This is a genomic window from Streptomyces sp. NPDC006393, from assembly GCF_040628575.1.
Taxonomy (GTDB): domain Bacteria; phylum Actinomycetota; class Actinomycetes; order Streptomycetales; family Streptomycetaceae; genus Streptomyces.
Map to the genome: position 1 here is coordinate 1 of NZ_JBEXZD010000013.1, position 109,971 is coordinate 109,971.

Annotated in this window: 93 protein-coding genes and 2 tRNA genes; 54 read left to right on the forward strand and 41 right to left on the reverse strand. The window is 72.2% G+C overall.

Annotated features, from left to right (window positions below; genetic code table 11):
* Positions 1-465 precede the first annotated feature (465 nt).
* The 3 genes from ABZ484_RS08785 to ABZ484_RS08795 form a co-directional block, all read right to left on the reverse strand.
* Positions 466-539 (reverse strand) — tRNA-Pro (locus ABZ484_RS08785).
* A 33-nt stretch (positions 540-572) separates the two neighbouring features.
* Entirely contained in the window at positions 573-1,295 is a 723-nt protein-coding gene (locus tag ABZ484_RS08790; RefSeq protein ID WP_358865177.1) for a Pr6Pr family membrane protein, read from the reverse strand.
* A gap of 227 nt (positions 1,296-1,522) precedes the next feature.
* The gene (locus ABZ484_RS08795; protein ID WP_358865178.1) at positions 1,523-2,449 is read right to left on the reverse strand and encodes a metallophosphoesterase; all 927 of its coding nucleotides are present in this window, start codon (positions 2,447-2,449) and stop codon (positions 1,523-1,525) included.
* A 206-nt stretch (positions 2,450-2,655) separates the two neighbouring features.
* Between ABZ484_RS08795 and ABZ484_RS08800 the strand changes: the two genes are divergently transcribed.
* Entirely contained in the window at positions 2,656-3,120 is a 465-nt protein-coding gene (locus ABZ484_RS08800; RefSeq protein WP_358865179.1) for a GatB/YqeY domain-containing protein, read from the forward strand.
* 180 nt (positions 3,121-3,300) lie between these two features.
* Here the strand turns inward: ABZ484_RS08800 and ABZ484_RS08805 are convergent, their stop codons facing one another.
* Entirely contained in the window at positions 3,301-5,589 is a 2,289-nt protein-coding gene (locus ABZ484_RS08805; protein ID WP_358865180.1) for a transglycosylase domain-containing protein, read from the reverse strand.
* Between the two features lie 494 nt (positions 5,590-6,083).
* Between ABZ484_RS08805 and wblA the strand changes: the two genes are divergently transcribed.
* The gene (gene wblA, locus ABZ484_RS08810; protein WP_358865181.1) at positions 6,084-6,422 is read left to right on the forward strand and encodes a transcriptional regulator WblA; all 339 of its coding nucleotides are present in this window, start codon (positions 6,084-6,086) and stop codon (positions 6,420-6,422) included.
* A gap of 23 nt (positions 6,423-6,445) precedes the next feature.
* Here the strand turns inward: wblA and ABZ484_RS08815 are convergent, their stop codons facing one another.
* On the reverse strand, positions 6,446-7,921 hold the full coding sequence (locus tag ABZ484_RS08815) for an ArsA family ATPase (RefSeq protein ID WP_358865182.1): 1,476 nt from the start codon (positions 7,919-7,921) through the stop codon (positions 6,446-6,448).
* Positions 7,918-8,904, reverse strand: a complete 987-nt coding sequence (locus tag ABZ484_RS08820; RefSeq protein WP_358865183.1) for an ArsA-related P-loop ATPase — start codon at positions 8,902-8,904, stop codon at positions 7,918-7,920. The genes ABZ484_RS08815 and ABZ484_RS08820 overlap by 4 nt, the downstream gene beginning before the upstream one ends.
* A 216-nt stretch (positions 8,905-9,120) precedes the next feature.
* Here ABZ484_RS08820 and ABZ484_RS08825 point away from each other — a divergent pair, with 216 nt between their 5' ends.
* The 4 genes from ABZ484_RS08825 to ABZ484_RS08840 all read left to right on the forward strand — a co-directional run bounded on the left by ABZ484_RS08825 (position 9,121) and on the right by ABZ484_RS08840 (position 11,779).
* Positions 9,121-9,279 carry a DUF4177 domain-containing protein gene (locus ABZ484_RS08825; protein ID WP_107473408.1) on the forward strand — a complete coding sequence of 53 codons (159 nt, stop codon included), beginning with the start codon at positions 9,121-9,123 and terminating at the stop codon, positions 9,277-9,279.
* Positions 9,276-9,740, forward strand: a complete 465-nt coding sequence (locus ABZ484_RS08830) for a RidA family protein (protein WP_316739056.1) — start codon at positions 9,276-9,278, stop codon at positions 9,738-9,740. The genes ABZ484_RS08825 and ABZ484_RS08830 overlap by 4 nt, the downstream gene beginning before the upstream one ends.
* 287 nt (positions 9,741-10,027) lie before the next feature.
* The gene (locus tag ABZ484_RS08835) at positions 10,028-10,900 is read left to right on the forward strand and encodes an NUDIX hydrolase (RefSeq protein WP_358865184.1); all 873 of its coding nucleotides are present in this window, start codon (positions 10,028-10,030) and stop codon (positions 10,898-10,900) included.
* A gap of 42 nt (positions 10,901-10,942) precedes the next feature.
* Positions 10,943-11,779 carry an MBL fold metallo-hydrolase gene (locus ABZ484_RS08840; RefSeq protein WP_358865185.1) on the forward strand — a complete coding sequence of 279 codons (837 nt, stop codon included), beginning with the start codon at positions 10,943-10,945 and terminating at the stop codon, positions 11,777-11,779.
* Here ABZ484_RS08840 and ABZ484_RS08845 read toward each other — a convergent pair.
* Complete coding sequence (locus ABZ484_RS08845) at positions 11,746-11,946, reverse strand: hypothetical protein (RefSeq protein WP_358865261.1); 201 nt, start codon at positions 11,944-11,946, stop codon at positions 11,746-11,748. The genes ABZ484_RS08840 and ABZ484_RS08845 overlap by 34 nt on opposite strands.
* Before the next feature lie 101 nt (positions 11,947-12,047).
* Positions 12,048-12,722: a Crp/Fnr family transcriptional regulator gene (locus ABZ484_RS08850; RefSeq protein ID WP_100568471.1), complete on the reverse strand. Its 675-nt coding sequence runs from the start codon at positions 12,720-12,722 to the stop codon at positions 12,048-12,050.
* 276 nt (positions 12,723-12,998) lie between these two features.
* On the opposite strand from ABZ484_RS08850, the gene nth reads away from it, so the two are divergent.
* The 3 genes from nth (at position 12,999) to ABZ484_RS08865 (ending at position 16,394) form a co-directional block, all read left to right on the forward strand.
* Positions 12,999-14,192, forward strand: coding sequence for an endonuclease III (gene nth, locus ABZ484_RS08855; RefSeq protein ID WP_358865186.1), 1,194 nt, complete (start codon positions 12,999-13,001; stop codon positions 14,190-14,192).
* Between the two features lie 133 nt (positions 14,193-14,325).
* Entirely contained in the window at positions 14,326-15,066 is a 741-nt protein-coding gene (locus ABZ484_RS08860) for a CoA pyrophosphatase (RefSeq protein WP_358865256.1), read from the forward strand.
* Positions 15,067-15,194: 128 nt separating this feature from the next.
* Positions 15,195-16,394: a MarP family serine protease gene (locus ABZ484_RS08865; protein WP_358865187.1), complete on the forward strand. Its 1,200-nt coding sequence runs from the start codon at positions 15,195-15,197 to the stop codon at positions 16,392-16,394.
* A gap of 34 nt (positions 16,395-16,428) precedes the next feature.
* On the opposite strand, the gene ABZ484_RS08870 is transcribed toward ABZ484_RS08865, so the two are convergent.
* The 6 genes from ABZ484_RS08870 to ABZ484_RS08895 all read right to left on the reverse strand — a co-directional run bounded on the left by ABZ484_RS08870 (position 16,429) and on the right by ABZ484_RS08895 (position 24,859).
* Positions 16,429-16,608 carry a hypothetical protein gene (locus ABZ484_RS08870; protein ID WP_306188708.1) on the reverse strand — a complete coding sequence of 60 codons (180 nt, stop codon included), beginning with the start codon at positions 16,606-16,608 and terminating at the stop codon, positions 16,429-16,431.
* Positions 16,609-16,809: 201 nt separating this feature from the next.
* Positions 16,810-17,760, reverse strand: a complete 951-nt coding sequence (locus tag ABZ484_RS08875; protein WP_358865188.1) for an alpha/beta hydrolase — start codon at positions 17,758-17,760, stop codon at positions 16,810-16,812.
* A complete protein-coding gene (locus tag ABZ484_RS08880) occupies positions 17,757-18,251 on the reverse strand; it encodes a phage holin family protein (RefSeq protein ID WP_358865189.1) in 495 nt (164 codons plus the stop codon). The genes ABZ484_RS08875 and ABZ484_RS08880 overlap by 4 nt, the downstream gene beginning before the upstream one ends.
* 59 nt (positions 18,252-18,310) lie before the next feature.
* On the reverse strand, positions 18,311-19,750 hold the full coding sequence (gene nhaA, locus ABZ484_RS08885) for a Na+/H+ antiporter NhaA (protein ID WP_358865190.1): 1,440 nt from the start codon (positions 19,748-19,750) through the stop codon (positions 18,311-18,313).
* Positions 19,751-20,054: 304 nt separating this feature from the next.
* A complete protein-coding gene (gene acs, locus ABZ484_RS08890) occupies positions 20,055-22,010 on the reverse strand; it encodes an acetate--CoA ligase (protein WP_358865191.1) in 1,956 nt (651 codons plus the stop codon).
* A 254-nt stretch (positions 22,011-22,264) separates the two neighbouring features.
* Positions 22,265-24,859 (reverse strand): SulP family inorganic anion transporter, encoded by a 2,595-nt coding sequence (locus ABZ484_RS08895; protein WP_358865192.1) that lies wholly within the window; start codon positions 24,857-24,859, stop codon positions 22,265-22,267.
* 274 nt (positions 24,860-25,133) lie between these two features.
* Here ABZ484_RS08895 and ABZ484_RS08900 point away from each other — a divergent pair, with 274 nt between their 5' ends.
* Entirely contained in the window at positions 25,134-26,405 is a 1,272-nt protein-coding gene (locus ABZ484_RS08900) for a hypothetical protein (RefSeq protein WP_358865193.1), read from the forward strand.
* 14 nt (positions 26,406-26,419) lie between these two features.
* Here ABZ484_RS08900 and ABZ484_RS08905 read toward each other — a convergent pair whose 3' ends face one another.
* Complete coding sequence (locus ABZ484_RS08905; RefSeq protein ID WP_358865194.1) at positions 26,420-27,400, reverse strand: ATP-binding protein; 981 nt, start codon at positions 27,398-27,400, stop codon at positions 26,420-26,422.
* A 100-nt stretch (positions 27,401-27,500) separates the two neighbouring features.
* Between ABZ484_RS08905 and ABZ484_RS08910 the strand changes: the two genes are divergently transcribed.
* Positions 27,501-28,325 carry an oxidoreductase gene (locus ABZ484_RS08910; RefSeq protein ID WP_358865195.1) on the forward strand — a complete coding sequence of 275 codons (825 nt, stop codon included), beginning with the start codon at positions 27,501-27,503 and terminating at the stop codon, positions 28,323-28,325.
* A 433-nt stretch (positions 28,326-28,758) separates the two neighbouring features.
* Here the strand turns inward: ABZ484_RS08910 and ABZ484_RS08915 are convergent, their stop codons facing one another.
* Complete coding sequence (locus ABZ484_RS08915; RefSeq protein ID WP_358865196.1) at positions 28,759-29,592, reverse strand: HAD-IB family hydrolase; 834 nt, start codon at positions 29,590-29,592, stop codon at positions 28,759-28,761.
* Positions 29,593-30,173: 581 nt separating this feature from the next.
* Here ABZ484_RS08915 and ssd point away from each other — a divergent pair.
* From ssd to ABZ484_RS08950, 7 genes are all read left to right on the forward strand, one after another.
* A complete protein-coding gene (gene ssd, locus ABZ484_RS08920) occupies positions 30,174-31,277 on the forward strand; it encodes a septum site-determining protein Ssd (RefSeq protein ID WP_358865197.1) in 1,104 nt (367 codons plus the stop codon).
* A 281-nt stretch (positions 31,278-31,558) separates the two neighbouring features.
* A complete protein-coding gene (locus ABZ484_RS08925; RefSeq protein ID WP_358865198.1) occupies positions 31,559-32,743 on the forward strand; it encodes a TadA family conjugal transfer-associated ATPase in 1,185 nt (394 codons plus the stop codon).
* Positions 32,744-32,766: 23 nt separating this feature from the next.
* A complete protein-coding gene (locus ABZ484_RS08930) occupies positions 32,767-33,672 on the forward strand; it encodes a type II secretion system F family protein (protein ID WP_358865199.1) in 906 nt (301 codons plus the stop codon).
* Positions 33,669-34,469 (forward strand): type II secretion system F family protein, encoded by an 801-nt coding sequence (locus tag ABZ484_RS08935; protein ID WP_358865200.1) that lies wholly within the window; start codon positions 33,669-33,671, stop codon positions 34,467-34,469. Before ABZ484_RS08930 ends, ABZ484_RS08935 begins: the two co-directional genes overlap by 4 nt.
* A gap of 96 nt (positions 34,470-34,565) precedes the next feature.
* Positions 34,566-34,766, forward strand: a complete 201-nt coding sequence (locus ABZ484_RS08940) for a DUF4244 domain-containing protein (protein ID WP_358865201.1) — start codon at positions 34,566-34,568, stop codon at positions 34,764-34,766.
* Positions 34,753-35,217, forward strand: a complete 465-nt coding sequence (locus tag ABZ484_RS08945; RefSeq protein WP_358865202.1) for a TadE family type IV pilus minor pilin — start codon at positions 34,753-34,755, stop codon at positions 35,215-35,217. The genes ABZ484_RS08940 and ABZ484_RS08945 overlap by 14 nt, the downstream gene beginning before the upstream one ends.
* Positions 35,214-35,627 (forward strand): Rv3654c family TadE-like protein, encoded by a 414-nt coding sequence (locus tag ABZ484_RS08950; protein WP_358865203.1) that lies wholly within the window; start codon positions 35,214-35,216, stop codon positions 35,625-35,627. Before ABZ484_RS08945 ends, ABZ484_RS08950 begins: the two co-directional genes overlap by 4 nt.
* A gap of 24 nt (positions 35,628-35,651) precedes the next feature.
* Here the strand turns inward: ABZ484_RS08950 and ABZ484_RS08955 are convergent, their stop codons facing one another.
* A complete protein-coding gene (locus tag ABZ484_RS08955) occupies positions 35,652-38,171 on the reverse strand; it encodes a DEAD/DEAH box helicase (protein WP_358865204.1) in 2,520 nt (839 codons plus the stop codon).
* Between the two features lie 80 nt (positions 38,172-38,251).
* Here ABZ484_RS08955 and bldG point away from each other — a divergent pair, with 80 nt between their 5' ends.
* The 11 genes from bldG to ABZ484_RS09010 all read left to right on the forward strand — a co-directional run bounded on the left by bldG (position 38,252) and on the right by ABZ484_RS09010 (position 54,777).
* Complete coding sequence (gene bldG / locus ABZ484_RS08960; protein WP_009189842.1) at positions 38,252-38,593, forward strand: anti-sigma factor antagonist BldG; 342 nt, start codon at positions 38,252-38,254, stop codon at positions 38,591-38,593.
* A gap of 106 nt (positions 38,594-38,699) precedes the next feature.
* Positions 38,700-39,131, forward strand: a complete 432-nt coding sequence (locus ABZ484_RS08965; protein WP_358865205.1) for an ATP-binding protein — start codon at positions 38,700-38,702, stop codon at positions 39,129-39,131.
* A gap of 311 nt (positions 39,132-39,442) precedes the next feature.
* A complete protein-coding gene (locus tag ABZ484_RS08970) occupies positions 39,443-41,848 on the forward strand; it encodes a sodium-translocating pyrophosphatase (protein WP_358865206.1) in 2,406 nt (801 codons plus the stop codon).
* Between the two features lie 196 nt (positions 41,849-42,044).
* A complete protein-coding gene (locus tag ABZ484_RS08975; RefSeq protein WP_358865207.1) occupies positions 42,045-42,662 on the forward strand; it encodes a small secreted protein in 618 nt (205 codons plus the stop codon).
* A gap of 64 nt (positions 42,663-42,726) precedes the next feature.
* Entirely contained in the window at positions 42,727-44,256 is a 1,530-nt protein-coding gene (locus ABZ484_RS08980; RefSeq protein ID WP_358865208.1) for a class I SAM-dependent methyltransferase, read from the forward strand.
* 177 nt (positions 44,257-44,433) lie between these two features.
* Positions 44,434-44,631 carry a hypothetical protein gene (locus tag ABZ484_RS08985; protein ID WP_358865209.1) on the forward strand — a complete coding sequence of 66 codons (198 nt, stop codon included), beginning with the start codon at positions 44,434-44,436 and terminating at the stop codon, positions 44,629-44,631.
* A 270-nt stretch (positions 44,632-44,901) separates the two neighbouring features.
* Positions 44,902-47,745: a type I DNA topoisomerase gene (gene topA / locus ABZ484_RS08990; protein WP_358865210.1), complete on the forward strand. Its 2,844-nt coding sequence runs from the start codon at positions 44,902-44,904 to the stop codon at positions 47,743-47,745.
* Between the two features lie 122 nt (positions 47,746-47,867).
* The gene (gene tmk, locus ABZ484_RS08995; protein WP_358865211.1) at positions 47,868-51,290 is read left to right on the forward strand and encodes a dTMP kinase; all 3,423 of its coding nucleotides are present in this window, start codon (positions 47,868-47,870) and stop codon (positions 51,288-51,290) included.
* 178 nt (positions 51,291-51,468) lie between these two features.
* Positions 51,469-52,674, forward strand: a complete 1,206-nt coding sequence (locus tag ABZ484_RS09000) for a DNA polymerase III subunit delta' (RefSeq protein WP_358865212.1) — start codon at positions 51,469-51,471, stop codon at positions 52,672-52,674.
* A gap of 317 nt (positions 52,675-52,991) precedes the next feature.
* On the forward strand, positions 52,992-54,563 hold the full coding sequence (locus ABZ484_RS09005; RefSeq protein ID WP_358865213.1) for an alpha/beta hydrolase: 1,572 nt from the start codon (positions 52,992-52,994) through the stop codon (positions 54,561-54,563).
* A gap of 140 nt (positions 54,564-54,703) precedes the next feature.
* Positions 54,704-54,777: transfer RNA gene (locus ABZ484_RS09010), tRNA-Thr, on the forward strand.
* A gap of 386 nt (positions 54,778-55,163) precedes the next feature.
* On the opposite strand, the gene ABZ484_RS09015 is transcribed toward ABZ484_RS09010, so the two are convergent.
* From ABZ484_RS09015 to ABZ484_RS09025, 3 genes are all read right to left on the reverse strand, one after another.
* A complete protein-coding gene (locus ABZ484_RS09015; protein ID WP_358865214.1) occupies positions 55,164-56,960 on the reverse strand; it encodes a hypothetical protein in 1,797 nt (598 codons plus the stop codon).
* A 166-nt stretch (positions 56,961-57,126) separates the two neighbouring features.
* Complete coding sequence (locus ABZ484_RS09020; RefSeq protein WP_358865215.1) at positions 57,127-57,405, reverse strand: hypothetical protein; 279 nt, start codon at positions 57,403-57,405, stop codon at positions 57,127-57,129.
* Between the two features lie 155 nt (positions 57,406-57,560).
* Entirely contained in the window at positions 57,561-57,869 is a 309-nt protein-coding gene (locus ABZ484_RS09025; RefSeq protein WP_358865216.1) for a hypothetical protein, read from the reverse strand.
* A gap of 347 nt (positions 57,870-58,216) precedes the next feature.
* Between ABZ484_RS09025 and ABZ484_RS09030 the strand changes: the two genes are divergently transcribed.
* On the forward strand, positions 58,217-58,480 hold the full coding sequence (locus tag ABZ484_RS09030; RefSeq protein WP_358865217.1) for a hypothetical protein: 264 nt from the start codon (positions 58,217-58,219) through the stop codon (positions 58,478-58,480).
* Positions 58,481-58,772: 292 nt separating this feature from the next.
* Complete coding sequence (locus ABZ484_RS09035) at positions 58,773-60,311, forward strand: hypothetical protein (protein WP_358865218.1); 1,539 nt, start codon at positions 58,773-58,775, stop codon at positions 60,309-60,311.
* Between the two features lie 61 nt (positions 60,312-60,372).
* Here the strand turns inward: ABZ484_RS09035 and ABZ484_RS09040 are convergent, their stop codons facing one another.
* Entirely contained in the window at positions 60,373-61,338 is a 966-nt protein-coding gene (locus ABZ484_RS09040; RefSeq protein ID WP_358865219.1) for a D-2-hydroxyacid dehydrogenase family protein, read from the reverse strand.
* Positions 61,339-61,611: 273 nt separating this feature from the next.
* Here ABZ484_RS09040 and ABZ484_RS09045 point away from each other — a divergent pair, with 273 nt between their 5' ends.
* Positions 61,612-62,580, forward strand: coding sequence for a glycosyltransferase (locus ABZ484_RS09045; protein ID WP_358865220.1), 969 nt, complete (start codon positions 61,612-61,614; stop codon positions 62,578-62,580).
* Positions 62,581-62,906: 326 nt separating this feature from the next.
* A complete protein-coding gene (locus ABZ484_RS09050; protein ID WP_358865221.1) occupies positions 62,907-66,086 on the forward strand; it encodes a BTAD domain-containing putative transcriptional regulator in 3,180 nt (1,059 codons plus the stop codon).
* A 146-nt stretch (positions 66,087-66,232) separates the two neighbouring features.
* Here the strand turns inward: ABZ484_RS09050 and ABZ484_RS09055 are convergent, their stop codons facing one another.
* Genes ABZ484_RS09055 through ABZ484_RS09065 form a run of 3 tightly spaced genes read right to left on the reverse strand, consistent with a single transcriptional unit; the run spans position 66,233 to position 69,432 of the window.
* Positions 66,233-67,948, reverse strand: a complete 1,716-nt coding sequence (locus ABZ484_RS09055) for a bifunctional 3'-5' exonuclease/DNA polymerase (RefSeq protein WP_358865222.1) — start codon at positions 67,946-67,948, stop codon at positions 66,233-66,235.
* A gap of 49 nt (positions 67,949-67,997) precedes the next feature.
* Positions 67,998-68,741, reverse strand: a complete 744-nt coding sequence (locus ABZ484_RS09060) for a Clp protease N-terminal domain-containing protein (protein ID WP_358865223.1) — start codon at positions 68,739-68,741, stop codon at positions 67,998-68,000.
* A gap of 49 nt (positions 68,742-68,790) precedes the next feature.
* A complete protein-coding gene (locus ABZ484_RS09065) occupies positions 68,791-69,432 on the reverse strand; it encodes a LysE family translocator (protein WP_358865224.1) in 642 nt (213 codons plus the stop codon).
* Between the two features lie 169 nt (positions 69,433-69,601).
* Between ABZ484_RS09065 and ABZ484_RS09070 the strand changes: the two genes are divergently transcribed.
* A complete protein-coding gene (locus ABZ484_RS09070; RefSeq protein WP_358865225.1) occupies positions 69,602-70,753 on the forward strand; it encodes a DUF2786 domain-containing protein in 1,152 nt (383 codons plus the stop codon).
* A 206-nt stretch (positions 70,754-70,959) separates the two neighbouring features.
* Here the strand turns inward: ABZ484_RS09070 and ABZ484_RS09075 are convergent, their stop codons facing one another.
* Complete coding sequence (locus ABZ484_RS09075) at positions 70,960-71,499, reverse strand: DUF4232 domain-containing protein (protein WP_358865226.1); 540 nt, start codon at positions 71,497-71,499, stop codon at positions 70,960-70,962.
* Between the two features lie 93 nt (positions 71,500-71,592).
* Complete coding sequence (locus tag ABZ484_RS09080) at positions 71,593-72,129, reverse strand: hypothetical protein (protein WP_358865227.1); 537 nt, start codon at positions 72,127-72,129, stop codon at positions 71,593-71,595.
* Between the two features lie 430 nt (positions 72,130-72,559).
* Between ABZ484_RS09080 and ABZ484_RS09085 the strand changes: the two genes are divergently transcribed.
* Positions 72,560-72,829: a DUF397 domain-containing protein gene (locus tag ABZ484_RS09085; protein ID WP_306188659.1), complete on the forward strand. Its 270-nt coding sequence runs from the start codon at positions 72,560-72,562 to the stop codon at positions 72,827-72,829.
* 134 nt (positions 72,830-72,963) lie between these two features.
* Here ABZ484_RS09085 and ABZ484_RS09090 read toward each other — a convergent pair whose 3' ends face one another.
* On the reverse strand, positions 72,964-73,458 hold the full coding sequence (locus ABZ484_RS09090) for an ATP-binding protein (RefSeq protein WP_358865228.1): 495 nt from the start codon (positions 73,456-73,458) through the stop codon (positions 72,964-72,966).
* Between the two features lie 372 nt (positions 73,459-73,830).
* Between ABZ484_RS09090 and ABZ484_RS09095 the strand changes: the two genes are divergently transcribed.
* The 3 genes from ABZ484_RS09095 to ABZ484_RS09105 all read left to right on the forward strand — a co-directional run bounded on the left by ABZ484_RS09095 (position 73,831) and on the right by ABZ484_RS09105 (position 76,895).
* A complete protein-coding gene (locus ABZ484_RS09095) occupies positions 73,831-74,655 on the forward strand; it encodes a helix-turn-helix transcriptional regulator (RefSeq protein WP_358865257.1) in 825 nt (274 codons plus the stop codon).
* Positions 74,656-74,731: 76 nt separating this feature from the next.
* Positions 74,732-76,192, forward strand: coding sequence for an aldehyde dehydrogenase family protein (locus ABZ484_RS09100; RefSeq protein WP_358865229.1), 1,461 nt, complete (start codon positions 74,732-74,734; stop codon positions 76,190-76,192).
* A gap of 61 nt (positions 76,193-76,253) precedes the next feature.
* Positions 76,254-76,895 (forward strand): PadR family transcriptional regulator, encoded by a 642-nt coding sequence (locus tag ABZ484_RS09105; RefSeq protein WP_358865230.1) that lies wholly within the window; start codon positions 76,254-76,256, stop codon positions 76,893-76,895.
* Between the two features lie 15 nt (positions 76,896-76,910).
* On the opposite strand, the gene ABZ484_RS09110 is transcribed toward ABZ484_RS09105, so the two are convergent.
* The gene (locus ABZ484_RS09110; protein WP_358865231.1) at positions 76,911-78,203 is read right to left on the reverse strand and encodes an ion channel protein; all 1,293 of its coding nucleotides are present in this window, start codon (positions 78,201-78,203) and stop codon (positions 76,911-76,913) included.
* A 140-nt stretch (positions 78,204-78,343) separates the two neighbouring features.
* Between ABZ484_RS09110 and ABZ484_RS09115 the strand changes: the two genes are divergently transcribed.
* Together ABZ484_RS09115 and ABZ484_RS09120 are read left to right on the forward strand one after the other, a co-directional pair.
* A complete protein-coding gene (locus ABZ484_RS09115) occupies positions 78,344-79,111 on the forward strand; it encodes a MerR family transcriptional regulator (RefSeq protein ID WP_358865232.1) in 768 nt (255 codons plus the stop codon).
* Positions 79,112-79,264: 153 nt separating this feature from the next.
* Complete coding sequence (locus ABZ484_RS09120) at positions 79,265-80,293, forward strand: VTT domain-containing protein (RefSeq protein WP_358865233.1); 1,029 nt, start codon at positions 79,265-79,267, stop codon at positions 80,291-80,293.
* A 12-nt stretch (positions 80,294-80,305) separates the two neighbouring features.
* Here the strand turns inward: ABZ484_RS09120 and ABZ484_RS09125 are convergent, their stop codons facing one another.
* Positions 80,306-82,099: a threonine/serine exporter family protein gene (locus tag ABZ484_RS09125; RefSeq protein ID WP_358865234.1), complete on the reverse strand. Its 1,794-nt coding sequence runs from the start codon at positions 82,097-82,099 to the stop codon at positions 80,306-80,308.
* Between the two features lie 129 nt (positions 82,100-82,228).
* A complete protein-coding gene (locus ABZ484_RS09130; RefSeq protein ID WP_030177342.1) occupies positions 82,229-82,720 on the reverse strand; it encodes an inorganic diphosphatase in 492 nt (163 codons plus the stop codon).
* A gap of 79 nt (positions 82,721-82,799) precedes the next feature.
* Here ABZ484_RS09130 and dacB point away from each other — a divergent pair, with 79 nt between their 5' ends.
* The 6 genes from dacB (at position 82,800) to folE (ending at position 90,773) form a co-directional block, all read left to right on the forward strand.
* On the forward strand, positions 82,800-84,431 hold the full coding sequence (gene dacB / locus ABZ484_RS09135) for a D-alanyl-D-alanine carboxypeptidase/D-alanyl-D-alanine-endopeptidase (RefSeq protein WP_358865235.1): 1,632 nt from the start codon (positions 82,800-82,802) through the stop codon (positions 84,429-84,431).
* 157 nt (positions 84,432-84,588) lie between these two features.
* On the forward strand, positions 84,589-85,689 hold the full coding sequence (locus ABZ484_RS09140; RefSeq protein WP_358865258.1) for a zinc-dependent metalloprotease: 1,101 nt from the start codon (positions 84,589-84,591) through the stop codon (positions 85,687-85,689).
* Positions 85,690-85,882: 193 nt separating this feature from the next.
* Entirely contained in the window at positions 85,883-87,139 is a 1,257-nt protein-coding gene (gene tilS / locus ABZ484_RS09145; RefSeq protein WP_358865236.1) for a tRNA lysidine(34) synthetase TilS, read from the forward strand.
* A gap of 78 nt (positions 87,140-87,217) precedes the next feature.
* A complete protein-coding gene (hpt, locus tag ABZ484_RS09150; RefSeq protein WP_358865259.1) occupies positions 87,218-87,778 on the forward strand; it encodes a hypoxanthine phosphoribosyltransferase in 561 nt (186 codons plus the stop codon).
* A gap of 184 nt (positions 87,779-87,962) precedes the next feature.
* Positions 87,963-90,002, forward strand: a complete 2,040-nt coding sequence (gene ftsH, locus ABZ484_RS09155) for an ATP-dependent zinc metalloprotease FtsH (RefSeq protein WP_358865237.1) — start codon at positions 87,963-87,965, stop codon at positions 90,000-90,002.
* 165 nt (positions 90,003-90,167) lie between these two features.
* On the forward strand, positions 90,168-90,773 hold the full coding sequence (folE, locus tag ABZ484_RS09160; RefSeq protein WP_358865238.1) for a GTP cyclohydrolase I FolE: 606 nt from the start codon (positions 90,168-90,170) through the stop codon (positions 90,771-90,773).
* A 71-nt stretch (positions 90,774-90,844) separates the two neighbouring features.
* Here folE and ABZ484_RS09165 read toward each other — a convergent pair whose 3' ends face one another.
* The 6 genes from ABZ484_RS09165 to ABZ484_RS09190 all read right to left on the reverse strand — a co-directional run bounded on the left by ABZ484_RS09165 (position 90,845) and on the right by ABZ484_RS09190 (position 96,474).
* Positions 90,845-91,333, reverse strand: coding sequence for a DUF3180 domain-containing protein (locus tag ABZ484_RS09165; protein WP_358865239.1), 489 nt, complete (start codon positions 91,331-91,333; stop codon positions 90,845-90,847).
* A 110-nt stretch (positions 91,334-91,443) separates the two neighbouring features.
* Entirely contained in the window at positions 91,444-92,055 is a 612-nt protein-coding gene (gene folK / locus ABZ484_RS09170; RefSeq protein ID WP_358865240.1) for a 2-amino-4-hydroxy-6-hydroxymethyldihydropteridine diphosphokinase, read from the reverse strand.
* A complete protein-coding gene (gene folB / locus ABZ484_RS09175; RefSeq protein WP_358865241.1) occupies positions 92,052-92,411 on the reverse strand; it encodes a dihydroneopterin aldolase in 360 nt (119 codons plus the stop codon). The genes folK and folB overlap by 4 nt, the downstream gene beginning before the upstream one ends.
* A gap of 260 nt (positions 92,412-92,671) precedes the next feature.
* Entirely contained in the window at positions 92,672-93,184 is a 513-nt protein-coding gene (locus ABZ484_RS09180; RefSeq protein WP_358865242.1) for a nuclear transport factor 2 family protein, read from the reverse strand.
* Complete coding sequence (gene folP, locus ABZ484_RS09185; protein ID WP_358865243.1) at positions 93,181-94,113, reverse strand: dihydropteroate synthase; 933 nt, start codon at positions 94,111-94,113, stop codon at positions 93,181-93,183. Before folP ends, ABZ484_RS09180 begins: the two co-directional genes overlap by 4 nt.
* A gap of 549 nt (positions 94,114-94,662) precedes the next feature.
* Positions 94,663-96,474, reverse strand: coding sequence for a phosphatidylglycerol lysyltransferase domain-containing protein (locus ABZ484_RS09190; RefSeq protein WP_358865244.1), 1,812 nt, complete (start codon positions 96,472-96,474; stop codon positions 94,663-94,665).
* A 227-nt stretch (positions 96,475-96,701) separates the two neighbouring features.
* On the opposite strand from ABZ484_RS09190, the gene ABZ484_RS09195 reads away from it, so the two are divergent.
* Positions 96,702-97,829 carry an alpha/beta hydrolase-fold protein gene (locus ABZ484_RS09195; protein WP_358865245.1) on the forward strand — a complete coding sequence of 376 codons (1,128 nt, stop codon included), beginning with the start codon at positions 96,702-96,704 and terminating at the stop codon, positions 97,827-97,829.
* A 169-nt stretch (positions 97,830-97,998) separates the two neighbouring features.
* A complete protein-coding gene (locus ABZ484_RS09200; RefSeq protein WP_358865246.1) occupies positions 97,999-99,354 on the forward strand; it encodes a hypothetical protein in 1,356 nt (451 codons plus the stop codon).
* Between the two features lie 122 nt (positions 99,355-99,476).
* Here ABZ484_RS09200 and ABZ484_RS09205 read toward each other — a convergent pair whose 3' ends face one another.
* Positions 99,477-100,841, reverse strand: coding sequence for a PH domain-containing protein (locus ABZ484_RS09205; RefSeq protein ID WP_358865260.1), 1,365 nt, complete (start codon positions 100,839-100,841; stop codon positions 99,477-99,479).
* 62 nt (positions 100,842-100,903) lie between these two features.
* A complete protein-coding gene (locus tag ABZ484_RS09210) occupies positions 100,904-101,407 on the reverse strand; it encodes a PH domain-containing protein (RefSeq protein WP_358865247.1) in 504 nt (167 codons plus the stop codon).
* Between the two features lie 31 nt (positions 101,408-101,438).
* Between ABZ484_RS09210 and ABZ484_RS09215 the strand changes: the two genes are divergently transcribed.
* Positions 101,439-102,590 (forward strand): NADH-quinone oxidoreductase subunit D, encoded by a 1,152-nt coding sequence (locus tag ABZ484_RS09215; protein WP_358865248.1) that lies wholly within the window; start codon positions 101,439-101,441, stop codon positions 102,588-102,590.
* Between the two features lie 25 nt (positions 102,591-102,615).
* Here ABZ484_RS09215 and ABZ484_RS09220 read toward each other — a convergent pair whose 3' ends face one another.
* Positions 102,616-103,635, reverse strand: a complete 1,020-nt coding sequence (locus ABZ484_RS09220; RefSeq protein WP_358865249.1) for an SAM-dependent methyltransferase — start codon at positions 103,633-103,635, stop codon at positions 102,616-102,618.
* Positions 103,636-103,753: 118 nt separating this feature from the next.
* Between ABZ484_RS09220 and ABZ484_RS09225 the strand changes: the two genes are divergently transcribed.
* From ABZ484_RS09225 to ABZ484_RS09235, 3 genes are all read left to right on the forward strand, one after another.
* Positions 103,754-104,959, forward strand: coding sequence for a sensor histidine kinase (locus ABZ484_RS09225; protein WP_358865250.1), 1,206 nt, complete (start codon positions 103,754-103,756; stop codon positions 104,957-104,959).
* A gap of 89 nt (positions 104,960-105,048) precedes the next feature.
* The gene (locus ABZ484_RS09230; RefSeq protein ID WP_030177381.1) at positions 105,049-105,720 is read left to right on the forward strand and encodes a response regulator transcription factor; all 672 of its coding nucleotides are present in this window, start codon (positions 105,049-105,051) and stop codon (positions 105,718-105,720) included.
* 48 nt (positions 105,721-105,768) lie between these two features.
* Positions 105,769-106,401, forward strand: a complete 633-nt coding sequence (locus ABZ484_RS09235) for an AAA family ATPase (protein WP_358865251.1) — start codon at positions 105,769-105,771, stop codon at positions 106,399-106,401.
* Positions 106,402-106,442: 41 nt separating this feature from the next.
* Here ABZ484_RS09235 and ABZ484_RS09240 read toward each other — a convergent pair whose 3' ends face one another.
* Complete coding sequence (locus ABZ484_RS09240; RefSeq protein WP_358865252.1) at positions 106,443-107,549, reverse strand: DUF5937 family protein; 1,107 nt, start codon at positions 107,547-107,549, stop codon at positions 106,443-106,445.
* Positions 107,550-107,702: 153 nt separating this feature from the next.
* Between ABZ484_RS09240 and ABZ484_RS09245 the strand changes: the two genes are divergently transcribed.
* Positions 107,703-107,915, forward strand: coding sequence for a hypothetical protein (locus ABZ484_RS09245; RefSeq protein WP_358865253.1), 213 nt, complete (start codon positions 107,703-107,705; stop codon positions 107,913-107,915).
* Here ABZ484_RS09245 and ABZ484_RS09250 read toward each other — a convergent pair.
* Complete coding sequence (locus tag ABZ484_RS09250; protein WP_358865254.1) at positions 107,912-109,108, reverse strand: beta-eliminating lyase-related protein; 1,197 nt, start codon at positions 109,106-109,108, stop codon at positions 107,912-107,914. The two genes, ABZ484_RS09245 and ABZ484_RS09250, sit on opposite strands and share 4 nt — an antisense overlap.
* Positions 109,109-109,279: 171 nt before the next feature.
* On the opposite strand from ABZ484_RS09250, the gene ABZ484_RS09255 reads away from it, so the two are divergent.
* Positions 109,280-109,971, forward strand: a 692-nt coding sequence (locus tag ABZ484_RS09255) for a DUF2520 domain-containing protein (protein ID WP_358865255.1), incomplete at its 3' end; no start/stop codon positions are given.

The following is a 109,971-nucleotide window of genomic DNA, read 5'->3' on the forward strand; positions in this document are numbered from 1 at the left end:
TCCGGCCCCACGGCACGTCCACGCCATTGAAATCCGGCCGAATTCATTCGGCGAAGTTTGCGCGGACAATCATACGCACCTGGCCACCTGCCGCGAGCGGCAACTTCCGGCAGCAAAAACCACCCGAACCCTGCCGCCTTCCGGCAACTTCCCACCGAGGCGGACTCCGCGTCATCGCAGGGTCTCCCGGGGCGGACGACGACTACCCACGCAGCACTCGTCGTACTTGTTCACCCCACGGTCGCGACCGATCGGAACGTGGGTGGAAGGGGGGCCGGATGCTCCGGTGACCACGGCAGGGTCAGCGCCGACAGCGGCTCCGCGATGCGGTTCACCGCGAGCCTCGGGGAGGAGTGGGAGCCGACCAGGAGCCGGATTCCGAAACCGGCTCCCAAGAGGGCCGGTGAACGAGTCAGGGGCCCGACCCGCTCTCGCGGATCAGGCCCCTGACCTGGTACTACGGCGTCGGGGTGGCGGGATTTGAACCCACGACCTCTTCGTCCCGAACGAAGCGCGCTGCCAAGCTGCGCTACACCCCGGTGTCGCTGCTTGTCGCGGCGACGACGTTTACTTTAGCCCACTGGTGGCCGGAGACGAAATCCGGTTTTCGTGCGGCGGCGGATCGGGTTCGGGCGGGTGTGGTCGACGGCCACGAGGAGTACGGCCAGGGCGTAGAAGGAGAGGCCCAGGAGGAGGGCGTTGGCCAGGACGTGCTTGTAGCCGTGCCGGGCGACGTCGAGGAAGGGATAGAGGTAGCGGTCCGTCGCGCTCGGGGTGAGCAGTTCGCCGCGGATGAGGGAGAAGGCCAGGTAGACCAGGGGGTAGAGCAGCCACGATGTGGCCTGGCGCAGGCGCAGAGGGGCGGGGGCGGTCAGCAGGAGCCAGTCCAGGAGGGCGGCGGTCGGTACCACCGTGTGGAGGAGGTGGCCGGCCGTCGACTGCCACAGGGGGTGGGTGCCGGGGGTGCCCGTGATCGAGAACGGCGGGGAGGTGTCGGTCAGCAGCACATGGTGCACTAGGGCGGCGATCGTGACGTAGAGAACAACCGCGCCGGTCAGTGCGGCGGGGACGGGGCTCCGCGCGGCCCAGGCTCTGCGGGCCGAGAGCGTGAGAACCAGCGCGAGCGCGATGTTGCTCTGGATCGCGAAGTGGCTCAGGACGCGCAGCGGGGGGCCGATCACCATGTCGGCGGCCACCGCCGCAGCGGCGGTCGCGGCGATCAGCAGGCGGTACGCCGCCGTCCACGGACGCCGGACGGGGGTCATCACCGCGGTCGCCGGGACGGTCGAGGGCATCAGTACGGGGATGCCGGGGAGCGCGGGGAGGTCCGGTATTTCTCGGGGGAATGAAGGGGTGGGAGGTGGTGCCGGTGTTTCCGGTGGCGGTGAATCCTGTGGTGGCGGTGATTCCGGTGGTGGTGGTGTTTCCGGTGTGGGGGGTGTGGGGGCGGCGGTCATGACCTCACCGTAGGGAGGGAGGGCATGACCGGCGATCGGAGTGGGCTGGGCGGGTTACGCCCTGGCTACTCCCGGCCCACCAGCGTCAGCAGTGTCGCCTCCGGGGGGCAGGCGAAACGGACCGGGGTGTAGCGGTTGGTGCCGCAGCCGGCCGAGACGTGCAGGTAGGAGGTGTGGCCCTCGGCCGTGTGGGTGGACAGGCCCTTCACCCGGTCGGTGTCCAGGTCGCAGTTGGTCACCAGGGCGCCGTAGAAGGGGATGCAGAGCTGGCCGCCGTGGGTGTGGCCGGCCAGGACCAGGGGGTAGCCGTCCGCGGTGAAGGCGTCCAGGGTGCGCAGGTACGGGGCGTGGACCACGCCCATCGAGAAGTCCGCCACGCCGGACGGGCCGCCGGCCACCTTCGCGTAGCGGTCCCGCTTGATGTGCGGGTCGTCCAGGCCGGTCAGCTCCACCGAGACGCCTTCGACCTTGAGCATGCCGCGCGTGTTGGTCAGGTTGAGCCAGCCCGCCTCGTCGAAACCGTCGCGCAGGTCCTTCCACGGGTTGTGGATCGCGCCGACCGCCGGGGCGTTGCCGTTCAGTCCGTGCCGGCCGCTGGCCTTCTCCAGCAGATAGCGGGCGGGGTTGCGCAGTTTCGGGCCGTAGTAGTCATTGGAACCGAAGACGTACGCGCCCGGGAACTCCATCAGGGGGCCCAGCGCGTCCAGTACCTCCGGCACACCCTCCGGGTCCGAGAGGTTGTCCCCGGTGTTGATCACGAAGTCCGGGCGCAGACCGGCCAGCGAGCGCAGCCAGCGTTGCTTCTTGCGCTGGCCGCTGACCATGTGGATGTCGGAGACCTGCAGGACGCGCAGGGGGCGCATGCCGGAGGGCAGCACCGGGACCGTCACCCGCCGCAGGCGGAAGGAGCGGGCCTCGAAGCCCGCCGAGTAGAGAAGACCGGCGGTCGCGACCGCCGTGATGCCCAGGGGAACTCGGTATCGCGCGCGCATGCGTCCATCGTCTCAGGAGCGTGCCGGGCAGCGGAAATTGGGCCGTAGGCGAACGCCCCTGCACGAGCGCCCCCCACGAGCGCCCGGTACGGACGCCCTGTACGGACGCCCTGTACGGACGCCCGGTCCGGACGGGGTGGTGGCCGCGCGCGGCACCCCGTAAATCCTCGCGCACCGGCGTTGCCGTACCTGCGACAATCAGGAGCATGACCACGCTCAAGTCGAAGCTGCACGAAGACCTCAACGCCGCGATCAAGGAGCGTGACGAGCTGCGCTCCTCGACGCTCCGGCTGACGCTCGCCGCGATCACCAAGGAGGAGGTCGCGGGCAAGGAGAAGCGCGAGCTCTCCGACGACGAGGTCCTCAAGGTGATCACCAAGGAGGCCAAGAAGCGCCGTGAGGCGGCCGAGGCCTTCGCCCAGGGTGGTCGTACGGAGTCGGCCGAGCGCGAGAAGGCCGAGGGCGAGGTGCTTGCCGCCTACCTGCCCAAGCAGCTGTCCGACGACGAGCTGAACGCGATCGTCGCCCAGGCCGTCGAGGAGGCCCGGGCCGCCGGTGCCGAGGGGCCGCGTGCCATGGGCGCTGTCATGAAGATCGTGAATCCCAAGGTCGCGGGGCAGGCCGAGGGCGGTCGTGTCGCCGCCGCGGTGAAGAAGCTGCTGGCCGGCTGATTCCGCTGATCCGGCTGATCCCGCCGGCCGGACGCCCGCACGTTCCGGACTGTCTCCGGTAGGGGCGCGAGGGCGCGAGGGGCGCGCAAGCGAAGGGGCGCCGGCTTTCCGCCGTGCGCCCCTTGCTCGCATCTTCGTACGTTCCTGTCGCGCCGGCCGAGTCGGCCGGGCCGGCCGCCGTCAGCCGCGCCAGCCCCCGTTTCCGTTCCCGCGGACGCCGCCGTCCTGACCCTGGACGAAGCCCTCCGGGACGGAGACGCTGGGTGACGGGTTCGGGCCGCCCCCGGTCGTGCCGCCGTTGGTCACGCCGCCGAAGAGGCCCCCGATGAGGCCGCCGTTGTCACCGTTGTTCCCGTCGTCGCCGCGTCCGCGCCCCTTGTGCTTGTCCTTGTCCTTCTTCTTGTCGGGGATGTCGACGAGATTGAAGGACGGGGCCGGCTTGCCTTGAAGGGCGCCGGTCATCGCGTCCCGCCAGATCGGGCCGGGGACGTCGGCGCCGTAGACGAGTCCGTGCCAGACGCCGCCGATGCGGATGCTGGTCATCTGCACCTTCTGGGTGGCACTGCCCACCCACACCGCGCCCGCCAGGTTCGGCGTGTAGCCGACGAACCACGCGTTCTTGCGCTCGTCCGTCGTACCCGTCTTACCGGCGCTGTCGCGGTCCGAGAGGCCCGCCTGCCGGCCCGTACCGGAGTCGATCACGCCCTGGAGCAGGGTGTTGACGGTGTCCGCGGTCTTCACGGACATGGCGCGCGAGCAGGTCGACTTCGGCACCGCCAGCGACTTCTCCTGACCGCCGATCTTCTGGCTGATCGACTCGATGGCGATCGGGGTGCAGTACACCCCGCGGGAGGCGAAGGTGGCGTAGGCGCTCGCCATCGTGAGCGGGGAGATGCCCACCGCGCCGAGCGCGATGGAGGGCGTCTGCGGCAGCTTGTCGCCGTTGCCCTGCACCACGTGGAGCTTGTCGGTCATGTCGACCACAGGGCACAGGCCGATGTCGGAGATCATCTGCACGAAGTAGGTGTTGACCGACTTCGCCATGGCCTCCTTCATGGCGTACGGGCCGTGCTCCGAGGTGCTCTCGTTCTCGACGTTCTCCTGCTTCTGGTTGGTCCAGATCTTGCCGTCGCACGCCTGCACCGGGCTCGGGTACGGCATCTTGTACGGGGACGAGTACTCCTGCCCCGGCGGCTTGCCGCCCTCGATCGCCGCCGCCGCCACGAACGGCTTGAACGTCGAACCGGTCGGGAAGCCGTAGTTCGAGCCGCCCCGGTCGTCGCCGACCGAGTAGTTGATCTCGGTCTGGTCCTTGCCGTAGCCGTACGGCTTCGACTGGCCCATCGCCAGGACCTTGCCGGTGCCCGGCTCGACCAGCACCGCCGCCGCCGCGACCGGGTCGGACTGGTAGATGTGCTGCTTCAGCGAGGCCTGCACCGAGGCCTGGGCCTTCGGGTCCAGGGTGGTACGGATGGTCAGGCCGCCCTGGTTCCAGATCTTGGCCCGCTCGGCGCGGGTCTTGCCGAAGACCGGGTCGTTGAGGAAGACCTCCTCGACGTACTTGCAGAAGAAGCTCGAGTCCTTGACCGCGGTGATGCAGCCGTTGCGCGGCTGGGTGACCTTCAGGCCCAGCGGCTCCTTCTTCGCCCGGTCGGCCTCCGCCTGCGAGATGTCGCCGACCTCGGCCATGCGCTGGAGGACGACGTTGCGCCGCTTGGTGGCCTCCGCCTCGTCGTTCACCGGGTCGTAGCGGCTTGGTGACTGGACGATGCCGGCCAGCAATGCCGACTCGGGGAGGGTCAGGTCCTTGGCCTGCTTGGAGAAGTAGCGCTGGGAAGCCGCCTCGATGCCGTAGGCCTGCTCACCGAAGAAGGTGATGTTCAGGTAGTTCTCGAGGATCTTCTTCTTGCCCAGCTCCTGCTCGACCTGGATCGCGTACTTCAGTTCCTTGACCTTGCGGCCGAGGGTCTGCTGGGTGGCCTGGGCGACCTTGGTGGGGTCGTCGCCCGCCTCCTCCACGAAGACGTTCTTCACGTACTGCTGGGTGAGCGTGGAGGCGCCCTGGGCGACCCCGCCGCTCTGCGCGTTCTTGTTGAGCGCGCGCAGCACGCCCTTCAGGTCGATCGCGCCGTGCTGGTAGAAGCGCGCGTCCTCGATCGCGACGATCGCCTTCTGCATGTACGGCGAGACGTCCTTCAGCTCCACCACCGTGCGGTCCCGGGAGTAGACCTGGGCGAGCGGCTGGCCCTGGCTGTCCAGGATGGTGGTGCGCTGGCTGAGCGGCGGACGCTTGAGGTTGGCCGGGATGTCGTCGAACCCCTGGACCGACCCCTTGGCCGCCAGGCCGAGCGCGCCGGCCGCGGGCAGCGCGATGCCGGCCATCACCGCCCCCGCGAGCACACTGACACCGAGGAACTTGACGGCCTGCTGCGTGGGCGACAGGCCTCCGCCCGAGCGCTTCTTTGGCATGAGGGCAGCCTACGTTCTCATTCGCCGGACACGCGTATAGGCCTTGGCCTAAGCTGCTCTCAACTGTCACAGCAGTGCGGCCACGTATCAATACGTCCGGCGGCCTCGAAACGTTCCGGGTTCTCCCGACTTTTTTGGTCGGGGCGGTGACCCGGGGTGTTCTGGGGGCGTTCGGGGGAGTTGGTGCGGTGCCCGTCCGGTGGCGCGGCGCGAGCGCTCACGCGTGTGGGGCGTGCCCGAAATCGCCTTGTGTGCCACCTGGCGTCCGTTGTGACGCAACAAGATCGTCCCGTTGTGTCGGGATCGTCGTGTATGTCGCCACCTCACTCCCCCGGGTGATCTGCCGCTAACCCATAGTCCGTTCGGGCCATTCAAGATTGGGCCCGCAGGGGGTGTTGCGCTGTGCCCACCTTCCGTAACGTCCTCAACTGGCGGCGGTGAATATGCCGCTGCCGCCGTGGGGGAGCCTCGATTCGGGAGAGGACGGCGCCGGTATGGGCTGGGTAACCGACTGGAGTGCGCAGGCGGCCTGCCGCACTACCGATCCGGATGAACTGTTCGTTCAGGGAGCAGCGCAGAACAGGGCCAAGGCGGTGTGCACCGGATGCCCGGTACGCACCGAATGCCTCGCCGACGCGCTCGACAACCGCGTCGAGTTCGGGGTCTGGGGAGGCATGACGGAGCGGGAGCGCCGCGCACTGCTGCGCCGGCGGCCGACCGTCACCTCGTGGCGCCGGCTGCTGGAGACCGCTCGTATGGAGTACGAGCGTGGGGCCGGCCTGGTGCCCCTCGACGACGACCAGGTGTACGAGAACTACGCGGCGGTGAGCTGAGGGCACCCACTGGGGTGCCTCTGTCACTCGCCGGGCTCGGGCAGCTCGCGGCGGTTGTCCGCGAGCCGGTCGCCGATGTCCCGCAGCCCCGCGAGGTCGTGCACGTCGCCGGGCAGCGCCCCGACTTCGGCCACCGCCACCTCGGGGTGCCGGGCCGTGAAGCGGTCACGCGTGCGCTGCTCGCGAGAAAGCAGCTGCATGCGCTCGGCGTGCAGCCTCAGCAGGCCCGCGGTCACCTGGTCGACAGGGTCCACGGACGTCTGGACCGGTTCCACGGGCGCCTGGACCGGATCCACGGACGCCTGGGCGGACTCGATGGGCGTCTGTTCGCCAGGCAGTGCGTCGGACTGCTCGTCGGACGGCTCGCCGGGCAGCTCGTCGGCGGACGGTGCCGGGGCGGGATCGGGAGAAAAAGGTGAAGGTTCGGGGGAGTCCGAACCGCCATACGTTTCGGGAGAGTTACGAAGTCCAGCTTTCCCGCCTCCCTGATCCACAATGCGAGGCTCTTCAAGATTTTCCGCGGCGGCGAGCGCCCGCTCGGCCGACAGCTGGCCGGCGCCGCTGCCGTGGACGCGGTTGAGCACCAGACCGGCCAGCGGCATCCTCTCCGCGGCCAGCCGCTCCACGAAGTACGCGGCCTCGCGCAGCGCGTCCCGCTCCGGGGCCGCGACCACCAGGAACGCCGTCCCGGGCGCCTGGAGCAGCTTGTACGTGGCGTCCGCGCGGGTACGGAAGCCGCCGAACGTGGTGTCCATCGCGGCGACGAACGTCTGTACGTCCTTGAGCAGCTGACCGCCCAGCAGCTTGCCGAGGGTGCCGGTCATCATCGACATGCCGACGTTCAGGAACTTCATCCCCGCGCGCCCGCCCAGCTTCGCGGGCGCCGTCAGCAGCCGGATCAGCCGGCCGTCCAGGAAGGAGCCGAGCCGCTTCGGCGCGTCCAGGAAGTCCAGGGCCGAGCGGGAGGGCGGCGTGTCGACGACGATGAGGTCCCACTCGTCCCGGGCCCGCAACTGCCCCAGCTTCTCCATCGCCATGTACTCCTGCGTGCCCGCGAAGCCCGCCGAGAGCGACTGGTAGAAGGGGTTGGCCAGGATCGCGGCCGCCCGCTCCGGATCCGCGTGCGCCTCGACGACCTCGTCGAAGGTGCGCTTCATGTCGAGCATCATGGCGTGCAGCTCGCCCTCGCCCTCGGTGCCCTTCACCCGGCGGGGGACGTTGTCGAGCGAGTCGATGCCCATGGACTGGGCCAGGCGGCGGGCCGGGTCGATCGTCAGGACCACCACCTTGCGGCCGCGCTCGGCGGCACGCAGCCCGAGGGCCGCCGCCGTCGTCGTCTTGCCGACACCACCCGAGCCGCAGCACACCACGATCCGCGTGTCCGGGTCGTCGAGCAGAGGATCGATGTCGAGCACGCGCGCGGGCGCGAGGCGACGGGCACCGTGTGCCGCCTCCTGGGCGCGCGTGGTCTCCCGCTCCGGGGCCGGGTCCGGGCTCATGACATTTCCCGCAATCCCTGCTTGCGCAGCTCGGTCGCCAGTTCGTACAGGCCCGCCAGATCCATGCCCTCGGCGAACAGCGGCAGTTCGTGCAGCGGCAGACCCAGCTCGCTCAGGACGGACCGCTGCTCCTCCTCCAGGGCGTACCGCTCGGCGTACTCCTCCGCCTGCCCGAGCAGCGGCTCCACCAGCCGTTCCGCGTGCCCGCCGCGCCGTGCGCCGCCGAGCCCGGCGGCGGACAGCGACCGGGCGAGGGAGGTCCGCGGCACGGTCCGTACGAGTTCCAGATCGGCCGCGTCCAGCAGCTGCGGCCGCACCATGTTCACGATCACGCGCCCCACCGGCAGGCGTGCGGCGCGCAGTTCCGCGATGCCGTCCACGGTCTCCTGGACGGGCATCTCCTCCAGCAGCGTCACCAGGTGCACGGACGTCTCGGCCGACTTCAGCACCCGCATCACCGCCTGGGCCTGATTGTGTATCGGGCCGATCTTGGCGAGCCCGGCCACCTCGTCGTTGACGTTGAGGAAGCGCGTGATGCGTCCCGTCGGCGGCGCGTCCATGATCACGTAGTCGTAGACGAACCGTCCGCCGCGGTCCTTGCGGCGCACCGCCTCGCACGCCTTGCCGGTCAGCAGGACGTCTCTGAGGCCCGGCGCGATGGTGGTGGCGAAGTCGATGGCGCCGAGCTTCTTGAGGGCCCGGCCCGCGCCGCCCAGCTTGTAGAACATCTGGAGGTAGTCCAGCAGAGCCAGTTCGGGGTCTATGGCGAGTGCGTACACCTCCCCGCCCCCCGGAGCGACGGCGATCTTCCGTTCCTCATAGGGCAGCGCCTCCGTTTCGAAGAGCTGTGCGATGCCCTGCCGGCCCTCGACCTCGACGAGGAGCGTTCGCTTCCCCTCCGTGGCCAGGGCCAGCGCGAGGGCGGCGGCGACCGTCGTCTTTCCGGTCCCGCCCTTGCCGCTGACGACCTGGAGCCTGCTCACGCCTTCGAGACTAACCAGTCCGCGCTCCGCGCACGCGGGAGGCTGTGGACAACTGCCGTCGTGGTCGGCCTCCGCCCTGTGGAAACTGTGGACGACCACCGCCGCCGTCGGCCGTGTGCACGGCGGTCGGCCGCCGCCGTCGGCCGTGCGCCCGGCGGACAACCGCCGTGTGGTCGGCCGCGTGCCCGGCGGACCACAGCGGATACAGTCGGCCCCATGAAGAAGTGGGAATACGCGACCGTGCCGCTGCTCGTCCACGCCACGAAGCAGATTCTGGACACCTGGGGCGAGGACGGCTGGGAGCTCGTCCAGGTCGTGCCCGGGCCGAACCCCGAGCAGCTGGTGGCCTACCTGAAGCGGGAGAAGCAGGCATGAGCGCGGTCGAGGCCAAGCTGGCCGAACTCGGTCTGACGCTGCCGGAGGTCGTACCTCCGCTGGCCGCCTACCAGCCCGCCGTGCAGTCCGGGCCGTACGTCTACACCGCCGGCCAGCTGCCGATGGTCGAGGGCAAGCTGCCGGTCACCGGGAAGGTGGGCCTGGAGGTCACCCCGGAGGAGGCCAAGGAGCTGGCCCGCACCTGTGCGCTGAACGCCCTCGCGGCCGTCAAGTCCGTCGCGGGCGACCTGGACCGCATCGCGCGCGTGGTGAAGGTCGTGGGCTTCGTCGCCTCGGCCGCGGACTTCACCGGCCAGCCCGGCGTCGTCAACGGCGCCAGCGAGCTGCTGGGCGAGGTCCTGGGCGACAAGGGCGTGCACGCGCGCAGCGCGGTCGGCGTGGCGGTGCTGCCGCTGGACGCGCCGGTGGAGGTGGAGATCCAGGTCGAGCTGGTGCCGTAGCGGACGGCGCCGGCGCGGCCCGGCCGTACCTGACGGTGCCGTGGCGGACGGCGTCAGTGCGCCCGGCCGTACCTGGCAGTCAGTGCCGTAGCGGACCGGCCGGACGAGCCGTGCCACACGGTGCCGTAGTGGACCAGGCGTCCACGGACGCTGCCGTATGCGGCCGACGCATCGGGGCTCGTGGCGGGCACAGGGCCGCCGCGGAGGAGGTCACAGGGACCTCCCTCGCAGGCCCCTGACCTCGGGCACCTCTCGAACATTCGCCCACCACGGGATAGCCTCCGCCCATGGCGAATGGGCAGTGGTTTCCCCCGGACTGGCCGGACCGCATCCGCGCGCTCGCGGACGGCACCCTGACACCGGTCACGCCCAGGCGCGCGGCCACCGTCATGCTCCTGCGGGACACCGATGCCGGGCCCGCCGTTCACATGCTGCGCAGACGCGCCTCCATGGCCTTCGCCGGAGGCGCGTACGCGTACCCGGGCGGGGGCGTCGACCCCCGCGACGACGACCTCCGGGTCCGCTGGGCGGGTCCCACGCGCGCGTGGTGGGCCGACCGGCTCGGCGTGGCCGAGACGGAGGCCCAGGCGATCGTCTGCGCGGCCGTCCGGGAGACGTACGAGGAGGCGGGCGTTCTGCTCGCCGGCCCCGCCCCGGACTCGGTCGTCGGCGACACCACGGGCCCGGACTGGGAGGCCGACCGCGCCGCCCTGGTCGCCCGCGAGCTGCCCTTCGCGGAGTTCCTGGACCGCAGGGGCCTGGCGCTGCGCTCGGACCTGCTGGGCGCCTGGACCCGCTGGATCACCCCCGAGTTCGAACACCGCCGCTACGACACCTGGTTCTTCGTCGCCGCCCTCCCCGAGGGCCAGCGCACCCGGAACGCCTCCACGGAGGCCGACCGCACGGTGTGGATCCGACCCGAGGACGCGGCGGCCGGATACGACAAGGGCGAGCTGCTGATGCTGCCGCCCACCGTCGCCACCCTGCGCCAGCTGATCGGCTACGGCTCTCCCGCCGAGGCCCTCGCGGCCGCGCCCTCCCGCGATCTGACCCCCGTGCTGGCCCGGGCACGCCTGGTCGGCGACGAGGTCGTCCTGTCCTGGCCGGGCCACGACGAGTTCACCAAGCACATCCCCAACGGCGGCACGGCGCCCGAGTGACGGCGCGCCGGCCCCGCCCGACGCCCAGGAAGGTCCCCTCGCATGACGGACGCATCAGCGCTCCCCGGCCAGCCCCGGGGCGGCGTCCTCTCCGGCCCCGCCACCGCACGGGCCGTCAACGTCCTCGCGCCCAACGCCTCCGCCATGACCCTGGACGGCACCAACACCTGGATCGTCTCCGAGCCCGACTCCGAGCTGGCGGTCGTCATCGACCCGGGGCCGCTGGACGAGAACCATCTGAGCAATGTCGTCGACACCGCGGAGAAGGCCGGCAAGCGGATCGCCCTGACGCTGCTGACCCACGGTCACCCCGACCACGCGGAGGGCGCCGCCCGCTTCGCCGAGCTGACCGGCACGCGCGTGCGTGCCCTGGATCCGTCCCTGCGACTGGGCGATGAGGGCCTGGGCGCGGGCGACGTGATCACCCTGGGCGGGCTGGAGCTGCGGGTCGTACCGACCCCCGGCCACACCGCGGACTCGCTCTGCTTCCACCTGCCGGCCGACCGGGCCGTCCTCACCGGCGACACGATCCTGGGCCGCGGTACGACGGTCGTGGCCCATCCCGACGGCCGTCTCGGCGACTACCTGGACTCGCTGCGGCGGCTCAGGTCCCTCACGGTCGACGACGGCGTGCACACGGTGCTCCCGGGGCACGGACCCGTCCTGGAGGACGCCCAGGGCGCCGTCGAGTACTACCTCGCCCACCGCGCCCACCGGCTCGCCCAGGTCGAGACAGCCGTCGAGGACGGCTACCGCACCCCGGCCGACGTCGTGGCCCACGTCTACGCCGACGTCGACCGCTCCTTGTGGCCGGCGGCGGAGCTGTCGGTCCGGGCCCAGCTGGACTACCTGGAGGAACACGGGCTGATCCAGCCCTGAGCCTGCGGCCTGGGTGCCTTGACGCCGTGCACGCGCGCGTACTCCCCGGCGAGCCAGGGGCCGAGGCCGTGCACGCAGGCGCGCAGCACAGCGGGGTCGCCGACCGGGTCGTAGCCGTGCGCGGCCGCGGTGCGCGGCTGCCGTGCGGGCCGCCGTGCGTGCGGCACGCGCGCGAGGGAACCCTCGCGCGCGATGTATCCCTCCGGGGTGAGTCCCGGGGAGTGTGCCTCGAGCGGAACCCCGTCCGGGACGGGCCGGTGGTGCCGCGTCAGCGGGACCTCTTGGCCAGCCGCTCCACGTCCAGCAGGATGACCGCGCGCGCCTCCAGACGGAGCCAGCCGCGCTGGGCGAAGTCGGCCAGGGCCTTGTTGACCGTCTCGCGGGACGCGCCGACCAGCTGGGCCAGCTCCTCCTGCGTCAGGTCGTGCACGACGTGGATGCCCTCCTCGGACTGCACGCCGAAGCGGCGCGAGAGGTCCAGCAGGGCGCGGGCGACGCGGCCCGGCACGTCGGAGAAGACCAGGTCGGACATCTGGTCGTTGGTCTTGCGCAGGCGCCGGGCGACGGCGCGCAGCAGGGCGCCGGCCACCTCGGGCCGGACGTTCAGCCAGGGCTGGAGGTCGCCATGGCCCAGGGCCAGCATCTTGACCTCGGTCAGCGCGGTCGCCGTCGCCGTGCGGGGGCCGGGGTCGAAGAGGGACAGCTCGCCGATGAGCTCACCGGGACCCACGACGGCCAGCATGTTCTCGCGGCCGTCGGGGGAGGTGCGGTGCAGCTTCACCTTGCCCTCGGTCACCACATAGAGACGGTCGCCCGGGTCGCCCTCGTGGAACAGGGAGTCGCCACGGGCGAGAGTCACCTCCGTCATGGAGGCGCGAAGCTCCGCGGCCTGCTCGTCGTCGAGCGCCGCGAAGAGCGGATTGCGCCGCAGAACGTCGTCCACGAGTTCTCTCCTTGTCGACCTGCTCAGGGGATCTTGCTCCCCTGGTGTGCCAGGGGACCGTGTTCCCCATTTTGCCGGACGGTCCAAACAGTGTGATCTGTCACAAGGATGCCGCACAGGTGTCCCGGGGTACGCGGCAGGGGTCCGATCGGACGCTGATCTTCGGGGTCCCGGGCGGATGTCGGTGCCGGGCTTTAGGCTGGCCGGGTGTCCAAATCGCCGGTGAGAGCACAGGTCTAGGGGGCTGGGCAGGTGGCTGCACATCAGGATTCCGCTGTGGGCGAACACGAGCCCGACGGCGGCCGGAAAGTGGCGGAAGCGGCGAAAGGTGCGTCCGGGAAGAAGCCGAAGAAGACGGCCTCCGCAGGGGCCGAAGGAGCGGTCTCCGCCAAGAAGGCCGTCTCCGCCAAGAAGGCGGTCTCCGCCAAGAAGGCCGTCTCCGCCAAGAAGGCCGTCTCCGCCAAGAAGGCTGCCCCTGCCAAGAAGGCCGCGACCAAGAAGGCCCCGGGCAAGACGGCTGCCGCCAAGAAGACCACCGGCAAGACCACCTCTGCCAAGAAGACCGCCGCCAAGAAGGCCGCCCCCATCAGCAAGGCCCGCCCGCCCAAGAAGGTGACCATCGCGCCGCCGAAGGCCACCGTCGCCCTGCGCGAGGCCGCGCCCGCCAGGACCGTCGTCCCCGAGCCGCCGAAGGGCGAGTCGCGCACCGCTCTCGTCCGCCGTGCCCGGCGCATCAACCGCGAGCTCGCCGAGGTGTACCCGTACGCCCACCCCGAGCTGGACTTCGAGAACCCCTTCCAGCTGCTGGTCGCCACCGTCCTGTCCGCCCAGACCACGGACCTCAGGGTCAACCAGACGACGCCGGCCCTGTTCGCGAAGTACCCCGCCCCCGAGGACCTCGCCGCCGCCAACCCGGAGGAGGTCGAGGAGATCCTGCGCCCCACGGGCTTCTTCCGGGCCAAGACCAAGTCGGTGATGGGCCTGTCCAAGGCGCTGGTGGAGGAGTTCGGCGGGCAGGTCCCCGGCCGGCTGGACGACCTCGTCAAGCTGCCGGGCGTCGGACGCAAGACCGCCTTCGTGGTCCTGGGCAACGCTTTCGGACACCCGGGCATCACCGTGGACACCCACTTCCAGCGGCTGGTGCGGCGCTGGCGGTGGACCGAGGAGACCGACCCCGACAAGATCGAGGCCGCCGTCGGCGCGCTGTTCCCCAAGAGCGACTGGACCGACCTCTCCCACCACGTCATCTGGCACGGCCGCCGTATCTGCCACGCCCGCAAGCCCGCCTGCGGTGCCTGCCCGATCGCCCCGCTCTGCCCGGCGTACGGCGAGGGCGAGACCGACCCGGAGAAGGCGAAGAAGCTGCTGAAGTACGAGAAGGGCGGCCTCCCGGGCCAGCGCCTCAAGCCCCCGCAGGCCTACCTGGACGCGGGCGGCCGGCCGGCCCCGCCCCTGGGAGCCACCGGATGACCCCCGCGAAGCCGACGGAACAGGCGAAGCCAACCGGACCGGAGGATTCGGCGGAACCGGCGGACTCGGTGGAACGATCCCGATGCCGCCGGGCGTTGGACACGACAGTACGGCGACGGGGACGGGGGTGGCGATGACGCGGGCGGGCGACACAGCGAGCGGGACGGCACAGGGGGCGCATGGGACGGTGAGCGGGACGCACGACGGTGCGATCGTGCTCAGCAAGGACGGGCTGCCCACGTGGCTGCGGCCGGTCGTGCGCGTCGCCGAGACGGTCGAGCCCGTCCAGCTGAGCCGCTTCCTGCCCCCGGAGAACGGCGCCGGGCGCCAGTCCGCCGTCCTCGTCCTCTTCGGTGAGGGCGAGCGCGGGCCCGAGCTGCTGCTCATGGAGCGGGCCGGCTCGCTGCGCTCCCACGCCGGCCAGCCGTCCTTCCCCGGTGGAGCGCTCGACCCCGAGGACGGCGACCCGCACGGCCAGGGCCCGCTGCGGGCCGCGCTGCGCGAGGCCGAGGAGGAGACCGGGCTGGATCCGGACGGCGTACAGCTGTTCGGTGCGCTGCCCCGGCTCTACATCCCGGTCAGCGGCTTCGTGGTCACCCCCGTGCTCGGCTGGTGGCGGGTGCCCAGCCCGGTCGGTGTGGTCGACCCCGCCGAGACCGCCCGGGTCTTCACGGTCCCCGTGGCGGATCTCACCGACCCGGACAACCGGGCCGTGGCCGTCCACCCCAGCGGTCACAGAGGTCCGGCATTCCTGGTCGAATCGACCCTCGTCTGGGGCTTCACCGCCGGAATCATCGATCGTCTGCTGCATTACGCGGGCTGGGAGCTGCCCTGGGACCGCGAGAAGCAGGTCCCGCTCGACTGGCGGGCATGACAGGGTGGGGCTCCGTGCCGTTCCGGCCGGGGCCCCGAGAGGGACGCCGTGTCCTGTGCCGCTGAACGGCGGGGCGGGCCCCGGCCGGACTGTGGGGATCGGAAGACGATGAGGCGAGGCTCGACGCGGTGAACGTGCTGGACATCCTGCTGCTGGTCGCCGCCGTGTGGTTCGCGGTCGTGGGGTACCGCCAGGGATTCGTCGTCGGCGTGCTGTCGGTGATCGGCTTCCTCGGCGGTGGCGTGGCCGCCGTCTACGTGCTCCCGGTCCTCTGGGACGCCCTGACGGACAACACGCCGGTCAGCACCACCGCGGCCGTCGTCGCCGTCATCATCGTCATCGTCTGCGCCTCGGTCGGCCAGGCCCTGACGACCCACCTCGGCAACAAGCTGCGTGTGCACATCACCTGGTCCCCGGCCCGCGCCCTGGACGCCACCGGCGGCGCCCTGGTCAACGTCGCCGCCCTGCTGCTGGTCGCCTGGCTGATCGGCTCGCTCATCGGCCGCACGACGATACCGACCGTCGGCAAGGAGGTCCGCAGCTCCAAGGTGCTGATCGGGGTCTCCGAGGTGCTGCCCACACAGGCCAACACCTGGTTCGACGACTTCACCTCGGCCCTCGCGCAGAACGGCTTCCCGCAGGTCTTCAGCCCGTTCGCCGACGAGCCCATCACCGAGGTGCGGCCCCCGGACCCGGCCCTGAGGCACAGCGCCGTCGCCGCCCGCGCCCAGCGCTCCGTGGTCAAGGTCGTCGGCACCGCGCGCAGCTGCGGCAAGGTGCTGGAGGGCAGCGGGTTCGTCTTCGGCGACCGCCGCGTCATGACCAACGCGCACGTCGTCGGCGGCGTCGACGAGCCCACCGTCCAGATAGGCGGCAAGGGCAGGAAGTACGACGCCAGGGTCGTCCTGTACGACTGGCACCGTGACATCGCCGTGCTCGACGTGCCGGACCTGAAGGCGCCCGCCCTGCGGTTCACCGACGAGGACGCGCGCAGCGGCGACGGCGCGATCGTCGCCGGCTTCCCGGAGAACGGGTCGTACGACGTGCGCGCCGCGCGCGTGCGCGGGCGTATCACCGCCAACGGCCCGGACATCTACCACCGCGGCGATGTCAGCCGCGACGTCTACTCGCTCTACGCGACCATCCGCCAGGGCAACTCGGGCGGCCCGCTGCTCACCACCGACGGCAAGGTGTACGGCGTCGTGTTCGCCAAGTCGCTCGACGACGCCAACACCGGTTACGCGCTCACGGCGGACGAGATCCAGCAGGACATCGCCAAGGGACGGGCCGCGAACCAGCAGGTGGACAGCGACAGCTGCGCGATGTAGCCCGGTGTCAGGTCCTTGAGGCCGGCGGAGCGGGTCAGCCGCGGGGGTGGCGCAGGCGTACCGAGACCCAGCGGGCCCGGCGGCGCAGAATGCGCGGAATGCCCACCCGGGGGTCCGCGCCCGTCAGTTGCCGGGCGTCCTCATGGAGGGAGCCCGGACCGCTCGCCGAACGGCGGGTGCGTGCTACGTCACTGTAGTCGTGCGTCCAGCCCATACTGCGACCTCTGCCCCTGCCCCAAGGTCGATAACCTCCCACGGACGCATCAATTGGCCTATGCGCCAGGCAAATGGCCGTTCGAAGGACAGGTGTTCACGTTCGGATACCGGGCGCATCGACGAGAGTCACCGACCCGTCCCCGACACCCGGCGCGGCATCACCGACCGGACCGGGCGCCCCACGCCGTGTCACGGCGGGTCATCGATCGGGTTCGGGATCCTTCAGCCAGTTGACCAGCTCGGCGGAGAACGCCACCGGGTCCTCCTCGTGCGGGAAATGACCCAGCCCGTCGAACAGCCGCCAGCGGTACGGCGCCTCTACGTACTCGCCGGAACCGGCCGCGCTGCGGGTGCGCTGCACCGGGTCCAGGGAGCCGTGCAGATGCAGGGTCGGCACGCGCACGGGGCGCTTCATCCGGCGGTAGAACTGGATGCCGTCCGGGCGGGCCAGGGAGCGCACCAGCCAGCGGTACGGCTCGATGGAGCAATGCGCCGTGGACGGGATGCACATGGCCCGGCGGTACGTCTCCACCGCCTCGTCGTCCGGCAGCCGCGGCCCCGACCAGTCCCGTACCAGACGGGCCACCAGCGCGCCGTCGTCGGCGGTGAGCTGCCGCTCGGGGATCCACGGCCGCTGGAACCCCCAGATGTAGGAACTCGCCGCGGTCTGGCGGACGTCCGCCAGCATCGCCGAGCGCCAGCGCCGCGGGTGCGGCATGGAGACCACCGCCAGGCGCCGGACCAGCTTGGGGCGCATCGCCGCCGCCGTCCACGCCAGATAGCCGCCCAGGTCGTGGCCGACCAGGGCGGCGTCCGGTTCGCCGAGGGAGCGGACCACGCCGGTGATGTCGAGGGCCAGGTTGGCCGGGTCGTAGCCGCGGGGCGTGCGGTCGCTGCCGCCCACGCCCCGCAGGTCCATCGCCACCGCCCGGAATCCAGCGTCGGCGAGCGCGACCAGCTGGTGCCGCCAGGTCCACCAGAACTGCGGGAAGCCGTGCAGCAGCAGTACCAGCGGGCCGTCGCCGAGCTCCGCGATGTGGAAGCGGGCGCCGTTGGCGGCGACGTCCCGGTGCGTCACCTTCCGGTCGCCGGGTACGTCGATCCGTACGACCGAGGTCGAATGCGCCGAAGGGGTGGCGGGGTCCGTCATGAGGACGAGCGTGCCACAGCTTCGATGGCCTCGGGTGTCCGGTCCTCCAGAGCGGGACGCTCCGGACGGGGGTGCGGCTTGGCATTCTGCAGGACGCCCGCGGTCTGCTTCATCGACGCGGCGACCTTCTGCGGGCCCTTGCTCTTCTTCGCCTTCTTCGCGAACACCAGGCCGATCAGCGCGAGGAGGCCGGCGAGCAGGACGTTGGCCGCGAAGGACAGCAGGAAGCAGACCGCCAGGTTCCAGCCGCTCCACGTCCGAATGCCGTAGGCCAGGGCGAAGTTGAGCATCGGCAGCGAGAACACCAGGACGACGCCGGCCGCCGAGAGCGCGCCGCCGCTCGCCGCGCCGCGCTTGACGTCCTGCTTCAGCTGGGCCTTGGCCAGTGCGATCTCGTCATGCACCAGCGCCGACAATTCGGTCGTCGCCGAGGCGAACAGCTGGCCGATGCTGCGTTCGGCGCCGACCGGGCTGCCGTCGGGTGCGCTCATCGCGATCTCCCTCTCCTGCCTGACTGGGAACGGTGCTGCTTTTGTACCGTCCCGTCAGATCATGCCGGACTGTCGTTCTCGTCGCTTGCCCCGCCCGGCACTTCGGCACGCCGCCCTGCCCGTTCGGCCTTTTTGAGCCGGGCGAGTCGTCGGTGTTCGGCGGCCTTGCGCTCGTGGATGCCGGCCATGCGCAAGTGGTAGGCGGGGTCGTCCTGCTCGTACACGTCCGGTACGCCGTCGAGGTCCTCGTCGCGCTCCTCGACCTCCCACAGCCGCCGGTACCTGGCGTTCCGCAGCTTCAGCAGGACCGTGGCCAGTGCCGCCGCGATCAGGGAGCCGACGAGGACGGAGGCCTTGACCGCGTCCGTGAGCGCCGCGTCGCCCGCGAAGGCGAGCTCGCCGATGAGCAGGGAGACGGTGAAGCCGATCCCGGCGAGCGAGGCGACGGCGAAGACGTCGGCCCAGGCCAGGTCCTCGCTGAGCGACGCCCTGGTGAACCGGGCGGTCAGCCAGGTCCCGCCGAAGATGCCGATCGTCTTGCCGACGACCAGACCGAGGACGACCCCGAGCGTCTCGGGCTTGGTGAACACGTCCGCCAGCGCCCCGCCCGAGAGCGAGACGCCCGCGCTGAACAGCGCGAACAGCGGTACGGCCAGACCCGCCGACAGGGGCCGCACAAGATGCTCGATGTGCTCGCCGGGGGAGTGGGTCTCGCCCTCGTGCGTGGTGCAGCGCAGCATCAGGCCCATCGCGACGCCCGCGATGGTGGCGTGCACGCCGCTGTTGTACATCAGCCCCCAGATGACCAGGCCGAGCGGTACGTACACGTACCAGCCGCGCACGCCCTTGCGCAGCAGCAGCCAGAACACGGCCAGCCCGGCGACGGCCCCGCCGAGCGCGGCGAAGTTCAGCCTGTCGGTGAAGAAGACCGCGATGATCAGGATGGCGAACAGGTCGTCGACGACGGCGAGGGTGAGCAGGAAGGCGCGCAGGGCGCTGGGCAGCGAGGTGCCGATGACCGCGAGCACGGCGAGCGCGAAGGCGATGTCGGTCGCGGTCGGCACCGCCCAGCCGCCGAGCGATCCGCCGCCGGTGAGGTTGGTGAGCACGTCGACGACGGCCGGAACGGCCATGCCGCACAGCGCGGCGACCACCGGCAGGACCGCCGCTCTGGGGTCTCTGAGGTCCCCAGCGACCAGCTCGCGCTTGAGTTCGATCCCGGCGACGAAGAAGAAGATCGCGAGGAGTCCGTCGGCGGCCCAGTGCTCGACGGACAGGCTCAGGCCCAGGGAGGCGGGACCCATGTGGTGGTGGGCGAGGCTCTCGTAGCTCGCGTGCAGGGCCGGGATGTTCGCCCACAGGAGGGCGGCGATCGCGGCGAGGAGCAGCAGGACGCCGCCGACGGTCTCGGTGCGCAGCGCGTCCGCGACGAAGTTCCGCTCGGGCAGGGACAGGCGTCCGAGGAACTTGCGGGGGGTGCTGGTGCGGGGCGCGGCCACGGGAACCTCCGGTCGGTGGGCAGGAACGAGCACATGCCGACCAGACTTCCCGGCACACCTGAGGATCTTGTGGATCTGCTTGCGTTGACGTCGCTTTGTTTAGTTTACCTAAGCTGAGGCGGGGGTGTGCCCGTGAGGCGCGCGGGGGCGCCCTTGAACAGCGGAAGGGGCACCCGGGGCGTCTGCCGCCGGGTGCCCCTTCGGGCCGTGCTCAGTCCTTGGCCGAGCGCTCGGCGCGCTCGCGGAACGCTCGGTCCTCGCTCGGTCGTCGGTCCTGGCTCGGTCGTCGGTCCTCGCTCGGTCCTCAGTCCTCGCTGGGCGCCGCCGGGAGCTTCGCCTGGATGAGGTCCATGACGGTGGAGTCCGTCAGCGTGGTGACGTCCCCGAGCTGCCGGTTCTCCGCCACGTCACGCAGCAGGCGCCGCATGATCTTCCCGGAGCGGGTCTTGGGCAGTTCGGCCACCGGCAGGATCCGCTTCGGCTTGGCGATCGGGCCGAGCGTGGCGCCCACGTGGTTGCGCAGCTCCGCGGACAGGTCCTCGGTCTCGGCGGCCGTACCGCGCAGGATCACGAAGGCGACGATCGCCTGCCCGGTCGTCTCGTCCGCCGCGCCGACCACGGCCGCCTCGGCGACCGAGGGGTGGGAGACGAGCGCGGACTCGACCTCGGTGGTGGAGATGTTGTGGCCGGACACCAGCATGACGTCGTCGACCCGGCCGAGCAGCCAGATGTCGCCGTCGTCGTCCTTCTTGGCGCCGTCCCCGGCGAAGTAGCGGCCCTCGAAGCGCGACCAGTAGGTGTCGAGGAAGCGCTGGTCGTCGCCCCAGATGGTGCGCAGCATCGACGGCCACGGCTCGGTGAGCACGAGGTAGCCACCGCCGCCGTTGGGCACCTCGTTCGCCTCGTCGTCCACGACCGTCGCGCTGATGCCGGGCAGCGGGCGCTGCGCGGAGCCGGGCTTGGCGTCGGTCACGCCCGGCAGCGGGGAGATCATGATGCCGCCGGTCTCCGTCTGCCACCAGGTGTCGACGACCGGCGTCCGGTCCGCGCCGATGTTCTTGCGGTACCAGATCCATGCCTCGGGGTTGATCGGCTCGCCCACCGAGCCGAGCACGCGCAGGGAGGACAGGTCGAACTTCGCGGGGATGTCGTCGCCCCACTTCATGAACGTACGGATCGCGGTGGGCGCCGTGTACAGGATGCTGACCTTGTACTTCTGCACGATCTCCCAGAAACGGCCCTGGTGCGGGGTGTCGGGAGTGCCCTCGTACATCACCTGCGTGGCGCCGTTGGCGAGCGGCCCGTACACGATGTACGAGTGGCCGGTGACCCAGCCGACGTCGGCGGTGCACCAGTAGACGTCCGTCTCCGGCTTGAGGTCGAAGACGGCCCAGTGTGTGTACGCGACCTGCGTGAGGTAGCCGCCGGAGGTGTGCAGGATGCCCTTGGGCTTACCCGTGGTGCCCGAGGTGTAGAGGATGAACAGCGGGTGCTCGGCCTCGAACGCCTCCGGGGTGTGCTCGGCCGACTGCCGGCCCACGACCTCGTGCCACCACACGTCGCGGCTGTCGTCCCAGGCGACCTCCTGGCCGGTGCGGCGGACCACGAGGACGTTGCGGACGTTGTCCACGCGCCCGATCGCCTCGTCGACGGCCGGCTTGAGCGCGGACGGCTTGCCGCGCCGGTAGCCGCCGTCGGCCGTGATCACGACCTTGGCGTCGGCGTCCTGGATACGGGTGGCGAGCGCATCCGCCGAGAAGCCGCCGAAGACGACGGAGTGCGCGGCACCGATGCGGGCGCAGGCCAGCATCGCGATCGCCGTCTCCGGGATCATCGGCATGTAGATCGCGACCCGGTCGCCCTTCTGGACGCCCAGCTCGAGCAGGGCGTTCGCGGCCCTGGAGACCTCGTCCTTGAGCTCGGCGTAGGTGATGGCCCGGCTGTCACCGGGCTCGCCCTCGAAGTGGATCGCGACGCGGTCGCCGAGCCCGGCCTCCACATGGCGGTCCACGCAGTTGTACGCCACGTTGAGCGTGCCGTCCTTGAACCATTTGGCGAAGGGCGGGTTCGACCAGTCGAGGGTCTCGGTCGGCTCCTTGGCCCAGGTCAGCCGGCGGGCCTGCTCGGCCCAGAAGCCGAGCCTGTCAGCCTTGGCCTGATCGTACGCCTCGGCCCTGACGTTGGCGTTCGCGGCCAGGTCAGCGGGCGGCGCGAAGCGTCGCTCCTCCTTCAAGAGGTTGGCCAGGCTTTCGTTGCTCACGACATCTCCCTTTCTCAGGGTGTCCGTTGTGTCCCAGGCCACAGCTCATCAGACCCGGGGGTCCGCTGACAAGGGCCGACGGGAAATTGGTTTAGACCTGTTGTCCGGGCTTCCCGTGCTGCTAGAGCCGCCTGCGCTGCCTGAGCCGCTTGACTGAGCCGCTCGCACCGGGCACCGGTGTCATCCGTACCCACGGACGGCGGGCCGCCCGGGTTCAGCCGGTGGCGGCCCGCCGGACCGTGCTCGGATCCGCCTCACACCGGTCTGGGCAGCTCCTCCGTCTCCTCCACACGGGTGAACACCTCGTCCCCACCCGTTCCCGTCAGCAGATACACCTGTGCCTCGGCCACGTGGAAGTACATACCGTGCAGCTCCAGCGTGCCCTCCCGCAGGGCCCGCGCCACCGAGTCGTGGGCGCGCAGGTGTTCCAGCTGCTGGACGACGTTGATCAGACACAGCCGTTCGACTGCCTCGGCAGGCCGTCCCTCGGCCGTCCAGGGCTCCGGGCGGCTGCCGTCGGCCATCCGCTCCACACTGGGCAGCCCGTGCCGCAGCCATCTCCCGAGCGGCGTCCCGGCGCTACCGGAGCCGGAGCCGGAGCCGGAGCCGGAGCCGGAATCGGTGCGGTGGTCGCTGCCCGTGCCCGTGCCCGCGCCGAGCAGGGCTTGCATCGCCCCGCACCCGGAGTGTCCGCACACGGTGATGGAGCGCACGCCGAGCACGTCCACCGCGTACTCGATCCCGGCCGCCACCGAGTCGTCACCCCGGTCCTCCTCGGGCGGCGGCACGAGATTGCCCACGTTCCGCACGACGAAGAGGTCGCCGGGACCACTGGAGGTGATCATCGACGTGACCAGCCGGGAGTCGGCACAGGTGAGGAAGAGCTGGGAAGGCTGCTGCCCCTCCCGCGCCAGCCGCGCCAGCTCGTCCCGCACATGTGGTGCGACCGTCCGCTGGAACATGCTGATACCTCTGGTCAGCTGCCGTCTGCTCGGACCGGGATCCGAAGCCGGCTTCCGGGCCCCGTACGCACCCGCGCTCCTGTCCGCGTCCGCGCCCGAGCCCGAGCCCGCGTGCGCGTCCACGTCTCGAGTCGCGCCCGAACCTGCGTCCGCGCCCGCGCCCGCGCCTCGAGTCGCACCTCTGTGCCCGCCCGTGTCGAGGACCGGTGCCGGTCCCGCTCCCGGGTGGGTGCCGTCGCCCGAGGCCGGCAGCGTCCGTGGGCCGCCCTCACACTGGTGGTTGCGCCAGGGTGTCCAGGGCCGGCAACGGCAGCCCGATGATCCGGCGGGTCCGGCCGGCTCGGCGATGCGGACTCCGGCGCGGCGGCCGGTGAGCTCGACGGAGCCGCCCTGCGCGGTGTGCGTGCGCTGCCAGTCCTGGAGCGACTCGTATGCGGCGTGGTCCATGAACGAGCCGTCCAGGGCGACGACGACGCTGGCCCCTTGGGGCACCAGATGCAGGGCCCGGCTGAGTCGCGGCACCGCGAGGAACGTCAACTGCCCTCGTACATGGACGTGATGGACTCCTCCCTGCTCGTCGTGCGTGATGCGGGTGCGGGCGAGGCGGTGCAGGGCGACGGCGACGGCCGCGGCGACGCCCAGGGCCACGCCCTCCAGTACGCCGAGGGCCACCACGCCGAGGGTGGTGACGGCGTAGACCAGCACCTCGCGGTGGCGGGTCACCGTGCGGATGTGGTGCAGGGACACCATCTGGATGCCGACGGCCATCACCAGGGCGGCGAGCGAGGCGAGCGGGATGAGCTCCAGGATCGGGACCATCAGCAGCGCGGCAACCACTACGAGAACGCCGTGCAGCATCGTGGAGTTCCGGCTGACGGCACCCGCGCGAACATTCGCCGAACTCCGTACGGCGACCCCCGCGATGGGCAGCCCGCCGAGCGCGCCGGAGACGACGTTGGCGGCGCCCTGTCCGAGCAGTTCGCGGTCCAGGTCGGAGCGGGCGGTGCGGGCGGCCGGTCCGGGGCGGCCGGCCGCCAGTTTGTCCACGGCGACGGCGCCGAGCAGCGACTGCACGCTGCACACCAGCGTGGTGCTGAGGACGGCGGCGGCCAGGCCGAGTACCGGCCCCTCGGGCAGTCCGGCCAGGGCGTGGCTGCTCCAGGACGGCAGATCGACCCGGGGCAGCACCAGCCCGGCGGCGGAGGCGATGACGGTGGCGCCCGCGACGGCCACGAGGGCGGCCGGCACCCGGCGCAGCAGGCTCCCGGCCCGTCCGGGAAGCCGGGGCCAGAGCAGCAGCAGGGTCAGGGTGAGTGCGCTGGCGGCGAGGGCGGCCGGGTCCAGGCCGGCCAACTGGGCGGGCAGCGCACGGAGGTTGTCGAGAACGGAGCTCTGCGGGTTGCCGCCGAGGACGATGTGCAGCTGGGCGACGGCGATGGTCACGCCGATGCCGGCGAGCATGCCGTGCACCACGGCGGGGCTGACGGCGAGCGCTCCGCGGGCCACGCGCAGGCAGCCGAGGCCGAGTTGGGCGAGGCCGGCGAGAACGGTGATGGCGCAGGTCGTGCGCCATCCGTAACGGTGGATCAGGTCGGCGGTGACCACCGTGAGTCCGGCGGCGGGGCCGCTGACCTGCAACGGGGATCCGCCGAGCCGTCCGGCGACGAGTCCGCCCACCGCGGCGGCCACGAGGCCCGCCTGAAGTGGGGCGCCGGTGGCGAGGGCGATACCGAGGGACAGGGGCAGGGCGATCAGGAAGACCGCTACGGCGGCCGAGACATCGGCGCTCGCGAGTCGGGGGCGGCGCCGCGGGGGCGGGCTGTGCGGTGGGTGCGAGTGCTGGGGCCGAGCGGAGTCGGCCGCGTGTGTGGGGGTGCAGGCTGACATGGATCTGGTCTCCTCCGGATCTCCGGTCTTCTCCGGATCAGCTGAACCAACGCTGAGTAAAGCAATCGTAATGCAACGTAAAGTCCGCACATGGATTTTCGGAGCAAATGGGGCAGCTAATCATCTCGATGGGTGAATTCAGTCTTTTATCGGCTTGTCGTACTAATTCCTTCTCGCTCTCGTGCGACCTTGGCGGCGCTGCCGGCATGCCCGGCACATCACCAGCACACGCCGCCTCGGCGTTGGACGAGAGAAGGAAGAAGGTGGGCGGAACATGGCCGCCACCCAGAGGATCGCCGCGAGCGTCGTAGCCGCCGCGGCCTGCGCCTCGTCGCTCGCCGGGTGCGTGAGCGACACCGACGGCCCCTCACCGGGCCCGCAGGGAGCGCACGGTGCGCCCGAAGGCGTGCAGCAGCGGCCCGGGAGCGTGGTCCGCCTGATCGGGGACGGATCCACCGCGTACACCGGGGCCCAGCCGCACCTGCCCCGGCCGGAGCGGCTGAGGGCCGGGGAGAAGCCCCCGCAGTTCGTCGTGTTCTCCTGGGACGGCGCCGGCGAGGACAGCCAGAAGCTCTTCTCCCATTTCCGCGAGGTGGCGAAGGCCAACAACGCGAAGATGACGTTCTTCCTCAGCGGCGTCTACATGCTGCCCAAGGACAAGCGCGACCTGTACGACCCTCCGCAGCACGCGCCGGGCAGCTCGGAGATCGGCTTCAACGACGCGCGGGGCATCGCCGACACCGCACAGCAGGTCCGCCTGGCATGGCTGGAGGGCAACGAGATCGGCACCCACTTCAACGGCCACTTCTGCGGCCCGAACGGCGGGGTGGGCCAGTGGTCGGTCGACGAGTGGAAGAGCGAGATCGCCCAGGCCAAGGACTTCGTGAAGACCTGGAAGACCAACAGCGGCCTGGAGAACCTCGCCCCGCTGCCCTTCGACTACGACAAGGAGCTCATCGGCGCCCGCACCCCCTGCCTGGAGGGCCAGAAGAACTTCGTGAGGGCGGCGAGTCAGCTCGGCTTCCGCTATGACAGCAGCGGCGTCGCCAACCAGGTGTGGCCGAAGAAGAGAGAGGGTCTGTGGGACCTGTCCATGCAGCTCGTGCCGTTCCCCGGGCACACCTTCGAGCAGCTGACCATGGACTACAACTTCATGGTCAACCAGTCGGGCACACGGACCCAGGGCGACCCCGACAAGTTCGAGTACTGGGGCGACCAGATGCGCGACGGCCTGCTCAAGGGCTTCTACCGGGCCTACGACGGCAACCGCGCGCCGATGATCATCGGCAATCACTTCGAGTCCTGGAACGGCGGCACCTACATGCGCGCCGTCGAGGAGGTCGTGAAGGAGGTCTGCAACAAGCCCGAGGTGCGCTGCGTCTCCTTCCACCAGCTCGTCGACTGGCTGGACGCCCAGGATCCGCGGACCCTGGCCAAGCTGCGCACGCTGGAGGTCGGCGAGGCCCCCGAGCAGGGCTGGGCGTCCTTCCTGTCGGCCGACCCGGCCCCGGCACCCAAGGGCGTGCCCGGGGCGCCGAGGTCCTAAGGGGGTGTCAGCCGTCAGGCGAGGGCGGTGACGCCCTCGCCGAGGACGAAGCCGGGGTCGACCTGCGCCGCCAGGTCGGCCCCGGTCCGCTCGTTCCCCCACGAGGCGGCGTTCTTCAGGTGGAAGTGCACCATCTGCTGGGTGTAGCGCTGCCAGTCGCGCAGCTCGTACGTGGCGTCGGCGGCGACCTGGAGCGTGCGCAGCGCGCGGCGGTTGGCGTCCTCCAGGAGCTCGAACCGGGGCGGCCGGCCCTTCTCCATGGCGCGCACCCAGTCCGAGTGCCCGACGGTCACGAGCAGGTCGTCCCCGACCTCGGCCCGCAGGAAGTCAAGGTCGTCCTGCCCCTGCACCTTGTTGCCGACGACCCTCAGCACGACGCCGAAGTCGCGGGCGTACTCCTTGTACTGGCGATAGACGGAGACCCCCTTCCGGGTCGGCTCGGCGACGAGGAACGTGATGTCGAAGCGGGTGAACATGCCGGAGGCGAAGGAGTCCGAACCCGCCGTCATGTCCACCACGACGTACTCGTCGCGGCCGTCCACCAGGTGGTTCAGATACAGCTCCACCGCTCCGGTCTTGGAGTGGTAGCAGGCGACCCCCAGGTCGGCGTCCGTGAAGGGCCCGGTGACCATCAAACGGACGGCGCCGCCGTCGAGTTCCACCTGGCGCGCACAGGCTGCGTACAGCGGGTTGTCCTCGCCCACCCGCAGCAGCCGCGAGCCCTCGCCGGGCGGGGTCGTCTTGATCATCGTCTCCACGGAGGCGATGCGCGGATTGCTGCCCCGCAGGTAGCTCTTGATCAGCGCCAGCCGGTCGCCCATCGCGGGCAGTGCGGCCGCCTCGGCCTCCTCCAGGCCCAGCGCGGCTCCCAGATGCTGGTTGATGTCGGCGTCGACCGCGACGACGGGTGCCCCGGCCGCCGCGAGATGGCGGATGAACAGGGAGGACAGCGTGGTCTTGCCGCTGCCGCCCTTCCCGACGAAAGCAATTTTCATGTTCACCAAGGGTAGTGCCGCGATAGCTGTACGTGGCAGCCTGCGTGAAGAAGACCACTCCTTCGGGGAGTGGGCCGCCCGGGTGCGTAGGGTCGTACCCATGAGTACGCAAGGCGCGACCGCCGATCCCCTCGCGGCCCTGGGCGCGCTGCCCGGCGTGGCCGAGTCCGTGGAGTCCGTGCGCAAGGCCGTCGACCGGGTCTACGGGCACAGGATCATGCGGCGCCGGAGCAACGTGATCACCTCAGAGGCGGCCCTGCGTGGCGCGCGCGGTTCCGCGGCGCTGTCCGGGGCGGACTGGGCCCTGGAGGAGGTACGCCGGCGTACCGACTTCAGCGGGGACGACGAAGCGCGCGTGCTGGGTGCGGCCCTGCGGCTGACGGCCGAGGCCGGCCAGCTGCTGTCCATCTGGCGGCAGTCGCCGCTGCGGGTTCTGGCCCGGCTGCACCTGGTGGCCGCCGCCGGCACGGAGGACACCGTCGGGCGGCCGCGCCAGGAGGGCGAGGACGTCCACGAGCCGCTGATCGAGCTGCCGCTGCCCAGGGCCGCCGAGGTCTCCGGGCGGCTGGAGGGCCTTTCCGAGCTGATCGTCGCGGGCACTTCCGCGCCCGCCCTGGTCACCGCGGCCGTCGTGCACGGCGAACTGCTGGCGCTGCGCCCCTTCGTCTCCCACAACGGCCTGGTGGCGCGAACGGCCGAGCGCATCGTCCTGATCGGCAGCGGTCTGGACCCGAAGTCGGTCTGCCCGGCCGAGGTCGGCCACGCCGAACTGGGCCGCGCGGCCTATCTGGCGGCCCTGGACGGCTATGTCTCCGGCACTCCCGAGGGCATGGCGGCCTGGATCAGCCACTGCGCCAAGGCTGTCGAGCTGGGTGTACGCGAGTCGACGGCGGTGTGTGAGGCGCTCCAGCGCGGGGCCGCGTGACGGCCGCGTCGTAGGCGGCGGGTCGGCGCCGAGAGTTCGGGCCGGTCTTGCGCATGGTTGCGGCGGTACGAGATCTCGTACCGCCGCTGGCATGAGCACCGAGTTACCAAGCGTCCTCGATATGTCGCCCATCAGGTCGGGATCTTTGCCCGTCACCTGGTGCGGCTGGCCCGTAATCGACGGGTCGACGTCGCGTGGGTGCCCGGTGTTCATACGGGGTCCGTGGGGCCGAATGCGTTTTAAAGGTGATCCTCTCGGATGTCCTTCGGTCTCGCGGGCCGCTGAGTCCTTTGTACTGCAAGCGGGGAGCAAGCGGAACCCCTGCCCGCACTTCTTTACTTTTAGGTTCAAATGCGGCATAAACGGACGCCGGGATCCCGGACGCGTATTCCTGGCGTGTGACCCGACGGCCGATCCCCGGCACCTGCCGGGCTCAGGTGGCCGTGCCCCGCCGCCGGCTCGCGTACCAGACGAGTCCCGCGGTGGCCATGGCCGCTCCGACGGCGGCCGCCGCGACCAGGGCGGGACGCGGCGGCACGGAGAACCCGGGGAGCCGCTGCTTGAGCCGTACCGGGCGGTGGAAGTCGAGAATCGGCCACCCGCGCGCGAGGGCCTCCCGGCGCAGCGCCCGGTCCGGGTTCACGGCGTGCGGGTTCCCCACCGACTCCAGCATCGGCACGTCGGTGACCGAGTCGCTGTAGGCGTAGCAGCGGTCGAGGTCGTACCCCTCGGACGCGGCCAGTTCGCGCACCGCCTCCGCCTTCGTCGGGCCGTAGGCGTAGTACTCGACCTCGCCGGTGAAGCAGCCGTCCTCACCCACCACCATCCGGGTGGCCACCACCCGGTCCGCGCCCAGCAGTTCCCCGATCGGTTCGACCACCTCCGCACCCGACGTGGACACGATGACGACGTCCCGTCCGGCGCTGTGATGCTCCTCGATGAGCGAGGCGGCCTCGTCGTAGATGATCGGGTCGATCAGGTCGTGCAGCGTCTCGGCGACGATCTCCTTGACCTGCCGCACGTTCCAGCCGCGGCACAGCGCGGACAGATACGCGCGCATGCGCTCCATCTGATCGTGGTCGGCGCCACCGGCGAGGAAGACGAACTGGGCATACGCGGTACGCAAGACGGCCCTGCGGTTGATCAGCCCACCTTGGTAGAACGACTTGCTGAACGTGAGCGTGCTCGACTTCGCAATGACCGTCTTGTCCAGATCAAAGAAGGCCGCCGTGCGGGGCAAGGAGTGGTTTTCCACGTCCCTGAGCATAGGGGCAGCCCATTCGGCGTAAGGTGGGCGCGTGGGTTTGCCTGAGAGGCCTCTCGGGTACACCATGGAAGTCACGGATCGTTCGCGACCGTGCTAACCCGGTCCGACTCCTCCCCCCCCGAGTCGGCCGTGGAGACGACCCCCGCTCTCCCCCCCGGCGGGGGTCGTCGCATGTCCGGGTGGGTTCTCCCCCTTCTGTGCGCCGTCGCGGGTCGTACCTGCCGTAACAGACGCCCTGCGCGGCTCCGCCCATGATCCCTCACGGTGAGTAGTCGCAGGGATGCGCTGCGGCAGTCGCACGAGAACCAGCACAGGGGTCACCGGTTTGGGTGACGGCCATTTTCACAGCGGCTGAGTTGTCCACAGATTTCGACCAAGATCCACATCATTTCCCGGTTCGCTGCACCGTGATTCCTGCGTGCACCGCTCGCGGCGAGTTCATGGCCGGTTCCGTTTGTCGGGCGCGTATGGCCGGTTCGTATCGGCCGTCCATATGAAGGCCGGTTGCCGGTTCTTCACATGTTCTGGATTCGCGCTGCCGCGGGGGCCGCGCGAGTGATGCAGCGAAGGGGGACCGACCCGTGACCGGAACCGTCACACACGATCCGCCGCCCGGTACCGGAGGGCGGCAGGGCGGACCGCTGATCGTCACCGAGGACGCCGGACTCCTCGACGACCTGCTGCGCCTGTGCGCGGCGGCGGGCGCCACACCGGAGGTCCATCACGGGCTGCCGGAGCGCAGAGGCACCTGGGAGGCCGCGCCGCTGGTGCTGGTGGGCGACGATGCCGCCCGGCGGGTGCGCGGGGCCGTGCGCAGGCGCGGAGTGGTCCTGGTCGGCCGCGACCAGGACGACTCAGGGGTCTGGCGGCGTGCCGTCGAGATCGGCGCCGACCATGTGCTGGTACTGCCCGACGGCGAGCAATGGCTGGTCGACAGGATCGCCGATGTCGCCGAGGGCGTCGGCCGGCCCGCGCTCACCGTCGGCGTCATCGGCGGCCGGGGCGGGGCCGGTGCGTCCACGCTCGCCTGCGCGCTCGCCGTCACCGCCGCGCGGGAGGGCCTGCGCACCCTCCTGGTGGACGCCGATCCGCTGGGCGGCGGGCTCGACGTGCTGCTCGGCGGGGAGGCGGCCGAGGGGTTGCGCTGGCCGGCGTTCGCCGCCTCGCGCGGACGGGTCGGTGGCGGCGCCCTGGAGGAGTCGCTGCCGGAACTGCACTCGTTGCGGGTGCTCAGCTGGGACCGGGGCGACTGCGTCGCCATCCCGGCGCAGGCCGTCCGGGCGGTGCTGGCCGCCGCCCGGCGGCGCGGCGGCGCCGTGGTCGTCGACCTGCCTCGCCGTGTGGACGAGGGCGTCGCCGAGGCCCTGGCCCAGATCGACATCGGGCTGCTCGTGGTCCCCGCCGAGCTGCGGGCCGTGGCCGCCGCCACACGCGTGGCCTCCGCGGTCGGCATGGTCCTGCGGGATCTGCGGGTGGCGGTACGGGGGCCGTACGGGCTCGGCCTCGACGACCGGGAGGTGACCCGGCTGCTCGGGCTGCCGCTGGTGGGTGAGGTGCCCGTGGAGTCCGGGCTGCGGCGACCCGGCGAGGGCAGGACGCCACCCGGCGGGAACGCGCGCGGCCCACTGGCCCGGTTCTGCACGGCCTTCTGGGAGCGGGCCCTGACCGAGGCGGGTGCCGCATGAGGCCGGCGGTCGATCCCCGGCGAGGACGCACGGGGGTGCGGGGCGCTTCGACGGGCGCCACGGGCGTGTCCGGGCGTGCCGACGAGGGCGGGCGTGCGGAGGGACGGGGGCGTGCGGACGGACGGGGGCGTGCGGACGGGGGACTTGTGAACGGAGGTGGGCGTGCGGGTGGGCGCGGGAGCCCCGTCGGCGGGCTCGGGAGTGCTGACGGGTCGAAGGGCGTGGACGGGCTGGGGAGTGCTGACGGGCTCGGATACGGCCGTGGGATCGGGGACTCCCGGATGTCCGCGCAGTTGCTGGACCGAGTGCGGCGGTGGCTCGCCGAGAGCGGGGCCGAGCCGACGCCCGCGCGTGTGGCCCAGGCGCTGCGGGAGCAGGGCCGGGTGCTCGGGGACGCGGAAGTGCTCGGGGCGGCCGAGCGGTTGCGGTCCGAGCTGATCGGCAGCGGCCCGTTGGAGCCGCTGCTCGCCGATCCTTCGGTGACCGACGTCCTGGTGTCGGCCCCGGACCGGGTCTGGGTCGACCGTGGGGGCGGACTGGAGCGGGCCGCCGTCGCCTTCCCCGACGCGGCGGCCGTACGACGCCTCGCGCAGCGCCTGGCCGCCGTGGCCGGACGGCGCCTGGACGACGCCCGGCCCTGGGTCGACGCCCGCCTGCCCGACGGCACCCGGCTCCATGCCGTGCTGCCCCCGGTCGCCGTCGGCTGCACCTGCCTGTCCCTGCGCGTCGTACGGCCACGCGCGTTCACGCTCGGCGAACTGGTGGCGGCGGGCACGGTGCCGCCGGGCGGGGACCGCGTACTGCGGGCACTGGTGCGAGCGCGGCTGTCCTTTCTCATCAGCGGTGGCACCGGCAGCGGCAAGACCACACTGCTCAGCGCGTTGCTCGGTCTGGTCGGCCCGGGAGAGCGGATCGTGCTCGCCGAGGACTCGGCGGAGCTGCGCCCTGACCATCCGCACGTCGTACGCCTGGAGACCAGACCCGCCAACCAGGAGGGCGCGGGCCTCGTCACCCTCGAGGACCTGGTGCGCCAGGCGCTGCGGATGCGGCCGGACCGACTGGTCGTGGGCGAGGTGCGCGGCGGCGAGGTGGTCCATCTCCTGGCCGCTCTGAACACGGGTCACGAGGGCGGCTGCGGCACGGTGCACGCCAATGCGGCCGCGGACGTGCCGGCCCGGCTGGAGGCGCTGGGCACGGCCGCCGGGCTGGACCGGGCCGCGCTGCACAGCCAGTTGGCCGCGGCACTGTCGGTGGTGGTGCACCTCGTGCGGGACCGCGCCGGGCGCCGGCGGATCGCCGAGGTGCGGGTGCTGGAAAGGGACGCGTCGGGGCTGGTGCGGACGGTACCGGCACTGCGCTGGGGCGCGGACGCGTTCGTGGCGGAGCGGGGCTGGGAGCGGCTGAAAGAGCTGCTCGGTGCGGAGGGTTCGGAAAGGGATCCGGGGCTTTCGGAGGGGAAGTGGTGAGCGGAATGAGGGGGTTGTTCTCCATGGGGGAGCCGTTCTCCGGACCGGCGTTTTCCGGATCGGCGCCTTACGGGCCGGTGTCCATGGCGGCGGCCGTGGTGTGTGCCGGGGCGGCAGTGTGGCTGCTGGGCGGGCGGCACTCCGCGGCGCGGCGGGCGCGGTTGCTGCTCGCCGGTGGCGGGGTGATGGGCGCGGAGCCGCCGCTGTGGGAGAGGGCCCGTGACGAACTGGCCCGCGTCGGCGGGCGGTTGCGCGCCGAGTGGTGGGCGCCGGCCGCCGGGCTGGTGCTGGCCGTGCTGGGCGCCTCGGTACTGCCGGTCGTCGCGGGGGTGGCCGGAGTGCCGGTGCTCCGCCGGATCCGGCTCGCGCGGGCCGCGCGCCGGGAAAGGGAGCGGCGGGCCGATGCGGTGATCGCCCTGTGCTCGGCGCTCGCCGGAGAGGTGCGGGCCGGGCGTCAGCCGGGCGAGGCGCTGCTGTACGCGGCTCGGGAGTCGGGTGGTCTGGGAGAGGCCCAGGCGGCGGTGCTGGCGGCGGCGCGGTTCGGCGGCGATGTGACCGGCGCGCTCGCCACGGCGGCCCGGCAACCGGGTGCCGAGGGACTGCGCGGACTTGCTGCCTGCTGGCTGGTGGCCGTGGACCAGGGCGCGGGCCTGGCCGCCGGGCTCGATCGGCTCGAAGCGGCGCTCCGCGCGGAGCGGGACCAACGCGCCGACCTGCGCGCCCAGTTGGCGGGCTCACGGGCCACCGCGGTGATGCTCGCCGGGCTGCCGGCCCTGGGTCTCCTGCTCGGTACGGCCATGGGTGCCGATCCCCTGCACGTGCTGCTGCACACGGGAGCGGGCCTGGGATGCCTGCTGGTCGGCGGGGTGCTGGAGGCCGCGGGGCTGTGGTGGGCCCTGGGGATCGTGCGACGGGCGGAGGCGGCGTGAGCGGGGATGTTGTCCACAGGCTGGGGACGGTCGCGGGAGTGGCGGCGCTCCTGGCGCTGTCGGTGCGATGGCTGAAGACCCTGCGCGGGAAACGGAAGGCGCGGCGGCGGATGACCTCGCTGCTGGGGGCGGCTCAGGCGCTCCAGCGGGAGCGTACCGGTCCTCGCCTCCCGGTGCCGGCTGCCCTGCGGTGGTGGCTGTCTGCGGCTGGGGTCGTGGGCGCCGGATGGGCGCTGGTCGGCGGGCCCGCCGGGGTCGTGGCCGGGCTCGTCGGCGCGGTGGGACTGTGGCGACTACGGCGGCGGCAACGGGCGGTTCCCCGTCCCGGGGAAGAGTTCGACGCGGCCGAAGCCGCCCGGCAACTCCCTCTCGCGGCGGACCTGGTGGCGGCCTGCATCGCGGCCGGCGCAGGTCCGGTGATCGCCGCCCAGGCGGTGGGGGACGCCCTGGGCGGGCCCGTGGGGGAAGGGCTGGCACGGGGCGCGGCGGAGGTACGGCTCGGCGGCGCCCCGGCCGACGCCTGGCGGCAACTCGCCTCGATACCGGGCGCCTCCGCCCTCGCGCGGCTGCTGGAGCGGGCCGACGAGTCGGGGCTCCCCGCCGCCGGACCGGCCGCGCGGCTCGCGGCCGATGTGCGGGCCGGCCGGGCGCGCACCGCCACGGCCCGGGCCCGCCGGGCGGCCGTCCTGGTCACCGCGCCTGTGGGGCTGTGCTTTCTGCCCGCCTTCGTCGCGGTCGGGGTGCTTCCCGTGGTGATCGGCCTCGCGGGAGGGGTGCTGAGAGGGGGTGGTGGCTGACGGGGCGGCGGACGCGCTGGAAGCGCCGGCGGCGCTGAACGCGCGATGAGTGAACGCGGTGAGCGAACAACGGACCGAGACATCACGGGGGTTGAGATGTACGCAAGGACACGGGCACGGCTGCGTGCCCTGCTGGGCCGGATGCGCGGGGACACGGGAATGGTCACGTCCGAGTACGCGATGGGCATCATCGCGGCGGTGGCCTTCGCCGTGCTGCTGTACGAGGTGGTGACGAGCGGGCAGGTGAAGACCGAGTTGCAGAACATCGTGAAGCGAGCGCTCAGTGCCCGGATGTGAGCACCGGCGCGACCGGGGAGCCGACCAGGGGTTCGTCACCGCGGAGGCCGCCATGGTCCTGCCCGTGCTGGTGCTGGTGGTGACGACGCTGGTCTGGGGGCTGCTGGTGGTGCTCGTGCAGATCCAGTGCGTGGACGCGGCCCGGGTTGGTGCCAGGGCCGCCGCTCGGCAGGACCCGGACGGCGCCGTCACCCGCATGGCGCGCGAGGCGGCACCACAGGGCGCGAGCGTCACGGTGACCCGGCAGGGAGGGTACGTCCGCGTGGTCGTCGTGGCCGAGCCGCCGGGGATGGGCGCACTGCCCTTCCGGCTGAGAGAGGAGGCCGTTGCCGAGGCGGAGGAGTCGATGGGAGCGGCCCGGGACCCGGACCGGACCGTCACGAAGAGCGGGGCGCGGAACGCGGAGCAGAAGGAAACGAAGAATGGGGCGAAGAACGGGAGCGGCTCATGAGGTGCCGGTTCCCCGGCGGTGACCGGGGCTCCGCCACCGTCTGGAGCGTGGGGGCGATCGCCCTGCTCTGCGTGGTGTTCGGGGGCGGTCTCGCCCTGGGCCAGGCCGTGGTCACCCGGCACCGTGCGGCCGGTGCCGCCGACCTCGCGGCGCTGGCGGCGGCGGAGCACTGGGCGGAGGGCCGCGCCACGGCCTGTGCCCGGGCGGACCGGGTGGCACGGGCGCAGGGCGCCCAACTGGTCCGGTGCGCGATCGCCGGTGACATCTCGGACGTCACGGCGGAGTCGGAACGCGGTCCGTTCACGGCACGGGTCAGGGCGAGAGCGGGACCGCAGGACCCATCGGGAACCGCGTCACCGCTCACCCACGTGGACCAAGCCGCCTCCGGACGGCCCGAGCCCGGCCCCTGAGGTGCGAGCCCGCACCCTGACGGCCTAAGCCCCGCCCCCCTTCTCCTCCCCCTCCTTCCCCTCCTCCCCCTCCTTTTCCTCCGGCTCCTCGGGCGACTCGGGAGCCCCCTTCAGCAGCACCGTCAGCAGCCGGACGGCTCCCCTCTTGTGGAGCGGATCGTTGCCGTTGCCGCACTTGGGGGACTGGATGCAGGACGGGCAGCCCGCGTCGCACTCGCAGGAGGCGATGGCCTCGCGGGTGGCGGTGAGCCAGGCGCGGGCGGTGTGGAAGGCGCGCTCGGCGAAGCCCGCACCGCCGGGATGGCCGTCGTAGACGAAGACGGTGGGCAGAAGGGTGTCGGGGTGCAGCGGGATGGAGACGCCCCCGATGTCCCAGCGGTCGCAGGTGGCGAAGAGGGGCAGCATGCCGATCGAGGCGTGTTCGGCGGCGTGCAGGGCGCCACCGAGGATCTCCGGGCTGATCCGGGCCTCGTCGAGCCGGTCCTCGGTGACCGTCCACCACACGGCGCGGGTGCGCAGCGTACGAGGAGGGAGGTCGAGTTTCGTCTCGCCCAGCACTTCACCGGTGATGACACGCCTGCGGAGGAAGGAGACCACCTGGTTGGTGACCTCGACGGAGCCGTAGCACAGGCGGCCGTCGCCCCAGGGGACCTCGACGTCCGTCTCCAGGACGGAGATCGCCGTCGTGTCACGGGCGACCGTGGTGTACGGCGGGGCGGCCTCCTGGACCAGGGCGACCGAGTCGTCCAGGTCGAGGGAGCGCACCAGGTAGGTGCGGCCCTGGTGGAGGTGGACGGCGCCCTCGTGCACGGTCGTGTGCGCGGCGGCCTCGTCGACCGTGCCGAGCAGCCGCCCGGTGTCCGCCTCGACGATCTGCACCGGACGTCCGCCCCCGCCGCGGATGTCGGTGAGATCCGCGGCCCGCTCCCGGCGCGTCCAGTGCCAGGCCTTCGTCCGGCGGCGCAGCAGCTTCGCGGCCTCCAGCTGCGGCAGCAGCTCCGCGCAGGCCGGTCCGAACAGCTCGACGTCCTCGTCGGTGAGGGGCAGCTCGGCGGCGGCCGCGCACAGGTGCGGGGCGAGGACGTAGGGGTTGTCCGGGTCGAGGACCGTGGACTCCACCGGCTGGTCGAACAGGGCCTCCGGGTGGTGGACGAGGAAGGTGTCCAGCGGGTCGTCGCGGGCCACGAGCACGGCCAGTGCACCCTGGCCTGCGCGCCCCGCCCGGCCGGCCTGCTGCCACAGGGAGGCGCGGGTGCCGGGATACCCGGCGATCAGCACCGCGTCGAGGCCGGAGACGTCCACGCCGAGTTCGAGGGCGGTCGTGGCGGCCAGGCCCAGCAGCTCACCGGAGTGCAGGGCGCGTTCCAGGGCGCGGCGTTCCTCGGGGAGGTAGCCGCCGCGATAAGCCGCGACACGCCCGGCCAGCGGGCGATCGATTTCGGCCAGCCGTTCCTGGGCGATCACCGAGATCAGTTCGGCGCCGCGCCGGGAGCGTACGAAGGCGACCGAGCGCACGCCCTGGAGGGTGAGGTCGGTCAGCAGGTCGGCGGTCTCGGCGGTGGCCGTGCGACGGACCGGGGCGCTCTTCTCGCCGTGCAGTTCGGTGAGCGGGGGCTCCCAGAGGGCGAACACCAGTTCACCGCGTGGGGAGGCGTCGTCAGCCACCTCCACCACCGGCAGGCCGGTCAGCCGGCGGGCGGCCACCGAGGGCTGTGCGGCGGTCGCCGAGGCCAGCAGGAAGACCGGTGAGGCGCCGTAGCGCGCGCACAGCCGGCGCAGCCGGCGCAGGACCTGGGCGACATGCGAGCCGAAGACGCCCCGGTAGGTGTGGCACTCGTCGATGACGACGTACTTCAGGGACCGCAGGAAGGAGGACCAGCGCGGGTGCGAGGGCAGTATCCCGCGGTGCAGCATGTCCGGATTGGTCAGGACGTAGTTGGCGTACTGGCGGATCCACTCGCGTTCCTCGACCGGCGTGTCGCCGTCGTACACGGCGGCCCGTACGGCGCTGCCCAGCGGCCGGGCCAGGTCCCGTACCGCGCGGCACTGGTCGGCCGCGAGGGCCTTGGTGGGGGCCAGGTAGAGGGCCGTGGCGCCACGGCCGTTCGGTGCCTCCGAACCCCCCAGCAGCGTCGACAGCACCGGAACCAGATACGCCAGGGACTTTCCGGACGCCGTGCCCGTGGCGACGACCACCGAGTCGCCGTCGAGGGCGTGCTCGGCCGCGCGCGCCTGGTGGGCCCAGGGGTGCTCGATTCCGCACGCCTGGACGGCCGCGACCACCTCCGGGCGAATCTCTGCGGGCCAGACGGCATGCCGACCCGCCCGCGGGGGCAAGTGCTCCGTATGAGTGATGCGCGCAGCCCTGCTCGGCCCGGAGGTGAGCCGGTGCAGAACCGCGCCCGGAGTCAGGCGGGTTGCGGGGTCCGTCGGGGATCGATCGGATCGGTGATTCTTGGCCATTGGCCCCGAGTGTGTCACCGGCGTGACGGACAATGGAGCCAAGGCGTCGTGCACGCCTGCCGGTAAGTGATTGAATGCCATCGCGGCTGGCGAACCGTCCTGGGGGCCTCTGCCGAGGTGCCCGAGGGGCGACCGCTCGATAGCAAGGTGCTGGAGGATCCGTGGACCTGTCCCTGTCGACCCGTACCGTCGGCGATCGTACGGTCGTCGAGGTCGGTGGCGAAATCGACGTATATACCGCGCCCAAGCTGCGCGAGCAGCTGGTCGAGCTGGTGAACGACGGGAATTTCCACCTCGTCGTCGACATGGAGGGCGTGGACTTCCTCGACTCCACCGGTCTCGGCGTGCTGGTCGGCGGTCTGAAGCGAGTGCGTGCCCACGAGGGCTCGCTGCGCCTGGTCTGCAACCAGGAGCGCATTCTCAAGATCTTCCGCATCACCGGTCTGACCAAGGTGTTCCCGATCCACACCTCGGTCGACGAAGCGGTGGCGGCCACCGACTGACCGCCGGTCCCGGGCCGGTGTCCGGGGCGGAAGAACTTCACGCGGGAGGCCGGGCTCTCGGCGGCCCGGCCCCGCGACAGCACGCCCGTAGCTCCTAGGGGGATGCATGGCCACCGTCGAACTCCGCTTCAGCGCGCAGCCCGAGCATGTCAGGACCGCCCGGTTGGTGGCGGCAGCGGTGGCGCGCAGGGCCGGAGTGGACGAGGCCGTCCTCGACGAGGTCCGGCTCGCCGTCGGCGAGGCCTGCTCCCGTGCGGTCGGGCTGCATCAGAGCGGCGGCATCGTGGCACCGGTGACGGTGATGCTGATCGAGGAGGAGAAGCAGTTCTCCATCGAGGTCGGCGACGAGGCCCGCCACGCGTCGCACGGCCCCGGGGACGCTCCGGGCGCCGTGGACGACGCGGAGGCCGAGGAGGACGAGATGGGCCTCGCGGTCATCAGTGGCCTGGTCGACGACGTGAAGGTCTCGGCCGGGCAGGACGGCGGGTTGATCAAGATGACGTGGCCGACCACGCCGCCCACCGCCGTGCTCGCCTGAGCCGGCGGCTCACAGTTCCCGTACCGAAGGGCCCCACCGAGGTGGGGCCCTTCGGCATGTCGCGGGACGGTGAACGTACCTACTATGGGTTGGCCATCATTTCGTGAAGTCATTCACGATCGATAGCCCGATAATGGATCAAGGGTCAATGCTCCAGGGGCATTACTGCTTTCGGGTGGCGTAGCACCCGACGATCATTTGCTGAGAAGGGTGTGACGGCTGATTCCATTTACCGCACACTGTTTTGATCGGGTTCAGCTACCTACAATCCGTCCACATCTTGAGCTCAGCCCAAGCGTCAAGGAGGACGAATGGCGGGGCTTTCTACCCCTCATCAGTTGGGCCAACCCACAACCTTCGCAGCCGCAGTCCTGACCCACGACAATCGGATCATCGTGGCGGTCATCGGGGCCGTCGCGCTGGCCGCGCTCGTGGTCGCCGGCGTCCTGGTGCGCCAGGTGCTCGCGGCGGGCGAAGGCACCGACAGCATGAAGAAGATCGCGGAAGCGGTTCAGGAAGGCGCGAAGGCCTATCTGGGCCGTCAGCTGCGCACCCTCGGCGTATTCGCCGTCGTGGTGTTCTTCCTGCTCATGTTGCTGCCCGCGGACGACTGGAATCAGCGCGCCGGACGGTCGGTGTTCTTCCTGATCGGAGCCGCGTTCTCGGCGGCCACCGGCTACATCGGCATGTGGCTCGCCGTGCGCAGCAATGTGCGTGTCGCCGCGGCGGCACGGGAAGCGACTCCGGCGGAGGGTGAGCCGGAAAAGGATCTCACCACCGTCTCGCACAAAGCCATGAAGATCGCTTTCCGTACGGGCGGCGTCGTCGGCATGTTCACGGTGGGGCTCGGCCTGCTGGGCGCCTCCTGTGTGGTGCTGGTGTACGCGGCCGACGCGCCGAAGGTGCTGGAGGGCTTCGGCCTCGGCGCCGCGCTGATCGCGATGTTCATGCGTGTCGGCGGCGGCATCTTCACCAAGGCCGCCGACGTCGGCGCCGACCTGGTCGGCAAGGTCGAGCAGGGCATTCCGGAGGACGATCCGCGCAATGCCGCGACCATCGCCGACAACGTGGGCGACAACGTCGGCGACTGCGCGGGCATGGCGGCCGACCTCTTCGAGTCCTACGCGGTCACGCTGGTCGCCGCGCTCATCCTCGGCAAGGCCGCCTTCGGCAACGACGGGCTCGCCTTCCCGCTGCTGGTGCCCGCGATCGGTGTGATCACCGCCATGATCGGCATCTTCGCGGTCGCACCGCGGCGCGCCGACCGCAGCGGCATGTCCGCGATCAACCGTGGCTTCTTCATCTCCGCGGTGATCTCGCTGGCGCTGGTCGCGATCGCCGTCTACACCTATCTGCCCTCGTCGTACGCCGACCTGACCGGCGTCACCGACGCGGCCATCCGCGGCAAGGACGGCGACCCGCGGATCCTCGCCCTGGTCGCGGTCGCCATCGGCATCCTGCTCGCCGCCGTGATCCAGCAGCTGACCGGCTACTTCACCGAGACCAACCGGCGGCCGGTCCGCGACATCGGCAAGACCTCGCTCACCGGGCCGGCCACCGTCGTCCTCGCCGGTATCTCCGTCGGCCTGGAGTCGGCCGTCTACACCGCCCTGCTGATCGGCCTCGGCGTCTACGGGGCGTTCCTGCTCGGCGGTACGTCGATCATGCTGGCGCTGTTCGCGGTGGCCCTGGCCGGCACCGGCCTGCTCACCACGGTCGGTGTGATCGTCGCCATGGACACCTTCGGCCCGGTCTCCGACAACGCGCAGGGCATCGCCGAGATGTCCGGCGACGTCGAGGGCGCGGGCGCCCAGGTGCTCACCAACCTGGACGCGGTCGGCAACACCACGAAGGCCATCACCAAGGGCATCGCCATCGCCACCGCCGTGCTCGCGGCGTCGGCGCTCTTCGGGTCGTACCGCGACGCGATCACCACCGGCGCGCAGGACGTCGGGGCGAAGCTGTCCGGACCCGGCGCTCCGATGAGCCTGATCATGGACATCTCGCAGCCCAACAACCTGGTCGGTCTCGTCGCCGGAGCCGCGGTCGTCTTCCTCTTCTCCGGACTGGCGATCAACGCGGTGTCGCGGTCGGCGGGCTCGGTGGTGTACGAGGTGCGGCGGCAGTTCCGCGAGAAGCCCGGGATCATGGACTTCACCGAGAAGCCGGAGTACGGCAAGGTCGTCGACATCTGCACCAAGGACGCCCTGCGCGAACTCGCCACGCCCGGCCTGCTCGCCGTCATGGCGCCGATCTTCATCGGGTTCACCCTCGGTGTCGGCGCGCTCGGCGCGTACCTCGCGGGCGCCATCGGCGCGGGCACGCTGATGGCGGTGTTCCTCGCCAACTCCGGCGGCGCCTGGGACAACGCCAAGAAGCTCGTCGAGGACGGCCACCACGGCGGCAAGGGCAGCGAGGCCCACGCCGCCACCGTCATCGGCGACACGGTCGGCGACCCCTTCAAGGACACCGCCGGGCCCGCGATCAACCCGCTGCTGAAGGTCATGAACCTGGTGTCGCTGCTCATCGCGCCCGCGGTCATCAAGTTCAGCTACGGCAGCGACAAGAGCATCGGCGTCCGGATCGCGGTCGCGGTCCTCGCGATGGTCGTCATCGTCGTCGCGGTCTACATCTCCAAGCGGCGCGGAATCGCCGTGGGTGACGAAGACAACGCCGAGCAGATGTCCAAGTCGGCCGATCCCGCGGTGGTTTCGTAGGCGGTCGTACGACAGGCCCAGTTCACGAGGCGGGCGGGTGGCGCACACATGGCGTCGCCCGCCCGCTGCGTGTGCGCCCGGACCCGCTCCCGTGAGCCTTCTCTCGCTTGGTGCAAATGGCTACAAGGAGGGTCATACGGTGTGCTCGGATCCTGGTTGTCGCCCATACGGCGTGTATGTTCCGGGGCCGAGAGCCATGGAAGGGACCAAACCGGTGAACAAGAAGCTCGCGGTCGCACTGTCCGGCGGTGCGGTACTGGTACTGGCACTGACGGGATGCACCGGCAACAGCGCCGACGACAAGAACGACGCGCTGGACGCCTGGGCCAAGCAGGTGTGCGAAGGGGTGCAGCCGCAGGCGAAGAAGATCGAGGCCGCCAACGCCGCGATCCAGAAGGAGACCTCGGACAACAGCTCCCCGGCCGACGTGCAGAAGACCGACGCCCAGGCCTTCCAGGACATGTCCGACGCCTACAAGGCGATCGGCGCCGCCGTGAACACGGCCGGTGTGCCCAAGGTCGACGACGGCAAGAAGAAGCAGCAGGACGCCGTCAAGGAGCTCAACGACCTCGGCGCCTCCTACGCCTCGCTCAAGCAGCAGGTGGACAAGCTCGACACCAAGGACCAGGCGAAGTTCGCGGACGGCCTCAAGGACATCGCGACCCAGCTGGACAAGCTGAGCAAGAGCGGCAGCGACGCCCTGAAGAACCTCGAGGAGGGCGACGTCGGCCAGGCGATGGCCAAGCAGCCGAGCTGCAAGTCCACCTCCCCCTCCGCGTCCGCCCCCGCGTCGGGCGCGACGACCGACGGCTGACCTGTACGCGTGCGTGCGCGTCGGTGGGACATGCGATGTCGGTGGGAGCGGACACAATGGGTGCGTGAGTGACTCCAGCGTGCCCGCACCGACCGCCCTGCCCGCCGCCGACCGTCCCGACGTCGCCTCCCGGCTCCGGGACGCCCTGCTCGGCGCCTCCTTCACCGCCGACGGCCTGCTCGAGCTGCTCGGCGCCCCCGCCTACGCGGCACTGGCGCGCAGCGAGACCGTGCCCGCGCTCCGGGCCACACGCGGGGACACACCACTGGAACTGCTCGTCCGCCTGTTCCTGCTGCAGCAGCCCGTGCCGTACGCGCGCGTGGCGGACGTCCTGCCCGTGCCGGAGTGCCTGGAGACCGGCTGGCTGACGCGTGTCGGCGGGGACGAGCTGGCCGCGACCGTGGACGTCAGGCCGTACGGCGGGCTCGACGGCGAGGACTGGTTCATCGTCTCCGACCTGGGATGCGCGGTCGGCGGCGCGGGAGGCATCGGCAGCCACGAGGAGGGCGTCGTCCTCGGCGTCGGCGGTGCCTCCACCACCCTGGCCGGCATCACCGTCCGTACGCCCGTCGGTTCCGCGCTCGACCTCGGCACCGGCTCCGGCATCCAGGCCCTGCACGCGAGCCGGCACGCCACCCGGGTGACCGCCACCGACGTCAACCCGCGCGCGCTGCACATCACCGCGCTCACGCTCGCGCTGTCCGGCGCCCCGGCCGCCGATCTGCGCCAGGGCTCGCTGTTCGGGCCGGTCAGGGACGACGAGACGTTCGACCTGATCGTGTCCAACCCGCCCTTCGTGATCTCCCCCGGCGCCCGGCTGACCTACCGCGACGGCGGGATGGGCGGGGACGATCTGTGCCGCACGCTCGTTCAGCAGGCGGGGGAGCGGCTGAACGAGGGCGGGTTCGCGCAGTTCCTCGCCAACTGGCAGCACGTGGAGGGGGAGGACTGGCAGGACAGGCTCAGGTCATGGGTGCCCCGCGGGTGCGACGCGTGGATCGTGCAGCGCGAGGTGCAGGACGTCACGCAGTACGCCGAGCTGTGGCTCAGGGACGCGGGCGACCACCGCGGCGACCCGGCGGAGTACCAGGCGCGCTACGACGCCTGGCTGGAGGAGTTCGAGGCGCGCAAGGTGAAGGCGGTGGGCTTCGGCTGGATCACCCTGCGCCGGACGGGCTCGGCGGTGCCCTCCGTCACCGCGGAGGAGTGGCCGCACCCGGTCGAGCAGCCGCTCGGCGACACCGTGCGCGCGCACTTCGCCCGCCTCGACTATCTGCGGGACCACGACGACGCCGCGCTGCTCGACGCACACTTCCGGCTCGTCGGCGAGATCGTGCAGGAGCAGGTCGGGCTGCCGGGCGCCGAGGACCCGGAGCACGTGGTGCTGCGCCAGCAGCGCGGGATGCGCCGGGCCACCACGGTGGACACCGTCGGCGCCGGCTTCGCGGGTGTCTGCGACGGGACGCTGAGCGCCGGCCGGATCCTGGACGCCATCGCCCAACTGGTGGGCGAGGACCCGGCGCTGCTGCGCGAGCGGACGCCCGCGCAGATCCGGCTGCTGGTGGAGCAGGGGTTCCTGGAGCCCGCTCACTGAAAGCGGTCGGCGAACTTTTTTCGGACACGGCCCCGGCGCGCGTCAGCCACCGGCCGATGACCGCGCGTGAGGGGGAATGGAAGCCCGTCCGCCCTCCGTTCACCAAGGGTTGGTCCGGCCGTCGTCCGCGCGTGCCAGCCTCCCCGACCGGGGCTCCGGAACGGGGAGGGGATGGAGATGGAGAGCGGACCGGCGATCTTCGCCGGGGCGGTGTTCGCCCTGTTCGGAGCGGTTCTGCTGGGGTGGACGGCGGTCCGGGTGCGGCAGCGGGAACCCGTCGCGCTCGGCGTGCATCCGATCATGGCGGCGACCGTCGCGAGCGTGATCGCGCTGGGGAATCTGGCCCTCGGGGCGTGGTGTTTCTCACGGCTGTGAGGATCGCCGCGGCACTCCGGTCCGCGTAACCGGCACGTCACGATGTGTGTCCGCTCGGACAGGCGGGTGAGCGGTCCGGGCGGCAGGAAGGGCTGTAGTCGGGTTACCGTTCGAGTGGCCGTTGCGGGCTTTTCCCGTTTGACACGGGGGCGGGCTGTACCGTCACACTCCGCAGCGTCAGCACGACCCGACCCCGGGAAACCGAGCCCGGGGAGCCCCAGCCTGGGGATACCCAGAGAGACCCAGCGTCGACCGGAGAGAAGAGCGAAGTTGTCCCCGACCAGCGAGACCGCACAGGGCGGCCGCCGACTCGTCATCGTCGAGTCGCCTGCCAAGGCGAAGACGATCAAGGGCTACCTCGGCCCCGGCTACGTCGTCGAAGCGAGCGTCGGGCACATCCGCGACCTTCCCAACGGTGCCGCGGAGGTTCCCGAGAAGTACACCGGCGAGGTCCGCCGCCTCGGTGTGGACGTAGAACATGACTTCCAGCCGATCTATGTCATCAACGCGGACAAGAAGGCACAGGTCAAGAAGCTCAAGGATCTGCTGAAGGACTCCGACGAGCTCTTCCTCGCCACTGACGAGGACCGGGAGGGCGAGGCCATCGCCTGGCACCTCCAGGAGGTCCTGAAGCCGAAGATCCCGGTCAAGCGGATGGTGTTCCACGAGATCACCAAGGACGCGATCCGCGAGGCCGTCGCCAACCCGCGCCAGCTCAACCAGAAGCTGGTCGACGCCCAGGAGACCCGCCGCATCCTCGACCGCCTCTACGGCTACGAGGTCTCGCCGGTGCTGTGGAAGAAGGTCATGCCGCGGCTGTCGGCCGGCCGCGTCCAGTCGGTGGCGACCCGGCTCGTGGTCGAGCGGGAACGCGAGCGGATCGCCTTCCGCTCCGCCGAGTACTGGGACCTGACGGGCACCTTCGCGACCGGCCGCGCGGGCGACCCGTCCGACCCGTCGTCGCTGGTCGCCCGCCTCCAGACCGTCGACGGCCGGCGCGTGGCCCAGGGCCGCGACTTCGACTCCGTGGGGCAGCTGAAGTCCGCGAACACCCTCCACCTCGACGAGGCGAACGCCCGTGCGCTCGCCGCGGCCCTGGAGAACACCCGCTTCTCCGTCCGCTCCGTCGAGTCCAAGCCGTACCGCCGCTCGCCGTACGCCCCGTTCCGTACGACGACGCTGCAGCAGGAGGCGAGCCGCAAGCTCGGCTTCGGCGCGAAGGCGACCATGCAGATCGCCCAGAAGCTGTACGAGAACGGCTACATCACGTACATGCGTACGGACTCCACGACCCTGAGCGACACGGCGATCACCGCCGCCCGCGCCCAGGTCACCCAGCTGTACGGCGCCGACTACCTGCCGCCGCAGCCGCGTACGTACGCCGGGAAGGTCAAGAACGCGCAGGAGGCGCACGAGGCGATCCGTCCCTCGGGCGATCGTTTCCGCACGCCCGCCGAGACCGGCCTGACCGGCGACCAGTTCAAGCTGTACGAACTGATCTGGAAGCGGACCGTCGCCTCCCAGATGAAGGACGCGACCGGCAACAGCGTGACCGTGAGGATCGGCGGCACCGCCGCCGACGGCCGGGACGTCGAGTTCAGCGCCTCCGGCAAGACGATCACCTTCCACGGCTTCCTCAAGGCCTACGTCGAGGGCGCCGACGACCCGAACGCCGAGCTCGACGACCGCGAGCGGCGCCTGCCCCAGGTCCGCGAGGGCGACCCGCTGAGCGCCGAGGAGATCACGGCCGACGGCCACTCGACCAAGCCTCCGGCCCGCTACACCGAGGCCTCGCTGGTCAAGGAGCTCGAGGAGCGCGAGATCGGCCGCCCGTCGACGTACGCGTCGATCATCGGCACGATCCTCGACCGCGGCTATGTGTTCAAGAAGGGCACGGCCCTGGTGCCGTCCTTCCTGTCCTTCGCCGTGGTGAACCTCCTGGAGAAGCACTTCGGACGGCTCGTCGACTACGACTTCACCGCCAAGATGGAGGACGACCTCGACCGCATCGCGCGCGGCGAGGCCAAGGCGGTGCCGTGGCTGAAGCGGTTCTACTTCGGTGAGGCCAACGGCATCGGCGGCGCGGCCGAGGCCGGCAACGGCGACGGGGACCACCTCGGCGGTCTCAAGGAGCTGGTGACGGACCTGGGCGCGATCGACGCGCGCGAGGTGTCGACGTTCCCGGTGGGCAACGACATCGTGCTGCGCGTGGGCCGCTACGGGCCGTACATCGAGCGCGGTGAGCGGGAGACCGAGGCCCACCAGCGCGCCGACATCCCCACCGACCTGGCCCCGGACGAGCTGACCGTCGAGCTGGCCGAGGAGCTGCTGGCCAAACCCAGCGGCGAGCGACCGCTGGGCACCGACCCGGAGACCGGCCGCCCCGTCGTCGCCAAGGCCGGCCGCTACGGTCCGTACGTCACCGAGGTGCTCCCCGAGGGCACGCCGAAGACGGGCAAGAACGCGGTCAAGCCGCGCACGGCCTCGCTCTTCAAGTCGATGTCGCTGGACACGGTGACGCTGGACGACGCGCTGAGGCTCATGTCGCTGCCGCGTGTCGTCGGCACCGACGCGGAAGGCGTCGAGATCACCGCGCAGAACGGCCGCTACGGTCCGTATCTGAAGAAGGGCACGGACTCGCGCTCGCTCCAGTCGGAGGACCAGCTCTTCACGATCACGCTGGAGGAGGCGCTGGCGATCTACGCCCAGCCCAAGCAGCGCGGTCGGGCCGCGGCCAAGCCGCCGCTGAAGGAGCTGGGCGGGGACCCGGTCAGCGGCAAGCCGGTCGTGGTCAAGGACGGGCGGTTCGGTCCGTACGTCACCGACGGCGAGACCAACGCGACCCTGCGCTCCGGCGACAGCGTCGAGACGATCACGCCCGAGCGCGGCTTCGAGCTGCTCGCGGAGAAGCGCGCGAAGGGCCCCGCCAAGAAGACCGCGAAGAAGGCGGCCGCCAAGAAGACGACGGCGAAGAAGACGACGTCCACGGCGGCCAAGAAGACCGCGGCCAAGAAGACGACGACGGCCAAGAAGGCGACGGCCGCGAAGAAGACCACCACCGCCAAGAAGACGGCCGCGAAGAAGGCCACCGCTTCGAACGCGGCGGAGGACTGATCACGGGCGGACGCGCGCCCCGGCACTGCTTCGGTGCCGGGGCGCGCACGCGTCGGTACCGGGACGCGCACACGTTCGGACGGTCACCGCGTGCTGTCGGTGCGTCCCGATAGGCTGAACGCATGACGCGAGCCGAGCAGCCAACGGCCCACACCCCGGCCCCCGACGACGCACTGGTGGCGGATTCCCGTGAGCGCGCCGTCCGCGCCCTGCTGCGCCGACCGCAGCTGAAGCGGCTGTGGAGCGCACAACTGGTGGGGGGCATCGGGGACACCCTCGCCCTCCTGGTCCTGGTCGTCCTCGTCCTGCAGGCGACGCTCGCCCAGGGCTCCTTCGGCGGCGGCTACCGGGGCGTGGCGTTCGCGGTGGCGATCGTCTTCGGGGCGCGGATCCTCGCGACCGTGCTCTTCGGCGCGGTCCTCCTCGGCCCGCTCACCTCGCTGACCTCCCAGGAGGGCCCGCTCGACCGGCGCTGGACCATGGCAGGCGCGGACGGGCTGCGGGCCGCGCTGCTGATCGTCGCGCCACTGTGGATCGACTGGACACCGGGCGACGCGCCGGCCGCCCTGTTGGTCACCGTCTTCGTGACCGGGATCGCCGAGCGCTTCTGGACGGTGTGCCGCGAGAGCGCCGCCCCCGCCCTGCTGCCCGCACCGCCCCCGGAGGGCGCCACCGTCCGGCCCCTGCCGGACCACATGGACGCCCTGCGCCGCCTGTCGCTGCGCACGAACTTCCTGGCGATCCCGCTGGCCGCCGCCGCACTGGTCGTCGCGTCCCTGTTCAACAACCTCCTGGGCACCGGCGTCGCCTGGTTCGACCAGCACCAGGCGGCGCTCGGCGCATACGTCGCGGCCGGTCTGTTCGCCGCGTCCCTGTCCGTGCTGACCTCCCTGGAACTGCCCGGCACCCGCACCCCGCGCGCGCGGTCCCCGCTGGAGGGGCTGCGCCGCCCGAGGACGGGCACCGGCGTCGACAAGGGCCGCACGGGGGCCGTTCCGCTGCTCGTGCTCGCCTCCGCCGCCGTCGCCGGGGCGATCGCCGCCGCGGTCTCCGTCTGCGTGCTGCACGCCGCGGACCTCGGCGGCGGCCCGGTCCTCTACGGGCTCGCGGTGCTCGCCCTGACCGGCGGGGTCGCCGTCGGCATCCGTACGGCACCCAGGGCGCTCGTGGCGCTGTCCCGGCGGCGGCTGCTGGCGCTGGCCATCGCCGTCACCGGCATCGCGCTGCTCGCCGCCGGACTCGTCCCGGACGTCACCACCGTCCTGCTGATCCTCGCCGTGGCCGGCGTGGGCGCGGGCATCGCCGCCAACACCGGGCACACCCTGCTCGACCAGGAGGCCGAGGACTACCGCCGGCCGCGCATGACCGAGCACCTGCACGCGGTGGTACGGGTCTTCGTCGCCCTGGGAGCCGTGCTCGCCCCGGTGGTCGCGGCCGGAATCGGCCCCCACCGGCTGGAGAACGGCCGGTTCGTGTTCGCGCACGGCGGCGCCGCCTTCACGCTGATGCTGGTCGGTGCGCTGCTGCTGCCGGTGGCCGCGCTGGTGCTGGCCAAGGTCGACGACCGCTCCGGCGTACCGCTGCGGCAGGACCTGGTCGACGCGCTGCGCGGCGACGATCCGGTGACGGCGCCCGCGGAGTCGGGTTTCTTCATCGCCCTGGAGGGCGGCGACGGCGCCGGGAAGTCCACCCAGGCCGAGGCGCTCGCCGAGTGGATCAGGTCCAAGGGACACGAGGTCGTGGTGACCCGCGAGCCGGGCGCGACACCGGTCGGCAAGCGGCTGCGGTCCATCCTGCTGGACGTGTCCTCGGCCGGCCTGTCGCACCGCTCGGAGGCCCTGCTGTACGCGGCCGACCGCGCGGAGCACGTCGACACGGTGGTGCGGCCGGCGCTGGAGCGCGGCGCCGTCGTGATCTCCGACCGGTACATCGACTCGTCGGTGGCCTACCAGGGCGCGGGCCGCGACCTGTCGCCGACGGAGATCGCCCGCATCAACCGCTGGGCGACGAACGGGCTCGTGCCCCATCTGACGGTCCTGCTGGACGTGTCACCGGACGTGGCCCGGGAGCGGTTCACCGAGGCGCCGGACCGGCTGGAGTCCGAGCCGGCGGAGTTCCACGCGCGCGTGCGCTCCGGCTTCCTCACCCTGGCCGCCGCCGACCCCGGCCGCTACCTCGTGGTGGACGCGGGCCAGGAGCCCGAAGCCGTCACGACCGTCGTGCGGCATCACCTCGACCAGATGCTGCCGCTGTCCGAGGCCGAGGTGAAGGCCCAGGAGGAGGCGCGGCGGCAGGCCGAGGAGGAGGCCCGCCGCAGGGCCGAGGAGGAGGCCCGCCGCAAGGCCGAGGAAGAACGCCTGGAGCGGGAGCGCCAGGAGCAGCTCGCCCGGATGCGCGCCGAGGAGGAGGAGCGCAAGCGGCGCGAACTGGAGGAGGCGCAGCGCCGCGAGGCCGAACGCCAGGCCGAGGAGGCCCGGCAGCGGGCCGAGGAAGCGCGCCGGCGCGCCGAGGAGGAGCGTGCCCGGCTGCTCGCGGAGGAGCAGGCCCGGGCGGAGGCCGAGGCCCGTCGCAAGGCCGAGGAGGAACGCCTGCGCCGGCAGGCCGAGGAGGAGGCCCGGCTGCGGGCCGAGGCCGAGGCGCTCCGCCTGGAGAAGCAACGGAAGGCCGAGGAGGCCCTGCTGCGGGCGGAGGAGGCCCGGCGGGCGGCCGAGCAGGCGGCTGCCGCCGCGCAGGCCGGTCCGCGCCGCTCGGCGCCTCCCGCCGCCCCTGCCACGCCGCCGGAGGCGGTGACCGTGCCGACGCCGGTGGTGACGCCGACGGACGCCGCCGGTGGCCCGGGGAACGCGCCGGGCGGCCCGGCGGACGAGACCGCGGTCCTGCGGCCGGTACGGGATGGCGAGCGGGGCGACCCCTCGGGAGAGGGCTCGGCCGAGGGCTCGGACGCCCCCCAGGAGTCCGGGTCCGTACCCGACTCCGAGGTCACGGCCGAACTGCCGCAGCCGACCGTGTCCCCGGCCGGCCCGCCGGCCGCGGGAACCCCCGGAGCGTCGGGAGTGCCGGGCGCGGCGGACGAGACGGCTGTCCTGCCGCAGGTCGGCTCCGGAGAACCCCCCGTCGGGGCGGCCGACGAGACCGCGGTGCTGCCCCCGGTGCGGTTCGACGACACCGCGGACGCGCCCCGTGCCCGGGGCGCCCAGGGTGCTCCGGACGCCCGGGAGGTCCGGGACGTCCGTGGCGGGGGCATCGCCGACCGGGTTCCGCCCGGGCTCTTCCGGGACGAGCGGCCGGCGGCCGCCCGGCCGGACGGTTCCGACGACCGTACGCGCGAGCTGCCGCAGATCGAGGCCGAGGGCGGCGCACCACGACGGCCGCGGCCGGACTGGGCCGAGGAGACGCCGCTGGACGACCTGCCCACGCTGGCGGACGAGCTGCTGGGACCGCACGAGTACCAGGAGAGCGGCGCGGCCGAGGAGGCGTACGAGGAGCCCGACGACGGCCGTGGGAACGGACGGGGCCGCGGACGCGGACGCGGTCGGCGGGGCTGACCCCGGCCCCTGCGGTGGGTCGCTCCGCCGGAACCGGCGCAGGGACTCTCCGCAGCCTCCGCGGGTCCCTCCATGCCGTCGCCGGCCTCTCGCCCGGTCGGCCGCCGGCCTCGTTGTCAGTGGCTGCCCGCACAATGGATCCCGGAGCACGAACCAGGACGGAAGGGCGGCGTGACCCATGAGCGTGTGGGACGACCTCGTCGGGCAGGAGCGGGTCAGCGAGCAGCTGGCCGCCGCCGCCCGCGACGCCGACGCCCTGGTCACGGCGGCCTCCGGTGACGCTCCGCCGCCGGAGGCGTCGAAGATGACGCACGCGTGGCTGTTCACCGGACCGCCCGGGGCCGGGATCACCCAGACGGCGCGGGCCTTCGCCGCCGCGTTGCAGTGCGTGAGCCCCGACCGCGCGCTCGGCGGCGCCCCCGGGTGCGGTTTCTGCGACGGCTGCCACACGGCGCTGGTCGGCACCCACGCCGACGTCAGCACGGTCGCCGCAGTCGGCGCCGAGATCCTGGTCAAGGACATGCGGGACACCGTGCGCAAGTCGTTCACCTCGCCGGCCAACGGCCGCTGGCAGGTGATTCTCGTCGAGGACGCCGAGCGGTTGAACGAGAAGTCTGCCAACGCCGTCCTGAAGGCCGTCGAGGAGCCCGCCCCGCGCACGGTCTGGCTGCTGTGCGCGCCCTCGGTCGAGGACGTCCTGCCCACCATCCGTTCGCGCTGCCGCCACCTGAATCTGCGCACGCCGTCGGTGGCCGCCGTCGCCGACATGCTCGTGCGGCGCGAGGGCGTGGAACCCGACGTGGCGGCCGCCGCCGCCCGCGCCACGCAGGGCCACGTGGACCGGGCCCGCCGCCTGGCCACCGACCCGGCCGCGCGCGAGCGCCGCGCCGCCGTCCTCAAGCTCCCGCTCCGCCTCGACGACATCGGCGGTTGTCTCAAGGCCGCCCAGGAGCTGGTCGACGCCGCGGCGGACGACGCCAAGGCGCTCGCCGAGGAGATGGACGCCAAGGAGACCGAGGAGCTGAAGGCGGCGCTGGGCGCGGCCCAGGGCGGCCGGCTGCCGCGCGGCACGGCGGGCGTGATGAAGGAGCTCGAGGAGAAGCAGAAGCGCCGCCGCACGCGTACGCAGCGCGACAGCCTCGACCTCGCCCTGACCGATCTCACCGCGCTGTACCGGGACGTTCTCGCCCTCCAGCTCGGCTCCCGTGTCGCGATCGCCAACGCGGACGTGGAGGACGTGCTGGGGCGCATCGCGCACGGCAGCTCCCCGGAGTCGACCCTGCGCCGGATAGAGGCGATCGCCGCCTGCCGCGACGCCCTCGACCGCAACGTGGCGCCGCTGCTGGCCGTGGAGGCGATGACGATGTCCCTGAGAGCCGGCTGACGGGTCAGGCCGACGGGTCCGGCTGACGGGTCAGGCCGACAGGCCCGGCCGACGGGTCCGGCCGGTGGGGGCCGGTCAGTGGGGGCCGGTCGCGCCATGCCGCCCCGCTCGGGCTGTCGCCGGCTTCACTCGTACGAGGCGCGACGCCTACGAAACGCGTTTGAACAGTCGCAGAGAGTTACGCTCGCCTGATGCACATCAGGCGCGCCCCCCGTCCGACCGGCCAGGCTCCCCGAGGCCCTCGTGGTTCCCGAGATTCCCGGAGCCTTCGAGGTTCCCAGGCCCCCCGACCCCCCGTCGCCACCCGCCCGGCCCGCGTGACCCGCCTGGCCCGCACAACCCGCGCGGGCGGCGTCTTCCTCGCGGCCGCCGCCCTGCTCGTCTCGGCCTGCACCTCCGCGAGCCCACAGCGCCGGTCCACCCCCGCGGCGAACACGGTCCTGGCCGCGCTGCCGCGCTCCACGCCCTCCGCCCTCGCGCCGTACTACGGCCAGAAGCTCACCTGGCGCGACTGTGGGGCCCCCGGATTCCAGTGCGCCACGCTGAAGGCGCCGCTCGACTACGCCGACCCGTCCGCGGGCGACATCCGCCTGGCCGTGGCCCGCAAGAAGGCCACGGGACCGGGCAGCCGCCTGGGCTCGCTGCTGGTCAACCCGGGTGGTCCGGGCGGCTCGGCCATCGACTACCTCCAGCAGTTCGCCGGTGTCGGCTACCCGGCGGAGATCCGCGCCCGCTACGACCTGGTGGCGATGGACCCGCGCGGGGTCGCCCGCAGTGAGCCCGTGGAGTGCCTCGACGACCGGAGCATGGACACCTTCACCAAGACCGACATCACCCCTGACGACCGCGCCGAGACCGACGCGCTCGTCGCCGAGTACCGGAGGTTCGCGGAGGGCTGCGGCGCCCACGACCCCCGGCTGCTGCGGCACGTCTCCACCGCGGAGGCGGCCCGCGACATGGACGTGCTCCGGGCGGTCCTCGGCGACCGGAGGCTGAACTACGTGGGGGCGTCGTACGGGACGTTCCTCGGCGCGACGTACGCCGGGCTGTTCCCGGGACGCGTGGGCCGTCTCGTCCTGGACGGCGCGATGGACCCGTCCCTGTCCGCGCGCGGGCTGAGCCTGGGCCAGACGGCGGGCTTCGAGACGGCCTTCCAGTCGTTCGCGAAGGACTGCGTGCGCCAGAGCGACTGCCCGCTCGGCGGGCCGGGCACCACTCCGGCACAGGCCGGCGACCACCTCGCGGCCTTCTTCCGCAAGCTGGACGCACACCCCGTGCCCACCGGAGACCCGGACGGCCGCCGCCTCGTCGAGGCGCTCGCCACGACCGGGGTCATCGCGGCGATGTACGACCAGGGGGCCTGGCCGCAGCTGCGCGCGGTACTGACGGCGGCGATGAAGAAGAACGACGGCGCGGGCCTGCTGGCCCTCTCCGACACCTACTACGAACGTGACACCCGCGGCCACTACAGCAACCTGATGTTCGCCAACGCCGCGGTGAACTGCCTGGACCTGCCCCCGGCCTTCTCCGGCCCGGCCGCGGTGGAGGAGTCCCTGCCCGCCTTCCGCAAGGCGTCCCCGGTCTTCGGCGACGGTCTGGCCTGGGCGTCCCTGAACTGCGCGTACTGGCCCGTGAAGCCCACCGGCGAGCCGCACCGCATCGAGGCGAAGGGCGCGGCCCCCATCGTGGTCGTCGGCACCACGCGCGACCCGGCCACCCCCTACCGCTGGGCGCAGTCCCTGGCCGCCCAGCTCTCCTCGGCCCGCCTGCTCACCTTCGTCGCCGACGGCCACACCGCCTACGGCCGAGGCAGCCGCTGCATCGACTCCGCCATCGACACCTACCTCCTCCACGGCACCCCGCCGGCCCAGGGAAAGCGCTGCTCGTAGCGCCCGGGTCCGCCCCACGCCCACCCCGTACCCGCCCCACTCCCGGCCCCGGAAGGCCCGCGCCGGGGCGGGTACGAAGCACCCCCGGAAACTGTGTAGACTTACCGACGTTGCCGATCGCACCATGGTGCGAGTAGCACGCCGCTTTAGCTCAGATGGCCAGAGCAACGCACTCGTAATGCGTAGGTCTCGGGTTCGAATCCCGAAAGCGGCTCAGTCGAAGGCCAGGTCACGTAGTACGTGACCTGGCCTTCTGGTTGTCGCGGGGGCTGTCGCGCGGATGAGGCGCGATGGCGGAGGCTCCTGCCCTTGCTCGGCCTCTGCTGGAGGCGCATGGAACCAGATCGACCTCGGCCACTTCGACGAACTGCTCGTCCAGGCGCGGCGCCTGCACCGCGCGCCGGACCCCCGGGGCCGCGTACGAGCTGCTGACGCGTGCCCAGCGTCGTCGTCGGTCGCCGATGCTCCCCATCACCAGCCACCGCTCCCTGATCCGGCCTGATCGACGACAGATCCGGTCTGATCGACGACAGATGCGGTCTGATCGACGACAGATCCAGTCTGATCGACGAGACACCCCCAGGGGCTGCCCCCGGCGGGTCAGGGGCAGATGGTGAGTACGCCGACCGGTACGAGGGGGAGCTGCATGAGGCGGGCGCAGTCGTCGTCGGAGGAGTGGGTGGGGGCCGAGGGCTTGCCGGGTGCGGCGGGATCGGAGGGGTGGGGGGTGTCCGGGGTGCCGGTGGTCGGCTCGTCGCCGTGGGTGCGGGCTCGTTCGGAGGGCGCCGTCGCCGCGTGGCGGCGGTCGGACGGGCCGTGGGCAGGGTGGCTCCCGGCGGCCGGCGTGCCGGGGGCGCGCAGGGTGACACGGCCGTGGCCGGTGCCCGTGGGCCCGGAGGGCCGCGCGGAGTGGGCCGGCGGCCGGATCTCGGCGGGCGGCGCCGCCGGAGGGGCCGTCGGGTCCGCCCCGGTGGTGTGACGGCGGGCCACCGCGTCCGCCGACGGCCCGCCCGTGGGACGGGCCAGGGTCCACAGCAGATATCCCACGGCGAGGACGACGACGGAGGCCAAGGCTCCCCACAGCAGCAGGGAGGGCGTGTTGTGCCGGTGGCCCCGCCCGCCGGCCGCGTGCCTGCCGTAGCGCCTGCGGAGCAGCTGGACGGCCGTGTTGGCCAGCTGCCACAGGACGAGGGAGACACCCACCAGCGGCAGCAGGAGGAAGAGGATCTGCACGCAGGCGGCCACCGTGCCCAGCACGGGGGTGTCGCTCGTGGTGGCGCTGGTCACGAGCGTGGTGGAGGTGGTCCACGCCGTGGTCACCATCTGGGGCAGCCGGAAGGCGATGATGCCGAGTTGCAGCACGAGGGCGGGCAGGACGGCGAGCACCCAGATCGTGACGACGACCTGCGGCCACCGCTTGAGGGCCTGGAGCCGCTCCTCCGGCGGGCGCCGCAGGATGGTGCGGCGCAGGATCGGACCGATGTACTTGAACAGGTCCGGGATGCCGACCAGGTCGGAGATGATGTAGTAGCCGTCGAAACGCAGCGTCGGCAGCAGCTGCTGGACGACTTCCAGGTTGATCAGCAGGATCGTCGCCAGCAGCAGCGGCGAGGGATCGCGCAGGTACAGCGCTGCCAGGCCGAGGATGAACAGGGCGTTGAAGTAGACGCCGCCCAGGTCGGTGCGCAGCCGTCCGGCCCGGCCCAGCCGGTAGGAGTTGGTGACGTCGGTGTAGAAGGCCGGCCACACCAGGTAGATGCCGCATCCCATGGCTCCGGGACGTACGTTCCCGTAGCGGCAGGCCGCGGCGTGGCCCATCTCGTGGAAGGCGGCGGAGGCCAGGGCCAGTCCCACCATGGTGAGGATGCCGCCCGGGTCGGTCATCACCCGGGTCATGGCGAGGCCGGTGTCCTGGCTGGCGAACAGCCAGATCTCGGTGGCCAGGAACGTGCCGACGACCAGGAGCACGACGAGCGGCCGGAACAGCCAGGCGAACAGCCCCGCGATGATCCAGGTGGCGCGTTCGGAGATCAGGGCGGCGCGGTGGCGGAGGCTGAGGATCGGGTGCTCGGCCTTGGCGAACTCGGCCAGGCTGCCGTCGCTTCGGGTGGTGATGCCCAGCGGGGCGAGCTTGTTGTCGAGCACGTAGGCGACGTGCTCGGCGGTGAAGTCACGGCCCGTGGTGCCGGTGAGCTCCCGGGCCACGTCGGCGAGGAGGCGCCCCGCGTCGCGGGACTTCGCCGCCCTGGCCTCGCGTGACGCGCCCGTCCCGGTGCGGAGCCGCTCCAGGGCCTTGGCCGTCTCGTAGAGCAGGTCGGGAAGGTGGATCACCTGCCCGTCGAAGCGGTGCACCAGGTGGGGCGGCCGACGGTATCCGGAACCGGTGAACTCGCCCACCAGCTCGGTGCCTTCGGTGAGCGCGGGCAGTGCCGCGGCGGGCGCGGGCGGGTCCAGCGTGAGTGCGTGCGTACTGATGGCGTCCTCCCCAAGTGATAGTTCTCCCGCCGGGCCCCTGGGGCGGCCGGGCCCGTGGGGTGCCGCGCCGCCCGCGACAGGGTGCGTCTCAGTGCGTCGTCACCGCGGCCGGTACGCAGGTCACGCTGGAACTGGGGTTGTTGGAGCCCAGACCCAGCGAACCGAGCAGGCCCGGCGTGCCGTCGACGCGCTCGGCCTGGCAGGCGTAGACGACCGTCGCCCCGCCGCCGTCGCCGTCCCCGCCGGGGAAGTTGTATGTCGGGTGATTGCTGTTGTCGACGCTGAGAAGCACGATGGACAGCAGTGCCCTGCCGGGAAGCAGTTCCGCGGTAAGGGCGTTGAGTTCCTCGTAGCCGATGTCAGACATGGCTTCCTTTCCTCATGCCGGAAAGCAGCGCCGTGGCACCCTGAGCCGAGGTGCCCGGTCACTGCAGGCGCTGAAAGCACACGTCCCGGTGAACAAGTTCGCTGATATGAGGCGGGCGGCCGGAGAGCGTGAGTCCCCGGCCGCCGCCGCAGCCGCTAGAAGACGGCCGTCGAACCCGGCACGCAGGTGAGACCCGAGCTGGGGTTGTTGGAGCCCAGGCCCAGGGCGCCGACGAGGCCCGGCGTGCCGTCGACACGCTGGGCCTGGCAGGCGTTCGCCACGATTCCGTTCTGGTCGCTGGCGGCGCCACCGTAGGCGGCAGCCGAGCTCGAGGAGCTCGAGCCGCCGTGACCGTCGCCGCTGCCACCCCAGTTGTTGAAGGGGACGACGGTGGACAGCACCGAGCGCTCCGGCAGCATCTCGCCGGTCAGGCCATCGAGCTCTTCGAAGCTGATCTTGGACACGGAATGCCTTTCTTTCGCTTTCCGCGGTGAGTTCCCGCTGTCGCGGGACCGCACCAGCAGTTGGACACCGTGACCAACGGAAGGGGAGCGAGACGGGTACGGAAATCCCCTGCTGTTCACCCGGCATGAGCAAAGTGGCTGCCGAACGGGTGAAGTACGGGCTGCGGAACGCCGGATCAGGCGGCAAATCGCATCAATAATTCCGGCCGGGCGTTCCATATGTTCGGGTGAGCGGAGCGGTCGCCCGTATGGCTCAATTGGTGTGCTCATCGTCCCAATTCCCTTGATAAGTCTGGCAGTGCGTGCGGCGGGTGCTGTGCGCGCACCATGACCTGAAAGGGAGACTCATGTCTGCCATCAGCTTTGCGGAACTCGACGCCCTGACCGGTGAGCTGCTGCCGGAGCGGTCCGTACTGTCCACCCTGAACCCCATGGGCGTGATGGGCGGCCACGGCGGGGGCTCGAGCTCCAGCAGCTCCAGCAGCGCCTCGGCGGTCTCCGGCGGGGGCGGGGGCCATCACGGTGCCCTGGTGAGCTCGGCCTGCCAGGCCGTCTCCGGTCACCACTCGTCCACGCTGACGTGCGTGCCCGCGACGACCGTGGTCTTCTAGCCCGGGGCCCGGCGAGCAGACTGCTTTCCGTTCTGTCGGCGGGCGGCGGGCGGCGGGCGGCGGGCGGCGGGGGCGATGCGGCCCCACCGCCCGCCGCAGGCGCCCTCCGACGCCTTTTCGCGTACCCGAGCAGAATCCCCGTCGTTGCACCACACAAGGGCTTCTGTCCGCCCTTCTGGTATCCGCGCGGTCAGCGCGGCCGGCTCCCCGACCCTGGGAAATCGTCATGTGTACGCGACAATCCGTGCCGGACCCGGAAAAGGCCTCGGCCCCGATGGCGGAAGTGCCCCATGTGACCGAGGGAACCGAGCTGGTGGGCGAGTTCGAGGGTTCCGGGTATCGCACCCCGCCCCAGCTCGTTCACCGCTTCGACGGCCAGGTCGTCCAGCTCCCGCCCCTCCTCTACGAGGCGGTGAAGGCACTCAAGACGCGGCAGGACGCGGGCGGGGACACGCCGGACGGCCTGCGGCCGCTGTCCCGCACGGCCGAGGATCTCAGCAGGAGCACCGGCCGGAGATTCACCGCGGACCACGTGGCCTTCCTGCTCGACCAGAAGCTGGCTCCGCTGGGCATCACCACCTACAGCGACGGTTCGCCGCCGGACGTTCCGAGGGCCGACCCGTTCCTCGGGCTGCGCTTCCGCGCCGTCGTGCTTCCCGAGCGGGCCACCTGGGTCCTCAGCGGGCTCTTCGCCTGGCTGTTCCGGCCCGTCGTCCTCGTGGTGGCCCTCACCGCGCTCGCGATCAGCGAGATCTGGACCTTCGCCACCCGCAGTCCGGGCCTCGCGCTGGCGCAGGTCATGACCGATCCGACGAGCGTGCTGCTCGTGGCGCTGCTGACCCTGGCCTCGTCCGCCTTCCACGAGGTGGGGCACGCGGCGGCCTGCCGGTACGGCGGGGTGCGCCCCGGGCACATGGGGTGCGGCGTCTACGTGGTGTGGCCGGCCTTCTACACCGACGTCACCAACTCCTACCGGCTGGGCCGCGGCGGGCGTATCCGGACCGACCTGGGCGGTGTGTACTTCAACGGGCTGTTCGTCATCGCCCTCGTCGTGCTGTACGCGCGCACCGGATCCCCGGTGCTGCTGGTGAGCGTGCTGGCGACCAACCTGGAGATGATGCAGCAGCTGCTGCCCACGCTCCGCTTCGACGGGTACTACATCATCGCGGACCTCGTCGGCATCCCCGACCTCTTCAAGTACATCGGCCCGATCCTCAAGCGGGCCGTTCTGAGGCGGCCGCCGGACCGGAGGCTCGACGCCCTCAAGCGGTGGCCGCAGCTCGTGATCACCGCCTGGGTGCTGACCGTGCTGCCGGTGCTGGCGATCCAGCTCGGCGTCGTCGTCGTGCGGATGCCCGAGCTGGCGACCACCGCCTGGTACACCGTCGTCTCCCTGGTCGCGGGCGCGGCCGCGGGCGGCACTCCGGTCCTGGCGGTGGCCTCCGCCGCCGTCCAGATCCTGTTCCTGCTGCTGCCGCTGGCCGGCGCCGTGCTCGTCCTGTGGCAGCTGCTGAGCCTGGCCGGCCGGCTCCTGCTCCGGCGGCGCCGGAGGGGCCGGGGCGACCGAGACGACCGAGACGGCCGAGACGACCGAGACGACCAAGACGACCAAGACGACCGGGAAGCGGCGACGTCCCTCGAGCCAGGCTCCCGGATGCCGGTGCCGCTGGTCCTGGGCGGGCTGGCCGTCTCCACGGTGCTGGCCCTCGGAGGTGTCGCCCCGGCGCGTGGCCCGAGGCCGACCGCGTCGCTGCGCGGCCGGAGCCACCTCAAGGGCGACGAGTGCGGGGGCCAGGAGACGAACGTGCGGATGGGCGTCGGACCCGCGTGATCCCGAGCGCCGCCGGAGCTTTCGGCGGCGCGTGTGCTCGAGCCTGCGGCAGGGCTCGTGTTCACGCCCGTGGCAGCAGCCGTATCGGGGCGCCGTTCAGGTACGCCTCGATGGCCTCGACCGCCTGGCCGTAGTAGCGCTCGTAGTTCGCGCGGGAGACGTAGCCCAGGTGCGGGGTGGCCAGCAGGCGTGGGGCGGTGCGCATGGGGTGGTCCGCGGGCAGCGGTTCGGTGTCGAAGACGTCGACGCCCGCGCCGGCGATACGCCCCTCGTGGAGGGCGGTGAGCAGGGCGTCCTGGTCGACGATCGCGGCACGTGAGGTGTTGACCAGGTATGCCGTCCGCTTCATGAGGGCCAGTTCGGGGGCGGCGAGCAGGCCGCGGGTGCGGTCGCTCAGAGCCAGGTGCACCGAGACGAAGTCCGCGGTCGAGAGAAGGGCTCCCTTGGCGGGGGCGAGGGTCACGCCCACCTCGTCCGTCCGTTCCTTCGTCAGGTTCTGGCTCCATGCCGTGACCTCCATGCCGAAGGCGAGGCCGACCCGGGCGACCCGGCTGCCGATCTTGCCCAGTCCCAGCAGGCCGAGGCGGCGGCCGTGCAGGTCGGCGCCCACGGTGGACTGCCAGGGGCCGCCGGAGCGCAGGGCGCCGTTCTCCTGCACGATGCCGCGGGCGAGGCCCAGCAGCAGGGCCCAGGTGAGCTCCACCGGTGGGGTCGAGGAGCTCTCGGTGCCGCACACGGTCACGCCGTTGGCGCGCGCGGCGGCGTAGTCGATCGCCGAGTTGCGCATGCCGGAGGCGACCAGCAGCTTCAGCCGTGGGAGCCGGTCCAGGAGTGAGGCGGGGAAGCGGACCCGTTCGCGCAGGGTCACCACGATGTCGGCGTCCTCGAGCGCCGAGGCCAGCGCGTCCTCGGTGGCGAAGTGTTCGGCGTAGGGGACCACTTCCACCCGGTCCGCCAGCGGGGACCAGTCGGCGGCGGTGGTCGCGGCGTTCTGGAAGTCGTCGAGCACGGCACAGCGCAGTCGCATGTCTGTTCTCTCCCTCGGGTCGCCTGGCGATTCTCTCTCGCGCGTCGCCTCCGTCTCGCGTCGCCTCTGCCGTGCGTGGCCTCTGCGGTGCGTGGCCTCTGCGGTGCGTGGCCTCTGCCGTGCGAGGCCTCTGCCGTGCGAGGCCTCTGCCTCGCGTCGCCCGGCGATTCGGCGCCGGGACGACCGGCGGATCCGAGGCGACATCTCGGTGAACGCGAGACGCCGGGCGGTGGCAGCATGGACGCCCGACGTCGCCGGATGGAGTGAGGGACCATGAGGGAACCCGGGCAGCCGGGAGAAGCGGTCGTGCCGGTGGGGGGACCGGCGGATCCGGGTACCGGTGGGTTCGCGGCCGGACCGAGGATCGCCGTCGCCGTCGTGACCATGGGCAACCGGCCCGCCGAGGTCGACGCCCTGCTGGAGTCCGTGGCCGAGCAGGATCTCGCGCCCGCCCGCATCGTGATCGTCGGCAACGGCTGCCGGCTGCCCGAGTTCGCCCGCCGGCTCGCCCTGCCCGGCGAGGTCACCGTCATCGACGTCGACGACAACCTCGGCTGCCCCGGCGGGCGCAATGTCGCCCTCGCCCGGCTGCGCGCGTTCGGCGACGTGGACGTGGTCGTGGAACTCGACGACGACGGGCTGCTGGTCGACGCCGACGTGCTGCGGCGCGTACGGGACCTGTACGCCGCCGATCCGCGCCTCGGCATCGTCGGTTTCCGCATCGCCGACGAGCACGGCGAGACCCAGCAGCGGCACGTGCCGCGGGTCGGCGCCCGTGATCCGATGCGGGGCGGGTACGTCACCGGGTTCCTCGGCGGCGGGCACGCCCTGCGGATGACGATGCTCGAACAGACGGGCGACTGGCCCGCGGAGTTCTTCTTCGCGCACGAGGAGACCGACCTGGCCTGGCGCGCCGCCGACGCCGGATGGAAGATCCTCTACGCGCCCGAACTGCTGCTGCGGCACCCGAAGACCTCGCCCGCCCGGCACGCGATCTACCACCGGGTCACCGCCCGCAACCGGGTCTGGCTGGCCCGCCGGAGGCTTCCGCTCGTCCTCGTTCCGGTGCACCTGGGGGTGTGGACACTCCTGACCCTCGTACGGACCCGGTCGCTCGCGGGCTTGCGCGCCTGGGCGGGCGGATTCGTGGAGGGGCTGCGACGGCCGGCGGGGGAGCGCCGGCCCATGCGCTGGCGTACCGTGTGGCGGCTCACCCGGCTCGGGCGGCCACCGGTCGTCTGACCGCGAGACACCCGACCGGGCGCGGGCACCCGACCGGGCGCGGGCACCCGACCGGGCGCGGGCACCCGACCGGGCGCGGGCACCCGATCGGGCGCGGGCGGGGCCCCGGTCGTTCACCTCCGCCGACCGGGGCCCCTCGCGTCCACGGACCAGGCCGACGGCGACACTCCCCCGAGTTGCGCACCCCGTGCGCGCGCCGGTCGGGCCCCGATCCGATGAAATGATCACATCAGGTCCGGCCAACAGATCGCTAACATGGGGCCGGTGTTCTCCTGGCGGAGAGGAGCGGCCGAGGTCGCTCGGAGAGGCAGTGAACGGACGGTGTGATGCGCGGCGAGCTGCGGTTCGGGCTGCTGGGACCGCCGGTCGTGTACGAGCCCGCCCCCGGCGAGCACGCCGTTCGTCCCATCGGCAGTCCCAAGGTCCGCTCCCTGCTCGCCGCACTGCTGCTGGAGGCCGGGCGGGTCGTCTCCGTCGAGTCGCTGGAGGAGGCGCTGTGGGGCGCGGCGCCGCCGGCCTCCGCGCGGGCCTCGCTGCACAACCACGTGGCCCGGTTGCGCCGGCTCCTCGACGACCCCGAGCGGCTGCGCGCCGTACCGCCCGGCTATCTGCTGCGGGTCGGGCGGGGAGAGCTGGACCTCCATCTCTTCGAGGCGCTGGTCGCGCAGGCGCGTGCCGCGCACGCCGGCGGGGAGTGGGCACGGACGGCGCGCGTCTGCGCGGACGCGCTCGCGCTGTGGCGGGGCACGCCGCTCAGCGGCCTGCCGGCCGGCCTCGGCGGGTACGCCCTGGTGCAGCGCCTGGAGGAGGCGCGACTGCTGCTCCTGGAGTGGCGCTACGACGCCGAACTGGGCCTCGGCGGCACCCGGCCCTCCGGACTCGTACCGGAACTGGCGGCGCTGGCCGCCGAGCATCCGCTGCGCGAGGCGTACCACCGTCAGCTCATGCTCGCCCTGCACCGCACCGGCCGGCAGGCGGAGGCGCTGGCCGTCCACCGCGACCTTCGCGCCCGGCTGATCGAGGAACTCGGCGTCGAGCCGGGGCCCGCCGTGCGGGAGGCCCATCTCGACGTGCTCAGGGGTGCCGGGGACGAGCAGGGCGACAGCGTCGAAGGCCCCGCCGGACCGGCAGCACCGCCCGAGGACGCCCCGCAGCCGCCGCGCCCCGCGCAACTACCGCCCCCGCCCGCCCACTTCACCGGGCGGGACGACGTCCTGCCCGCCGTGCGCAGGGCGCTGGCCGCGGAGCACGGCGAGGGGGGCGGCAGTCCGCTCGTCGTCCTCAGTGGCATGGCCGGCGTCGGCAAGAGCGCGCTCGCGCTGCATGTGGCCCATGGCCTGGTGAAACGTTTCCCTGATGGGCAGCTCTACGTCAACCTGCACGGCGCCACGCCCGGCATGACCCCGCTCGCCCCGGAACACGCCCTGCGCTCCCTCCTCCTCGACCTGGGGACCGAGCCGCGCCACGTGCCCGAACACCCGGACGCGGCCGCCGCGTTGCTCCGCTCCCTGCTCGCGCCGACGCGCACCCTGCTGGTGCTGGACGACGCCGGGAGCGCCGCGCAGATACGGCCGCTGCTGCCGGCCGGCGTCGGCTGCGCGGTGATCGTGACCAGCCGCTCCCCGCTGACCGCCCTCGACGGCGCCCGCCGCTTCCCGCTCACGCCGCTGTCCGCGCCCGACAGCGCGGCCCTGCTGCGGGCGGTCTCCGGGCGCGACGACCGGGACGGCCTCGACGCGGGGCACCCGCTCGTCGAACTCACCGGCCGCCTCCCGCTCGCCCTGCGCGTCGTCGCCGCCCGGCTGGCCGCCCGGCGCGCCCTCACCCCGGACGCGCTGGCCGGTCAACTGACCGCCACCGAAGGGCGGTTGCGCCACCTGGAGTACGACGACCTCAGCGTGCGGCGTTCCCTGGCCGTCGCCCACGACGCGCTCGCCGCCTCCGAACGCGAGGCGGACCGCGACGCGGCGCTCGCCCTGCGCCGCATCGGCGCCCTCGATCTGCCCGCCTACGGCGCACCCCTGCTCGCCGCCCTCACGGGCACCGACGAGCACCGTGCCGAGGCCGCCCTGGACCGCCTCGTCGACGTGGCCCTCCTGGAGGAGACGGCACTTGGCCGCTACGCCCCGCACGACCTGGTACGCGACTTCGCCCGCGAACTGGCGACGCCCGAGGCGTGTGCCGCCGGACGTCCCGCCGCGGGCGGCGGTGCGGGCGCCCAGAGGGTGCGGGGTCGGGGCACGGCGTACGCGGGGGATGCGGCGGACGCGGGGGACGCGGGGGACGCGTCCGAGGCGACGGGCATGGCGGACGCGATGGACGTGGCTGACGCGGCTGACGCGGCTTACGTGGCGGACGCGATGGACGTCGTAGAAGTCGCCTTGCGCTGGTACGCGGCCGTGGCGGAGCGGGTGCTCGCCGCGGTCGTCGAGCCCGGTCATGAACGGGACGACCGCCGCCGTCCCACTGTGTCCGAACCCTCCGCGGACGCCGCCGGGGTCCTCGCCGTGCCGTCCTTCGGATCCGCCGGGGAGGCCGCCGAATGGGGGCGCGGGGAGCTGGCGAACGTCGTCGCGCTGGCCGAGCGCTACGCCGGCACCGACCCGGGAGGCGGGCGACGGGACGCGTACCTCTCCCGCCTCCTGCGCCTCTTCTTCCCCTACGTCCAGCGCAGCGGGCGTGTCGCCGAGATGGAGGCGCTCGGGCGGGCCGCGCTCGCCGTGGCGCGCCGGCTGGGGGACGAGGCGGCCGAGGCGTACGCGCTGAGCGATCTGGCCGGGCTGCACTTCCTGACCGGCCGGCACAGCGACGCCCTCGCCCTCAACGACGGCTCGCTCGCGATCTGGCGGCGGCTCGGCGTCGCCTCACGGATCCGGCGCGGCCTCAACAACCGCGGGCTGCTCCTCGAAGGGCTGGGCCGGTACGCCGAGTCCGGGCGGGCGCTGCGGCAGAGCCTGGGGTACTCGCGACAGCTCAACGACCCTTACGGCGAGGCCGTCACCCACAGCCACCTCGGCAACCTCTACGAGCACACCGATCCGCGCGCCGCCATCGAGCAGCACCGGCGTTCGCTCGCCATCGGCGACGCGATCGGTGCCGTCATCGTCCAGCACACCGCGCACTGCAACATCGGCTACGCCCATCTCGCCCTCGGTGAACCGGCCGCCGCCGCCCGGCACTTCGAGGAGAGTCTGCGCATCCTCGGCGGGCACGGCGACTGGCACGGCGAGTCCCAGACGCGGCTCGGACTGGTCCGCGCGCTCCGTCAACTGGGCCACACCGAACGCGCCCACCGCGAGTGCGCCGAGCTGCTGTGCCGCGCCGACGCCCGCGCCGACCGCTACACGGGCGGTCTCGCCCGCCACCAGCACGGGCTCCTGCTGCGGGAGCAGGGCCGTACCGAGGAGGCGTACGCGCAGTGGCGCACGGCGCTCGCCGCCCTGGACGGCACGGACGAGAAGGCGGTGACGGGCGAGCTGCGGCAGCTGCTCGCCGACCCACGGTAGGGCGCAGGCCGACCCGCCGTGGGCACGCCGACCCCCCGCCGCACGCCCACTGATCTAGCGCCGCCGGGCGCACGCTGATCCCGCTATGCCGGACGCACGCTGATCCCGCGGTGCCGGGACGGCGGTCGGTAGGGGCGCCGCGGCCGTCACTTGGCGTCCGCGTAGCACTCCACCACCGCCGTCGTGAACGGGAACCGCACCGGTGTCTCACCGAAGGTGAGGCGTCCCGCCAGCTCCGCCGCCTCCCGGATGGCCTCGACCACCGTGTCGGCCTCGTCCCGCGGGCAGTGCACGATCACCTCGTCGTGCTGGAAGAAGACGAGCTCGGCCGCCATGTCCCGGCAGGTGCGGCGCAGCGCGGCGAGCAGGAGCAGGGCCCAGTCGGCGGCGCTGCCCTGCACCACGAAGTTGCGCGCGAAGCGGCCGCGGGCGCGGGAGTTGCCGGAGGCGTACCCAGGCATCCAGCCCTGGTCGGCGGAGCGTCCGGTGAGCCCTTCGGCGGGCGGCCCGGCCGGGTCGTCCTGGGGGAGGCCCGCCTCCTCGGTCGCGTCCTCGGCCGTCCCGGCCGCCGGCGGGCACGTCCGCCCCAGCCAGGTCCGCACCAGCCGGCCCTCCTCGCCGGCCCGCGCCGCCTCGTCGACATAGGCCACCGCGCGGGGGAAGCGGCGTCTGAGGGCGGCCAGGTTCTTCAGGCCGTCGCCGGAGGTCTGGCCGTAGACCGCGCCGAGCACGGCGAGTTTGGCCTGGGCGCGGTCGCCGGAGAAGGCACGGTCGGACACCGACTGGTACAGGTCGCTCTCCCGGCCGGCCACCTCCATCAGCCCGGGATCGCGGGAGATGGCCGCCAGCACGCGTGGCTCCATCTGGTCGGCGTCGGCGACGACCAGCCGCCAGCCGGGATCGGCGACCACCGCCCGCCGGATCACCTTGGGTATCTGCAACGCGCCGCCGCCGTTGGTCACCCAGCGCCCGGTGACCGTGCCGCCCGCGAGGAACTCCGGCCGGAACCGCCCGTCCCGCACCCAGTCCTGAAGCCACGACCACCCGTGCGCGACCCAGATCCGGTACAGCTTCTTGTACTCCAGCAGGGGCTCCACCGCCGGGTGGTCGACGGACTCGATCTCCCACCGGCGGGTGGAACCGACCTTGATCCCGGCCCGCGCGAAGGCCTTGACGACGTCGGCGGGCAGATCGGGGCGGACCCGGCGGCCGAAGGCGGCGGACACCTCGTCGGCGAGCTCGGCCAGGCGACGCGGCTCCCCGCCGCCCGCGTACCGCTCGCCGAGCAGCTCGTGCAGCACGCCGCGGTGCACGTCCGCGCTCCAGGGCAGGCCCGCCCGGTTCATCTCGGCCGCCACCAGCATGCCCGCCGACTCGGCGGCGGTCAGCAGACGCATGCGGTCGGGGTGCGCGGTCCGCTCGTGCCGCCGCTGTTGCTCGGCGTAGACCGCGAGCAGGTCCGCCAGCGGCAGACGTGCGCCCCGCGGCTCGAAGAGCGAGGACTGCGCGCCGGGCGCGGCGGACCGCTGCGGCGGATCCGGCGGTACGGGGCCGCCGCGCAGCCGGGCCAGGGCGGCGGCCGCCGAACGGGGCTCGCCGTGGCGCCCCTCGTGGCCGAGGAGGAGCGTCTCGGCGTCCTCGATGTCGTAGCACCGCTCCACACGCACCCCCGCGGCGAGCAGACGCGGATAGACCTCGGCGGTGGACCGCCACACCCACCGCGTGACGTCCGGCCTGCTCCGGACGGCCTCGGCGAGGTCCGCCTCCTCGCGCACCGGCCCGGCGGGCAGCCCGTCCGGGCCGAGGGGGGCGAGCTCCGCGCCACCGTCCTCGGCCGGAGCCAGGGCCCACCGGTCGGTCATGTCGCGAGTGTCGCAGGCGGCACTGACAACGGCCCCTCGGCCTGCGGTTTCAGTCCTGCAGCTTGTCGAGCTCCTCCTTCTGCTTGATCAGCTCCTCGATCGCCTCCGCGATGTACCGCTCGCTCGTGGCCTTGTCGATGCCGAGGCCGCTGAGGACGCCGTGGCCGTTCTCGTGCTCCAGCAGGGCCAGCAGGATGTGCTCGGTGCCGATGTAGTTGTGGCCGAGACGGAGGGCCTCGCGGAAGGTGAGTTCCAGGACCTTCTTGGCGTCGGAGCCGTACGGGACGAGCTCGGGCGCGTCGGCGGCGGCGGGCGGGAGCGCGGCGGTGGCGGCCTCTTCGACGGCGTCGAGCGAGACACCCTGCGCGGTGATCGCCTTCGCGGCGAGGGCCTCCGGCTCGGCGAGCAGGCCGAGGACCAGGTGCGCGGGCAGGCCCTCGGCGCTGTGGGCGTCCTTGGCCTTGCTGTGCGCGGAGACGACCACGTTCCGGGCGCGCACGGTGTAGCGGCTGAAGCCCTGGCTGGGGTCGAGGTCGGTCGACTCCTTGGGCACGAAGCGCTTCTGGGCCGCCTGCCGGGTGACGCCCATGCTCTTGCCGATGTCGGTCCAGGACGCGCCGGAGCGCCGTGCCTGGTCCACGAAGTGGCCGATCAGGTGGTCGGCCACGTCGCCCAGGTGGTCGGCGGCGATGACCGCGTCCTGGAGCTGGTCGAGCGGTTCGGCGTGCGCCTTCTTGATGGCCGCGATGAGGTCGTCGAGACGGATCGTCGCCGTGGTGGGGTTCGTCTTCATATGTCAACCGTAGGTTGACACCAGAGGACTGTCAACCCGGAGTTGACGATCACCTCGTGACCTCCTGCTTGGGCGCCGCCGCGAGCCGCACCGCCAGTCCCGCGAACACCGTCCCGCTGAAGATGTCCAGTCCCCGCGCCACCCGGCGGCTGCGCCGCAGCAGGGCGGAGAGCTTCCCGGAGAGCAGGCCGACCGAGCCGTCCACCAGGAAGCCCATGACCGTGATCGTGGACCCCAGGAGCAGGAACTGCTCGCGCACATGGCCCAGTTCGGGGCTCACGAACTGGGGCAGGAAGGAGACGTTGAAGAGAATCACCTTCGGATTGAGGAGATTGGTGACGGCCCCCCGCCAGAAGGCCCGCCGCCGCCCCGCGCCGCTCGTCCCGTCCGCCTCGACCGGGCCCCCGTGGCTCCGGAACGCCTTGACCGCGAGGTACAGCAGATAGGCCGCGCCCGCCCAGCGCAGGGCGTGGTACAGCGTCGGCAGTGCCGTGAACAGCGCCGAGAGGCCGAGCGCGGCGGCCACCGTGTGCACGAACATCGCGCAGGCCACGCCCAGCGCGGCCAGCACCCCGGTCGCGGGGCCGCCGCGGCCGCCCATCGCGACGATGAACATCATGTCGGGGCCCGGTGTGACGCAGAGGACGAAGGCGGCGACGAGGAACGCCGCGTAGAGGGATGTGTCGACCATGACTGCCATGCTTGGCGCCGCCGACGCCGGGGGCGAGCGAATTTCGGGGGCGGTACGGGTGCGTACGGCGTGGCCGGGCGCCGCGAGCCGACCGCCGGGCCCGGCCGTGCCGGTCCACTGTCCACAGGGTGTGGACGAACCGGCGCACCCCCCATGACACGATCGAGGTGTGAGCACGTCCACGACCGTCAAGCGCGCCTTCACGGCCGCCCTCTACTCCGCCACCCCGAGCGCCGGCCACGACGACGCCCTCGACACGGGCGCCTCCCTGCTCGCGGCCGACCCCGCCGCGGACCCCGAACTGTCCCGGCGCGGCGAGGAGTTCGTCGCGACCGCCTGGCGGCGCGGCTGGCAGCCTGCCGATGTCGTACGGATCGTGCGCCGGGAGCTCGACGAGGCCCACGTACGGCTCGTGGCGGCGCTGATCCGCGCGCAGTCCGCCGGTGACCGCCCGCGCGGCCGGCGCTGGGCCGCCCAGCTGGACGAGCTGACGCGCGCGGAACCGCCCCGTACCGACCGCTTCTCGTACGCCACCACCGTGCTGGAGCTGTACCGCCTGCTGCTGCGGCTGCCCACGCTCGAGAGCCTGGACACGCTCGAGAGCCTGGACGCCTCCGCGGGTCCCGCGTCCGCCGCCCGGCGCGGCGACGGCGTCTCGCGCATGCTGGGCCGGATCCGGGCGCTGCTCGCCAAGGCGGAGGCGACCGGCTACCCGGAGGAGGCCGAGGCGCTGAGCGCGAAGGCGCAGGAGCTGATGGCCCGGCACAGCGTCGACGAGGCGCTGCTCGCCGCCCGGGCCCCGTCCCCCGAAGCCCCCGGCGCCTGCCGGATCGGTGTGGAGCCGCCGTACGAGCAGACCAAGGCGGTGCTGCTGGACGCCGTCGCCACCGCGAACCACTGCCGTGCCGTGTGGAACGAGGCCCTCGGCTTCTCCACCGTCGTCGGCTTCGAGGGCGACCTGGAGGCGGTCGAGCTGCTCTACACCTCACTGCTCGTCCAGGCCACGACCGCGATGACCAGGGCGGAGGCGGCTCAGCGAGCGGGCGGGCGCAAGCGGACCAAGACCTTCCGGCAGTCCTTCCTCGCCGCCTACGCCCACCGCATCGGCACCCGGCTCGAGGCCGCCGCCAGGACCCAGGTGACCGAGGACCTCCTCCCCGTCCTGGCCACCCGGGACGTCGCGGTCACCGACCGCCTGGAGCGCATGTTCCCGGAGACGACCACCACCCGTCTGCGCGGGGTGAGCGACGCGGCGGGCTGGACGGAGGGAGCCCAGGCGGCGGACCGGGCACAGGTGGAACCGCGCCGCCCGCTGAGCTGAGCCCGCTCCCGAGCCCCGCCGCCCGCGGGGCTGAGCCCGCTTCCGAACCGCGCCGCCCGCGGGGCTGAGCCCGTTCCCGAGCCCCGCCGCCCGCGGGGCTGAGCCCGCTTCCGAACCGCGCCGCCCGCGGGGCTGAGCCCGCTCCCGAGCCCCGCCGCCCGCGGGGCTGAGCCCGCTCCCGAGGCGCCCCGGCCGCCGGGGACGGCTCAGTCCCCGGCCTGCTGGAAGGCCGTCACCGATGCGTCCGGGTCGCTCGCGGCCTGCTTGCCCTGCACGGGGCCGAACGACCACGTGAAGCTCCGGGGCTCGGCCGCCGCGCCCGGCAGGCCGATCTTCAGCGAGGTCGCCGCCAGGCTCTTGCCGTCGCCCTCCTTGCCCCGGACGTAGGTCAGGGTGAAGGTCGCCGTGTCGCCCTTGGCCAGGGTCAGCTTCCGCGGGGCGCCCGTCTTGTCCTGTGCCACAGCCGCGGAGGTGCTCCCCGCGGACAGGGTGACGCCCGGGAAGCCGTCCAGGGTGCAGCGGGCGCCCTGGTTGGTGAGCGTGACCGGTACGTTGCCGGTGTCCCCGGCGGCGGGCGCGGCGTTGGCGGGGCCGACCTGCAACCCGACCTGGTCGATGCGGCAGGCGGTGGAGTCGGTGTTCTTGCTCCCGGTGTCGCTGCTGCCGCCGTCGCTGCCGCCGCTGTCGCAGGCGGTGAGCAGGAGGGCGGCGGCGAGAGCGGTGACGGTGATCGGAATGGCGCGCATGAGCTGGTTCCTTGGGTCGTGACGATGCTCAAGGATCATCACGTACGAGCGGGCGGCACGGTTGCCCGTCCCGCCACCGGCCTTGCGTGTACGTCAGGAGCGGAGGCTCGCCGTGGGCAGCCCCGACGGTAGCGTCGCGCCCTCGGACCGGGTGTACGTCTCCTTGCCGAGACCACCCTCCCAGGTCACCCGGAGCGTGGTCTTGTTGACGGAGTCCACCGTGCCCGTCGTCCGCGCCTTGCAGTCGCGGAGGTGGATCACGTTCTTGCCGGACTCCTCGCTCGCGGTTCCCGTGCACGTGGTCCGGTCGGTGGAGAACAGTGCCACCTCGTCACCGGTGACCATCAGGACCACCGCCTTGCCGTCGGTGGTGGCGAGCCAACTGCCGGTCAGCCCACCGCCCTCGGCCGTCGAACCCCCGCCGCCGCCCGTGCCGTTCGTCCCGCCGCTGTCGTCATCGGTCGCGGACGAGGAGGCACCGGGGGTCGCGGAGGCCCCGGAGCCGGGCCCCGATCCGGACCCCGATCCCGAGCCGGATCCGGACCCCGACCCGCTGTCGCACGCGGTCAGCGCCAGCGCGCCGAGCAGTCCGGCGGCTACGATCCGCGCCGCCCTGGCCGTTGTGTTCACCGTGGTCACCCCAAGCCCCCAACCTGGAACCGGCCGGCCGCGCCACGGCCATACCACCACAGCAAGTTACCAGGAGTCACAGCGGGCGGCGGGCGAGAACTTCCCGTCCATCGGACTCTCACACGAACACTGGAACAAGAAGGGCGCGGTCTGCGTCCTTTCCTGTGCACGAGGGATTCGATTCGGACGAACTCGCGCGGACCGCGGTGCCGAAGATCATGAACGGGGGCCTGCGAGCGCATGTCCTGGTGGTTCCGGGGCAGGCGCTGAAACAGGTTCGGTAAAGCGGTCGTCAAAGCTGTAACCGCTGAAACACTCCGCGTGCACGTGCATCTGCTCATGCAAGTGCACATGAACAAGGTTATGATCCGGGTCAGTTGACCGATGCATCAATGGCCACACCAGCCAGTGCACCACCGGGGAGCGACCTGTGGACCACGACGTTGAGGGCGTGTACGAGGAGTACGACGTGTACAACGGCATGGCGGCCACGCTGCTGCGCGATGTGGCCTGGCAGAAGAGCCGGCACAGCAATTCGCAGGGCTCCTGCGTGGAGTTCGCGCGGCTGCCGGGCGGAGACGTGGCCGTGCGCAACTCGCGCTTTCCCGACGGCCCGGCGCTCGTCTATACGCGCGCGGAGATCGAGGCGATGCTCCTGGGCGTCAAGGACGGCGAGTTCGACCATCTGATAGCAGGGTGACGTCCGCTGCCGACGGGCTGAGGCCCTGACGGCAGGCCGGATACGCCGTCACCCACAGGGCTCGCCCGCGGTGACGGTCGGTCGATGGCACGTAACGCGCGTAGAACCGCGGCGTCGGAAAGCGCCGCGGTTGCTCAGTCGCGGGGTTGGAGTCGGAACAGCGCCCAGACGACCTTGCCGCCCAGGGTGCCGGCCAGCGGGTGCCAGCCCCAGCTGTCGCTGAAGGAGTCGACGAGGAACAGTCCGCGCCCCGACTCGGCGGAGAAGTCGTCCGTGTCGCGGGCCACCGGGCTGTCCTGGCTGGGGTCGCGCACGGCGCACACCAGCCGCTCGGTCCAGTGCATCAGGTGCAGCCGCACCGGCGAACCCTGCCCGAACGTTCCCTGTTCGCACCCGCGCGCGGCCGACGTGGCCGGCAGCGCGTGCCGCAGGGCGTTGGTGACCAGTTCGGAGACCACCAGGCAGACGTCGTCGAAGCGGTCGCCCAGTTCCCACTGGTCGAGCGTTCTCCGGGTGAAGCGCCTGGCCTCGCGCACGGCCTCGTAGCGGGCCGGAAGGGCACAGGAGGCGGCGTCGGACACGGCCGCGGGGTCCAGCGGCGGAAGGCCCTGCCGTAACGGCTCGAGCATGGTCGATCCATTCGTCCCCATGCGAGGCACTCCCGGAAAATCGCGGTCGTTGCGATGCTGTGGTCGTGGCGATGCAGCGGTGGCGCGGGGACCATGGTTTCGGATGCGCACAGCAGATGCAAGGGCAGATGCACGTGCACGGGACCGAATTGGACCCTCCCGTACCGCTTACTGGCCATTTTTTCCGCCATCTTCTCGTCCGCCGCATGACTCCTTCTTGCCTCCGGCTGCGCGTTTTCTTTGATCTCTTTCCGTTTCCGTAATCGCACGAGTACTGCTCGGAGTGATTTAGTGGCAGACTGCGGCCCCTGAAGACGGTTGGGGAGGCTGGCGAACGTGAGCGCGGGAGAGCCCGGATCGGTGGTGCGGCGCATGCTGCTCGGCTCGCAACTCAGGCGGCTGCGCGAGGCACGGGGGATCACGCGTGAGGCGGCGGGGTACTCGATCCGCGCCTCCGAGTCGAAGATCAGCCGGATGGAGTTGGGCCGGGTGAGCTTCAAAACGCGTGATGTGGAAGACCTGTTGACCCTGTACGGCATCTCGGACGAGGCGGAGCGCACCTCGCTTCTCTCGCTCGCCAGGGAAGCCAACGTGGCGGGCTGGTGGCACAGTTACACCGACGTCCTGCCCAGCTGGTTCCCCACCTATGTGGGCCTGGAGGGCGCGGCGTCGGCGATCCGCGTCTACGAGGTGCAGTTCGTGCACGGTCTGCTGCAGACCGAGGCGTACGCCCGCGCGGTGGTCCGGCGCGGCATGCAGGGGGCGAGCGAGGCCGACGTGGAGCGGCGGGTGGCGCTGCGCCTGGAGCGCCAGAAGCACCTCGTCTCCGAGAACGCGCCGGAGCTGCACATCGTCCTGGACGAGGCGGCCCTGCGCCGCCCGTACGGCGACCGCGAGGTGATGCGCGGCCAGTTGCAGCACCTCATCGACATTTCCGAGCGGTCCAACGTACGGCTGCAGGTCATGCCGTTCAGCATGGGCGGGCACGCCGGCGAGTCGGGCGCCTTCACCATTCTCAGCTTCCCCGAGTCCGACCTGTCGGACGTCGTCTACATGGAGCAGCTGACCAGCGCCCTCTACCTGGACAAACGCGAGGACGTCGCCCAGTACGAGAAGGCACTGAAGGAACTCCAGCAGGACAGTCCGGGGCCGGACGAGAGCCGCGACCTGCTGCGCGGTCTGCTTCAGCTCTCGTAGTACCCGGGCAACTCGCCTCGTTCGCACGTACGATGACGTCGCATCAGTGAGACGCGCCCGGGATTCGAGGGATCACATGTCGTCCTACTTCACCGACCTGGCCCAGCAGTACATCGACGGCGAGTGGCGCCCGGGCACCGGCTCCTGGGACATCATCGACTTCAACCCGTACGACGACGAGAAGCTGGCCTCGATCACCATCGCCACGGCCGACGAGGTGGACCAGGCCTACAGCAGCGCCGCTCGCGCCCAGAAGGAATGGGCCGCGACCAACCCCTACGCCCGCCGCGCGGTTCTGGAGAAGGCGCTGCGGCTGGTCGAGGAGCGCGAGCGGGAGATCACCGAGGTGATCATCGCCGAGCTGGGCGGCACCCACCTCAAGGCCGGCTTCGAGCTCCACCTGGTCAAGGAGTTCCTGCGCGAGTCGATCCGGCTGGCGCTGCGCCCCGAGGGACAGATCCTCCCCTCGCCGGGCGAGGGCAAGGAGAACCGCGTCTACCGCGTTCCGGTCGGGGTCGTGGGCGTGATCAGCCCGTTCAACTTCCCCTTCCTGCTGTCGCTCAAGTCGGTCGCGCCGGCCCTCGCGCTCGGCAACGCCGTGGTGCTCAAGCCGCACCAGGACACCCCGATCGCAGGCGGCACCCTGGTCGCGAAGATCTTCGAGGACGCGGGGCTGCCGGGCGGCGTGCTCAACGTCGTCGTCACGGACATAGCGGAGATAGGCGACGCCTTCCTGGAGCACCCGGTGCCCAAGGTGATCTCCTTCACCGGCTCCGACGGGATCGGCCGGCACGTCGCCACCGTCTGCGCCGCGCACTTCAAGCGCTCGGTCCTCGAACTGGGCGGAAACAGCGCGATCGTGGTCCTGGACGACGCCGACCTCGACTACGCGGTCGACGCTGCCGTCTTCAGCAGGTACGTCCACCAGGGCCAGGTCTGCATGGCGGCGAACCGCGTTCTGGTGGACCGCTCGGTCGCCGAGGAGTTCACGCGGAAGTTCGTCACCAAGGTGACGTCGCTCAAGGTCGGCGACCCGCGCGACCCCCGGACCGTCATCGGCCCGCTCATCAACTCCACCCAGGCGAACGACGTGTCGGCCGCCGTCGAGCAGGCGCTCGCCGAGGGCGCCACGGCCCTGGTGCGCGGCACCACCTCCGGCAACCTGGTCTCGCCCTCCGTCCTCACGGACGTGCCGGCCGGCTCGGCCCTGCTCCGCCAGGAGGTCTTCGGGCCGGTCGCCTTCCTCATCCCCTTCGACGGCGAGGAGGAGGCGGTCCGCATCGTCAACGACACCCCGTACGGGCTCAGCGGCGCCGTGCACACGGCGGACGTCGAGCGCGGCGTAGCCTTCGCCCGGCGGATCGACACCGGCATGTTCCATGTGAACGACGGCACCGTCCACGACGAGCCGCTGGTCCCCTTCGGCGGTGAGAAGCACTCCGGTATCGGCCGCCTGAACGGCGAGACGACGGTGGACGCCTTCACCACGGTGAAGTGGATCTCGGTACAGCACGGACGGAGCGGGTTCCCGTTCTGACGCCCGGGACGAGCTGACGCCCGGGACGAGGCGGCGGCCCCGCGGGCAATAGCCTGGGCGCATGTCAGCGATCCGTCTCCTCGTGCTCGGCGCGGTGCGCCAGCACGGGCGCGCCCACGGCTACCAGGTGCGCAACGACCTGGAGTACTGGGGCGCCCACGAGTGGTCCAACGCCAAGCCGGGTTCGATCTACCACGCCCTGAAGCAGATGGCGAAACAGGGACTGCTGCACGCGCACGAGATCGCACCGTCCACGGCGGGCGGCCCGCCGCGCGTCGAGTACGAGATCACCGACGCGGGCACCCAGGAGTATCTCCGGCTGCTGCGCGAGGCCCTGGTCGCGCGTGACCGCAGGATCGACATGCTCTCCGCGGCGATCGGCTGCATGGTCGATCTGGAACGCGCCGAGGTGGTGGGGCTGCTGCGCCGGCGCCTGGACAGCCTGGCCCGGTGGCGCGACTCCGTCACGGAGCACTACGTGCCCGAGGACGGACCCGAGAAGCTCGGCCACATCGGCGAGATCATGAACATGTGGGTCCACACCGCCGACGGCGAGGCCGCCTGGACCCGTGGTCTGATCGAGCGCATCGAGGCCGGCGCCTACACCTTCGCGGGCGAGGGTGAGCCGTTCGTCGGCGTCCTGGCCGAGGGGCAGGAGAACCCGTACGCGACGGGGGAGCGGCACCCGGAGGACGACCGCTGAGCGTGACCGCGCGGCTCACCGCACCGCCGTCCCGTCCGGCCGGAGCTGCATCTGCGGCCGGCCGGTCACCAGCAGCCAGGCCGGGAGCGAGGCGAGGCACAGCAGGGACAGGACCGTCGGCGAGGAGACCAGGACGGCGGCCGTGAACAGGCTCACCCAGCCCTGCCGGGTGATGGCTAGGAGCATGCCGAGCACGCCCGCCGCCACGGCCGGCGCGGGGGATACGGCGGGCACCAGGGCGTGGGCGGTGAGGCCGAGCGCGGCCCCGATGAAGACGGACGGGAAGATCCGGCCGCCGCGGAAGCCGCAGGACGCGGCGACGAGCAGCGCGGCCAGCTTCACCACCGCCATCGCCGCGAACTGCCCCGCCGACCGGTCATCCGGATGCCGCGCCAGCTCCCCGACCTCCGAGAGCCCCTTGAACAGCGTCAGGTGCCCGCCCACCGCCCCCAGCAGGCCCAGGACCAGGCCGCCGGCCGGGAGCGCGAGCATCGGGTGCCGGAGCCGGGCGAAGACCCGGTGCACATACGGGAAGGCGAGGACGGCCGCGAGGCCGAGCAGCGCGCCCGCGGGGGCGATCACCAGCACCGCCAGGGCATCGCCCCAGCGGGGCGGCCCGAAGGGAGGCAGGCCCAGGTCGAACGTCGGGTGGGCGACCAGGCCGGTGGTCATGGCGCCCGCGGCGCCCGCGGCCAGCGGCGCGAAGAGGCTGTCCCACAGCGCCCCCTTCAGCGGCCGCCCGGCCAGCGCCTCGGAGATCACCAGCGCCGCGGCGACGGGCGTACCGAACAGCGCGCCGATCGTCGCCGCCTCGGCCAGCGCCGGCCACAGCGTGCCCGGCAGCCCGGGCCGCAGCCCGCGGCCCAGCCACAGCGCCAGGCCCGCGTTCGCCATGATGATCGGGTTCTCCGGGCCCAGACTCGGACCGCCCGCCAGCATCAGCATGGTGGCCAGCAGCAGGCCCGGCACCACGGCCGCGGACGGCGGGGCGGCCGACAGGCTCAGCGTGGCCGGGTCCGGGCCCGCGTGCCCCGGCACCTTCCACACCACCAGGCCCACCAGGACGCCGGTCGCGGTCAGCATGACCACCATCCACACCACCGAGTAGCGGCCGATGCCCAGCGCGTCCGGCAGATCGCCCCACAACGCGCCCTGGAGTCGCTCGGCCACCCCGCTCACCAGGAGATACAGCAGGCTGGAGCCGACACCGACGACGAGCGCGGGCAGGATCAGCGGCAGCAGCGCGCGGGCCGGGGCCGGCGGTGCCGCCCGGGCGGCGGGCGCCTGCCGCGCGGTGTCCTGGGCCACGGGCTCACGATAGGCGGACAAAGGCGGCGAAGCGTGCGCAACATCCGGAGGAGGGCCGTGGAGGACCGGGGAAGAATCGGGCTTGCACCTCACGTCACGTGAGGGCCGACCGTGGAGTGCGTACCGAGAAGGGAGCGGAAGTGAGCTACACCGTGGGACAGGTCGCCGGTTTCGCCGGAGTGACGGTGCGCACCCTGCACCACTACGACGACATCGGCCTGCTCGTTCCGGGCGAGCGCAGCCACGCGGGCCACCGGCGCTACAGCGACGCCGACCTCGACCGGCTGCAGCAGATCCTGTTCTACCGGGAGCTCGGCTTTCCGCTCGAGGAGGTCGCGGCCCTGCTCGACGACCCGGCCGCGGACCCGCGCGCGCACCTGCGCCGCCAGCACGAACTGCTGACCGCCCGGATCGAGAAGCTGCGGAAGATGGCCGCGGCCGTGGAGCACGCCATGGAGGCACGCAAGATGGGGATCAACCTCACACCCGAGGAGAGGTTCGAGGTCTTCGGCGACAAGGACCCCGAGCAGTACGCCGAGGAGGCCGAGCAGCGCTGGGGGAACACGGAGGCGTACGCGGAGTCGCAGCGCCGCGCCGCGTCCTACACCAAGGAGGACTGGAAGCGGATCCGGGCCGAGGTCGACGACTGGCAGGAGCGGTACGCCGCCCTGGTGGCCGCGGGTGAGCAGCCGTCCGGCGAGGCGGCCATGGACCTGGCCGAGGAACACCGGCAGCACATCAGCAGGTGGTACTTCGAGGTGCCGTACGAGATGCACCGGTGTTTCGCGGAGATGTACGTCGCCGACGAGCGCTTCAAGGCGTACTACGACTCCATGCGGCCGGGCCTCGCCGAGCACCTGCGCGACGCGATCCTCGCCAACGCCGCCCGCCGCACCGCGACCGGCTGACCGCCCCCGGGGAGGGTGAGGAGCGATCGGTGGCGTGTGCCTCCGGCCCCCGTGGAACCCGAGCCGTACACCATCCGTTGATAGCTTTGTGCGGCAGAACCACGGAGGCCGAACCGCCGCCGTCCGTCCTCACCCCCTCAGGAGCCCGGAACCGTGACGACGCTTGCCCTCGGCCCGAGCTGGCTCGATCCGAACTACCTCCTCGACACCTTCGGCATCTGGGGTCTGCTCCTCATCGTCTTCGCCGAGTCCGGCCTGCTCATCGGCTTCTTCCTGCCGGGTGACTCCCTGTTGTTCACCTGCGGTCTGCTGATCACGTCGCACCAGCTGGACTTCCCCCTGTGGGCGGCGATCGCGCTGATCTGCCTCGCGGCGGTCCTCGGCGACCAGGCCGGCTACATGTTCGGCAAGAAGGTCGGTCCCTCGCTCTTCAACCGCCCGGACTCCCGCCTGTTCAAACAGGAGAACGTCGCCAAGGCGCACGAGTTCTTCGAGAAGTACGGCCCGAAGTCCCTGGTCCTGGCCCGCTTCGTGCCCGTGGTGCGGACGTTCACGCCGATCATCGCGGGCGTCAGCGGCATGCGGTACCGCTCGTTCCTGGTCTTCAACGTGATCGGCGGCGTCCTGTGGGGCGCGGGCGTGACCCTGCTCGGCTCCTGGCTGGGCAACATCGACTTCGTCAAGGAGAACATCGAGGCGATCCTCATCCTGATCGTCCTGGTGTCGGTGGTCCCGATCGCCATCGAGTTCCTGCGGGCCCGCTCCAAGGCGAAGAACGCGCCGGAGGCCCCGGCACGGCAGCAGCCGCACGAGCAGCAGGCTCATCAGCAGCAGCCGTACCAGCAGCAGCCGGTCATGGACGACGCCACGACCCGCCTGCGCCGCATCGAGCCGCCGTACCAGGACGCTCCGTACCAGGAGTCGCCGTATCAGGAGTCGCCGTACCAGTACGGCGACCAGGGCCACCCGCAGGAGCAGCGGCAGTACGGCGGCGGCTACGACCAGCAGTACTACGGCGGGCAGTACCCGCAGCAGCCCTATGACGATCAGCAGCAGCCTTACGGCGGTCAGCAGCAGTCCTACGGCGGTCAGCAGCAGTCCTACGGCGGTCAGCGGGGCGGCGGCCACGGCCGGACCCAGGCCCCGCGGTACCCGGACAACGGCGGCTACCGCGCCCCCTAGACGGGGCTCCCCTCAGAAGCCCCTGGTGCGCTTGGCGGCCCGGCGGCCGGCCGCGCTGCCGGCGCCCGGCAGCCTGAGGAACAGCCGGGAGATCTCCGACCCCAGGTTCACCCCGATCGCGATGGCCATGGCGAGCGACACCGCCTTGGCCAGCGACACGAGTCCCTTGTCGACGTTGTTCTGCGCGATCGACAGCAGACCGAAGTACGTCGCCGAACCCGGCAGCAGCGGACCGATCGCGGCGGTCGTGTACGGCAGCGCGGAGGCGAACCGGTAGCGGGACAGCAGCTGCCCGAACAGGCCCACCAGGCCCGCGGCGACCGCCGTGGACGCCACGGGGGAGATGTCGGCGACGTAGTGCATCGCGCCGTAGACCACCCAGGCCACGCCGCCGTTGAGCGTCACCAGCAGCACGGTGGACCGTTCCTGCTGGAGCAGCACGGCGAAGGTCAGCGACAGCAGCATCGACGCGAGGATCTGCACCACCGGCTGCTCGTTGACGCCGAGCGCCACGTCGGGATTGAGCTGGGCGCCCAGCTTCACGCCGAAGTACAGCACCACCAGCACGCCGGTGACGATGCCGACGAAGAAGTACATGACCTCCAGCAGGCGGGCGGAGGCGGTGATGTAGAAGCCGGTCAGGCCGTCCTGCACGCCGGCCACGAGCGCCCGCCCCGGCAGCAGCGCGAACAGCCCACCGGTGATGACCGCGGACGCCTTCACGTCGACATGCGCCACCGTGAGCGCGACGCCCAGCGCGGCCGGCGGCATCGCGGCCACCGTGAACTGGTAGAACTCCGGCAGCCCGCGCCCCGCGCACAGCCATGCCAGCCGGTCGCCGAGCATCGCGCCGAACGCGGCGGCGACGAACACGATCAGATCGCCGCCGACGAGGACGGAGGCCGCGCCGGCGAGCAGCCCGGCGGCGCCGGTCAGCGCCCAGCCGGGGTAGGGGTGCCGGTTGCGGCGGATCTCCGCCAGCCGCCGGTAGGCCTCCTCCAGGGAGACATGGGTCTCCGGGTCGCTCAGGTCGTCGACGAGCTGGAAGACGGCCGCGAGGCGCGTGTAGTCGGTGCCCCGGCGTCGTACCGTGCGCGACGCCGAGACGGGGTCGTCCACCAGGGAGGGCTGGTAGGAGATGGACAGCAGGGTGAAGGTGACCGTCGGCTCGCAGCGGTCCAGGCCGTAGGAGCGGCAGACCGCGAACATCGCCGTCTCCACGTCCTCGGCGCCCTCACCGCCCGCGAGCAGCAGCTCGCCGATGCGCAGGGTCAGGTCGAGGACACGGGGGACGGCGGGGCCTTCCTCCTCCGTCTTCGGGACCGCTTCCAGGGCCGGGCGCTCGGCCACCGGCATGCGCAGCATCGTGCGCATCCGGTCCTGCCAGGGGAGGTCCTTGGTCAGGCTGACCGTCGGGATGCCGCCCGGCGGGGTGAAGGCGGCCGGCGCCTGCCGGGCGCTGTAGGTGCTCGGCGGGCTGAACGCCGAGCCCTCGGCCTCCGGGGCCGTGTGCTCGGGCACCGTGAGGCCGTCGGGGAGCGCGAACTCCGAGGTGGTCTCCGACTCGCTGCCGGCCTTGGGCAGGGCCAGTCCCTCGGGAACGGCGAACTCCGACGTCGTGGACGACTCGCTGTCCGTGCCCGGTACCGCCGGGGCCACTGGTGCCACCGGGGACACCGGGGCCGCCGGAGTCACTTCGGGCACCGGAATCACCTGCGTCGCCTGTGTCACAGACGAATCAGCAGGAGCCTTGAACGCGCTCCGCGCCTCGTCCGACTGCGGCTTGCGGTCCTCCGCATCCGTCACTGGGCAACGCTCCCTGAACGACACCTTCCGTCAGCCTCAGTATGCGCGGACACCCCCACCCACGCGCCAAAGGGCCGCGTCACCCCCGGGGGGTGGACGCGGCCCACGGGCGTCGTACGGGGCGTACGGTCAGTGACCGCCGTGCTCCTGGGCACGCTTGATGGACCGCTCGATCTCCGCCTCGGCGTCGGCGCGGCCGACCCAGTTGGCGCCCTCGACCGACTTGCCCGGCTCCAGGTCCTTGTAGACCTCGAAGAAGTGCTGGATCTCCAGGCGGTCGAACTCCGACACGTGGTGGATGTCCCGCAGGTGCTCCACACGCGGGTCGGACGCCGGGACGCACAGCAGCTTGTCGTCGCCGCCGGCCTCGTCCGTCATCCGGAACATGCCGATGGCGCGGCACTTGATGAGGCAGCCGGGAAACGTCGGCTCGTCCAGGATGACCAGCGCGTCCAGCGGGTCGCCGTCCTCGCCGAGGGTGTTCTCGACGAAGCCGTAGTCGGCCGGGTAGCTGGTCGAAGTGAAGAGTCGACGGTCCAGGCGGATACGACCGGTCTCGTGGTCCACCTCGTACTTGTTCCGCGAACCCTTCGGGATCTCGATCGTGACGTCGAACTCCACCGGTGGCTCCTCCATGATCAGCACATAGTTCTGGTGATTAAGTGTCCCTCACGCACGTGTGTGATCGCGAAAGGGGCTGGTGGTCGTGCCGGAGCTGAGGGGCTGGCGGGCCGCGAGACCGCGTCTGACAGGCCTGGCGCGGGCCGCGAAGCCGCGTCTGGCACTGCTGGCGCGGGCCGGACGACCAGGTCTGGTCCGGGCCGTGCGGTCCGTGGGACCGCGGGTCGCACGGCTCACGGGGGCCACCCGGCCACGGCCCGCCGGGCCGGCGACCTGGCGGTACACCGTGGGCGCCGCCACCGCCGGGCTGGCACTGGCCGCCGGTGTGGTGACCGCCGCCGGTCCCTGGGACTCCACCGGTCAGCGTACGGCCGAGCGGGACCGGGCAGCCTCCCTGGAGCGCGCGGGTGGCACAGATCACGGCCGTGCTTCCGATACGTCCGGTACGTCCGACGCGGCGGCCGACGGACCGAAGCCCGCACCCAGCGCCGCACCCGTGCTGGTGGGCCTCGGCAGCGGCGGCAGCCTGGTGAAGTCGGCGGCCGGCGGACCGGCCCTCGCCACCGTCCTGGACCCCCTCCTGCACGAGCCCGCACTCGGCGCCCGGCACTCCGCCGTGGTCGTCGACGTCGCCACCGGCCGGCGGCTCTACGGCCGTGACGCGGGCGAAGCGCTCACCCCGGCCTCCACCACCAAGATCGCCACCGCGGTCGCCGCCCTGTCCGCCCTCGGCCCCGACCACCGCCTCACCACCCGCGTCGCCATGGAGCCCACCGCCGGGAACCTCGTCCTGATCGGCGGCGGCGACCCCACCCTCACCGCCCGCGAGGACGCCCACGGCTGGGCGAGCCTGCGCTCCCTCGCCGACACGACGGCGGCCGCCCTGAAGAAGCGCGGGCTCGGCAAGGTCACGCTGTCGTACGACACCGCCCTGTACGCAGGGCCGGCCCTGCACCCCATCGGCGTGAACGAGAACCTGGCCCCGGTCACCGCCCTGATGGCCGACGAGGCCCGCACCGACGACTCCACCAGCGGCCCGGCCCCGCGCGAGGCCGACCCGGCGGCCGCGGCCGCCCGCGCCTTCGGCCGCTTCCTCCAGGACCGCGGCATCCGCACCACCGACCCCCGCCCCGCCAGGGCGACCGGCCGCGCGCAGACCCTCGCGTCCGTCTCCTCGCCCCCGCTGTCCGACGTGGTCGAACGCATGCTCACCAACAGCGACAACGACATCGCCGAGGCCCTGGCCCGCCAGACGGCCGCCGCGACCGGCGATCGCCCGGACTTCGCCGGCGGCGCCCGGGCGATCGCCGCCCGGCTGAAGACACTCGGCCTGCCCCTGGACGGCGCGGAGTTCCACGACGGCAGCGGCCTGAACCGCGACGACAGACTCACCGCGAATTTGCTGACCGCGCTGCTGCGCGAGGCCGCCGACCCCGCCCACCCCGAGCTCCGCCCGGTCGTCACCGGTCTCCCCGTCGCCGGCTTCACGGGCACCCTGGCCGACCGTTACACATCCGACGGCGCGGGCGGGATCGTACGCGCCAAGACGGGCACACTGACCGGCGTGAACACCCTGGCGGGCACGGCCGTCGACAAGGACGGCCACCTCCTGGCCTTCGCCTTCATGGCGGAGGGCACGACCGACCCCATGGCGGCCCAGTCGACCCTGGACAGGACGGCGACGGCGCTGTCGGCCTGCGGCTGCGGCTAGCGACTGCCGTGGGCCGTCTCCCGTACCCGCCGCCGCGGGCGCTCGGGGCCTCCGCCCGGGCAACGCGGACCGCACCCGCCCTCACAGCCTGCCCCAAGTGGCAGCGCTCACGTACCGTTGACGCATGACGAGCATCGGTGGTGCCGCAAGTCCCGGGATGGTCGACTGGAATCTCGCGGTGGCGACCGCGACCCGCCTGGTCAGGCCGGGCCCCGAGGTGAGCCGCGACGAGGCCCGCGCCGTCGTCGCGGAACTGCGCCGGCATGCGAAGGCCTCGGAGGAACACGTCCGGGGCTTCACTCGTCTGGGTACGGACGAGACCCACGACACGCCCGTGCTGGTGGTCGACCGCCCCGGCTGGGTCCGGGCGAACGTCGCCGGCTTCCGCGAGCTGCTCAAACCGCTGCTGGACAAGATGCAGGCGCGCCGCGGCAGCAGCCCCGGGGGCGTGGTCCTCGGCGCCGTGGGCGGCAAGGTCACCGGCGTCGAACTCGGCATGCTGCTGTCCTTCCTCGCCTCCCGCGTGCTCGGCCAGTACGAGACGTTCGCCCCGGCCACCCGCGAGCTGCCCGCGGGCGCGAACGGCGGCGGACGGCTGCTGCTCGTCGCCCCGAACATCGTCCACGTCGAGCGCGAACTCGACGTGGAACCCCACGACTTCCGTCTCTGGGTGTGTCTGCACGAGGAGACCCACCGCACGCAGTTCACCGCGGTGCCCTGGCTGCGCGACCACCTCGAGGGCGAAATCCAGTCGTTCTTGTCGGAGACCGACGTCGACCCGATGGCCTTCCTGGAGCGCGTCCGCGAGGCCGCCCAGTCGCTCGTCGGCGGGCGTCCGGAGGGCGAGGAGGACGACGGCGGCCGCTCCCTCGTCGAGCTGGTGCAGACGCCCGCCCAGCGCGAGATCCTCGGCCGGCTCACCGCCGTGATGTCGCTGCTGGAGGGCCACGCCGACTACGTCATGGACGGGGTCGGACCGGACGTCGTGCCGACCGTCGCGGAGATCCGCGAGAAGTTCCAGCAGCGCCGCGCCAAGGGGGCCTCGCGGCTCGACACGGCCCTGCGCAAGCTGCTGGGCCTGGACGCCAAGCTGCGGCAGTACCGCGAGGGCGAGCGGTTCGTGCGCGCGGTCGTCGAACAGGTCGGCATGGACGGCTTCAACCGCGTGTGGACCTCCCCGAACACCCTCCCCACCAAGGCGGAGATCGCCAAACCGGCGGACTGGGTCGCACGGGTGCACCGCAGGGCCGAGCCGTGAACCGGTGCGGGACGTGGTGAACCGAATCCGGCCGACGGCAGGCGAACGCCCCTCCAATCACCCGTCCGAGGGACCGTAGGCAATGGGTAGGCGTGCAATGCTCGGGGAACGGCCCGTTTCTGTCACCATCTACACACTCTGAGTGACCGACTCGGGCTCACCCCCCGAAAAACTTCCGTGAAGGGAACCGGACATGGGTCCCCATCCTGCGGTCGCGGCGATACGCCTGGCGGTACGCCGCGTCCTGAACGACATCCTCGACGAGCAGAGCGCGCCGCACGCCGAGCTGCCCCGTCCCGAACTGCAGACCGCCCACGCGCAGACGCCGCACGCCGCGCAACTGCCGTACGCCCCGCAGACGCCGCACGCCCCCCACTCGCCGTACGGCGACCACGCGCAGGAGAGCACTCCCGCGCCGGGCCCGCGCACCGCCCGGTTCTCCGGGCAGCCCCCGCTCGGCGTGCCGACACCGAGCCGCGGCCGGCGCGTCGCCGCCCGGGTCCCGCAGGGCTCGCCGGCCGCCCACGAGCGCCCGGCGTCGCCGCTCGTCCTCGTGGCCTGCTCCGGCGGGGCCGACTCCATGGCGCTCGCCTCCGCCCTCGCCTTCGAGGCCCCCAAGCTCGGCGTCCGGGCCGGCGGCATCACCGTCGACCACGGCCTCCAGCCCGGCTCCGACCTGCGCGCCGACGAGGTCGCCCAGCGGCTGCGCGAACTCGGCCTGGACCCGGCCGAGGCCGTCGCCGTCGCCGTGGGCCGCGACGGCGGCCCGGAGGCCGCCGCCCGCGACGCCCGCTACGCCGCCCTCGACGCCGCCGCCGACCGCCACGGTGCCGCCGCGATCCTGCTCGGCCACACCCGCGACGACCAGGCCGAGACGGTGCTGCTCGGCCTCGCCCGCGGCTCCGGCATCCGCTCCCTGTCGGGCATGGCCGCGGTCTCGGGGGCCGGCGGCCGTTACCGGCGCCCGTTCCTGCACATCGACCGGCAGACCGCCCGCAAGGCCTGCATGGCCCAGTCCCTGCCCGTCTGGGACGACCCGCACAACACCGACCCCGCCTACACCCGCTCCCGGCTGCGCCACGAGGGCCTGCCCGCCCTGGAGAAGGCGCTCGGCAAGGGCGTCGTCGAGGCCCTCGCCCGCACCGCCCAGCTCTCCCGCGACGACGCCGACGCCCTGGACGCCTGGGCCGGCCAGGCCGAGGCCGCCGCCCGCGACGACGCCGGCTGCCTGGAGTGCGCCAAGCTGCACGCGCTGCCCCCCGCCGTACGCCGCCGTGTGCTGCGCCGCGCCGCCATCGACGCCGGCGCCCCGGCCGGTTCCCTGTTCGCCCGCCACATCGAGGAAGTGGACCGGCTGATCACCGGCTGGCGCGGTCAGGGAGCCATCAACCTCCCCGGCAAAGTCGTCGCCCGCCGGCAGGGTGGCAGACTGGTGATTCGGCAAGGCTGAATCCTTCCCCCCGGGAAGGCGCCGGCCTCCCCTTTCCGGGAGAGCCGGAACAGCCGGTGGGACGACCGACCGAAAGTGATGCGGGTGGACGCGAAAGACATGGGTGCCGACCTTCAGCAGGTACTCATCACCAAGGAAGAGATCGACGCCAAGCTGGCCGAGCTGGCTTCGAAGATCGACGCGGAGTACGCGGACAAGGACCTGCTGATCGTCGGCGTCCTCAAGGGCGCGGTCATGGTCATGGCGGACCTGGCACGCGCCCTGTCCACCCCCGTCACCATGGACTGGATGGCCGTGTCCTCCTACGGCGCGGGCACCCAGTCCTCCGGCGTGGTGCGGATCCTCAAGGACCTCGACACCGACATCAAGGGCAAGCACGTCCTGATCGTCGAGGACATCATCGACTCCGGCCTGACCCTGTCCTGGCTGATCAACAACCTCGGCTCCCGCGAGCCCGCGTCCCTCAAGGTGTGCACGCTGCTGCGCAAGCCGGACGCCGCCAAGGTCGCCATCGACGTGGAGTGGGTCGGCTTCGACATCCCCAACGAGTTCGTCGTCGGCTACGGCCTGGACTACGCCGAGAAGTACCGCAACCTGCCGTTCGTCGGTACGCTCGCCCCCCACGTCTACGGCGGCTGACGCCCTCCGCCGCGGCGCCGTACGGTGATCGGGAACCCCGGCGGCACCGCGGGCGTTGGAGCATGCAGACGGGTACGCCGGCTCTCCCGTGCGGCTACGAGCCGCGATGCTGGGGTACCGTCAGAAGAACTGTCTTATCAAACTCACTATGGCAGGAGGGACGGGGCGGCACCGCTCCGTATGGATGGACGTGAAGCGATACTTCCGTGGGCCGGTCATGTGGATCGTGCTGGCCGTCCTTGCCGTGGTCGTGTTGATGCAGGTCGTCGGCTCGTCCGGCGGCTACAAGACGGTGGACACAGGCCAGGTCGTAGCAGCGATCAATGACAACCGGGTCCAGCAGGCCAAGCTGACCACCGGCGACGAGCAGACCATCAAGGTCGAGCTCAAGGACGGCCAGAAGGTCTCCGGCAGCTCGAAGATCCAGGCCAGCTACATCGGCGACCAGGGCGTCAACATCGCCAACACGCTGCAGGACAAGTACCAGCACAAGCAGATCCCGGACGGCTACACGGTCTCGCCGTCCAAGCAGAACCCGTTCGTCGGCGTGCTGCTCTCGCTGCTCCCCTTCGTCCTCATCGTGGTCGTCTTCCTGTTCCTGATGAACCAGATGCAGGGCGGCGGCTCCCGGGTCATGAACTTCGGCAAGTCCAAGGCCAAGCTCATCACCAAGGACACCCCCAAGACGACCTTCTCGGACGTCGCCGGGGCCGACGAGGCCGTCGAGGAGCTCCAGGAGATCAAGGAGTTCCTCCAGGAGCCGGCCAAGTTCCAGGCCGTCGGCGCCAAGATCCCCAAGGGCGTCCTGCTCTACGGCCCGCCCGGCACCGGCAAGACCCTGCTGGCGCGCGCCGTGGCCGGCGAGGCCGGGGTCCCCTTCTACTCGATCTCCGGTTCCGACTTCGTCGAGATGTTCGTCGGTGTCGGCGCCTCCCGAGTCCGTGACCTGTTCGAGCAGGCCAAGGCGAACGCCCCGGCGATCGTCTTCGTCGACGAGATCGACGCCGTCGGCCGCCACCGCGGCGCCGGCCTCGGCGGCGGTCACGACGAGCGCGAGCAGACGCTGAACCAGCTGCTCGTCGAGATGGACGGCTTCGACGTCAAGGGCGGTGTGATCCTCATCGCCGCCACCAACCGGCCCGACATCCTCGACCCGGCCCTGCTGCGCCCGGGCCGCTTCGACCGCCAGATCGCGGTCGACCGCCCCGACATGCAGGGCCGCCTGGAGATCCTCAAGGTCCACCAGAAGGGCAAGCCGGTCGCGCACGACGTCGACCTGGCCGCCGTCGCCCGCCGCACCCCCGGCTTCACCGGTGCCGATCTGTCCAACGTGCTGAACGAGGCCGCGCTGCTCACGGCCCGCAGCGACCAGAAGCTGATCGACAACAAGATGCTGGACGAGGCGATCGACCGCGTGGTCGCCGGCCCGCAGAAGCGGACCCGGATCATGTCGGACAAGGAGAAGAAGATCACCGCGTACCACGAGGGCGGTCACGCCCTGGTCGCGGCGGCCTCGCCGAACTCCGACCCGGTCCACAAGATCACGATTCTGTCCCGCGGCCGTGCCCTCGGCTACACGATGGTGCTCCCGGACGAGGACAAGTACTCGACCACGCGCAACGAGATGCTCGACCAGCTCGCCTACATGCTGGGTGGCCGCGCCGCCGAGGAACTGGTCTTCCACGACCCGACCACGGGCGCCGCGAACGACATCGAGAAGGCCACCACCACGGCCCGCGCCATGGTCACGCAGTACGGCATGACCGAGCGTCTCGGTGCCATCAAGTTCGGCGGCGACAACACCGAGCCGTTCCTCGGACGTGAGATGGCTCACCAGCGCGACTACTCGGAAGAGGTCGCCGCGCTGGTGGACGAGGAAGTCAAGAAGCTCATCGAGAACGCGCACAACGAGGCCTGGGAGATCCTGGTCGAGAACCGCGACGTCCTCGACAACCTCGTCCTGCAGCTGCTGGAGAAGGAGACGCTGGGCAAGGAGGAGATCGCCGAGATCTTCGCCCCCATCGTCAAGCGCCCGCCGCGGCCCGCCTGGACCGGTTCCTCCCGGCGTACGCCGTCCACCCGTCCGCCGGTGCTCTCCCCCAAGGAGCTGGCCCTGACCAACGGGGCGAACGGCGCGGCGGCGGCGATCAGCACGGTGAAGTCCACCACCACGGACTCCGCCCCGGCGCCGGAGCAGACCCCGGAGGAACGTCCGGAGAACTGACGAAGAGCCGTGCGGGGCCCCCACCGGCCCCGCACGGCCCCGGAATGCATGCCGCGCCCCCCGGGTTCTAGCCTGGGGGGCGCGGCATTCCGTATGCCCCGGCATTTCGCGATGCCCCGGCATTTCGCGTGCCCGCGGTTGAGACAGACAGGAACGAGGCTTCACATGACCGACCCCGTGACGCTGGACGGCGAGAGCACCTTCGGCGAGTTCGACGAGAAGCGCGCCGAGAACGCCGTGCGCGAACTCCTCATCGCGGTCGGCGAGGACCCGGACCGCGAGGGCCTGCGCGACACCCCGGCGCGGGTGGCGCGGGCGTACAAGGAGATATTCGCGGGGCTGTGGCAGAAGCCCGAGGACGTCCTGACGACGACGTTCGACCTGGGCCACGACGAGATGGTGCTCGTGAAGGACATCGAGGTGTACTCGACCTGTGAGCACCATCTCGTCCCGTTCCGGGGCGTGGCTCACGTCGGCTACATCCCGTCCACCAGCGGCAAGATCACGGGTCTGTCCAAGCTGGCCAGGCTCGTGGACGTCTACGCCCGCCGCCCGCAGGTGCAGGAACGGCTCACCACGCAGATCGCCGACTCGCTGATGGAGATCCTGGAGCCGCGCGGCGTGATCGTCGTCGTGGAGTGCGAGCACATGTGCATGTCCATGCGGGGCATCCGCAAGCCCGGGGCCAAGACCATCACCTCGGCGGTGCGCGGTCAGCTGCGGGACGCGGCGACGCGCAACGAGGCGATGAGCCTCATCATGGCGCACTGATGGCGCACTGACGGCCCACGGACGGCGCGCTGACGGCGTGCTGACGCGGTGGCAGCGCTTCCGGTGGCCCGTCAGGCCACCGGTTCCGCCCCCGGGTGGTCCTGGTCGTCGTCCTCGGGGAGTTTGCAGACGCGTTCCAGGAACAGGGCCGCCGCTATCACCGCCAGGCCCGCGACGACCGAGAAGCCGGCGTAGATCGCCTGGTCGCGACGGGCGGGGATGTCGAGGAGCTCCAGAAGGAAGACGCCCGTGCCGCCGTACATGCCGGCGACGAGGGCGGCGACCAGGGCGCTCGCCTGACCGAACACCACCGCACGGGCGGCCATCAGCGGGTCGACGCCCTTGGCGCCGGGGCGGCGCTCGCGCTGCGCCTTCAGCCGGGCTCGCAGGGAGAGGGCCGTGGACAGCAGGACCACGGCGATCAGGGCGAGGACGACGGGGGCGGCCAGGGGGACGCTGGGCAGTGTCCCCACCCCGTTCCACAGGCGGGCGCCCGCCCAGGACAGCACTCCGGCGACGACGAACACGCCGATCAGCACCCTGATGCGCAGCTCTTTCACGGTGTCCCTTCAGCTCCCCCGGACCGTGGGTCGGGCATGAGCGGCTCGTCCCGGCCCGCTGGCGGGTCCGACCGTGCCGTACGTCGTCTGATCTTTCTCGACCTTAACGACTACTCGGGCAGCCGGAGTTCCAGATCCGCGCGCGGCTCCACACCCGCACGGGTGAGAGCGGTCAGCAGGGCCGCCACCGGGCCGCGGCCCGGCAGCTGGGCCTCGGGGTCCACGTCGTGCCACGGGGCGAGGACGAAGGCGCGCTCGTGGGCGCGCGGATGAGGGAGCGTGAGACGCGGGTCGTCGGAGACGACATCGGCGTAGGCGACGATGTCGACGTCGATGGTGCGCGGACCCCAGCGCTCGTCCCGGACCCGGTGGAAGGCCTCCTCGATGGCGTGGGCGCGCTCCAGCAGGGAGGACGGCGGCAGCGTCGTCCTCAGGACCACCACCGCGTTGAAGTACGACGGCTGGGAGCCGGGCTCGACGCCCCACGGCTCCGTCTCGTAGACGGGGGAGACTGCCTTGATGCGCACGCCCGGGGTGTCCTCCAGGGCGTCGACGGCGCCCTGAAGGGTCTCCAGCCGGTTGCCGAGGTTGGAGCCGAGGGAGATCACGGCCCGTTTCGGGTTCTGCAGGGTGGTGTCGGCGGCGTCGACCTTCTCGACGACGGAGGCGGGCACCGGCTGGACGGTCGGGTCGGTGGGGCCCTGGGCGAAAGAAGCGCTCATACTCGGCTCCGGGTGATGGTGACGGTCACGTCGTCGAAGGGGACCGTGATCGGCGCGTCCGGCTTGTGGACGCAGACCTCGACCTCCTGAACCCCCTCGTGCTTCAGGCAGACCTGGGCGATGCGCTCGGCGAGCGTCTCGATGAGGTTCACGGGCTCGCCCTCCACCACGGCGACGACCTCCTCGGCCACGATGCCGTAGTGCACGGTCTTCGCCAGGTCGTCGTCGGCCGCGGCCTGGCGGGTGTCCACGCCCAGGACGAGGTCCACCAGGAAGGTCTGGCCCTCCTCGCGCTCCTTGGGGAACACACCGTGGTGCCCGCGAGCCTTCAGGCCGCGCAGCGCGACACGATCCACGCGAATCACTCCTGCAATCGTCGGTGACGGCCGGTCGCTGCCGCGTGCGGGCGGCACACCGGTCGCCAACGAATCTACCTGCGGACACTGACAGCGCCGGGTCCCGGGCACGGTCCCGTGGGCCGGGCCGGGCAGGTTTCACCGTGCGTTTCCCCTGGAGAACCCGCTCGCACACCGGTCGGCGGCCGCTTCTGCCGCCGGCCCGTGATTCCGGCCACGTCCGGCGCTCGCCGGCGTTCCTCTGTGCTGCGCCTACCCACTCAGGCGGGTGTCTCGTCGTCCCCGGCCTCCTCGTCCTCGTCGCTCTCGGCCAGGACGGGGGAGGCGTGGTGGGACCAGAGCTTCCAGCCGAGCGGTGTGCGCCGGAACACATTGGTGGCGACGACCAGCTGGCCGACCAGCGGCCCGAGCTCGCCGCCGTCGTCGGGAGCGGGGCCGCCGCTGAGGATGTTCTCGGTGCAGGTCACCAGGGCGGTGTCGCCCGTCACCGAGACGTGCACATCGGTGAGGAAGAACTGGATGTAGTCGGTGTTCGCCATGATCAGCGCGTAGGAGCGCAGGACCTCGCCGCGGCCGCTGAGCACCGGCCAGCCGGGGTGCACACAGGAGACCACCCCCGTGTCGGCCGGGTCGTGGTATTCCTCGTCGACGCCCAGGTCGGAGGGGGTGAGCCAGAGCGAGGACAGCTCCTCGAAGTCTCCCTGCTCCAGTGCCTCGTAGAAGGCCGTGTTGGCGGCCTCGACCTCCTCGACGTCGGTGTGGGGGGCGCTCACCGGTGTCCTTCGGCGGAGCGGGAGGGGGTCTCGGTGGTGTGCGTGCCTCCGGCGGGGGCGTTCTGGTGGCCGCGCGCCTGCTCCACGGCGCGTGCGACCCGTACGGCGTCCGCCGTCGCGCGTACCTCGTGGACGCGCACCGCCCATGCGCCGGCGTGCGCCGCGAGCGCGGAGACGGCGGCGGTGGCGGCGTCGCGCTCGCGCGCGGGCGGCGGCGCGCCCTCGGGGCCGGCCAGCACCCGGCCGAGGAACCGCTTGCGGGAGGCGGCGACCAGCACAGGGTGGCCGAGGCCGAGCAGGCGGTCGAGGTGGGCCAGGAGCTCCAGGTCGTGCGCGGCGTCCTTGGAGAAGCCGAGGCCGGGGTCGACCACGATCCGGTCGGGGGCGATGCCGCCGTCCAGAACGGCCTCCACGCGCGCGTGCAGCTCGTCGACGACCTCGGTGACGACGTCCGCGTACACGCCCTTGACGCCGCTGCCCTGGAGGAAGCCGCGCCAGTGCATGACGACGAACGGGACGCGCGCGGCGGCCACCACGGGGATCATGGCCGGGTCGGCGAGGCCGCCGCTGACGTCGTTCACGAGCGCGGCCCCGGCCGCGAGGGCCTGCTCGGCAACGCGGGCGCGCATGGTGTCGACGGAGATCGTGACGCCCTCGGCGGCGAGGCCGCGCACGACGGGGACGACCCGCCGGAGCTCCTCGTCCTCGTCGACGCGGGTGGCGCCCGGGCGGGTGGACTCGCCCCCGACGTCGACCAGGTCGGCACCCTGCGCGACCAGGTCGAGGCCGTGCTTGACGGCGATGGTCGTGTCGAACCAGCGGCCGCCGTCGGAGAAGGAGTCGGGAGTCACGTTCACGACCCCCATGACCGCACACCGGTCCCACGCCGGAAGCCCCGCCACTGTCCCGCGCCCGCTCAGGTTGCTCATATGTTCAGCGTAGGCCCAGGCCCTCCCCACCACGCCCGCGACCCGAACGGCGCCCCACGCCCCCGCGGCCGGGCACGCCGTCCGCAGGCCGGGGTATCGGAACCCGACCGGCTCGGTTTCCGAGAAGGGGTCCCGAGCCGCCCCGCGAGGCGGAAACGGACGGGAGGCCGGGAGGGGCGGGAGGTCCGGGACAGGGTGCGGGGCCGAGGGGGCCTGCGGGGTGCGGGAGGGAGCGTGGCCCGGGAAGGCCTGCGGGGTGCGGGAGGGAGCGTGGCCCGGGAAGGCCTGCGGGGTGCAGGAGGGTGCGTGGTCCGGGGAAGGCTGCGAGGCACAAGAGGCCGGAGCCGGGAGGAACGTCGGGGCCGAGGCCGGAGCGGGGAGCCGGGGTCGAGCGGGGAGCCGGTGTCGAGAGGGGAGCCGGGGTCCAGTGGGGGGCCGGGTCGAGAGAGGAGCCGGGTCGAGAGAGGAGCCCGGTCGAGAGAGGAGGGCAGGGGCCCGAGAGAGGCGGATGGGCTGGAGGGTGGGGCGCTCTCTCGGGCCGGTGGGGGGTCAGGCCGCGCGGATGTCGCGTTCCGCGACCGCGTGGGGGCACGGGCGCTGTGAGGTGCGGCGGCGGCGCAGGAAGCGCGGGAGCGGCAGGGCGAGGTCGACGAAGCCCTCCGCCTGCATGGCGGCGAAGCCGATGCGGGGCAGGTCGGCGGAGGCGCGGTAGACGACGAACCGCGGCTCCCAGCGCGGCTGGAACTTGGCGTTGAACTTGTACAGCGACTCGATCTGGAACCAGCGCGAGAGGAACACCAGCAGCCCGCGCCAGGCCCGCAGCACCGGACCCGCGCCGATCTTCTCGCCGCGTGCCAGCGCCGAGCGGAACATCGCGAAGTTCAGCGAGATCCGGGTGATGCCGAACTTCGGCGCGGCCTGCAACGCCGCCACGATCAGCAGCTCGTTCATGCCGGGGTCGGCCGAGCGGTCGCGGCGCATCAGGTCCAGGGAGACGCCGTCCTCGCCCCAGGGGACGAAGTGCAGGATCGCCTTCAGGTCGCCGTACTCGCCCGGCTCGTCGTCCTGCTTGTGCGCGGTCGCTATGAGGCAGTCCCCGTCGGACGGGTCGCCGATGCGGCCGAGCGCCATGGAGAAGCCCCGCTCGGTGTCGGTGCCCCGCCAGTCCTCGGCGGCCCGCCGGATCCGCTCCAGCTCGGCGTCGCCGAGGTCACGAACGCGCCGCACCCGCGTTTCGTAGCCGGCCCGTTCGATGCGCTTGACCATCTGGCGGACGTTGCGCATCGCGCGTCCGGCGAGCGAGAAATCCGCGACGTCGACCACCGCCTCGTCGCCCAGTTCCAGGGCGTCCAGGCCGGTCTCCCGGGTCCACACCTCGCCGCCGGTCTCGGAGCAGCCCATCACGGCGGGCGTCCAGGAGTGGGCCCTGGCCTCGTCCATGAACCGCTCGATGGCACCCGGCCAGGCCTCGACGTCGCCGATCGGGTCACCGCTGGCGAGCATCACACCGGAGACGACGCGGTACGTCACCGCCGCCTTGCCGCTCGGCGAGAACACCACCGCCTTGTCGCGGCGCAGCGCGAAGTGGCCGAGGGAGTCCCGGCCGCCGTGCTTGGCCAGCAGGTCGCGCAGCCGGCTCTCGTCCTCCTCGGTCAGCCGCGCGGCCGGGTGCTCGGGGCGGAACGCCAGGTAGATCGTGGTGACCGCGGTGAGCCAGCCGAGCGCGCCGAGTGAGAAGGCGACCGTCCAGGACGTGTTGCCCTGGTAGTCGACCGGGCCCTCGAAGCCGAACAGGCCGTAGACGACGTGGGTGAGACGGTCGGCCACGCTCGGGTTGCCGACCATGCGGTGCGCGTGGACGCTCACGATCAGCATGCCGAGCGCCAGCGAACCCGCGCTCATGAGCACGAAGTTGGCCAGCGCCCGCCACCGGCTGCGCGGGTCCGGCAGGGCCGCGAACTCCTTGCGGTGGACCAGCAGCGGCGCCAGCAGCGCCAGCGAGATGACCGCACCGACCACGGAGTGCCGGTAGACGAACTCGGCCGCCGCGCCCGCCGGAAGCAGCGCCACGGCGGCGCGCCAGGCCCGCCGCTTGCGCCGCTTCAGCCCGTGCGCGAGCAACAGCAGCAGCACGCCCGCGCTGAGCGACAGCGCGGCGGCGAACGGGCCGAACGATCCGGGCAGCACCTCGGCGAGGGCGTGCATCCGGCTGTGCCGGAAGCGCGGAAAGACACCCGCCGCGATGTCCAGGAGACCCACGACGGCGGCGGCCCTGCCGACGAGAGCGGGGACGGCCTCGGGGCGCGGACCGCGGAGTATGCGGCGCATCCGACGGGATCGACCCGGAACCTCGCCCGACATTTCCCCATCTATCCTGACAGACATCGCATCCCGTAGTTCTGCGAGAGACCTTGAATCCGGTGCCGATCGGGGCATCCGGCGACATTGCGCCCTCTAGGACGGTGTCTGGGGGAGGGAGGTTCACTCCCCACCGGAAAACCGGGTCAAAGGCCAGGGAAAGCCCGGGGCAAGCCCTCGCCAAGGATGCGTCGGCTCACCCCGGGGGAAGTGCAGGCAGGAAAGAGTCCATGGGTCTCACGAGCAAAAAAGTGCTGGTACTGGCGGTCGCGCTCGCCGTGCTGCTGTTCGTCGCCACGGTGTGGCTGTGGCCGCGCCTGGCGCGCCGCAACTGGCGGGCCGTCAGCGGGCGCGTCGGCATCCTGCTGGCCACGCAGACGATGATCTTCGCCTGCGTCGGCCTCGCCGCCAACCAGGCTTTCGGCTTCTACGCCAGCTGGGCGGACCTGTTCGGACAGGAGACCGACCAGGGTGTCGTCGTCGACCACTCGGCCAACGGCGGCACCGGCGGCCCGCTCCAGGTGGTCTCCACCCAGGCGATGAAGGTGACCGGCGGATCCCGGCCGCAGCTGTCCGGCCAGATCCAGAAGGTCGACATCGTGGGCCGTACGACCCATATCGCCACCTCCGCCTTCGTCTACCTGCCGCCGGAGTACTTCCAGCCGCAGTACCGCACGCGCACCTTTCCGGCGACCGTGGTCCTCACCGGGTACCCGGGCATCGCCCAGTCGCTGGTCAGCAAGCTCAACTACCCGAGCACGGCACTGAATCTGGCCAAGGACGGGCGCATGCAGCCGATGATCCTGGTGATGCTGCGGCCCACCTTGGCTCCGCCGCGCGACACCGAGTGCGTGGACATTCCGGGCGGCCCGCGGACCGAGTCGTTCTTCGCCAGAGATCTTCCCGAGGCCGTCCTCGCCCACTACCGGGTCGGAAAAAAGCCGGGCAGCTGGGGCATTGCCGGTGATTCCACGGGTGGTTACTGCGCGCTGAAACTCGCCATGCATCATCCCGACGTGTACGCGGCGGGCGCGGGACTGTCGCCGTACTACAAGGCGGCGCTCGATCCGACCACCGGTGATCTCTTCCACGGGAACAGGAATCTGAGGAATCGGGCCGACCTGATGTGGAGCATCAAGCACCGTCCCGCTCCGGACACTTCACTGCTCGTCACGAGCAGCAGGCACGGTGAGAACGACTACAAGGCCACGCTCAGGTTCATAGACGCCGTCAGGGCGACGAACAAGACCCGTATCGCCTCGATCATCCTGGACAGCGGCGGCCACAACTTCAACACCTGGAAGCGCGAGATCCCGGCGATGCTCCAGTGGCTCAGCGGGCGGCTGAGCGACCGCTGAGAATGATCTTGTAGAGGGAGTGCGGGCTCTCGGTAGAGGGCGGTGCGGGCTCTCGGAGAAGGCCGGGAGCGGGTCCGAGGAGAAGAACGGAAAAGGGGCCGGGATCCCATGGCCGTCTTTTTGCGGGGCGGGCCACCACGATTCGCCTACGCGCGGTAAGTTTCTGGCCATGCCACGTGGACGTCACCGCCATTCCCCGCCCTTGCACAGGCTGCTGCCTCCTTCGGCGATCGCCGGCGTCTCCCTCGTCTGCGCCCTGGGTCCCTGGGTGTTCACGGCACCGGTGGTGCTGCGGTCCCTCGCCGCGGCCGCCGCGCTGACCGCGCTCACCGGTGCGGTCGTCATGCGCCGCTGGGACGCACAGGCCGGCCGCACGGTCGCCGACCTCACGCGCGCGCGGGCGAGCGACGAGTGGCGCTTCGAGGAACGGGTCGCCGAACTCGAGTCCGACCTGGAGGAGTCGCGCGAACTGCGCGTCCGCCTCGAGCACAAGCTGCGGGCCAAGCGCAAGGAGCTGGCGGGGCTGCGCAACGAGCACGCGGCCCTGCTGCGCCGGTACGCCACCGCGGAGACCGAGCGCGCCAGCGCCCTGGAGGGCCGCCGCCTGCTGGAGCTGGAGGCCGCGCCCGACGCCCGCGCGCTGCCGGCCGCCCCCGCCGACCGGGCAGGCGCGACGACCTCCACCGAGGCCGCCGACGCGGAGGCCGCGGAAGCCGTGAAGGCCACGGAGGCCGCGGAAGCCGCGGAGGCCGCAGAAGCCACGGAGGCTGGGGCGGAGAAGCCCGTGGGCGCGGCTCCGGGCGTGTTCTCCCCGGAGGGTTCCGAGCTGTTCCTGCGCGCCAGGACCGCGCTGTCGCGGTTCGCCGGGGACGCCGAGCCCGCTAAGGAAGCGGTCGCCGGTGCGGCGGCCGGTCCGGCCGGCGGCGGCGACGCGGACGCGGTGCCGGAGGACGAGGCACAGGGGCAGCCGGAGGCGGCCGACGCGCACGAGCACGCGGCCGCCACCCCGACGACCGAGGCGGGCGGGCGTGAGCCGGGCGGGTCCGCCGGGCAGACCGAGACCGGGACGACCACCGCGGCCACCGCGACCACGGCGACCGCGGCGGCTGCCGAGACGAGCGCGGCCACGACTGTCGATGCCGGGACGACGATGGCGACGCCCGAGCCGCTCGCGCCGGGCAGGCCCGCCGGACAGCGGCCCGCCGGCCACTTCACCGTGCCGACCGCCGTGGCCGTCGTGCCGGCCGCGCCCGCGCGGCGCCCGGTGGTCGAGGGCGGGTTCGACTTCTTCGGCACGAAGAACACGAAGAACGGGTCGCCGTCCACCGCCCTGGAGGCCGTCCAGAACGAGGACCTGGCCGACGTCGTGGGCCAGGAGGCCCTCGCCCTGCACAAGGCCGAGTCCGAGTCGCAGTACAAGCGGGCCGGTGCCGAGGGCCATGGCGTGGGTCAGGTCATCGACCTGACGGCTCACGACGAGACGGAGCAGATCGACGTCCAGCGGCTGCGCACCGCGGCGTCCTGAGGCGGGCAGCCCACCCATCGGGGAACCGGACAGAGCAGGCACAGCAGGCACAGCGGGCAGAGCAGGCAGAGCAAGGGGCGTGGCACCTGGGCCACGCCCCTTGCCGTCGCCTCACCCCTGTATCACCTGTGTCGCCGCTGCATCCACCGGTCCGGCCGGGCCTCGCGCCGTCCGGTCCGCGACCGTTCCGCCTGTGCCCGCAGCAGCCGGGCCGCCTCCTCGGCGTCCCGCAGGCGTGCCGTGACGGTCTTGTTCGCGCCCGTGTCCACGTGCACATCGGCGACCCGCCACACCCGCTGCCAGGGCCCCTGTGTGAGCCGTACGCTCTGCACCTTGGCGTGCGGGACGAGCGCGAGCCGCCGCCGCAGCAGCCCGTGCCGGGCGGCGAACACCGCGTCGGTGACGGCGATCCCGTGCCCGCGCCACCACACCGGCGTGCACCACCGGGCGCGCCGCGGGGGGCGTTCCAGGGAGGCGGCCTCCGGCACCGCCACTCCGGGCAGTACGCGCGCGATCACCGACTCGGCGATCCCGCGCGGAGCGACCGGCAGCAGCACGGAGTTCGACGACCCGGCCACGTTCAGCTCGACCCGCACCCAGCCGAGCCGCCGCCACAGCAGCGGCTCCACGATCCGTACGGTCTGCACCCGCCCCGGCGGCACCGTCTCGTGCGTACGGTCGAGCAGGCCCCGGTCGATGCGCAGCCCGTCGGGCGACTCGCTCACCGTCCAGTCGTAGGCGCCCACGAAGCGCCCGGCGCTGCTCGTCACGGCCCCGCCGAACAGCGGCACCGCGACGGCCAGCACCGTCCACAGGCTGTGGGTGGCCAGCCACACCAGCGGCGGTACGACCACCGCGGTGACCAGCGAGCCCCAGGTCGCGCCGATCAGCAGCAGCGAGAGCGCGATCACGCGCGCGGGTACGCGGACGAGTTCCCGCGCGGGCGCCTCGCCGACCTCACGCGCGGTCTCGGGGGCGAAACCGGCGGCCCGCGCGAGCAGTTCGGCGCGCAGGGCACGGGCCTCGTCCTCGCCGAGGAAGGCGAGTTCGTCCTTCTTGTCCGTCCCTATGACGTCCAGCTTCAGCTTGGCCACGCCCGCGACGCGCGCGAGCAGCGGCCGGGTGACGTCGACCGCCTGGATCCGCTCCAGCCGGATGTGTGCGGTGCGGCGGAACAACAGGCCGGTGCGGATGCGCAGTTCGGTGTCGGTCACCGCGAAGTGCGTGAACCACCAGGACAGGAAGCCGTACAGGGCGGCCGCCGGAAGGAGCACCGCGAGCCCGGCCAGCAGCATGGTCGTCGTCAGCCGCGTCAGTTGCTGCTGCGCCTGGCTGGGGTCGTGCACCGCCCACCCGGCGAGCACGGCGACCGGCGCCCACGCCCGCCTGAGCGGCGTCACGGGATGCAGCCGGCGCTCGATCACACCGGGCTCGCCCCGGTCCACGGTCTCGCCGCCCCGGCCCGCGGTCTCGTCGCTCCGGTCCATGGCCTCGGCGACCCCCTCGCCCCCGTCGTCGCCGTCCGCGGCGCCGACGCCCTCGTCGGCCGTCACAACCCCGCCGATCGTGCCTCGCCGAGCCGGGTGAGCCGGTCGCGCAGCCGTTCCGCCTCGGCCGGGTCGAGGCCGGGGATGGTCGCGTCGGTCGCGGCGGCCGCCGTGTGCAGCTGTACGGTGGCCAGCCCGAAGTGCCGTTCGACGGGCCCGGAGGTCACCTCGACCAGCTGCATCCGCCCGTACGGCACGACGGTCTCCTCGTGCCACAGCACACCCCGGGTGATCAGCAGGTCGTCCGCGCGCTCGGCGTAGCGCCAGGAGCGCCAGTTGCGGCCCAGCAGCACCCAGCCCCAGGCCAGCAGCGCCAGCGGCAGCAGTGCGAAGGCCGACCAGGCGGGACCGGCCAGGGCACCGAGCAGCACTCCCACGGCCAGGGCGAGCGGGCCCAGCCACACCACCAGCAGCAGCCGGCGCATCCGCAGCAGTCCCGGCGGCAGCGCGGTCCACTCGGGCTCCGTCCCTGCCGCCCGCTCGTCGTCCAGGCTCCCCGTTTCCATGCGGCAAGCGTACGTACGCAAGACTGTGTCCATGACTCCTACGACGGAGACCATGGTCGGGATCGGCGGCGCCGCGGAGAGCACCGACATGGTGCTCAACATCGGACCGCAGCATCCGTCCACGCACGGCGTGCTGCGGCTGAAGCTGGTGCTGGACGGCGAGCGCATCACGCGCGCGGAGCCGGTGATCGGCTATATGCACCGCGGCGCGGAGAAGCTGTTCGAGGCGAGGGACTACCGCCAGATCATCATGCTCGCCAACCGGCACGACTGGCTGTCGGCGTTCTCGAACGAGCTGGGCGTGGTCCTCGCCGTGGAGCGGATGCTCGGCATGGAGGTCCCCGCGCGCGCGGTGTGGACGCGCACACTGCTCGCGGAGCTGAACCGGGTGCTCAACCACCTGATGTTCCTCGGCTCCTATCCGCTGGAGCTGGGCGGCATCACGCCGGTCTTCTACGCCTTCCGGGAGCGGGAGGTCCTCCAGAACGTCATGGAGGAGGTCTCCGGCGGCCGGATGCACTACATGTTCAACCGGGTCGGCGGGCTCAAGGAGGACCTGCCCGCAGGGTGGGCCACGCGCGCGCGTGCCGCCGTCGCGGCCGTGCGGTCGCGCATGGACGTCTTCGACGACCTGGTGCTCGGCAACGAGATCTTCCGGGGGCGCACGCGGGGCGTGGGGGAGATGACGCCGGAGACCGTGCACGCCTACGGCGTGAGCGGGCCCATCGCACGCGCCTCGGGCGTCGACTTCGACCTGCGCCGCGACGAGCCGTATCTGGCGTACGGGGAGCTGGCGGACACGCTCAAGGTGGTGACCCGGCGGGAGGGCGACTGCCTCGCCCGGTTCGAGTGCCTGCTGGAGCAGACCCACAACGCGCTGGACCTGGCCGACGCCTGTCTGGACCGGCTCGCCGAGCTGCCGCCCGGCCCGATCAACCAGCGGCTGCCGAAGGTGTTGAAGGCCCCCGAGGGACACACCTACGCGTGGACCGAGAACCCGCTCGGCATCAACGGTTACTACCTGGTCAGCAAGGGCGACAAGACCCCGTACCGGCTGAAGCTGCGCTCGGCGTCGTACAACAACATCCAGGCCCTGACCGAGCTGCTGCCGGGGACGCTGGTGGCGGACATGGTGGCGATCCTGGGGTCGATGTTCTTCGTGGTCGGGGACATCGACAAGTAGGGTCCCGTCCTTGCGGCAGGGCCGCTCATCCGGACGGCGGGTCCGTGACGCCGGGGAGCGGGTCCGCGATCCCGACCGGCTGGAGCAGCCAGCCGAAGTCGCCGAGGCCGCCCGGGGCGGTGAGCTCGGCGGCCTCACCGGCGCTCGCGAGGGCGCGTACGTACTCCGAGGGGCGCGTGGAGGCTAGCGAGAGGGGAGGGCGTGCGCCGCTCACCCCGAGGGCGCGCAGCGCCTCGCGCTGGGAGCACAGGCGTGCGCCGGGGAGCGCGACGGCGCACGCGTCCAGGGCGACGTGCGCCGTGATGTCGCACGAGCCGTCCGGCACGGGTGCCGTCTCCCGTCCCTCGCGGAAGCCGGTGAGCGTTCCGAAGGGCGGCCGGGCCCCGGCCGCGTGCGCGTAGTCGACGGCGACCGCGAGGCCGCGCTCGACCCGGGAGACCGCGGCGGCCCAGGCGGCGTCCCGGGGCAGCCCGATCTCGGCGCGCAGCCCCGGCTCGGGCGGCAGCGGCCACCAGCGCGCCAGCCACGCGGCCTCCGCTCCCGACACCGGCTCCCCGAGCCGCTCGGTGCCGTCCCGCCGGACGAGGACGTGCCGGTGCACGCCCGCAGCGTCCACCTCGGCCACCGCCACCGGCACGTTGTCCAGCCACTCGTTGGCGAACAGCAGCCCGGTGAGCCGCTCCGGGGGTTCGCTCAGCCACTCGATCCGGTGATCGAGGCCCGTCGGCCGCCCGGCGATCTCCACCGCGTACACACGCGCGCGGGAGGCCGCCTCGGCGGGCAGCGCGGCGAGCACCCCGGCGGCCAGCTCGCCCCGCCCGGCCGCCATGTCCACGAAGCCGAGCTCCGCCGGGCGTCCCAGCAGCTCGTCCACCCGGCACAGCAGCCGTGCCACGGCCGCCGCGAACAGCGGCGAGGCGTGCACGGACGTACGGAAGTGCCCGGCCGGCCCCTCGGGGCGACGGTAGAAGCCGTCCGGCCCGTACAGGGCCTCCTCGGCCGCCGCCCGCCAGCCGCGCCACTCGCCCGATGTCCCGTTCGTCACACCGCCAGACTAGGCGGACAGGTGATCAGTGCCTCCACCTTGGGGAGTACGAGGGCCGGGTCCGGATCGGCCCTCCGGTTGACCCCTGCACCTATCCACCTTCCCTACTCTGGGTTACGTGCAGCGCCTCTATGACTTCCTCCGCAGACACCCGATGTGGGTCGACGCCTTCTGGGCCGTCGTCCTGCTCGGGATCTCCGGCGTGAGCGTGTCGAGTGTGAACGGGGCGCCTGACCACCACGGATCGATGGGCGCGGCACTGGCCGTGTCCGTCGTGCTGTGCGTGGTGGTCGCGCTGCGCCGGCGTATGCCGGAGAAGATGCTGCTGGTGGCCATCGCGGCCGGCGTGGCGCAGGTGGCGCTGGACGTCGAGACGATGGCCGCCGACTTCGCCATGCTGGTGATCGTCTACACGGTGGCCGCGGACGGCGCCCGCTGGGCCTCCCGGCTCGCGCTGACCATGGGCCTGTGCGCGGCCCCTGTGGCGCAGCTGCGGTGGCCGGCCGAGCACGCGAGCGCGTTGGGCAACGTCGCGATAGTGATCTTCCAGACGGTGCCGTTCGCCCTCGCCTGGGTGCTCGGTGACTCCATCCGCACCCGCCGCGCCTACTTCGCCCAGCTGGAGGAGCGCGCGGCCCGCCTGGAGAAGGAGCGCGAGGCGCAGGCCAAGGTCGCGGTGGCCGCCGAGCGCGCCCGGATCGCCCGCGAGCTGCACGACGTGGTGGCGCACAACGTGTCGGTGATGGTGGTGCAGGCCGACGGCGCCGCCTACGTCCTCGACGCCGCCCCCGACCAGGCGAAGAACGCGCTGGAGACCATCTCCTCCACCGGCCGCCAGGCGCTCGCCGAGATGCGCCGTCTGCTGGGCGTGCTGCGCACCGGCGAGCACCAGGAGGGCGGCGAGTACGTGCCGCAGCCTGACGTGGAGCAGATCAAGGAGCTGGTCGAGCAGTGCCGGAGCTCGGGACTGCCCGTCGACTTCCGGATCGAGGGCACCCCGCGTCCCCTGCCCAGCGGCGTCGAGCTGACCGCGTACCGCATCGTGCAGGAGGCCCTGACCAACACCCGCAAGCACGGCGGGCCGAACACGGGTGCGAGCGTGCGCCTGGTCTACTTCGACGACGGCCTGGGCCTGCTCGTCGAGGACGACGGCAAGGGCGCCCCGCACGAGCTGTACGAGGACGGCGGCGCCGACGGGCAGGGCCACGGCCTGATCGGCATGCGCGAGCGCGTCGGCATGGTCGGCGGCACCCTGGACGCGGGCCCGCGCCCCGGTGGAGGCTTCCGCATCAGTGCCCTGCTGCCGCTCAAACCGGTGCACTGACGCCCGGCGAACCCCCTGTTGATGCCTCTCACGCTCCCTGAGCAGCGGAACACGCCCCCGAGTAGCCGAAGAAGACGGAAGAGGACCCGATGACGATCCGCGTGATGCTCGTCGACGACCAGGTGCTGCTGCGCACTGGATTCCGGATGGTGCTCGCCGCCCAGCCGGACATGGAGGTCGTCGCCGAGGCGGGCGACGGGGTCGAGGCCCTTCAGGTGCTGCGGGCGACCGCGGTCGACGTGGTGCTGATGGACGTGCGCATGCCGAAACTGGACGGTGTGGAGACCACCCGCCGCATCTGTTCGGAGCCGAACCCGCCGAAGGTGCTGATCCTGACCACCTTCGACCTCGACGAGTACGCCTTCTCCGGTCTGAAGGCGGGCGCCTCCGGGTTCATGCTCAAGGACGTGCCGCCCGGGGATCTGCTCGCCGCGATCCGCGCCGTGCACAGCGGCGACGCGGTCGTCGCCCCCTCCACCACGCGCCGCCTGCTCGACCGGTTCGCGCCGATGCTGCCCACCGCCGGCAAGGAGCCCCAGCACAAGGAGCTCCAGCGGCTCACCGAGCGCGAGCGCGAGGTGATGGTGCTGGTCGCGCAGGGCCTGTCCAACGGCGAGATCGCCGCCCGGCTGGTGCTGTCCGAGGCGACCGTGAAGACGCACGTGGGCCGCATCCTGACCAAGCTGAACCTGCGGGACCGGGTGCAGGTGGTGGTCCTCGCCTACGAGACGGGCCTGGTCCGGGCCGGCGGGCACGGCTGAAGGGACGGACCGGCTGCCGGAAGTGCCGGCCGTCGGTAGGGTCTGCGCATGCTCCTGTGGATCAACGGCCCCTTCGGGGGCGGCAAGACACAGACCGCACACGAGATCCAGCGCCGTCTGCCGGGCAGCGTCATCTGCGACCCCGAACACCCCGGCTTCGGGCTGCGCCGCATGATGCCGCCCGAACTGCGCGGCGACTTCCAGGACCTGGCGTCCTGGCGGCAGGGCGTCGTCGAAGTCCTCGACCTGGCCCTGACCAAGCACGACGGCGTGGTGATCGCCCCCATGACCGTCACCGACCCCGGCTACTTCGCCGAGACCGTCGGACGGCTGCGCGAACTGGGTCATGACGTACGGCACTTCTCCCTGCTCGCGGAGCGCGAGACCGTGCTGAAGCGGCTGAACGAACGCGGCCTGGGGCATCTTCTCCAGTTCGTGGCGGGGAAGAACTCCGGGCTGCGCAGGGAGAGCTGGGCCGTCCGGCAGCTCGACCACTGCCTCGAGCGGCTGCGCGAGCCGGGGTTCGCCGAGCACCTGTGGACCGACCACACGAGCGTGCCGAAGATCGCGGACCGGATCGCGGTGCTGGCCGGCCTGACCCTGCGGCCCAACAACGAGGGCCGAGTGCGGACCCGGCTGCGGCAGGCCGGAGTGGGCGTACGGCACATCCGGTTCGACTGACGGCGGGGCTTCTGCCGACCGGGACCGGGCCGAGACACCCCCTAGCGGAGGATTCCCTCCAGGAAGTCGCTGCCCAGCCGGGCCACCATCGCCACGTCCAGCTGGTGGTAGACGTACCGTCCGCGGCGCCGGGTGGTGACCAGGCCCGCCTTCTTCAGGACGCTCAGGTGCCGCGATATCTCGGGTGCGGTCATGCCGTGCACCTGGGTCAGCTCGCCGGTGGTGAAGGCGCTGCGGGCCAGGCTGCGGCACAGCCGCATCCGCACCGGGTGGGACAGCGCGGCCATCCGCAGGGTCAGCTGTTCCACCGAGGGCGGGGCGGCGAGCTCCGGGGAACCCACCGGGTAGTGCAGCACCGGCTGCCAGCCGTACCGGTGCAGGACCATCAGGTGGGGCCAGCCGAGGCTGGTCGGGATGAGCAGCAGGCCGCCGTCCGCCGTGGCCGTGCGGCCCTCGCCGAGCTTGTCGACCGTGATCCGGCCGGCCGCCTCGTCCAGGGACACGGCGGGGGAGACCGCGGCGAGCGCCTCGGGCAGGCCCTTGCGGCGCAGCAGTTCGGTCTTGTGGCGGGCGTCCGCCGCGAGCTGGTGGCGCAGCCGGGACCAGGTCTCCGCGAAGAAGGCCTCGTCGCAGTCCTGGAGGAACTGCCGCAGCCAGGCCCGGATCCGGGGCGGGTCGGTCAGCAGCCGCTCGCTGAAGCGGACCTGTGCGGGCCCGCGCGCGGCGGCCAGCTCCAGGGCGCGGCGGCGCAGGGCGGCGTCGGTGAGCGGACCGGCGCCCGGAGTGCCGTAGGGCAGGGCGCAGGTGAACTCCAGGGCCGCGTCCACGAACTGCTCGTCGGACAGCTTGTCGAGCAGGTCCAGGTCCTCGGCGAGGGTCTGGCCCGGCAGCGCGGAGCCGCCGGGGACGCCCGCGAACGGCATGAACAGGTCGGAGAACGTCGTCCGCCACAGGAAGTCGGCCTCGCACATCCGGTCGGCCAGGTGCGAGTCGAGCCGGGCGGTCGCCCCCGTGGCCCAGCCCTGGAGGCGCGGGTGGTGTCCCGGCTCGGACAGCGCGTGCAGCGCCATGCCGAGTTCGGCCAGGGGGGAGGGCACGACGGCGATCCTCTCCGGCCGCAGCCCCGCGATGTCGATGCGCACGCTCATGCCCCCATGGTGCACGCCGCCACTGACAACGCCGTCCCGATTGACGACGGCCGTCAATCGACGGGACCTCGGCCGGACACCGGCGCACTCTGGGACGACGTCCGGGGCAGCCGCGGAGCCCGATCCATCCCGTCCCGACAAGGCGGCACAGCCATGAGCGTCACGCAGCAGTACCTCCTCGACACCCACCGCGCCCGGCAGCACGGCGAGCCCGTCCCGCCCGCGCCCGGCCTCCACGACCGGCACGTCGTGCGCGAGCTGCACGACCACCGGCGGTTCCGGGCGGTCCTGGCGGGCCGCCCGGTCCGCCGGCGTCCGCTCCGGTCCCTGCTGCGGTGGGCCCGCCTGCGCGCGCGCTCCAGCTAGTCCTTGACCTCTCCCTCCAGCCGGGAGACGAACTCCCCGACCGCCGTCCTCACGTCCTCGGCCGTCCACTCCAGCGCCGCGGCCCGTACGTGGACCTCGGTGCGGGCCATGCCCGGACCCGCCTGCTGCCAGCCGTTCTCGAACAGGGCGGTCCCCGTCTCCTCGATGGCGCGGACGGCCGCCCTTTCGACGACCTCGGGTCCGTACGGCAGCCAGACCTGGAAGTCGTGGGTGTGCGGCACCTCGGGGTGCACACGCGACCAGGGCAGCCCCGCCGTCGCGAACCCCTCGCGCAGCGCGGCGGCCACCACGCGCGCGTGCCGTACGTAGTCGGGCAGCCGGGGCAGCTCGCGCTCCAGGCCGATCAGCGCCGACAGCGCCGTGGGGAACTGCTGGAACACCATGCCGCCGTACCGGTGCCGCCAGGCCTTCGCCTCCTCCACCAGCGTCTTGGGACCGCCGAGGGCCGCGCCGCCGAAGGCCCCCAGGCCCTTGTAGAACGACACGTAGACGCTGTCGGCCAGGTCCGCGATCTCCTCCAGGGGACGGCCGAAGTGAACGGTGGACTCCCACAGGCGGGCCCCGTCGAAGTGCACCACCGCGTCCCGCTCCCGAGCGGCCTCGACGACCTCCGAGAGCTCCTCCCAGGAGGGCAGCACGAAACCCGCGTCCCTGAGGGGCAGTTCGAGCATCAGTGTCCCGAAGGGCTCGTCGAGGCCGCGTATCTCACCGGCGGTGGGCAGCCGGGGCTCGCTCGTCACCCGTACCGGCCGCAGGCCGCTGACCTGGCTGAACGCGTTCCGCTCGTGCACTTCGGGGTGGGACAGCGCGTGCAGGGCGACGGCCGGGCTGCCCGTGCGGCCGGCCCAGCAGCGCAGGGCGACCTGCTGGGCCATCGTGCCGGTCGGGAAGAACGCGGCGGCCTCGGTGCCGAGCAGCCCGGCGACCTTCTCCTCCAGGGCCTCCACGACGCCGTTGCCGTACAGGTCCGACCGCTGGTCGAGGTCGTACACGTCCTCCGCCGTCGCCAGCAGCTCCAGCCGCTGCCGGAGGGTGCCCAGGAAGGCGTGGCGCGCGAGCGCGCGCGGCGCGCTCCGGCAGGCGGCGACGCGCCGCTCCCGCAGACGCCTGCGCCCCTCGTCCTCCGACAGTTGTTCGGTTCCTTGCTCGTCCTGCGTCGCGGTATCGCTCATGCCGGGATCATCCCGCGCGCCGGCCGGAGCGGGCACCCGGTTTCCCGTGCCGGCGGCCGTGGGGAAGCCCACAGCCTGTGGACGACCGAACGCCTCCGGGACGGATAGCGTTAACATGACGAGAAATCGTCCGGTACCCCGAGCGGACTGGAACGGGAAGGCCACCGTCGCGTGAGTACAAGCCAACAGCCAGACCCCAGGGACCGCCCCGCGCGGCTCACCGTCGGCGTCGTCGGCGCCGGCCGGGTGGGCCCCGCGCTCGCCGCGTCCCTCCAGCTCGCCGGCCACCGCCCCGTGGCCGTCTCCGGGGTCTCCGACGCGTCCAGGCGCCGGGCCGAGCTGATGCTCCCCGGCGTGCCCCTGATGACCCCCGCCGAGGTGCTGCAACAGTCCGAACTGGTGCTCCTGACCGTCCCCGACGACGCGTTGCCCGGACTCGTCGCCGGCCTCGCCGAGACCGGCGCCGTACGGCCCGGACAGCTGCTCGCGCACACCTCCGGGCGATACGGCGCGAAGGTGCTGGACCCCGCCCTGCGCGCGGGCGCGCTGCCGCTGGCCCTGCACCCGGCGATGACCTTCACCGGCACACCCGTGGACGTACAGCGGCTGGCCGGCTGCTCCTTCGGCGTCACCGCCCCCGAGGAACTGCGCCTGGCCGCCGAGGCCCTGGTCATCGAGATGGGCGGCGAGCCCGAGTGGATCGCCGAGGAGATGCGGCCGCTGTACCACGCGGCGCTCGCGCTCGGCGCGAACCACCTGGTGACGCTGGTCGCCCAGTCCATGGAGCTGCTGCGCGAGGTGGGCGTCGAGGCGCCCGACCGGATGCTGGGCCCGCTGCTCGGCGCCGCCCTGGACAACGCCCT

Excerpts from the sequence above, each read along its gene's own strand:
- ABZ484_RS08985 (WP_358865209.1), top strand. The coding sequence starts at position 44,434 with ATGGAGAGCGGACCGGCGATCTTCGCCGGGGCGGTGTTCGCCCTGTTC.
- ABZ484_RS09235 (WP_358865251.1), top strand. The coding sequence starts at position 105,769 with ATGCTCCTGTGGATCAACGGCCCCTTCGGGGGCGGCAAGACACAGACC.
- ABZ484_RS09060 (WP_358865223.1), bottom strand. The coding sequence starts at position 68,741 with ATGAAGACGAACCCCACCACGGCGACGATCCGTCTCGACGACCTCATC.
- ABZ484_RS09020 (WP_358865215.1), bottom strand. The coding sequence starts at position 57,405 with ATGTCTGACATCGGCTACGAGGAACTCAACGCCCTTACCGCGGAACTG.
- ABZ484_RS08825 (WP_107473408.1), top strand. The coding sequence starts at position 9,121 with ATGAAGAAGTGGGAATACGCGACCGTGCCGCTGCTCGTCCACGCCACG.
- ABZ484_RS08795 (WP_358865178.1), bottom strand. The coding sequence starts at position 2,449 with ATGCGCGCGCGATACCGAGTTCCCCTGGGCATCACGGCGGTCGCGACC.
- ftsH (WP_358865237.1), top strand. The coding sequence starts at position 87,963 with ATGGACGTGAAGCGATACTTCCGTGGGCCGGTCATGTGGATCGTGCTG.
- ABZ484_RS08940 (WP_358865201.1), top strand. The coding sequence starts at position 34,566 with ATGTACGCAAGGACACGGGCACGGCTGCGTGCCCTGCTGGGCCGGATG.
- folP (WP_358865243.1), bottom strand. The coding sequence starts at position 94,113 with ATGAGCAACCTGAGCGGGCGCGGGACAGTGGCGGGGCTTCCGGCGTGG.
- ABZ484_RS08925 (WP_358865198.1), top strand. The coding sequence starts at position 31,559 with ATGTCCGCGCAGTTGCTGGACCGAGTGCGGCGGTGGCTCGCCGAGAGC.
- ABZ484_RS08900 (WP_358865193.1), top strand. The coding sequence starts at position 25,134 with ATGGCCGCCACCCAGAGGATCGCCGCGAGCGTCGTAGCCGCCGCGGCC.
- ABZ484_RS09240 (WP_358865252.1), bottom strand. The coding sequence starts at position 107,549 with ATGAGCGTGCGCATCGACATCGCGGGGCTGCGGCCGGAGAGGATCGCC.
- folK (WP_358865240.1), bottom strand. The coding sequence starts at position 92,055 with ATGAGCGCTTCTTTCGCCCAGGGCCCCACCGACCCGACCGTCCAGCCG.
- ABZ484_RS08910 (WP_358865195.1), top strand. The coding sequence starts at position 27,501 with ATGAGTACGCAAGGCGCGACCGCCGATCCCCTCGCGGCCCTGGGCGCG.
- ABZ484_RS09190 (WP_358865244.1), bottom strand. The coding sequence starts at position 96,474 with ATGTCGGGCGAGGTTCCGGGTCGATCCCGTCGGATGCGCCGCATACTC.
- ABZ484_RS09095 (WP_358865257.1), top strand. The coding sequence starts at position 73,831 with ATGCTGCTCGGCTCGCAACTCAGGCGGCTGCGCGAGGCACGGGGGATC.
- ABZ484_RS09250 (WP_358865254.1), bottom strand. The coding sequence starts at position 109,108 with ATGAGCGATACCGCGACGCAGGACGAGCAAGGAACCGAACAACTGTCG.
- ABZ484_RS09055 (WP_358865222.1), bottom strand. The coding sequence starts at position 67,948 with ATGACCGACCGGTGGGCCCTGGCTCCGGCCGAGGACGGTGGCGCGGAG.
- ABZ484_RS08965 (WP_358865205.1), top strand. The coding sequence starts at position 38,700 with ATGGCCACCGTCGAACTCCGCTTCAGCGCGCAGCCCGAGCATGTCAGG.
- hpt (WP_358865259.1), top strand. The coding sequence starts at position 87,218 with ATGCGGGTGGACGCGAAAGACATGGGTGCCGACCTTCAGCAGGTACTC.
- ABZ484_RS09105 (WP_358865230.1), top strand. The coding sequence starts at position 76,254 with ATGTCAGCGATCCGTCTCCTCGTGCTCGGCGCGGTGCGCCAGCACGGG.
- ABZ484_RS08905 (WP_358865194.1), bottom strand. The coding sequence starts at position 27,400 with ATGAAAATTGCTTTCGTCGGGAAGGGCGGCAGCGGCAAGACCACGCTG.
- ABZ484_RS08915 (WP_358865196.1), bottom strand. The coding sequence starts at position 29,592 with ATGCTCAGGGACGTGGAAAACCACTCCTTGCCCCGCACGGCGGCCTTC.
- ABZ484_RS09215 (WP_358865248.1), top strand. The coding sequence starts at position 101,439 with ATGACTCCTACGACGGAGACCATGGTCGGGATCGGCGGCGCCGCGGAG.
- ABZ484_RS08970 (WP_358865206.1), top strand. The coding sequence starts at position 39,443 with ATGGCGGGGCTTTCTACCCCTCATCAGTTGGGCCAACCCACAACCTTC.
- ABZ484_RS09195 (WP_358865245.1), top strand. The coding sequence starts at position 96,702 with ATGGGTCTCACGAGCAAAAAAGTGCTGGTACTGGCGGTCGCGCTCGCC.
- ABZ484_RS09000 (WP_358865212.1), top strand. The coding sequence starts at position 51,469 with ATGAGCGTGTGGGACGACCTCGTCGGGCAGGAGCGGGTCAGCGAGCAG.
- ABZ484_RS08860 (WP_358865256.1), top strand. The coding sequence starts at position 14,326 with ATGACGCGGGCGGGCGACACAGCGAGCGGGACGGCACAGGGGGCGCAT.
- ABZ484_RS08930 (WP_358865199.1), top strand. The coding sequence starts at position 32,767 with ATGGGGGAGCCGTTCTCCGGACCGGCGTTTTCCGGATCGGCGCCTTAC.
- folE (WP_358865238.1), top strand. The coding sequence starts at position 90,168 with ATGACCGACCCCGTGACGCTGGACGGCGAGAGCACCTTCGGCGAGTTC.
- ABZ484_RS09200 (WP_358865246.1), top strand. The coding sequence starts at position 97,999 with ATGCCACGTGGACGTCACCGCCATTCCCCGCCCTTGCACAGGCTGCTG.
- ABZ484_RS08840 (WP_358865185.1), top strand. The coding sequence starts at position 10,943 with ATGACGGACGCATCAGCGCTCCCCGGCCAGCCCCGGGGCGGCGTCCTC.
- ABZ484_RS09210 (WP_358865247.1), bottom strand. The coding sequence starts at position 101,407 with ATGGAAACGGGGAGCCTGGACGACGAGCGGGCGGCAGGGACGGAGCCC.
- ABZ484_RS09230 (WP_030177381.1), top strand. The coding sequence starts at position 105,049 with ATGACGATCCGCGTGATGCTCGTCGACGACCAGGTGCTGCTGCGCACT.
- ABZ484_RS09040 (WP_358865219.1), bottom strand. The coding sequence starts at position 61,338 with ATGCGACTGCGCTGTGCCGTGCTCGACGACTTCCAGAACGCCGCGACC.
- ABZ484_RS09075 (WP_358865226.1), bottom strand. The coding sequence starts at position 71,499 with ATGCGCGCCATTCCGATCACCGTCACCGCTCTCGCCGCCGCCCTCCTG.
- ABZ484_RS09090 (WP_358865228.1), bottom strand. The coding sequence starts at position 73,458 with ATGCTCGAGCCGTTACGGCAGGGCCTTCCGCCGCTGGACCCCGCGGCC.
- ABZ484_RS09205 (WP_358865260.1), bottom strand. The coding sequence starts at position 100,841 with ATGGACCGGAGCGACGAGACCGCGGGCCGGGGCGGCGAGACCGTGGAC.
- ABZ484_RS08805 (WP_358865180.1), bottom strand. The coding sequence starts at position 5,589 with ATGCCAAAGAAGCGCTCGGGCGGAGGCCTGTCGCCCACGCAGCAGGCC.
- ABZ484_RS08800 (WP_358865179.1), top strand. The coding sequence starts at position 2,656 with ATGACCACGCTCAAGTCGAAGCTGCACGAAGACCTCAACGCCGCGATC.
- ABZ484_RS08790 (WP_358865177.1), bottom strand. The coding sequence starts at position 1,295 with ATGCCCTCGACCGTCCCGGCGACCGCGGTGATGACCCCCGTCCGGCGT.
- wblA (WP_358865181.1), top strand. The coding sequence starts at position 6,084 with ATGGGCTGGGTAACCGACTGGAGTGCGCAGGCGGCCTGCCGCACTACC.
- ABZ484_RS09050 (WP_358865221.1), top strand. The coding sequence starts at position 62,907 with ATGCGCGGCGAGCTGCGGTTCGGGCTGCTGGGACCGCCGGTCGTGTAC.
- ABZ484_RS08830 (WP_316739056.1), top strand. The coding sequence starts at position 9,276 with ATGAGCGCGGTCGAGGCCAAGCTGGCCGAACTCGGTCTGACGCTGCCG.
- ABZ484_RS08880 (WP_358865189.1), bottom strand. The coding sequence starts at position 18,251 with ATGAGCGCACCCGACGGCAGCCCGGTCGGCGCCGAACGCAGCATCGGC.
- ABZ484_RS08975 (WP_358865207.1), top strand. The coding sequence starts at position 42,045 with ATGGAAGGGACCAAACCGGTGAACAAGAAGCTCGCGGTCGCACTGTCC.
- ABZ484_RS08955 (WP_358865204.1), bottom strand. The coding sequence starts at position 38,171 with ATGGCATTCAATCACTTACCGGCAGGCGTGCACGACGCCTTGGCTCCA.
- tilS (WP_358865236.1), top strand. The coding sequence starts at position 85,883 with ATGGGTCCCCATCCTGCGGTCGCGGCGATACGCCTGGCGGTACGCCGC.
- ABZ484_RS09140 (WP_358865258.1), top strand. The coding sequence starts at position 84,589 with ATGGTCGACTGGAATCTCGCGGTGGCGACCGCGACCCGCCTGGTCAGG.
- ABZ484_RS08835 (WP_358865184.1), top strand. The coding sequence starts at position 10,028 with ATGGCGAATGGGCAGTGGTTTCCCCCGGACTGGCCGGACCGCATCCGC.
- ABZ484_RS08950 (WP_358865203.1), top strand. The coding sequence starts at position 35,214 with ATGAGGTGCCGGTTCCCCGGCGGTGACCGGGGCTCCGCCACCGTCTGG.
- ABZ484_RS09030 (WP_358865217.1), top strand. The coding sequence starts at position 58,217 with ATGTCTGCCATCAGCTTTGCGGAACTCGACGCCCTGACCGGTGAGCTG.
- ABZ484_RS09045 (WP_358865220.1), top strand. The coding sequence starts at position 61,612 with ATGAGGGAACCCGGGCAGCCGGGAGAAGCGGTCGTGCCGGTGGGGGGA.
- ABZ484_RS09100 (WP_358865229.1), top strand. The coding sequence starts at position 74,732 with ATGTCGTCCTACTTCACCGACCTGGCCCAGCAGTACATCGACGGCGAG.
- ABZ484_RS08875 (WP_358865188.1), bottom strand. The coding sequence starts at position 17,760 with ATGACGGACCCCGCCACCCCTTCGGCGCATTCGACCTCGGTCGTACGG.
- ABZ484_RS08870 (WP_306188708.1), bottom strand. The coding sequence starts at position 16,608 with ATGGGCTGGACGCACGACTACAGTGACGTAGCACGCACCCGCCGTTCG.
- ABZ484_RS09245 (WP_358865253.1), top strand. The coding sequence starts at position 107,703 with ATGAGCGTCACGCAGCAGTACCTCCTCGACACCCACCGCGCCCGGCAG.
- ABZ484_RS08815 (WP_358865182.1), bottom strand. The coding sequence starts at position 7,921 with ATGAGCCCGGACCCGGCCCCGGAGCGGGAGACCACGCGCGCCCAGGAG.
- ABZ484_RS08895 (WP_358865192.1), bottom strand. The coding sequence starts at position 24,859 with ATGTCAGCCTGCACCCCCACACACGCGGCCGACTCCGCTCGGCCCCAG.
- tmk (WP_358865211.1), top strand. The coding sequence starts at position 47,868 with ATGACGCGAGCCGAGCAGCCAACGGCCCACACCCCGGCCCCCGACGAC.
- ABZ484_RS09065 (WP_358865224.1), bottom strand. The coding sequence starts at position 69,432 with ATGGTCGACACATCCCTCTACGCGGCGTTCCTCGTCGCCGCCTTCGTC.